Below are 115,343 nucleotides of genomic sequence, written 5' to 3' on the forward strand. Positions count from 1 at the left end.
GGCTGCAACTGGGGCCGCGGATCCTGCGCACGGAAACGGCCGGGCTGGCCGCGATCGCGGCGTTGCAGGCGCGGTTGGGCGATCTGGGGTAAGGCTTCGTGGTAGTGCCGGCCGCTGGCCGGCATCCACGGGATCATGGGGTTGCCGGCCAGCGGCCGGCACTACCAGCTACCCGACCGGCGGATTGCCGATCAGGCCGCCAGCGAATCCAGCGCCGCTTCCAGTGCATCCAGGTTCGGCAGCAGCGCGCTCTGCTCACCCAGCAGCACGCGCATGTGCACGATCTGCGGCAGGGTTTCTTCGGAGGCGTCGGCCAGCAGGCCGTCGCGCGGCACCGAGATCAGCTGCGGGAAGTTCTGCGTCAGCAGCGCGTAGTACGGGCGCTGCGCGTTGCCGCTGAGGGACTTCAGTACTACCACCTTGTTGTGGCCGGCCACCGTCTCTTCGCCCAGCCCGGAAAGGCGTGCGAACGACACCAGCGGCACCTGCCAGCCGTGCCAGCCGATCTCGCCAACCAGCCAGCGCGGCGCATCGGAGACCGGCTGCACCGGTACGCGCGACATCATTTCGGCCACGGTGGCATTGGGCAGCAGTACGCGCTCGTTGCCGGCCTGGATCAGGACGCCGCGGATTTCGTCGTTGCTGGCGTAGCTCATGGTGCCTCTCCGTTGTCGTCCTGCTCACCCCAGCGCGCGGCAATTGCCTGCGCCAGCTCCTGCGGTTCACCGGCCACCATGCCGGCAGCAACCACGGCGGTGGCCGCAGCCGGGTCGTAGCAGCCCTCGCCTACCTGCCCGGCCACCCAGGCACCGGCGGCCGCCAGGTCCAGCGCCGGGCCGACATGGGCCAGGTCGGCACCGCTGAGCAGCACCAGCGCAGTGTGTGCGGCCGGCAATGCAGCGAGCGAAATACCGGTGGCATCGCTCTGGAAATGCAGGCCATCGCTGGCCGCGCGCACGCCGATATCATCAGCCAGCACGTGGACCTCGCCCGGCGCGGCGCGCTGGCCGGCCTCGGCCAGCTGCACCGGCAACGGCGAAACACGCGACATCTGCTTGACCAGGTTGCCGTAGCGGCCACCGTCCAGGCGCATGTGCACCAGGACCGGCACGCTCAACGACGCGGGCAGTGCGCCGAGCAGGCGACGCAACGCATCCGGGCCACCGATGCCGGCCAGCACCAGCAGTGATGCGGCGCGCGCACCGGCCGGGGCGGCGGCATCCAGATCGACCAGGGTCAAATGATCGGTATCGAAGGAGGGCTGCGGCGCGGCGGCCGGCGCCGCCACTTCTGCCGGTGCCGGCGCTTCGATCGATTCCTCGACCAGCGACCAGGCGGTGTGATCGAAGGAGATCGGCGGTGCCGCAGGCGCCGCCGGTTCGGCCGGCGCTTGCGGCGGCGAAGGCGGATCCCGTGGTTCGGGCACGTCCGGCTGCAGTGCCGCCAGGGCCTGCTCCAGCGCGATCGGTTCGTGCAGGTGTGCCGGCGGCGAGTACAGACCGTCGGCCGGAACGTCATCGGCCCAGCTCAGCGCCTGCGCCAGATGCGGCTGCAGGGCTTCTTCCTGCGGCGCCGGCGCGGGCGCCGGATGGCCGGGCTCCAGCTGCAGGCTGGGCTCTTCCTCGGCACCCGGCGGCAACACCTGCTGGTGGCCGTGCAGCTTGGCGGCCAGATGGCGCCCCCAACGCTGCGCCTCCCAGCCGTCGCGGCGCGCGGCCAGCTCGGCCTCATCGAACACCAGGGTCAGCCCCGGTGCCGAGAGCACGGCGTCCAGCCGTTCCAGTGCGTCCTCGATGGCCGCTTCCAGCGCGATCACCACGAACTGCGGATCCGCAGCCTGCAGGACCTGTGGCTCCAGGCCGTTCGGGTCATCTTCCAGGACCAGCTGCACATCTGCATGCGACAGCGCCTCGCGCAGGCGTTCGCGCGCCGCACCGGGGCGGGCCAGCAGGGCGACGGCCGGGGCCGGATGGGTTTCACTCACGGACACGGGCGATCCCCAGCAGGTCGTACACGTTACGCATCAGGTCCAGTTCCTGGTACGGCTTGCCCAGATACCGCTGGACACCGATCTCGAAGGCGCGCTGGCGGTGCTTGTCGCCGCTGCGCGAGGTGATCATCACGATCGGCACATCCTTGTAGCGCGGGTCGGCGCGCATCGCCGTGGCCAGCTCGTAGCCGTCCATGCGCGGCATCTCGATATCCAGCAGCATCAGGTCCGGCACGCGCTCTTCCAGCCGCTCCAGTGCTTCCACGCCATCGCGGGCGACGCTGACTTCGAAGTTGTGCCGTTCGAGGATGCGTCCGGTCACTTTGCGCATGGTCAGCGAGTCATCGACCACCATCACCAACGGCACCTGGCGTTCGTCGCGCGGTGCATTGGCCAGCACCGGTGCGGTCGGATTGGCGAGGAAACGGCGCACCAGCGGCGCGACGTCCAGGATCACCACCACGCGGCCATCGCCGGTGATGGTGGCACCGTAGATGCCCGGCACCGAGGCGATCTGCAGGCCGACCGGCTTGACCACGATTTCGCGGTTGCCCAGCACCTGGTCGATCGCCACGGCAGCGCGCAGGTCACCGGCACGCACCAGCAGCAGCGGCACCTGGTCCTGGCCATCGGCGCGTGCCGGGGCCTGCCCGACCAGGCTGCCGAGGTCATACAGCGGATAGTCTTCGCCGCTGTAGCGGTAGCTGCTGTCGGCGGCCTCGAAGCGTTCGCGTGACAGGCGGCCGATACCACTGACCGAGGCCACCGGCACGGCGAAGGTGGTTTCACCGATCTGCACGAACACCGCCTGGGTGACGGCCAGCGTCTGCGGCAGGCGCAAGGTGAAGCGCACGCCCTGGCCACGCACCGACTGGATGTCGACCGAGCCGCCGAGCTGGCGCACTTCGTTGCGCACCACGTCCATGCCCACGCCACGACCCGCCAGCTGGCTGACCTGGTCGGCGGTGGAGAAACCGGAGGCGAAGATCAGGTTGTCCAGTTCCTGCTCGCTGGGCTGCGCGTCGGCGGCCAACAGGCCACGATCGATGGCGCGGCGTCGGATCGCTTCGCGGTCCAGGCCAGCACCGTCATCGGCCACTTCCAGCACGATTTCCGAGCCTTCACGGTGCAGGCGGATGGCGACTTCGCCCTCTTCCGGCTTGCCGGCGGCGCGACGCTGTTCCGGCGCTTCCAGGCCGTGGGCCACGGAGTTGCGCAGCATGTGTTCGAGCGGCGCGACCATGCGATCGAGGACATTGCGGTCCAGTTCGCCGTGGGTGCCCTCCAGGGTCAGGTGCACCTGCTTGCCGGTATCCATTCCGGACTGGCGGACCACGCGGCGCAGGCGCGGCACCAGGCCATCGAACGGCACCATGCGCGCGCGCATCAGGCCATCCTGCAGCTCGGAGCTGACGCGCGACTGCTGTTGCAGCAACGAATCGTACTGGCGTGACAGATCGTCGAGCACGCCCTGCAGGCCCCCGAGATCGGCCGCCGACTCGTTCAGTGCACGGCTGAGCTGCTGCAGCGTGGAGAAGCGGTCCAGTTCCAGCGGATCGAACTTCTGATCGGCCTGGTCCTGCTCACGCTGGTAGCGGGCGACGATCTGCGCCTCGGTTTCCAGGTCGAGTCGGCGCAGCTGGTCGCGCAGTCGCGCATTGGTGCGCTCCAGCTCGCCCATCGCGCCGCGGAAGGCACCAAGCTGCTGTTCCAGGCGCGAGCGGTAGATCGCCACTTCACCGGCATGGTTGACCAGGCGGTCGAGCAGATCCGCGCGCACGCGCACCTGTTCCTGCTGCGGGCGCGCCAGCGGATCTTCATCGATCACGCCTTCGGCCGGCAGCGGTGCCGACAACGGCGCATCGAGCAGTGCCGGCGCAGGGCCGGCGACCGCTGCCGACGCGGTTTCTGCAACGCTCGCCACGTCCGCTGCGCCTGCGGCAGCCGCTGCTGCTGCGGCAATATCGGTGGTGGTACGCACTTCGAACGCATCGACCAGATCCTGCGCCGGTTCCACCACGCGGTGGTTACCGGTGCGGGTCAGCAGCTGGTGCAGGCGATCGAATCCGCGCTCCAGCAACTGCACATCGCGGCGTTCGATCTCGGTGCGACCGGCGGCGACCGCCTCCAGCAACGATTCGATGCTGTGGCCGAGATCACCGATGGCGTTGATGGCGGCCATGCGTGCGCCACCCTTCAGGGTGTGCAGGTCACGCTGCAGGCCGGCCAGCACCTCGCGGTCCTGCGGTGCATCACGCAGCTCGCTGATCAGGCCATCGCAGTGGTCGAGCAGGTCCTTGCCTTCCTCGACGAAGATGTCGACCAGCTCGCGATCGTAGACGCTGAAGTCGAGCGTATCGGTGCTGTCTTCCGGCACCGGCATGGCAAGGATGTCAGGCGTCACGGTTTCAGGCACGTCGGCTTCGGACGCGCTGGCTGCCACGGCATCCGACACCGCAACCGCATCGACGCCGGCAGCTTCGGCGTGGACCTCCGCCTGGCCCGGCGCGTCTTCCAGTTCGAAGAAGCGTACCGGTTCGGCGGTGGCCTGCGCTGCGGCCTCCGCGATCTCCTCATTCACCGTCGCCGGGGACGGCTGATCGGCGCTCTCTCCTTCACCGATCGCCGCCTCCCCGCCGACGTCCGCATCCTCGGCAAAGGCTTCCGCCTCGCCCGGCGCGAGTTCGCTGGCCTGCAGGCCGAGCACGGGCCATTGCCCGTCGTCGGCCAGGGGCTGCTGTTCGTCGATCACGTGCAGGCCGGCCTCGAGCGCGGCTTCCAGCGAGACCGGTTCTGCAAACCCCGGCGCAGCCATTTCATCCTGCAGGCTCGACAGCTCGCTGTCGAGTGGCAGTGCAGCAGGCATTTCGAACGCCGTGGCATCAGCGACGTGCGCGCGATCGGCCGAGGGCGCATTCAGGTCAGATGCGACGGCTTCGACAGCGGCCGGAGTCTCTTCGGCGTCGCGGTCGTCAACCGGCAGCGCACTGGCATCCAGGTACGGCGACAGATCATCCACGACGGTCAAACCGGCATCGTCGGACAACCGCAGCACGCCTTCGGCCTCCGCCTCGACACCGGCTACGGCAACGGCTGGAACGTCGTCGGCCACCTGGATCGATTCGACCACCGGCAGCGACGCATCCTCCTCACCCGGTACGGACGGCCATCCGGCATCGAAGTAGCGCGAAAGATCATCGCTGGCCGTCAGCTCACCGACCTCCAGCCCGGCCTCGATCGCCACGTCGGCGACCGGGGCTTCGACAGGATCGGCACGTGCTTCCGCGTCCTGCTCCGGTGCGGCAAACGAATGCGACACCGCATCGGATTCAGGCGCGACGGCTGTCGATGCATCCGCGTCCAGTTCCACCGGCGGTTCGTCATCCAGCGCCAGATCGTCTTCTTCGTCTTCCAGGCCCACCATCGGCCAGCGCGCTTCCGGCAACGCGCCAGCCAGCGCCTGCAGGCGCTGCGCGAGTACCTGTTGCGGCGCGATGCGCGGCTGTTCGGCCTGCAACGCTTCCATGGTGGCGGTGATCGCCTGCGCAGTCGCATCCAGGGCGGCTACGCCTTCATCACCCGGGACCACCTCGGCGGCCAGTGCCCGCTTGATGTAGGACTCCGCGCCGCCGGTCACCGCCGTGATCTCGGGCACTTCGGTCATCGCGAAGGCGCCGTTCATGGTGTGCACCGCGCGCAGCAGTGCATCGCTGACCGGTTGCGGCGCCTGCTGCGCCGAACGCAGCCAGTCCTGCAGGGTGGCCTGGTGGACTTCCACCTCGGCCTCGAGAATCTCGCGCAGCACGCTGTCGATGTTGGCCGGTGTACCGGCCACTTCGGCCTCCACGTCGGTATCGGCCGGCGCCGAGGCGGCAGCCTCCACATCGAGAATGCGGCTGATCTCGTCTTCGCCGTCAGCTTCAGCAACCGGTACAACCGGCGCAGCCGCACCCGGCAGCGGTACGTAGTAGGTTTCCTCGCCTGCGCCGACACGATCGGCAATGGCCTGCATGGCCTGCAGGTCGACGCTGATGCGCTGGCCGTGGCGCAGCGCTGCGTTCAGCTGTGGCAGCGCCGCATGTGCGTTGTCGACCATCGCCAGCACCGCCGGCGAGGCGGCGCGGCTGCCATCCAGCACGCGGTTGAGCATGCCTTCGATCTTCCACGCGAACTCGCCCAGCGTACGTGCGCCAACCAGGCGGCCACTGCCCTTGAGGGTATGGAAGATGCGGCGGATCGGGCGCAGCCGGTCCATGTTGTCCGGCTGCATGCGCCACGCCGGCAGCAGCGTGCCCAGATTGGCGAGCTCGTCGTCGAACTCTTCCAGGAACACCTCGCGGATGTCCTCGTCGATGTTCTCGGCGTCGTCGTCGAAGCCGGCGTCAAAGCCCGTAGTCGCGTCGGCATTGGCGTCGGCGCCGGTCGCAACGACCGCCTCCGGTGCCGTCGCGGTGGGCATCGCCTGCGGATTGAAGCCGGCAGCGGCTGCACTCAGCTCGGCGAAGAACTGGGCATCGGCTTCGCTGAAATCGATCGGCGCGATGGTGTCGATATCGATCACCGACACGGCCGGCGCCGACGTTTCCGCTGCCGGGGCGGGCGCTTCGATCGACGGCGGCGTGATCGACGATGCCGGCAGGTCATCCGGAGCCTCGTCCACCCTGACCTCCGCCGCAGGCGATGCATCGGCCAGCGGCGGCGCCACGGCATCGACGATCTCCAGCGACGGATGCAACCCGGCGTCATCGTCCAGCGACAACGTTTCCATCGCGTGCAGCGACAGCACATCGTCAGCGTTGTCCAATGCATCGGCGTCGAAGCGGAACACCACGTCGTCGGCCTCGGCAACCGCGCCCCGTTCGGCCGCTACCGGATCGAACACCGGCGCAGCATCGAATCCGGTCACGGGCGAAACCACGCTGTCCGTCGTCTCGTCGATCGCAGGCGCTGCGCTTTCCTCGAGCACCTGCGGCGCCTCGGACAGCGACCACTGCGGTGCATCGGCGTGATCGCTGTCGGCCAGTTCGAAGCTGACGGGATCGAAACTGGCGAACGTCGGCGCGCGTTCGTCGCCGGCGGGCGCGGCCGCCTCGGCTTCGGGGTAGAACGGCGCCAGCTCCCACTGCGGGACATCAGGCGCAGGTGCGCTGGACGCGGCGAAGACCAGCGATGCCTCGGCATCATCCTGTGTTGGCAGCGGCGAGGCGCCAGCATCCAACGGGCTGGCGGCCACGACGCCCGCGGTGCCCAGCGCGCCGAACATCAGGCTGTTGTCGGGCACCCTCGGTGCCGGTGTGGCCGGCGGCGGATCGAAGGTGAAGTCCGGCAGCGATACCGGCACGTCGCCGGCCGCGGGCGCAGCAGGCTGCACCGGTACCTCGATGCGCTCGGGCTGCAGCGGCTCGACCTGCACCGGCAGCGGCTCACGTTCGATCGCAAGCGCTGCCGGCGCTTCCGGTGCGGCGGCGTTGCGTTCGGGCAGCGGCCAGTAGCGCAGTGCCTCGAGGCTGCTGCGGGTGATTTCGAGGATGTCTTCGCGGCCCGGGCGACGATCGCGCAGGGCTTCCAGGTAGTACTCCAGGCTGGCCATGGCATCGGCCAGGGTGTCCAGCTGGCGGCCGCTGGGCACGCGCTGGCGGCCGATCAGCTCGGCCTCGATGTACTGCTGCACGCCACGCAGGTAATCGGCGGCGGTACCCAGGTCGAGCATGCGCAGCGCGCCGGACACATCGCCCAGCAGGCGCGGTACATCCTGCAGCTCGGCATGGTTCCAGCTGGTTTCGATGAAGGCGACGAAATGCTCGCGGGCGGCAGCGAAGTTGGCGATGGCTTCATGGGCCAGCACTTCCACCGTGCGCCGGTTCTCCACCGCGCTCGGATCGTCCTCGCCACTGCCGCCGGCGCCCAGATGGGCAACCTGGTCGTCCAGCGAGGCATCGACGTACAGCAGCGCACCGGCGATATCCAGCAACAGGTTCTCGTCGATCTGCTGGCGCCCCTCGACCACGCTACGCAGCGCGTCGCGCTGCTGCACGACCACGCCGCGGGCCACGCCCAGGCCCATCATGCCCAGCGTGTCGGCCACGGCGCCCAGTTCGTTGGCCTGGGTCTGCAGCTGTTCCGGTGCACCGCCGGTGCGCAGGTGCAGGTCAAGCGCATCCTTGATGCGCAGCAGTTCTTCCTTCACTGCGCTGCCGACGGTATCGAGCAGCTCGCGGTTGCGCCCGCTCAGGCTGCCCCGGGCATGGTCCAGTTCGGCCTCGGTGGCGGTGATGCTGTCCGGCGCAAAGGCCAGCAGCACGCTGTCGTTGACGCCTTCTTCGCCACGCGACGCGCGGATCTCGTTGAGCAGCGGCATCAGCACGATCGGAATGTCGCGATGGCCGTTCTGCAGGCGCTCCAGATAGTCCGGCAGCAGCACGCTGCCACGCATCAGGGTCGCACAGGCTTCATCCCGGTCGGCCACCTGGCCGGCGCCGATGGCATTGGCCAGCTGCTCCAGCTCTTCGGCCACCATCGCCGGGGCATACAGTTCAACCATGCGCAGGGTGCCCTGCACCTGGTGCAGGTAGCCGGCGCAGATGCGCATGCGGCTGGCATCGCTCGGGTCTTCCGCGTAGTACTCGACCTCGTTGCGCACCTGGCGCAGGGTCTCGTCCAGCTCGGGCTTGACCCAGCCCAGCGCTGCGTGGCTCATCGCATCGCGCAGACTGCTCATGGACGCGCTCCGTTCGCCGCCGCGCGGTGGCCGCGCGGATTCTGGCGTGGGGAATGGAAATGCTTCATCGACTGGTTCCTTGCTCGCCGCCCTGCCCGCGTCACGCCGGCAGCTTGAAGTCGGCGACCGACCGGCGCAGGTCCGCCGCCAGCTGCGCGAGGTGGCCGATCGACTCTGCGGTCTGCCCGGCACCCTGCGAGGTCTGGCCGGTGATCTGCCGGATCACGCCCATGGTGCGGGTGATGTCCGAGGCCGCGGCCGACTGCTGCTGGGCGGCGATGGAGATGTTCTTGATGAGGGTATTGAGGGCGTTGGACACGCGCTCGATCTCGGTCAGCGCGGTACCGGCGTCCTCGGCCAGGCGCGCACCGGACACCACTTCGGCCGTGGTCTGCTCCATCGAGGTGACCGCTTCGTTGGTATCGGCCTGAATGGCCTGGACCAGGTTTTCGATGCGTCGGGTCGCACCCGAGGTACGTTCTGCCAGGCGCTGCACTTCGTCGGCCACGACCGCGAAACCGCGGCCCGCTTCACCCGCCGACGCCGCCTGCACCGCCGCGTTCAGCGCCAGGATGTTGGTCTGCTCGGAAATGTCATTGATCAGTTCCACGATCGAGCCGATTTCCTGCGACGACTCGCCCAGGCGCTTGATGCGCTTGGAGGTTTCCTGGATCTGGTCGCGGATCTGGTCCATGCCCTGGATGGTCTCGCGCACCACGCCGGCGCCTTCGGCGGCGATCACCACCGAGCGCTGTGCCACGTCGGCCGACTCGGCCGAGTTGCGCGACACCTGCTCGATGCTCGCTGCGATTTCACCGATGCGGTCCGAGGCGGAGGTGATCTGGTTGGCCTGGTGGCCCGCCGCCTCTGCCAGCTGCATCGCGGTGGCCTGGGTTTCCTGGGTGGACATCGCGACCTTGGCCGAGGTGTCGTTGATGGTGGTCACCAGGTGGCGCAGCTCGTCCACCGCATAGTTGATCGCGTCGGCGATCGCGCCGGTCATGTCCTCGGTCACCGAGGCCTTCACCGTCAGGTCACCCTCGCCGAGCGAGGAGATTTCGTCCAGCAGCCGCATGATCGCCTGCTGGTTGCGGCTGTTGAATTCCACCTGGGTCTGGTAACGCAGTTCCTGCTCGCGCGAGCGGCTGCGCACGTTGGTGGAGACGAAGCCGATGATCGCGATCAGCGACAGCGCGCCGGACACCACGCCGATCCAGAAGTTGGGGAACAGGCGGGTGTCGGACACCGAGCCGAACGAGGAGAACGCATCGAACAGCTTGCGGCTGTCGTCCAGCATGTGGGCCGAGCCCTGGCCCAGCGCGGTCGCCGCCGATTGCGCCGCGAACAGCTGGCGCGAGCTGGCCAGGATCGCATCGGCGTCCTGCTTCATCGCTTCCCACTTCTGCTGCGACTGCTCCAGTGCGGCCACGGCGGCAGCACCGCGCACGGCGGTGATGCCCAGTTCCTCGTTGCCGTTGCGCAGGCCGTCGAGCACCTGCGAGAACACGGTGATGTCACGCGCCAGCGCATCCCCGGAGGTCGCTGCGGCGCTGCCACCGGCACGCATTTCGGTCACCCGACGGGCCATCGAACCGGCCACCACGACCTGCTGCAGTGCGCTGTACACCTGCGACGAGGGGGCGCCGGAGGCGGACATCGCGCGCACCAGCTCGTTCAGCTGGGCCTGCAGGCCCGGTACCGCGCCGGTGAAGTTGTTGGCATTGCCGGCCAGCGCCAGCACCGCCGGCTCGCTGGCCACCAGCTGCCCGGCCTGCTTGCCCAGCGGCGCCCAGGTTTCGCCCAGGGTGGCGATGGCGCCGGACACGCCCGGCTCCTTGCCATAGCGGCCCTGCAGCGTCGACACGTTCTGTTCGATCGCGTTGCGGGTGGCCTTGAAGGCGGTGAAGGCCTGGGCGTTGCCGCCGACCGCGTCACGTCCCTGGTTGGCCAGCTGCTGCGACAGCACCTGCAGGTCGGCGGCCTTGGAGCCGGCGTCGGCAAGGCGGCTGCCCTGCCAGGTGGCGACGCCGGTGTTGACGCCGAACAGGATCATCGATGCCAGCAGCAGGAACAGCCAGAGGTTGCTGCCGCCCAGCCGCAGCTTGCCGGTCTTGGTGGCGTCCGAAGCAGTACTCATCGTTCAACCTCGATCTTCAATGCAGGGGGCGATGCCCGGCCTCAGGCCGCGGCTTGCCGGAATTCAGGGGTGCGCGACAGCAGCGAGAGCGAGAACACGCCCCAGTCATGGCCGTCGGCATGGAAGGCACGGTCAACGAAATGGCCGTAGCGGCCTTCGGCCAACGTGCCCGCGTCGATCTGCTGGTCCAGCTCGAAGCTGCGCTGGCCGAACAGTTCATCGATGGTCAGTGCGACGTCGCCGCCAGCCTGGCGCATGATCAGCACGCGCTGGCCTTCCTGCTGCACGGTGCGCGTGCCTTCCAGGAAGTACTTCAGGTCGACCACCGGAAACAGGTTGCCACGCAGGTTGCCCACGCCCAGCAGCCAGGGCTGCGCGCAGGGCACCGGGGTCACCGGCGGCATCGGCACGATTTCCACCACTTCGCGGAAATCGGACACCAGCCGGCGCTGGCCGACGCGGTAACCGACGCCACGCCACAGGTCCTGGGCGAACTGCCGCCCGGGCAGCTGCACTGCATGGGCCAGGCTGCGTCGTTCGTAGGCTTCAAGGATGTCGAAGGGCGAGCGCATCAGGCCACCAGTTCGTTGATCCGCGCGATCAGTTCATCCTCGCGCGGCGGCTTGACGATGTAATCGGCTGCGCCCTGGCGCAGGCCCCAGGCCTTGTCGGTTTCCATCGCCTTGGTGCTGACGATGATCACCGGGATGTGCTTGATCGCCGCATCGCGGGCCATCGCCCGGGTGGCCTGGAACCCGCTCATGCCGGGCAGGACCACGTCCATCAGCACCAGCTGCGGCACCTGGTCGCGGACCAGCTGAAGGCCATCCTCGGCGTTGTCCGCTTCCAGCACCTCGTGGCCGGCACGGCGCAGCCACTGGGTGAACACCGCGCGGTCGGTCGGTGAATCCTCGATCAGGACGATACGAGCCATTGTGCCTTTCCCCCCTGGTCAGGCGTTGACGTATGTGCGGATGGCACCCAGCAGTTCTTCGCGCGTGAAAGGCTTGGTCAGGTATTGCTCCGAGCCGACGATGCGCCCCCGCGCCTTGTCGAACAGACCATCCTTGGACGACAGCATGATCACCGGGGTCGCCTTGAACAGCTGGTTGCCCTTGATCAGCGCACAGGTCTGGTAGCCATCCAGGCGCGGCATCATGATGTCGACGAAGATGATCTGCGGCTGCTGGTCTGCGATCTTGGCAAGCGCTTCGAAGCCGTCGGTGGCGGTGACCACCTCGCAGCCTTCGCGCTTGAGCAGCGTTTCCGCAGTCCTGCGGATGGTCTTCGAATCATCGATGACCATCACCCGGAGTCCTGCGAGTTCCCCGCCCGCAGTCGTGTTTTCAGTCATTGCCTATCCCCAAGCGCACGGCCCAATCTCTGGCGGGAGCCGCTGCGAAAGCGTATCTATATCGCACTTCCCGCGCCCGCTTCAAGGCCGGCCTGCCGCGCAGGGGGTAGCACCGGGCTGAACGTGACCGGGTTCGCAATGACTGCGCTGCCGGCAGGCGGACGCTGCGTTGCACTACGGCGGGGAGGCACACGGCCGGCGTTGCCGCTACCATCAACGCCTTGCCTGACAGGTGCGCCCATGCCGTTGAACGTCATCGTGGTGATGGACCCCATCGCCCACATCAAGATCGCCAAGGACACCACCTTCGCCATGTTGCTGGAAGCCCAGCGCCGTGGCCATGCCCTGCACTACGTGCGGCCCGGCGGGCTGGCCCTGGAAGGTGGCGTGGCGGTGGCCCAGACCGCACCGCTGCAGGTGCGCGACGACCCGGCCGGCTGGTATGAGCTGGGCGCGTTCAGCCGTACCGAGTTCGGTCGCGGCCAGATCGTGCTGATGCGCAAGGACCCGCCCGTCGACGCCGAGTACATCTACGACACGCAGGTGCTGGACGTGGCTGCCGCTGCCGGCGCCTGCGTGGTCAACAACCCGCAGGGCCTGCGCGACTACAACGAGAAGCTGGCCGCCCTGCTGTTCCCGCAGTGCTGCCCGCCGACCCTGGTCAGCCGCGATGCCAAGGCATTGAAGGCCTTCGCGCTGGAGCACGGCCAGGCCGTGCTGAAGCCGCTGGATGGGATGGGCGGCCGCTCGATCTTCCGCAGCGGCCAGGGCGATCCGAACCTGAACGTGATCCTGGAAACCCTGACCGACGACGGCCGCAAGCTGGCGCTGGCCCAGAAGTTCATTCCCGACATCACGGCCGGCGACAAGCGCATCCTGCTGGTCGACGGCGAACCGGTCGACTACTGCCTGGCGCGCATTCCCCAGGGTGACGAGTTCCGCGGCAACCTGGCGGCTGGCGGCCGTGGCGAAGGGCGCCCGCTGAGCGAGCGTGACCGCTGGATCGCCGGCCAGGTTGGCCCGGAGATGAAGCGCCGTGGCATGCGCTTCGTCGGCCTGGACGTGATCGGCGATTACCTGACCGAGGTCAACGTGACCAGCCCGACCTGCGTGCGCGAGCTCGACGCGCAGTACGGCCTGAACATCGCCGGCACCCTGTTCGACGCGCTCGAGGCCGGCCTGCGCTGATGGCGGCCGCACCTGCCGTCCTGCCCCCGCCGGCGCGCGAAGCGCAACGGCTGGGCGCGACCATCGCGCTGTCGATCGTGGTCCACGCCCTGCTGATCCTGGGCGTGGGTTTTGCGGTGAAAGGCGACGCACCACTGGTGCCGACGCTGGAGGTGATCTTCAGCCAGACCCGCACCGCACTGACCCCGAAGCAGGCCGATTTCCTTGCCGCCGCCAGCCAGGAAGGTGGCGGCGAGCACGACCGTGCGCAGCGCCCGCGCGACAACCAGGCCGGCATCGTTCCGCAGGCCCAGGCGGGGCTGAGCCCGGTGCCGCAACAGCAGCAGTCAGCCGCGCCGGCGCCCCCGCCGCAGGCGCGGGTGGTCAGCAGCCGCAACGGCGAAGAGGCAGTGGCCCAGGCGCAGGCGCGCCCCACACCGGAGCAGCCGGAACCGGATGCACCGCTGACGGCACGCGAGCAGCGTGATGCCGAGATGGCGCGGCTGGCGGCCGAGGTGCATCTGCGCTCGGCGCAGTACGCCAAGCGCCCGAACCGCAAGTTCGTGTCGGCCAGCACGCGCGAATATGCCTACGCCAATTACCTGCGCGCCTGGGTCGACCGCGCCGAGCGCGTCGGCAACCTGAATTACCCGGACGAGGCCCGGCAGCGCCGGCTCGGCGGCCAGGTGGTGATCAGCGTGGGCGTGCGCCGCGATGGCAGCTTGGAAAGCAGCCGGATCCTGCGTTCAAGCGGGACGCCGTTGCTGGATGAGGCGGCGCTGCGGGTGGTGCAGCTTGCGCAGCCATTCCCGCCGCTGCCGAAGACCGAGGACGAGATCGACATCCTGCAGGTCACCCGCACCTGGGTGTTCCTGCCGGGTGGCACCCTGCACGACGACCGGTAGGGGTTTGTTGCCCGGGCCTGCGGCCCGGGACCCGCTGGAAGCAAAGTCAAAGTCAACATCAACAGCAGCGGTCGGGATATTGGGTTTGGCGGGGCGGTATGGGCTTGCAGGACACGCCGTAAACCCGTCCCTGGGGGCTCGATGGCGCCATCCATGGCGCCAACGGTCCTGCAAGCCCATACCGCCCCGCCTCTGACAGATCCCGACGCATCATTGCTGTTGGTAGGTGTCGACCTTGGTCGACACACATCCACGCTACGCGTGGATGCGAGAGAAGCGATCCGCTGTTGACTTTGATTTTCTTTTGATTTTCCGTGGCGGACGCACACGGAAACTGTCAGAGGCCGGGCGGGGTGGGTTCGCGGGGGTGTCCGCGGCATGGATGCCGCGGCCAAGCCCCCATGGGTGAGGGCGCTTTGCTTGCGAAGCACTGCTTCGCAAGCGCCCGAACGCACAGCCGCCAGCGGCTGGGCCGGACCGCGGAGCGGGGTTTACGGCGTCCCCCGCGAACCCACCCCGCCCGGCCAAGCGCGGCTTTGGGTTTATGCGATCAACCAACCCCGCCACGAGGGACTCAGCCGTTGGCCTTCGCCTTCGCCTCGCGCGCGGCCTGCTGCTCGACCAGGGTCAGTGCCACGTTGTCGCGCAGGTAGGCCGGCTCGACCTTCTCCGGTGCAATGGCTTCGCCGCGCGCGAACGCCGGCACCGCCAGTGCGAGCACGTCCGACGCACGCGGCAATGCCGTGGCGTCGAATCCGCGCAGGCCAGTACCGAGCTGCGCGACCAGCGCACCCTCGGCTGCGGCGAACCCGGTACCGACACCGTAGGCCGACAGCCCTTCCGGCAGCGCCACCGCTGCCGGCGCGCAGACGCGCTCGGCATCGCGCGCAACCGGCAGGCCGTCCACGCGCTCGAAGCGGGCGACGTAGAGTTCGCCCATCCGCGCATCGATCGCCGACAGGATCTGCGTTTCTTCCGCCGGTGCGCGCAGCGCCAACACCTGCAGCGTCGAGACCGGCAGCAGCGGGCGGTCCAGTGCCAGTGCGATGCCTTGGGCAATCGCAATCGCCAGGCGCACGCCCGTGAACGCACCCGGACCGCGACTGAGGGCGATGCCATCAAGCTGGCGACGGCTGATGCCGGCGTCGGCCAGCAGCGCCTCGGCCCACGGCAGGCTCAACTCGGCGTGCCGGCGCGGGGCGATCTCGAAGCGTTCCAGCACCTGCCCATCGACATGCAGGGCAACGGAACAGGCTTCGGTGGCGGTTTCAAAGGCGAGCAGTTTCATTGGATCAGGTCAGAACAAGGGGAACGTAGCACCGGGAGCAGGCTCCGGGCCCGCCGCAACGGCGGCCGGGGCACCCGCATCATCGGCCACGGGCAGCCATTGTGGCCTAAAGAAGGCCTGCACATCGGCCAGGCTGCGGGTGCGCCGGAACGGCGGCAGCGACTCAAGAAAGACCCGGCCATAGCCACGGTTGAGCAGGCGCGGATCGCACAGGACCAGCACGCCCCGGTCGCTTTCGCTGCGGATCAGGCGGCCAACGCCCTGCTTCAGGGCGATCACCGCCTGCGGCAGCTGCTCGTCGCGGAACGGGTTGCCCCCCTGGCTGCGGATCGCCTCCAGCCGCGCCTCGTATACCGGGTCATCCGGTGCCGCGAACGGCAGCTTGTCGATCATCACCACGCTCAGCGCTTCGCCGACCACGTCCACGCCCTCGCGGAAACTGGCCGAGCCCAGCAGCACGCCATTGCCCGATTCGCGGAAACGCTGCAGCAGCGCCGCGCGTGGCGCCTCGCCCTGCACGAACAACGGCCACGGCCCGTCACGCAGTGCCTCGGCGGCCTCGCGCAATGCACGGTGTGAGGCGAACAACAGGAACGCCCTGCCCTGCGAGGCCTGCAACACCGGCCGCAAGGTCTGGATCAGCGCGGTGCCAAACCCGCGCGCCGCCGGATCGGGCAGGCCTTCGGGCAGGTAGCACAACGCCTGCTCGGGCCAGTTGAACGGGCTCGGCTGGACCAGCGTGTGCGGATCGTCCAGGCCCAGGCGCGTGGCGATGTGGTCGAAGCCACCGCCCACGGTCAGCGTGGCCGAGGTGAAGATCCATGCCGCGCGGCTGCGCTCGCGATGCTCGCGCAGCGGGCCGGACACATCCATCGGCGTGCGCTGGCAGCGGAAACCACGCGGGGTGAGCTCATACCAGAGCACATCGGCGGCACGGGGGGTCTCCGCCGGATCGGTATCGAAATCGAGGGTGGGCTCATCATCGCCCAGCCAGCGCTGCAGCCGCGACACCGCCTCGCGTGCCCGCGCATGACAGGCATCCAGACCCGCCGCCGCCTCGCGCAGCGGTTGCAGTGCCTGCTCCAGCGTCACCAGGCCGGCCATCACCGTATCGAATCCATCGCGCACCTGTGGCATCGCCAGCGCACGCCACTGCGTACCCCGTGGCGGCAGCCCCTCCATCGCCGAGCGCAGCGCCAGCAACGCCTGCTGCAACTGGTCGACCGGTTCCTGCAGGGCCGACTGCGCGCCGCCTACGCCGCGCGCCTCGGCAAGGCAGTCGCGGCCGAGTTCCTGCCACGGGCGCATGCCGAAGCCTTCGCCGAAAAACTGCGCGGCCAACTCGGGCAGCTGATGCGCCTCGTCGATGACAAAGGCCTGCGCCCCCGGCAGCAACTCACCGAAGCCGTCCTGTTTCAGTGCCAGGTCGGCCAGCAGCAGGTGGTGGTTGACCACCACCACGTCGGCAGCCTGCGCACGTTGGCGCGCGCGCACCACGAAGCAGTCGTCCCAGAACGGGCAATCGGTACCCAGGCAGTTGTCGACCGTGGAAGTGACCATCGGCAGAAGCGGCGAGTCATCGGCCAGGCCTTCCAGTTCGGCGATGTCACCGAACTCCGAACGGCCGGACCAGGCCAGGATGCGCTGGAACTGCGCAGCCTGCTCCGGGCTGGAAAAACGCGGTTCGCCCCGCGCCTGCTGCAGGCGGTAGCGGCACAGGTAATTCGCGCGCCCCTTCAGCAGCGCGCTGCGCAGGCCAACGCCCAGTGCCTGGCGCACGCGCGGCAGATCGCGGTGGTAGAGCTGGTCCTGCAACGCGCGGGTACCGGTGGAGATGACGGTGCGCAGCCCGGACAGCAGCACCGGCACCAGATAGGCGAAGGTCTTGCCGGTGCCTGTACCGGCCTCGGCCAGCAGCAGGTCGCGCTGCTGCAGCGCTTCGGCGATGGCGTCGGTCAGGTGCAGCTGTGCCGGACGCGGGACAAAGGCATCCAGATGCGAGGCGAGCGCGCCGCCTTCGCTGAGGGCTTCGCGGCTGGCATGGACAAGGTCGGACATCAGAGGGAGAGGATACCCGGCCGGGCGCTGCCCGGCACCCGTTTCAAGCCAGGGCAACAGCAACAGCGGTGTCCATGGCTCTGGATTTTTACGTGCTGGGCAGGCCGGGAGGGGCAGGCAGGACACGCCGTAAACCCATCCATGGGGGCTCAATGGCGCCATCCATGGCGCCAACGGTCCTGCCTGCCCCTCCCGCCCCACCCTCGACAGTTTCCCAGTGACGGATGCACGCGCGGCGTCGCGTCGAGCTTGCTCGACTGCCCTTTCAGAAGCGGTGGGTGGAACGGAAACAAGAAGGGGTCGGATCCGTTTTCCTGCGGAAAACGGATACGACCCCACAACGAGTGCGCGCAGCGCGCGACCCGCTTTTGATTTTCTTTTTCTTTTCCGTGGCTGGACGCACACGGAAACTGTCAGAGGTTGGGCGGGGTGGGTTCGCGGGGGTGTCCGCGGCATGGATGCCGCGGCCAAGCCCCCAGGGACGGGTTCACGGCGTCCCCCGCGAACCCACCCCGCCCGGCCAAGCGCGGCTTTTGCTTCTGGCTTCAGCGACCAACCCACAGCCACGAGGGGCTGCGCCGTTGGCTGGAAATTCAGTACCGCTTGATCCCCGGCACCGTGCAGCCCTCAATCTGCGCATGCGCCGACACCGCATTCTCCTTCTCGCCCCGCGCCAGGCGCGACTGCTCGATCGTCGCCCAATGCCGGCGGCACAGCGGCCCGGTCTTCGAGCCCAGATCCACCGCCTTGCGCGCGAACGTCTCCGCCTGCGCCCACTGGCCCTGCAGCAGCGCCAGTTCGGCACGTTCCTGCAGCACTGCCGGGTCACCCGCCACGATCTCCAGCGCGTGGTCCAGGCTGCTGGCCGCGCCGGCCAGGTCGTTCGCCTGGCGTTGTGCCAGTGCAGTCACCCGCAGATCTTCCACCTGCGAATCACGCAGCGGCTGTACCGACAATTCCTTGTCGTCCGGACCCGCTGCAGCATCCACCGCAGCCAGGCGCTGCGCCGGCGTGGTGGTATCGACCGGCTTGACCACCGGTGGTGCGCTGCTCACGCAGGCGGCCAGGGCCAGGCTGAGGCCGGTCAGGGCCAGGGGCTGCAGCAGGGATCGCATGTTCATCGGCATCATCGGCTCGGGGGAGGAGTGGCGGCGGCAGGTGCCGCGGCAGGTTCGGCAGGCGCTTCCGGCTTGCGGTCCAGGCCGAACCAGCTGCGCCAGCCACCGCCCTCGCCGTCGGCCTCGCCCTGCCCCTCCGGCGACGCGGCCGGCGCGCACGGCGCATAGGCAGGCGCATAGCCCACCACGAACGGGAAACGACGCGCGCCGGGGCAGCCTTCATCGGTGCTGTTGAGGCCGGTGGGGGCCACCGACTGCCAGTCCAGGCCCTTGTTGCTGACCCGCAGCGGCGCGCTCGGCAGGCGCTGGAAGATGCCCGACCAGACCCGCATCGCGCCGGTGGCGCCATACAGGCCGGCCTGCGCGTTCTGGTCGTTGCCGATCCAGATCACTGCCAGGTGATCACCGGTGTAGCCGGCATACCAGCTGTCACGGCCATCGTTGGTGGTGCCGGTCTTGCCGGCGGGCTGCAGGCGGCCGAGGCCATCGGCATTGAGCCGCTGCGCGGTACCGCTGGCGACCACCTGCTGCAGGCCGACACTGATCAGGTTGGCGGCAATCGAGTCGCCTTCCTGCGCCGGTGCCGGGGTCTTGTCGTACCGCTTGAGCAGCTTGCCCTGCGGATCGAGCACGCCACGCACCGCGTGCAGCGGCTGGATCTCGCCGCCGGACGCCAGGAACTGGTATAGCTGCGCCATCGCGTACGGGCTCTGGTCGGTCGAGCCGAGGATCACCGCCGGGTTGGCGTCAGCCTTGATGCCGGCCAGGACATGGATCAGCTGGGTCACGCGCTCCGGGCCGACCTGCATGCCCACGCGCACCGTGGCCTGGTTGTAGGAATGCGCCAGTGCGTCGATCAGGCGCACCGTGCCGTGGCTGCGGTTGTCCGCGTTGCCGGGACTCCAGTTGCGGCCGCGGCCGAGCTGCACCGTCACCGGCGAATCATCCACCCAGCTGGCCAGCGAGTAACGGTCCGGCTGCGCCAGGGCCAGCAGGTAGACGAACGGCTTGAGCAGCGAACCGACCGGACGCTGCGCCTCGATCGCGCGGTTGAAGCCGACCTCGGACACCTCGCGGCTGCCGATCACCGCCAGCACGTCGCCGTTGTGCACGTCGGTCAGCACCATGCCGGCCTGCAGCTCGGGGCGGCGCTTGCTTTCCAGCGACTTGATGGTGCGGGTCACCGCGCCTTCGGCATAGGCCTGCGCGGACGGCGACATGCCGGTCATCACGCTCAGGCCCGCGCCCTGCAGCGCCGATTCCGGATAGTCATGGCCGAGCTGGCGGCGGACCAGGTCAACGTAGGCCGGGAAGCGGTTGGCTGCCACCAGGCCCGGCGTCTTGGGCACGCCCAGCGGTGCCTTCAGCGCGCGCTGGTACTCGGCATCGTCGATCAGCGTGGCCTCATGCAGCTTGCCCAGCACGAAGTTGCGGCGATCCAGCGCGCGCTCCGGGTTGCGCCGCGGGTCGTAGAAGGACGGCCCCTTGACCAGGCCGATCAGCAGTGCGATCTGCTCGGTCTCCAGCGACTGCAGGTCACGGCCGAACCAGAACTCGGCGCCGGAGGACATGCCATGGATCGCCTGGCTGCCGCGCTGGCCCAGGTACACCTGGTTGAGATAGGCCTCGAAGATGGTGCGCTTGTCATAACGCGCTTCCATGATCAGTGCGTACAGCACCTCATTGAACTTGCGGGTGACCGTCTGCTCCTTGCCGATGCCGAGCAGGCCGCTGCGGGCCAGCTGCTGGGTCAGCGTCGAAGCGCCCTGGCGGCTCTGGCCACCGGAACGGATCGTCACCCACACCGCGCGCGCGATGCCGGACAGGTCGATGCCGTGGTGGCGGTTGAAGTCCTTGTCCTCCACCGCCTGCAGGCCAGTCACCAGCAGGTCCGGCGCCTCGTCCATGCGGATCAGGCGGCGCTCTTCCTGCTTCTGGCCGTACAGGGTGGCGATGCGCGCCGGATCCAGCCGCGCGGCCTTCAGCGCCTTGCGGTTGTCGGCGTCGCGCAGCGAGGCCACGCCGCCATCGGCCAGCGACAGCTCCACCCGGCGCGGGGCCACCCGGCCGTCAACGTCGTTGAAGCCGCGGCTGGAGATGACGAAGCGCCCGCCGTTCACCGCATAGGTGGCCGGCTCCTTGCCCTGCCCGTCATCGCGGTAGGCAGAGGCGGCCAGCTCGGTCTTCAGCGTAGACGCATCCATCGCCTTGCCGGGGGTGAGCACCAGCGGGCGCGCGTACACGCGCGTCGGGATCTGCCAGCGCAGTTCACCGAAACGCTGGGTCACCTGTTGGTTCAGGTACAGCGTATAGGGAATGAGGAAACCCAATCCCAACGCGACCGCAGCCATGCTCCAGGTGATCAGCCGGCGCCGCCACAGCGGACCGTTGTCCTGCTGGTCGTCGTCGGAATCGTCGATGTCGTCGGAATCGTAGCGTCGGGGCACGGGAATGCGAGAATGTAGGGTCTGGCGAGTCTACCCCAGCCGCTGCGGCTGGCGAATTCTCCCGGGTTCCCCTGCTTAAGCTGGAGTTGCAACCGGATGGCGATGTCCCTGGCCGAGATCCGATACCTGATCAACCGCCTGTCGGGCCTGGCCCGCCGGAGCCTGGCAAGCCTGCGCACCCGTGGCTGGCGGGCCACCTGGCAACGCATCCGCGTGCATGCCCAGCGCGCCGTCCCCGCCCCGCGCACGCCACTGTTCCTGCCGCCAGCGCAGGATTTCGCCCCCTTCACGGTGCCGTTCAGCGAGTCGCCGGAGGTGAGCATCGTCATCCCGGTCTACAACCACGTCGCCCACACCGTGGCCTGCCTGCGCGCCCTGGCGGCGCACCCGCCGGCCGCCGCGTGCGAGATCCTGGTAGTGGATGACGGCAGCAGCGATGCCACCGTGCAGTGGATGCCGCAGGTGGCCGGGCTGCGCTATGAAGTGCGCGCGCACAACGGCGGCTTCATTGAAGCCTGTAATGACGGTGTATCGCGCGCACGCGGCCGCTACGTGGTACTGCTGAACAACGATACGGTGCCGCAGCCGGGCTGGCTCGACGCCCTGCTGGACACCTTCGGCAGCGTGCCCGACGCCGGCCTGGTCGGCAGCCAGCTGCTGTACCCGGATGGCCGCCTGCAGGAGTCGGGCGGGGTGATCTTCGCCGATGGCAGTGGCTGGAGCTACGGCCGCTTCGAGGCCGCCGATGATCCGCGCTTTGCCAGCCTGCGCGACGTCGACTACTGCTCGGGCGCGGCGCTGATGCTGCCACGCGCCCTCTGGCAGCAGCTGGACGGCTTCGACACCCGCTACAAGCCGGCCTACTACGAGGACACCGACCTGGCCTTCCGCGTGCGTGCACACGGCCTGCGCGTGCTGGTGCAGCCGGCCAGCCGGGTGGTCCACGACGAAGGCACCAGCAACGGTACCGACACCGGCAGCGGGGTGAAGGCCTACCAGGTACGCAACCAGGCCATCTTCGCCGCCCGCTGGGCCACCGAACTGGGCCGTCATCCGGCGGTCGGCGAAGTGCCGTCTCCGGCGCTGCTGCTGCGCGGCCGGCGCCAGGTGCTGATCCTGGACGAGGAAGTACCGCAACCGGATCGCGATTCCGGGTCACTGCGCCAGGTCAATCTGATCCGCCTGTTGCTGCAGGGCGGCGCCCACGTTGTGTTCGTACCGACCCGGCGCGAGCACGCCGGTGCGGCCACCGAAGCGCTGCAACGGATGGGCGTGGAAGTCTGGTACGCGCCCTTCCTGGACGGCGTAGCCGGCTGGCTGCGCAGCCACGGATCGCGTTTCGACGTGGCAATGCTGGTGCGTCACCACGTCGCCCACGAATGCCTGCCGCTGCTCAAGCGCTATGCACCGCAGGCACGGACCGTGTTCGACACCGTTGACCTGCACTACCTGCGCGAACGCCGCGGTGCCGAAGTGGCCGGCGACGCAACCCTGCTGCGTGCAGCGGAACGTACCCGCAGCAGCGAACTGGCCGTGATGGAGCAGTGCGACATCACCGTGCTGGTCAGTGCGGCCGAACGGGAGCAGCTGCAGTCCGATGCGCCGCAGGTGCGGGTGGAGCTGATCTCCAACCTGCATGAGGTCGCGGGTGCCGGCGCCGTATTCGAGCAGCGGCGCGACCTGGTGTTTGTCGGCGGCTTCCGTCATCCGCCGAACCTGGACGGCATGGAATGGTTCATCGGCGAGGTCTTTGCCCGCATCCGCGCCCGGTTGCCGGAAGTGCGCCTGCACTGCATCGGCGCCGCGGCGCCGGAGTCGCTGCTGGCACTGGCCGCACGCCAGCCCGGTGTGCAGATGCACGGGTTCGTCGAAGACATCACGCCCTACATGGACGGCGCGCGCATCGCCATTGCGCCGCTGCGGTTCGGCGCCGGCGTGAAGGGCAAGATCAACCTGAGCATGGCCCACGGCCAGCCGGTGGTCGGTACCACCTGCGCCGTGGAAGGCATGCACCTGCATCCCGGCCAGGACGTGCTGGTGGCCGATGACGCTGTCGGTTTCGCCGATGCGGTGATCCGCCTGTACCAGGATCCACAGCTGTGGCAGCAGTTGTCCGATGCCGGCCTGGCCAACGTCGCCCAGCATTTCTCACTTGATGCCGCCCGCGCGACCGTGCAGCGGGTGTTCTTCGCCTAGTCCGCCCGTCCACCGGCGCGACGCAGGCGGTCTTCGAACGCCGGCAGTTCGGCCAGGTCCGGTTGCAGCAACCGCGCCTGTTCGGCAGCGTGCGCGGCAAAGGCCAGGTCGCCATTGCCGAGCCGTTCGCTGCCGATCGCCAGCCAGCGCTGGGCCAACCGCAGCCGCGCCGAGGGCAGGCCCGCTGCGGTCGGTGACAGCGTCTGCCAGGCCTGCAGGCAGGCACCCGCCGCCTGTACCCGGTTCTGCCGCAGATTGTCGTCGAAGCAGCGGCGACTGGCGGGCAGCAGGCGTGCTGCGGCAGCCTTGACCCGCGTGTCGCGGGGGGCCAGTGACTGGGCTTCGCGCAGTGCGTCGAACGCGCTGTGCCCCGGTGGGCTGATCCACTGCCCTGCACGTTCGGCACGCTCGATCTTGCGCAGGTGGTCGCGCAGCTGGCGTTCGCGCTGCGCCGTACTGATCGCGGGCTGCTGCAGGGCCTGTTGCGCCTGGCGCGCACGCTGCAGGCGCTGTGCCAGTTGCTGCCGGATTGCCTGCGAAGCGCCCAGCTCCGCCGCCAGGGCTGCATCGCGTTGCGCCGCATCGAACTGGAAGTCGTCGGCGGATGTCTGGCTGCGCACGACCACCGCCTGCAGCGCCTGCTCACGCCCCCGCTGGGCATTGGGATCATCGGCCGCCACCGCAAGCACTGCCAGGAAACCCTGGGCCGCGGCGTCCAGCTGCTGTCGTTGCAGTGCCCGCTGCGCCTGCCGCAGGCGCTGGTCCACCGCGCGCGCCAGGGCTTCCTCGCTGGCCGGCAGATCGGCATGACCGGCATCGAACTGGCGGGCACGACGCAGGATCGCGGCCGCCTCGGCCAGCTCTCCGCGCCCTGCCAGCGTGCGCGCCTCCAGCAGCAGGTCGCTCAGCGCATCTTCGCGCCCTTCCAGCGCCGGCAGGTTGTCCGGCTGCAGGGCGAGGATGCGCTGGAACAAGGGCAGCGCACTGCTGTCGCCATCATCCAGGCGTCCGGCCGCGAACGCGTTGCGCGCCTGGGCCAACAACGCACCAATACCGGCTCCGGCACTGCGCCGCGCCTGCAGCTGGCGGGCGACCGCATCGGCTTCGCCCTGCGGCACCTGCAGCTCACGGGCCAGTGCCAGTGCCTGCGCGCTGCCGTCCAGGTCACCGGCGTGCAGGCGATCGCGCGCCTGTTGCAGCGCTGCCGCGCCGGTATTGGCCAGGCCCTGGCGCGCCTGCGGGCGATCACCGTCCAGCGCCAGCACCGCCTGGTAGCGCTCGCGCGCACCACTGCCATCGGCATCGCTCAAACGACCGGCGGCCAGCGCACGATCCCCCTCGGCCAGCAGCTGTTCGATCTGCGGCTCATCCCAGAACCAGTCGGCCAGCGGCTTGCGCAGCAGGACCAGCAGCACGAACACGGCCAGCGCCGCAAGCAGCGCCCAGCGCCAGACCCGGCGCGCATGGCGTGCCTGCAGCCACCACCAGCGACCCTCGCGACGGACGCGGTCCAGCGCAGGATGTTCAGCGCCATGCGGGCGATGCGGGGGCTCGCGTTCCATGCGTGCAGGGTAGCCGGGGCAGCGTGAAGCTCAGCCGAGGCGACGTGCCTCGCTCACGCCCGGCAGCGCATCAAGCTTGCCCAGCAGCGTCGACAACTGCCCGTAGTCGCTGACCTTCAGCCGCAGCCGCAGATGGGCACGGCCACTGTTGCGCACGTTGTCACTGTGGATGTCGAGCACGTAAGCGTCTTCCTGGGCGATCAGGTTGGTGATGTCCTTCAGCAGCCAGCGGCGGTCGACCGCGTCGACCACCACGTCCACTTCGTAGCCGCCACCGGCCTGGCCCCACTCCACCGGCAGGATGCGCTGCGGGCTGGCGGCGGCCAGCCGGGCCAGCGCGGCGCAGTCTGCACGATGCACAGTGACACCACGGCTACGGGTCAGGTAGCCGACGATCGGCTCGCCGGCCACCGGCTGGCAGCAGCGTGCCAGCTGCACCAGCAGGTTGCCCACGCCCTGCACGGTGAACTTGGACTTGCCCAGGTTCTCGCGGCGCGCGGTCGGCCGCGGCAGGGTCGGCGCGGGCGCGGGCTGGCTGGCGGCACGTTCCGCCTCCAGCAACGTCCGGCTGACCTGGTTCGGGCCGGTATCGCCCAGCGCCACCTGGATGTACAGGTCATCGACGCTGTCGGCATGGAACTTCTTGGCCGCGACGGCCAGGTCCGAGTGCTGCAGGCCCAGCCGCTTCAGCTCGCGCTCGAGCAGCTCGCGACCGGCCTGCACGTTGCGCGCGCGGTCCAGCTTGTGGAACCAGCTGCGCACCTTCTCGCGCGAGCGGTTGCTGGCCAGGAAGCCATTGGCCGGCATCAGCCAGTCGCGGCGCGGGTCGGCCTCCTTGCCGGTCAGGATCTCGACGCGGTCGCCACTGCGCAGGCGATAGGTCAGCGGCACGATACGGCCGTTGACCTTGGCGCCGCGGCAGCGGTGCCCGACCATGGTGTGCACCTGGTAGGCGAAATCGAGCGGCGTAGCGCCCTGCGGCAAGTCCAGCACCTCGTCCTTCGGGCTCAGCGCATAGACCCGGTCCTCGGTCAGCTCGGCATCGAGCGCCCCGGCCAGTTCATTGCCCTGCCCGTCCTGCGCCTGCTCCAGCAGCTGGCGCATCCAGGTGATCTTGCGATCGAAGGACTTCTCCGCGCCCTTGCCGCCTTCCTTGTACTTCCAGTGCGCGGCCACGCCCAGCTCGGCCTGCGAGTGCATTTCATGGGTACGGATCTGCACTTCGATGGTGCGACCTTCCGGGCCGACCACGGCGGTATGCAGCGAGCGATAGTCGTTGGCCTTCGGGCGTGCGATGTAATCATCGAACTCGCTTGGTACCGGCGCCCACAGCGCGTGCACCACGCCCAGCGCGGCGTAGCAGGCGGCGACGTCGTCGACCATAACGCGCACCGCACGGATGTCATACAGCTGGTCGAAGGCCAGCCGCTTCTTCTGCATCTTCCGCCAGATGCTGTAGATGTGCTTCGGGCGGCCGCTGACTTCGGCCTTGATGCCCTGGGCGACCAGCTCGCGCGACAGCACCTTCTTGACGTTCTCGACGTAACGCTCGCGGGCGATGCGGGTTTCGTCCACCTCGCGGGCGATGCGGCGGTAGGTTTCCGGTTCCAGGTGGCGGAACGCCAGGTCCTCCAGCTCCCACTTCAGCTGCCAGATGCCCAGGCGGTTGGCCAGGGGCGCGTGGATGTCGCGGGTCAGCTGGGCCAGCGCGCGGCGTTGCTCGTCGTCCAGCTTGTCGGCCGCGCGCATCCTCGCGAGCTGGCGCGCCAGCAGGATCGGCACCACGCGCAGGTCGCGGATGATCGCCAGCAGCAGCCGGCGCAGGCCCTCGCTGTTGCGTCCGGCCTCACGGCCGGCGTGCAGCGCCCACACCGGGTCGGCCGCATCCTGGCCATCGAGCAGGCCGATCACCGCCGCCTGGTGGCTGCCCAGCGGCAGCTGGTCCAGGCTGGCGCGCAGGCCCGGCAGGTCGAACAGCAATGCTGCCACCACCGCGCCTTCGTCGGCCGAGAGCATCGCCAGCGCATCAAGGGTATCGCCCAGCACCGACCAGGTGGCACGCATCTGGTGGTCGCAATCCGGCGCTTCCCAATGCTCGCGCAGGGCCTGGCGCAGCGGAGCAGGCAGCACCGCTGCCGAGGGACGGTTCAACAAGGCATCCAGGCCAGGGACGGAAGCGCGGTTCACAGCATCGAGCAGGCAAGACAGAGGCCCCTACACTAGCGCCGGCGCCGTTCAGGGACAATCACTGCGGCCACCATCACCTGGCATGAAGACATGCCGCTACACTCGCCAACACATCCAGGAGAGACCCGCCATGCCTTCGATTGCCCTGCGCGTCCGTCCACGGCTGCTGGCCTGTGCCGCCGTGTTGCTGTCCCTGTCCGCGCCTGCGCTGGCCCAGCGCGTGGTGGAGGGCGACCTGCAGCAGCAGATGTCGCCCACCGAGTTCAAGGCCGCCGGCCTGGACAAGCTCAGCGCCGCTGAACTGGCCACGCTCAACCGCTGGCTGCAGGGCAAGGTCGAGGCGGCCACCACCCAGGCCGTCGCCGCAGCGCGCGAAGAAGGCCGCCAGGAAGTGATCAAGAAGAACCGCGGCTTCCTGGACTTCGGCAGCAGCGAACCGATCGAAAGCACCCTGCAGGGCGAATTCCGTGGCTTCGGCCAGGGCCGCCGCTACGTGCTGCAGAACGGCCAGGAGTGGGAGCAGATAGACGCCACGCACTATTCCGGTGGCCGCAAGGAAGCGCCGAACGTCAGCATGCGCCCAGGCGTGATGGGCGCCTGGTACATGAAGGTGGACGGGGTGAACGTGCAACCGAAGGTTCGTCGCACCAAGTAACTCCCGGGCATTCCGGCCGTGCCGGATCCATGCCCGGCGGCCATGGTCGCCCGATGGGGCGACCATGGCGCGCGTTCACGCCTGGCGAAGTGCAGCCACCCGCTGCGCCAGCTTCTTCGCCGAAATGCCGGTGCGTGCCCCCAGCTCCTGCGCGAACAACGACACCCGCAGCTCTTCCAGATCCCAACGCAGCGCCTGCCATTGCGGGCGATCACGCAGGCCCTGCTGCTCGCCCGCTTCCAGCGCCTCCAGGAACGGGTGCAATTCCAGCATGCGCGCCTGGTCACGCGGCGGATCACGCTTGGCACGCTCGGTGCGCAGGATCATCGCCTTCAGGTAGCGCGGGTACTGCGCCAGCGCGTCGGCCGGCGTGTCGCGCAGGAAGCCGGGGTGGATCAGCCCGGCCAGCTGCGCTTCCATGTCGTCCAGGTTGCCACGCGCCCAGCCCATCAACGGCGCCTCCAGCAACGGCTTCAGTTCCGCCACCAGCGCCAGGATGGACTCGGCCAGTTTCAGCCGCGACATCGCCTCGCCGAACAGGGCCTTGGCCGCATGCTCGCGGCGTTGCTCGAAGGCTGCCGCATCGCGGATGTCTTCCAGGCCTTCGGCCAGCACCGCGTTCATCGCCGCATCCACCAGGTCTCCACGCAGGCGTTCCTGCGATTCGATCGCGGCATACAGCAGGCCGGTCTTGGCACCCACCGGCAGCTGCTTGCGCGCCTGCTTGACCTTCTCGGCCAGGGCAATCTCCAGCAGCCGGCGCACACCCAGCGGGTGGGCCTCCTGCGCCTGCTGGCGATCGGCGAAGATGCGCAGCGCCACGCTGTCGCCCTCGTCCAGCAGCGCCGGATAGGCCGGAACGCCGGCTTCACCGGGCACCTGCAGCGGAATCGGCGCGGCCGGGAACGTGCGCAGGCCATCGGCCGCCATCTCGCGCCCCGCCCGTGCAGCGAAGGCATCGCCGGCACGGCCGCCGAATTTCGCGCGCAACGCATCCAGATCCCGCGAGGTCGCCAGCACCTTGCCGTGCTCGTCGCGCAGGCGCAGGTTCATGTGCAGGTGCGGTTCGATCGAAGCGGGTTCGAAATCGAGCGCCGTCACCGTCGCGCCGGTGGCACGTGACAAAAAGCGCGCCAGTTCGCCAGTGATGGCATCGGCGCTGGGCTGCGGGAATGCCTCGAAGAACGCACGACCGAAGTCCGGCGCCGGCACGTAGTTGCGGCGCATCGCCTTGGGCAGGCTGCGGATGAGTGCCGAAGCCTTGTCGGCGACGAAGCCAGGCGCCAGCCAGCCCAGCTGCACCGGGTCCAGCGCGTTGAGCAGGTGCAGCGGCACGTCCAGGGTCACGCCGTCATCATCGGCACCCGGCTCGAAGCGGTAGTGCAGTGGCAGGCGCGCCTGGCCCAGTGGCAGGTACTTCGGGTAGCGCTCCTGTTCGCTGCCCTCACCCGGCAACAGGTCGACCAGTGACCAGTGCAGGGTCTTGCGCTGTTCCGGCGCCAGCCCCTTCCACCAGGTATCCAGCCCTGCGGCCGAATGGATCTGCGGCGGCACCCGGTCCAGGTACCAGCGCGCCTGCCAGTCCTCGTCGGCCACGATGCCGGCGCGGCGCAGCTTCGCTTCCTCCTCGCGGGCGACCTCCAGCACTTTCTGGTTGTCGGCCACGAAGCTGGCGCGGGTGTTGATCTCGCCGGTCACCAGCGCCTGGCGCACGAAGATGTCGTGCGCCTCGCCCGGTGCGATGCGGCCGTAGTGCACCGGCTTCTTCGGTGCCAGCACCAGGCCGAACAGGCTGATCTGCTCGGAGGCCAGCACCTGGCCCTGCGCGCGCGACCAGTGCGGGTCGAAGTGCTTGCGCAGCAGCAGGTGCGGCAGTTCGGCGATGACCCAGTCCGGCTCGATCGCGGCCAGGGTCATGCCCCAGACCTTCTGCGTGTCCAGCAGGTTGGCCACCAGCAACCACGGCGGCGGGCGCTTGGACAGCGCCGAACCGGGGAACGGCAGGAAACGGCGCTGGCGTGGCGCCTGGAAATCGCCCTTCTCGGTGCGGTGCCCGATCTGCGTCGGCAGGCCCGCCACCAACGCCCGGTGCAGGGTCTGGTAGGCAGCCGCGCGCACGCGTTCGCTGAAGCCGCCGCCCGCCGGTGCCTGCTCCTTCTGTGCACGTACGGCCACCGGCGTCGGCGCCGCTTCGGCCTTGCCTTCGCGGGCCAGGCGTGCAGCGCGGTGCAGCTGGCCACGGGTGGCCTTCACTGCGGCGGCATCATCACGCGCTGCCGCCGGCGCACTGCTGCCGGCCAGCAACGGCGCCATCGACGCCTCGCTGGCCTCTTCCTTCCAGCCCAGTTCCTCGCACAGCAGCCGCAGCTGGCGGTGCAGCTCGCGCCACTCGCGCATGCGCAGGAAGCCGAGGAAATGACGGCCGCACCAGTCGCGCAGCTTGGACTGGGTCAGGTCTTCATGGGCCTGCCGGTAGGCATCCCACAGGCGCAGCACGCCAACGAACTCGGAACGACCATCGGCGAACTGCGCATGCGCGCTGTCGGCGGCACCGCGTGCTTCGGGCGGACGTTCGCGCGGGTCCTGGATGCCCAGGAACGAGGCGATCACCAGCATCGGCCGCAGGCAGCCGGCGGCCTGCGCGGCGACCAGCATGCGCGCCAGCTTCACGTCCACCGGCAGGCGTGCCATCTGCTTGCCGATGGTGGTCATGCGCCGCTCGGCGTCGATCGCACCCAGTTCGGTCAGCTGCTGCCAGCCATCGGCCACCGCACGCTCGTCCGGCGCTTCCAGGAACGGAAACTCCTCGATGCGGCCCAGGCCCAGCTGCAGCATGCGCAGGATCACCCCGGCCAGGCTGGAGCGGCGGATTTCCGGATCGGTGAACTCCGGCCGCGCCTGGAAATCGGCTTCGGCGTACAGGCGGTAACAGATGCCCTCGGCGATACGGCCGCAGCGGCCCTTGCGCTGGTTGGCGCTGGCCTGCGAGATCGGCTCGATGTGCAGGCGGTCCAGCTTGTTGCGCGGACTGTAGCGCTTGACGCGGGCAAAGCCCGGATCGACCACGTAGCGGATGCGCGGCACCGTCAGCGAGGTCTCCGCGACGTTGGTGGCCAGCACGATGCGCCGGTTCGGCCCGGGATTGAACACCCGGTCCTGGTCCTGGTTGGACAGCCGCGCATAGAGCGGCAGCACCTCGGTGTTGCGGTACTTGCGGCGCTCCAGCGACTGGTGCGCATCGCGGATCTCGCGTTCGCCCGGCAGGAAGATCAGCACGTCGCCGCGCGCATCCAGGCGGGTGATCTCGTCGATGGCCGACACGATGGCGTCGTTGACGGTGCGTTCGCCCTGGTCTTCGCCCTCGCCTTCCAGCGCGCGATAGCGCACTTCCACCGGGTAGGTGCGGCCTTCGACGCTGATCACCGGCGCATTGTCGAAATGCTGGGCGAAGCGTTCGGTATCGATGGTGGCCGAGGTGACGATCAGTTTCAGGTCCGGGCGCTTGCGCAGCAGCTGCTTCAGGTAGCCCAGCAGGAAATCGATGTTGAGGCTGCGTTCGTGCGCCTCGTCGACGATGATCGTGTCGTAGTTCGACAACCAGCGGTCACTGGCGATCTCCGCCAGCAGGATGCCGTCGGTCATGAACTTGATGCGGCTGTCGTCGCTGACCTTGTCGTTGAAGCGCACCTGGTAGCCGACCAGCTGGCCCAGTTCGCTCTGCAGTTCCTGCGCCACGCGGCTTGCCACCGCACGTGCGGCAATCCGTCGCGGCTGGGTGCAACCGATCATGCCGGCCTGGCCACGGCCTGCGGCCAGGCACAGTTTCGGCAGCTGGGTGGTCTTGCCCGAGCCGGTTTCACCAGCGATCACCACCACCTGATGGTCGCGGATCAGCCCGATGATGGCGTCGGCTTCACGCGCAATCGGCAGCTGCGGGTCCAGAGTAATGGACGGCTGCTGCTGCGCCCGGACCTGCCGGCGCTGCACCGACGCCTGCAAGGCCTGCTCGAAGGTAGCGGCCAACGCCGCATCCTGTGGCTTGGCCTGGCAACGCGAGAGCATCCCCAGCAAACGGCCCCGGTCGCGGCTCATGGCGCCGTCGATGGCGGCGCGCTGTTGGCGCAGGCGGGACGATGGATTTTTATCGATAGAGTTCATCAATCGGTTCGTTCAAAACTTTGATAGCGACCAGTCATCACGACCGGTTTATTGTGAAGGCCAACGATTCCACAAGGAGGAACCCCATGGCGAAGACCAAGAGCACGACCAAGGCCAAGACCGGCAAGCAGAAGCTTGCAGCGGCGGCCCCGTCGGCGCCGAACATCGATATCGGGATCACCCAGGGCGACCGCAAGAAGATCGCCGACGGTCTGTCGCGCTTCCAGGCCGATGCGTTCACGCTCTACCTGAAGACGCACAACTTCCACTGGAACGTGACCGGGTCGATGTTCAACTCGCTGCACACCATGTTCGAGACGCAGTACACCGAGCAGTGGGCGGCACTGGACGACGTGGCCGAGCGCATCCGCGCGCTGGGCTTCAATGCCCCGGGCTCCTACCGGGAATTCGCTGCGCTGACCTCGATCGCCGAGGAACCGGGCCTGACCGACAGCGCGGACTGGCGTGAAATGGTACGCCAGTTGGTGGTCGCCAACGAAGCAGTCTGCCGTACGGCACGTGAAGTGCTGGAGGTGGCGGCCAAGGGAGACGACGCCCCGACCGAGGATCTGATGACCCAGCGGCTGCAGACCCACGAGAAGTACGCCTGGATGCTGCGCTCGCTGCTGCAGTAAGAGTTGGGGGGCCCGGCAGGGCTGCGCCCTGCACCCGCAGAGGCCTTAAAGCCAAGGCCAGAGCCAGAGCAAAAGCTGGCCTCCTGTGGGTAGGCGGGATGGGGCCAGTGGCAGGGGACGCCGTAAACCCGTCCTTGGGGGCTTGGCCGCGGCATCCATGCCGCGGACACCCCTGCCACCGGACCCACCCCGCCTTCGGCAGTTCTCCGCGATCTGCCGGCAAAACCATTGGGGTCAGATCCGTTTTCCGCAGGAAAACGGATCTGACCCCATTTTGTTTGTCGAGTTCTGACAGTTTTCATCCACGCATGGCGTGGATTGATCTGGCCCCCCGTCACCGGGAAACTGTCGGGGGTGGGGCGGTGTGGGCTTGCAGGACCGTTGGCGCCATGGATGGCGCCATCGAGCCCCCAAGGACGGGTTTACGGCGTGTCCTGCAAGCCCACACCGCCCCGCCCAATAAGCAGACAGCCCAGAGCCGGCTGTTGCCTTTGACGTTGCACTGGCTTGCAGCAGGTGCAGGGCGCAGCCCTGCCGAACCCCTACCCCTCCCTCCGGGGTAAACTAACCGGATGGCTTCCCGTCCCGCGCACGACCTGCTCCAACGCGTCTTTGGTTACGACGATTTCCGTGGTCCGCAGCAGGACATCGTGGAGCATGTGGCTGCCGGTCACGATGCCCTGGTGCTGATGCCCACCGGCGGCGGCAAATCGCTGTGCTACCAGGTCCCGGCCCTGCTGCGTGACGGTTGCGGCATCGTCATCTCGCCGCTGATCGCGCTGATGCAGGACCAGGTCGAAGCCCTGCGCCAGCTCGGCGTGCGCGCCGAGTACCTGAATTCCACCCTGGATGCCGAGACTGCCGGCCGCGTCGAGCGCGAACTGCTCGCCGGTGAGCTGGACATGCTCTATGTCGCTCCCGAGCGGCTGCTGACCGGTCGCTTCCTGTCGCTGCTGTCGCGCAGCCAGATCGCCCTGTTCGCCATCGACGAAGCACACTGCGTGTCGCAGTGGGGCCACGACTTCCGCCCGGAATACCGCCAGCTGACCGTGCTGCACGAGCGCTGGCCGCAGATCCCGAGGATCGCGCTGACCGCCACCGCCGATCCGCCAACCCAGCGCGAGATCGCCGAGCGCCTGGATCTGCAGGAAGCACGCCACTTCGTCAGCTCCTTCGACCGCCCCAACATCCGCTACACCGTGGTGCAGAAGGACAACGCCCGCAAGCAGCTGACCGACTTCCTGCGCAGCCACCGCGGCGAGGCCGGCATCGTCTACTGCATGTCGCGGCGCAAGGTCGAGGAGACCGCTGAATTCCTCTGCGGCCAGGGCTTCAACGCCCTGCCCTACCACGCCGGCCTGCCGCCGGACGTGCGCGCGAACAACCAGCGCCGCTTCCTGCGCGAGGACGGCATCGTGATGTGCGCCACCATCGCCTTCGGCATGGGCATCGACAAGCCGGACGTGCGCTTTGTCGCGCATACCGACCTGCCCAAGTCGATGGAAGGCTACTACCAGGAAACCGGCCGCGCCGGTCGCGATGGCGAGGCCGCCGAGGCCTGGCTGTGCTACGGCCTGGGCGACGTGGTGCTGCTCAAGCAGATGATCGAGCAGTCCGAGGCCGGCGAAGAGCGCAAGCAGCTGGAGCGGGCCAAGCTCGACCATCTGCTGGGCTACTGCGAATCCATGCAGTGCCGCCGCCAGGTGCTGCTGGCCGGTTTCGGCGAGACCTACCCCCAGCCCTGCGGCAACTGCGACAACTGCCTGACACCGCCGGCCTCGTGGGACGCGACCATTCCGGCACAGAAGGCGCTGAGCTGCGTCTACCGCAGCGGCCAGCGCTTCGGCGTCGGCCACCTGATCGACATCCTGCGTGGCAGCGAGAACGAGAAGGTGAAGCAGCAGGGCCACGACAAGCTCAGCACCTATGCGATCGGTCGCGATCTGGATGCGCGCACCTGGCGCAGCGTGTTCCGCCAACTGGTCGCCGCCAGCCTGCTGGAAGTGGACAGCGAGGGCCACGGCGGCCTGCGCCTGACCGACGCCAGCCGCGACGTACTGACCGGCCGCCGCCAGATCAGCATGCGCCGCGACCCGGCCAGCAGCACCAGCGGGCGCGAGCGCAGTGCGCAGCGTACCGGGCTGTCGGTACTGCCGCAGGATCTGGCGCTGTTCAACGCCCTGCGCGGCCTGCGTGCCGAACTGGCCCGCGAACAGAACGTGCCGGCGTTCGTGATCTTCCACGACAGCACCCTGCGCAACATCGCCGAACAGCGCCCGACCAGCCTGGATGCACTGGCACGGGTCGGCGGCATCGGCGGCACCAAGCTGAGCCGTTACGGCCCGCGCCTGGTCGAGATCGTGCGCGAAGAGGGCTGACGGTATCGCGTTGCCGCGCTGCGCGGCCGCCGGGCATGGTCCCAACGGCACGCGGGCGCCCCGGTAGAGCCGAGCCCACGCTCGGCTGCCCCTGCGCGAACAGCAGCCGAGCGCGGGCCCGGCTCCACCTTGGTGCAGCTCCAACCTTGAACCGGCCATTCAGCCGGAAGTGCATCCGCGCCCGCTTGCGGCTAGATTAGCGCCATGTCCCTGGCCTCGACCCTGCTTCGTGTCGTGCTCATGCTCAGCCTGTTGCTCAACGGGCTGAACGCGGCCATGGCCAGCGGTCATGAAGAAATGGGGCGGATGGCACACGCCGTCGCGGCCGCCGCAGCTGGCGGTGACGCCGACTGCCACCACCACGCCGGCATGCAGGCCGACCCGGCCCCGCAGGCCAAGGCCTCCGCCCACGACGCCCACTGCCAGATCAAGGACTGCGTGCGCAGCTGTGCCCAGCACCCGTTGCTGGTGGTGCAGCCGTTGCCGTTCATGGCCGGCCCGGCGTTGTCGCTGGCACCACAGCCGATGCCGGCCACCGGCCGTCCGGCGCCGCCGCTGCCGCCGATCTCACGCCCTCCCATCGGCTGATTCCACATGCACCGTGCGCCCTGCGCACCGTAGCCGGCCACCTGCCGGCGTCTTTACGTGTCTGGAGTCACCACCATGAATACCCGCATTCCCCCCGGTCCGGGCGCCGTGCCCATGCCGTCGCGCCGCCTGTTCGTGCAGGGCCTGGCCGCCGGCGGCGTGGTTGCCGGCATCGCCGCCGTCGGCGTACCACAGCGCGCGCTCGCCGCCGCCACGGCCACCCCGCGCCTGGCCGGCGCCCCAGCCGTGCTCAGCGACACCCGCATCGAACTGGCCATCGGCGAATCACTGGCCAACTTCACCGGCCGCACCCGCCCGGCGATCACCGTCAATGGATCGCTGCCGGCGCCGATCCTGCGCTGGCGCGAAGGCCAGACCGTGGACCTGTTCGTGCGCAACACGCTGGAACGCCACCCGACCTCGATCCACTGGCACGGCATCCTGCTGCCGGCCAACATGGACGGCGTGCCCGGCCTGAGCTTCAACGGCATCGGCCCCGGCGAGACCTACCACTACCACTTCCAGCTGAAGCAGTCGGGTACCTACTGGTACCACAGCCACTCGATGTTCCAGGAGCAGGCCGGCCTGTACGGCGCGCTGATCATCGATCCGGCCGAACCGGCGCCGTACAGGCACGACCGCGAGCACGTGATCATGCTGTCCGACTGGACCGACATGGATCCGGGTGCGCTGTTCCGGCGCATGAAGAAGCTCGCCGAGCATGACAACTACTACAAGCGCACCCTGCCTGACTTCCTGCGTGACGTGAAGCGCGGGGGCTGGTCAGCCGCGCTGTCCGACCGTGGCATGTGGGGGCGGATGCGGATGACGCCGACCGACATCTCCGACATCAACGCCCACACCTACACCTACCTGATGAACGGCACCGCCCCGGCCGGCAACTGGACAGGGCTGTTCCGCAGCGGCGAGAAGGTGCTGCTGCGTTTCATCAATGGCGCCTCGATGACCTACTTCGATGTGCGCATTCCCGGCCTGAAGATGACCGTGGTCGCCGCCGATGGCCAGTACATCCACCCGGTCAGCATCGATGAATTCCGCATCGCGCCGGCCGAGACCTACGATGTGCTGGTGGAACCGAGCGGCCAGGATGCCTACACGATCTTCTGCCAGGACATGGGCCGCACCGGCCACGCTGCCGGCACGCTGGCGGTGCGCCATGGCCTGCAGGCGCCGATTCCCGAGCGCGACCCGCGCCCGTTGCTGACGATGAGCGACATGGGCCACGACATGGGCAGTGGTGGCCACGGCGGCCACGACATGACCGCGATGAAGGGCATGGAAGGCGGCTGCGGCGCCAGCATGGGCCACGGTGCGCATGGCGGCGGTGATGCCGCCAGCAAGGCGCCAAAGCACCCGCCCAGCGAGCGCAACAACCCGCTGGTGGACATGCAGAGCTCGGCGACCGAACCGAAGCTGGACGACCCCGGCATCGGCCTGCGCGACAACGGCCGCCAGGTGCTGACCTATGGCGCGATGCGCAGCCTGTTCGAGGACCCCGATGGCCGCGAGCCCAGCCGTGAGATCGAACTGCACCTGACCGGGCACATGGAGAAATTCTCCTGGTCGTTCGATGGCATTCCGTTCGCCAGCGCCGAACCGCTGCGGCTGAACTACGGCGAGCGCATGCGCATCGTGCTGGTCAACGACACCATGATGCAGCACCCGATCCACCTGCATGGCGTGTGGAGCGATCTGGAGAACGCGCAGGAGGAATTCCAGGTGCGCAAGCACACCATCGACATGCCGCCCGGCACCCGCCGCAGCTACCGCGTGCGCGCCGATGCGCTCGGCCGCTGGGCCTACCACTGCCATCTGCTGTACCACATGGAAGCGGGCATGATGCGCGAAGTGAGGATCGAAGAATGAGCCGCTCACTGCTTTCCCCCAGCCTGCTGGCCCTGGGCCTGGCCGCCGCATTGCCGGTGTTCGCGCAGTCGCACGCCGGGCATGACATGGCCGCGATGGATCCGCCCGCAAAGACCGCCAACGCGCCGGTCGAACAGGCCGATCATTCGAAGATGGACCATTCGAAGATGGATTCGGGCGCCACAGATCATGCCGGCATGGATCACTCGAAGATGGACCATGGCGCGATGCAACCGGCGGCGATGGACCATTCGCAGATGGACCACGGGGCAATGGGCCATGCCACGCCCGCGCCCACCGAACCGCGCGCCCGCATCCCGGTGCCGACCGATGCCGACCGCGCTGCCGCATTCCCACCGATCGCGCACGGTGCGATGGAGCATGCGCCGGAGATCAACAGCCTGCTGCTGATCGACCGCCTCGAACATTGGGACGGCAAGAGCAGCAATGGCCAGGCCTGGGAGGCCACCGGCTGGATCGGTGGCAACATCAACCGCCTGTGGCTGCGCACCGATGGCGAACGCAGCCGCGGCCGCACCGAGTCATCGTCGCTGGAAGCACTGTATGGCCGCAGCGTGTCGCCGTGGTGGGACGTGCTGGTCGGCGTGCGCCAGGACTTCCGCCCGGCCGACTCGCGCACGTGGGCGGCCATCGGCATCCAGGGGCTGGCACCGTACAAGTTCGAGAGCTCGGCCACGCTGTATATGGGTTCCGGCGGCCAGGTGCTGGCCAAGGCCGAGGTCGAGTACGACGTGCTGCTGACCAACCGCCTGATCCTGCAGCCGCTGCTGGAAGCCACCGTCGCTGCCAGGGATGAACCGGAGTACGGCATTGGTCGCGGACTGAACAAGGTCGAAGCCGGGCTGCGCCTGCGCTATGAGTTCAGCCGCCGTTTTGCGCCATACATCGGCATCAGCCACGAGCGCACGTTTGGCGACACCGCCGACTACGCCGGTGACCACGCGCGCGACACACGCTGGGTGGCCGGCGTGCGCATGTGGTTCTGAGCAGCGGCTCGTGCGCAATGGCCAGCCCCGGCAGCCGCCGGGGCCGGCTACACTGCGCCACGTTCCAGTGCAGGCACCGCCATGTCGTTGCAGATCCGCCGCGCCACCCTTGCCGATGTCGATGCCCTGTCGGCGATCGCCATCACCACCTACACCGAAACCTGGGGCGACTCGTACCCCGCGCAGGAGCTGCATGATTTCCTGCAGGCGCACTACAGCAGCGAACCGCAGCGCACTGAACTGTCCGACCCACGCAGTGCCATCTGGCTGCTGATGGACGGCGACGCCGTGGTCGGCTACCTGGCCGCCGGTGCCAACACCCTGCCGCATGCCGATGCACGCGAGGGCGACATCGAACTGAAGCGGTTCTACATCCTGGCCGCACACCAGAACGGCGGCCATGGTGCACGCCTGATGGACGCGTTCATGGCCTGGCTGGACCAGCCGCGGCGCCGCACCCTGTGGGTGGGCGTATGGGAAGAAAACTTCGGCGCGCAGCGCTTCTACGCGCGCTATGGCTGCAGCAAGGTCGGCGAGTACGACTTCATCGTCGGTGATACCCACGACCGCGAGTTCATCCTGCGGCGGCCGTGATCATGCAGCCCATGTAGCGTCGAGCCATGCTTGGCCAGGGGCCGCAATATCCAGTCGAGCATGGCTCGACGCTACAAACTAGAAATCGAACAGTTCCGACAGGAAGCTGTCCTTCTTCTTTTTCTTGTAGCCCTGGCCCCGGTTGTCCTCGTAGCGCTGGCCGAGGTGGCGGGTATCACGGTGCATCACCGGTGGCGGCGACGCCGGCTGAGCCAGCACGGGCGCTGGCGGCGGTACGGCCGCACCGGCGCCTGCGCGCTCGATGATCTTGTCCAGCTCACCACGATCCAGCCACACGCCGCGGCAACTTGGGCAGTAATCGATCTCGATGCCGTGGCGTTCGGCCATCTGCAGCGTCTGGGTCTTGCACACGGGGCACAGCATCGGTATTGCTCCTGTCGGTCTGGTTTCGACTGTACCTGCACCGCGATGACTGTGCGGCAACGCGTGACCGATGGCACAGGGACTTCCGGCGCGTGCCCACACGCGTACCGCGCGGCACACTGCGCCCTTGTCCCGCAGGGAATGCGTACATGACCGTGTTGTCCCGCCTGCCCACCACCGCGCGCCTGTTGCTGGTGCTGCTGGGTGTCGGCCTTGGCCTGAACCTGCGGGATATCGCCGCGGCCATCGGCACACCGGTTCCCGCACTGCCCATCCCCTATGGCGGCAGCCTGTTGGACAACGCGCTGGCGGTACTGGTGGCACTGCTGCTGGCCGCGCTGCTGCGGCCCCGTGACATGGGCCTGATGGCCAGCTTGGGACTGCGCGGAAACGGCTGGGGCGGCCCGTTGTGGGTGCTGCTGGCCAGCCTGCCCTGCTGGCTGGGACTGGCGCTGCTCGGAACTCCGAACACGGCGCTGACTGCGCTGGATGCCACGATGCTGGCCGCGCTGTTCCCGCTGGCCGAGGAAGTGCTGTTCCGTGGCCTCGGCTTCGTGCTGCTGGTGAAGATCGTGCGCGGTCCGTGGCCGTTGCTCGCGCTGCCGCAGGCACTGCTGTTCGGCATGGTGCACTGGCTCGGCTTCGGCGGGTTCGACGGCGGCGGCATCGCACTGTTCATTGGCGCGGTGATCGCGCTGGGCGGCTTCATCTTCGCCTGGCTCGACCACCTCGACGGCGACACCCTGTGGTGCGGCCTGATCCTGCATGTTTCGATGAACCTGGCCTGGAATGTGTTCAGCCTCGATGACGCCATCGCATTGGGTTGGCAGGCCACCGGCCTGCGCATCGGCACCGCCCTGCTCGCAGTGGCGGTGCTGGCCTGGCACGTGCGGCTCAGGCGCCAGAGAGGCCTGTAACGCCCGCTTAGCTTGCCGTGCACGTCGGGATCACTACCGGCTTGCGCATACTTGCGCGCCTTTTCACCGTTGCTGTCCGGAGTTGTCGCGTCATGTTGCTGTCCAAGCGCCACGTTGAACCCCGCGTCCTGCTCATCGAGGACGCCGAGGAAACCCGCGAGCTGAGCCGACTGGCGCTGGAAAGCCAGGCCTGCCACGTAGTGGGCGTGAGCTCTGCCGAAGCGGCGCTGGGCCTGCTGGCGGCCGGTGAGCGTTTCGACCTGCTGTTCACCGACGTCAATCTGGGTGCGATCAGTGGCATTGAAGCCGCCAACCGGGTCCGCAGCCTGTATCCCCAGCTGCCGATCCTGGTGACGTCGGGCATGGACCAGCACCAGGTGCTGCCGCAGCTCCGCGACGGCATCCATTTCCTGCCCAAACCCTACAACATGAGCGAGCTGCTCGACGCGATCCGGCTGTGCTTCCGGCACGCCGATGTGGGCGTATTGACCGGGCCGGACGCACAGGCGGCCTGAGGCACTCATCAACCGCTGCTGTACGGCCCGGTACCCGGGAACACCTTCAGCAGCGCGCGGGTGATCATGTCCGGGTAGACGGTGAAATGGTCCTCGCCGTCGATCACCATGTTCTCCACCTTCAATGATCGCCCGCTGCTGCGCAGCTGCTCGGCGAACTCGGCGTTGTGGCGCAGCATGTCGTTGCGGGTGAAATAGCGCGGCTCCGGCTTGACCGTTTCGAAGCTGCCGATCGACAGCACCACCGTGGTCGGCTGCGCAGGCGCCTTGGCTTCGGCCAACATGCGCGGCACCCGATGGTTGTCGAACCACAGCGACGGGCTGGACAGGATGTAGCTGCGGAACATGTCCGGGCGCGTGGTCAGCACGTAGGCGCCGAACAGGCCGCCATAGGAATGACCGGCATAGGCTCGCCGCGCCGGATCGGTGCGGTAGCGCGCATCGATCAGCGGCAGTACGCGCTCGGCGAGGAAGTCGCGGTAATGCGCGGCGCCGCCGTAGCTGACGTCGTCGCTATAGTCACGCGGATCGGTGCGCGCCGGATCGCTCGGCGTGTAATCCCGCGAGCGGCTCTGCCTGGAGGTCAGGCCTTCCTGCGGCGGCAGCCCGACCAGGATGAAATCCTCGATGTTGACGCCCTTCTGCCCGACCAGGTTGCGCACGCTGCGCACCAGCGGGAAGCTGTACAGCGCATCGGTCACGTACAGCACCGGATAGTGCTTTTCCGGATGTGCGGCGTAGTCGGCCGGCAACGCCACCCAGATCGGGTAATCGCGTCCCACCGGGTCGTGCACGCGCAGCGCCTCGGTATCCGGCAGCACCACGCCCTGCGCGGCGGTGGCCGCGCTTTCCTTCGCTTCATCCAGAGTTGCCGGTGGCGCCACCGACATCGCACAGCCCCCCATGGCCAGGCAGGCCGCCACACTCCATCCACGCACACGCTGCATCCACACTCTCCCGTTGCGGGCGACGTACCCGGGTGGCGTCGCTACCGCATCCTCACACGTCGCGCGGCGCCGCGCCACGCGCGGTCAGGGCGAGGCCGGCGGCGGCGCCGGGAACAGTGTGCGCAGCGCCTGCAATGCGGCCGGGTGGTAGAAGGTCGCGTGGGTTTCCTCCGGCAGCGGCAGGTACTTCACTAGCGGCGACGGCGAGGCCTGCTGCAGCAGCGCGGCCAGTCGTGCCGCGGAGGCGGCCAGTTCCGGTTGCCCGCTGCTGGCCAGGAACACGTGCGGCTGTGCACGCGTCACCGCCGGCAGCTGCCGGGATGCTCCGGCCAGCATCGCACCACGGTTCCACCACAGGCTGGGGTCCAGCGCGATATAGCTGTTGAACAGCGTCGGCTCCTGCAGCAGCGTCTCGACCACGAACAGGCCAGCCAGCGACTCACCGATCAGCGCACGCTCGTCTGTGGTCGGGTAGCGCTGGCGTACCTGCGGCATCAGTTCATCGCGCAGGAAGCTGCGGTAGGCCGCCGAGCCACCGATGCGTGGCGCGATCTTCTGGTCCTGCGGGTCGCTGCTGGGGCCGGTCATGTCGCGGCGGCGCTCGGTATTCTCGATGCCGACCAGCAGGAACGGACGCATGCTGCCATTGCCGGTCAGCACCTGCACCAGCCCTGCCACATGCAGGAAATCCTCGCCGATGCCGCCATCGGCCATGTACAGCACCGGCAGCGGCGCCTTCGGATCCAGGCCCCAGGGCTGCGGACGATAGACATTGATGCGGCGGGTCTCGCCCAGTGCCTTCGACTGCACGGTGAAGGTCTCGCCGATCACCAGTGGTGCGGCCGCAGCGGTCAATGCCGGCGGTGCTGCCGGCACGGTAGGAACAGCTGCGAGGCCCGGCCCTGCGGCGGCCAGCAGGATCAGGGCGGAGAGAGCGACGACGCGCATGCGAACTTCCATTTTCGAGAGGACGGCCAGCATAACTGCGCCGGCGCCCTCAACGGCGATCCAGTTCGATCACGGCCTGGCAGGCACGGAGCTGGTCGTCGGCATCGCGTCCGATTCGAACAAGCGCTGCCGCAACCTCTGCTCGTAACTGGGCGCCCGCATCACGTTCGCCGGTGCGGGCGGCGGCTTCGGACAGACGGCCGGTATGGCACGCGGCGAGGTCGTCGCGCAGGCGGAGAGTGCCAGCGCGCAGGGCAGCCACCACATCGGCATCCACCTCGGCCGCGCGCTCACGATCCTGTTCATGTTGTTCCCCCAGTGAGGCCATCGCCTCGCTCCGTTCTTCCTGATCCCGGCGCAACCGCCGTTCGGACTGCACCGCGCCGGCCTGTTGCTCCGCATCGGCACGCGCCATCGCGAGGTCGCTGCGATCACCGCGCCAACGCCAGCCAGTCATGAACATCAGCAACGACCACAGCAGCAGCGACGCCATCACCACCAGCATGCGCGGCATGGGTCACTGCTCCGCCAGGCAACGCGCATGGCGCTGCTGCTGGCGCTCCCACACTCCCCAGCACACGGTGTTGGGGCGGCCGTCGATGCGGGTTGAACAGTCGTAGCCCCCTGCCCGCCTCCACAGCAGCAAGGCATCGCAGGCCTGGTGATACTCACCCTGCAGCAGATGCCGGCGCATCGACGACGCGCGCCAGTTGCCGATGCCGTACTGGTAGAGGAAATCGACATAGACGTCGTACTCGCCCTGGCTGAGCGCCACACCGGGCAGCGACGCGCGGAACTGCCCTTCCTCCCTTGCCAGATGAGCCTGCACGGCATGCAGCGCGCGTACCGGCGTGGTGCGGTCGCCCAGCCTCACCGGCGTGCCATCCTCGCGAACGGTCGAGCCGAAGCCATAGGTGGGTCGGTCATTGCGCGTTGGCACCACTGCGGCGTCGGTGTATCCCTCGCGGTCAACGATGGCGATCAGGCCCGCAGCACTCAGCGCAAGCGCGGCGACCAGGCTGCGTACCGGCAATGTACTGCCGGGCCGGCTCATTCGCGCTCCCTGCGGCGCCATTCGCGCAGCCAGCGCCAGCCCAGATAGGCAATCTGCGCCGCCAGGTAGATGATGGTGAGGACCACGACCAGGCGGTCCAGGGTGATGCCGGCTGCAAGCGCACCGGCGACGGTAACCGGCGGCGCCGACTTGATGGCCGCCGCGCCGGCCGTGCTGATGATTTCTTCTTTCATGATGGGTCCTGGAGGGAATGCAGGCCGCGTCGCATCGACGTGGCCCGAAGGGGTGCCCGCCCCGCTGCCGGCTCGGCACGAGGGTTGTTCCGGTCGGGAGGCGGGCGGAAGATCGGTTCCGCCGCTCATGCGGCCTGGGCGATGCCCTCCATCCAGCCACGTACGCGCTGGAAGCCAAGTTCGACCAGGTTGAGGTAATGCCGGTTGGATACCGGCCGCTGCCCGCTGTTGGCCAGCAGCAGATTCGCCGTTTCGAATCGTTCGACCTTGCGTCGGCCACGCCCGCAGTAGTAGCCGCGCAGCGCACAGGCCATCGCCACGTTGTCACGCGCGACCGCCGTGATGATGTCTTCGATCTGCTGCGCCAGCTGATCGGTTTCCAGAGGCTTGTAGCCCTGGGCCCGCCCCGGCATGTCACCACGATGCTCGATCAGCACCGCCAGCAGGTTGCGCGACTGGAAGCCGAGGTATTCGCAGTCGCGATGCAGCGCATATTCGCCGCCCCAGTGCTCCAGGCGGCTGCGGACATACTCACCGAACGTATCAAGCTGCATGGGTGGCTTCTCCTTTGACGGGCGACGGGGCCGGACCGAACACATCCGGGCGCAGGGATTCGCGGCGCACGGCGCCCGCAGTGGCCAGCTCGATGCGCCGGCACAGGCGCGCGCCGGGCAGCTTGTGGCCGCGGGCGATCATGTAGAGGGTCCGCAGCGCGCAACCGGTCTGGTGGGCCAGGCGGCGCATGACGGGACAGCTGGGGGTGCCGTAGCCCCCTTGGGAGATGGCGTAGTCGATGAGGTTCATGGGCCACACATTACTGCCACGGTAATGGATAGTCAATACCGTTTTGGTCATTTGCTGGATTGGTAATGCAGCGCACCATCTACAGATGGACGCCAGTACCGCTCGCACCCTCAACATGCGCCTCCGCGTGGCCGCCGCCGGCGGCCCGGCCGAGTGGGCCCGCCTGTACGGTGGCACCCGCTGGGCCCAGCCCCAGGTCAGCCAGTGGATTTCCGAGAGCAACCCGAAGAGCATCGGCCATCGGCTTGCGCGCGATCTTGAATCAGTGATGCAGCTTCCACATGGAACGCTGGATCGCGTCGATCAGGACGGAGACGTGTCGCTTCAGTCTCAATCTACGGGACTGGATTTCGAGAAAATGAGCGCTGCGGTCAAGGTGCTTTCGCACTACCTGGAGCTGGTCGGCGATCCACCGGAATGGATCTACGATCCCGTGCTGCTGGAGACCGCATTCATGGTCGTGGACGAGTTCGGTCAGCCCTCTGCACCGGACAATGTGCTCGACCTGACGAAGCTTCTGGCAAGACGGATCAGGGAGGCAAAGGATGACTCACACGCGACTCGAGGAGCTCGCACAGCGGTTGGCCGCTAGGACCCAGGAACTGCGCGGCGAGCGCACCCCGGCGCCGGCATTGCGGGTGGTGGCGGGAGACGCACATGTGGTCCGCGGGGAGAGGCGCATGGACGCGATCATGCGCGAGTGGCATTGCCGCATGATCCGCAACGTACGCCGACGCTGGGGCGAACCCATGCAGCATGTGATCGATCAGGCATGTTGCGGTGTGGTCAACATCGAGCAGCTCGCCGACGACGCACTGATCCAGTTGCACAAGGACATGGAGCGCGCGGAGGAGTGCATCCGCGAGGGCATTTCCTTCCACGATGCCGGGCTGTTGCGCGCGCATTACGGCTGACAGCGTCCCTGGCCGGCCGGAAACGGCCGGTTCTGATGAGATCAATTACCTGAAATTACCAATATTTTTACCTTAAAGGTAATTTTTTAAGGTGAGCGACGCGGGGGCAGCAGCGACGGAAGCGGGTGCGCGGAGCGCCGCTTCCCCGCACCCGCTGCCAGCGGGCGCCGGGGAGTCGATAGCACCTGCAACACCGCATCGTTGCAGCGGCGCTTCCCCCATTGCGGAAGTGCTTTGAAGGAAGCAACAAAAAAGGCGCCCCTTGGGCGCCTTGATCGTCAATGCAATGGTGGGCCGTGAAGGATTCGAACCTTCGACCAAAAGATTAAAAGTCTTCTGCTCTACCGACTGAGCTAACGGCCCGATGCATCGCCCGGCCTTTCGGCGGGGTCCGCATTCTACCCTACTTTGCCGGGTCGCGCGAAGTACAGGGGTGTTGCGTGTCCCGGTCAGCGGCCGGCACTACCCGGTCGGGTCAGCCCGCTTAAACCTTCCGGGCCTTCCACGCATCCCATCCATGTTCACCACCCGGAGCCACGGATGCGCCTCACCTGCTGTCTGATCGCCATCCTGCTGTTGCCCTGCACAGCAGTGGCCTCGCCGTCCCAGGTCGTCACTGACGACATCGCCCGCTTCTGGGCCACCTATGACGCGGTGCGCGCCGAACCTGATGCCGAACGCCGCGTGGTGCTGGTCCAGCAACGCTACATCGATCCCGGCAGCCCCGGACTGCATGCACTGATGCAGGTCCGCAACTACACGGCCCGCGAATACGCCGAGGCCATGCAGTCATGGCCACGCTTCTGGACTTCGGTACGGCCGTTGACTGCGAACGCGCAGCAGGCCAGCGCCACGCTGGACCGGGACCTGGACGCGTTCCGCGCGCTCTACCCTGCACTGCGTCCGGCCACCATCACCTACGCGATGGGCGTGCTGCGTACCGGCGGCACCACGTTGGGCGACAAGGTGTTGATCGGGGCGGAGATGGCGCTGGGCGATGAGCGCGTGGACGTAAGCGAGCTGCCCGAGCCGATGCGCGGCCGCCTGCGGATCTTCTACGACAGCCTCCCCGGTGCGAACAACGCGCAGAACAACCTGCACGAGTACGTGCATACCCAGCAGCGCGAGACCACTGGCAGCCTGGCCCAGTACGCAGTACGCGAAGGCGTGGCCGAATACGTGGCAGAGCGCATCAGCGGTCGCCGTCCGGCACTGCCGCTGTACGCCTATGGGCCCGCGCACGAGGCACAAATCCGCACGCGCTTCCTTGCCGAGATGCACGGTGACAGCCTGGACAACTGGCTGTACAACAGCGCGCGCAATCCGTTCGGGGTGAGTGATCTGGGCTACTACGCCGGATACCGCATCGCGCAGGAGTACATGCGCCAACAGACCGACGAGGGGGCCGCCATCGCGCGGATGATCGAACTGGACTACGCCGATCCGGACGCGGTGCGCGGCTTCATCGAGGCATCGGGATGGTTGCAGGCCCGGTAGGTCAAGGAGTGCGAACCAACGGTTCGCACCCACCGAGAGGGGGGCGGGCGCACCCACCGAGAGGGGGCGGCTTGCACCCACCAAGAAGGGGCGGTTCGCACCTGCAGTGAAGCCGGCCAGCGGCCGGCTCTACCAGACGCGGTCAGGCGTACAGCGTGGGGTCGGGCACGCCGGCCTCGGCAAAGCCCTGCGCGCGCAGGCGGCAGGCATCGCAATGACCGCAGGCGGCGCCGTGAGCGTCGGCGTTGTAGCAGGACACGGTCAGGCCGAAGTCCACGCCCAGGCGCACGCCTTCGCTGACGATCTGGCCCTTGCTGAGGAACTGCAGCGGTGCGTGCACCTTGATGCCCGCACCTTCCACGCCCGACTTGGTGGCCAGGTTGGCCAGCGCCTGGAACGCCGCCACGAACTCGGGGCGGCAGTCCGGGTAGCCGGAGTAATCCACGGCGTTGACGCCGCAGAAGATGTCGTTGGCGCCAAGCACTTCGGCCCAGCCCAGGGCCAGCGACAGCATGATGGTGTTGCGCGCCGGCACGTAGGTGACCGGAATGCCGGCACCGCCGGCCTCCGGCACGTCGATGTCGTCGGTCAGTGCCGAGCCGCCGATGCTGCGCAGGTCCACGTCCACGGTCTTGTGTGCGACCACGCCCTGGGCCTTGGCCACGCGGGCGGCAGCGTCCAGTTCGGAGGTATGGCGCTGGCCATAGCGCACGCTCAGGGCATGCACGGCGAAGCCCTGTTCCTGGGCCATGGCGATGACGGCGGCTGAATCCATGCCGCCGGAGAGAAGCACGACTGCCTTCTTCATGGGAAAAACATCCGGTTGGGAGGGGAAAGCCAGCACGCTGTCCCGCGCCGGAGTTACATCAGGGAACGCTGCGCCGGCTCATCGGCCCGGCTCGTCGTTCCACAGGATTTTATGCAACTGCATCTGGAAGCGCACCGGCAGCCGGTCTTCGACAATCCAGTCGGCCAGCTGCCGCGCGGTGATCTCGCCCTTGCTGGGCGAGAAGAACACGGTGCAGCGCTGCACCAGGCCGTGCTCGGCGACCATCGCCTTGGCCCAGTCGTAGTCCTCGCGGTTGCAGATGACGAACTTGATCTGGTCGCGGGCGGTCAGCAGCGGCAGGTTTTCCAGGCGGTTGCGGGCGGCTTCGGCCGAACCCGGCGTCTTGATGTCGACGACGCGCGACACCCGCGGGTCCACCGCGCTGACGTCCAGCGCACCGGAAGTTTCCAGCGAGACGTCCATGCCGGCATCGCACAGCTTTTCCAACAGCACCAGGCAGCGCTTCTGCGCCAACGGCTCGCCACCGGTCACGCAGACGTGGCGCACGCCCTGGGCCAGCACCTCGGCCACGATGTCGTCGATATCCCACCAGGTGCCGCCGTGGAAGGCATAGGCGGTGTCGCAGTACTGGCAACGCAGCGGGCAGCCGGTCAGGCGCACGAACACGGTTGGCCAGCCGGCGGTATCGGCTTCGCCCTGCAGCGAGGTGAAGATCTCGGTGATCTTCAGGCGTGGCAGGGGCGACTGCACGATCTCACTGGGCGTGGCGGCGGCGCTGGACGGAGTAACGGCGGTCATGGCGGGTACTTCTTGGTGGGACACGTGGCGGGTGGGCTACCGTGGCCGGTAACGAACGCAGCCGAGCATGGCTCGGCTCTACGAAAACAACCGGGCAGACAGGGCCCGGCGCTGCCGGATCCGGGCGGGGTTGCCGAACCGGAAACGAAAGCAGCCGAGCGTGGGCTCGGCTCTACAGGACACCTATTGTACGCCGGGTCAGCGGATCTGCTTGCCGAGGCGGATGGACTGCAGACGGTCCTGCGCGGTGCGCGCGGCGTCCGAGCCGGGGTACTGCGCCACGACGGCCTCCAGCGTCTGCTGGGCCTGGTCGACCTTGCCCTCGCCATACTGCGAGAGGCCGACCTTGAGCAGGCCGCCGGCGGCCTTGTCGTGGGTCGGATAGCGCGAGAGCAGTTCGCGGAACTGGGTCTCGGCCATCGGGAAGTTGCGGGTGGCGTAGTAGCTCTCGCCCAGCCAGTACAGCGCGTTCGGCGCATAGACGCCGTTCGGGTACAGCTGCAGGAAGCTCAGGAACAACTGCGCCGAATCATCGTACTTGCCGGCCTTCAGCGAATCGAAGGCGACGTTGTAGGAGGTGCGCTCGTCGCCGGTGGCGGCAAGACTGCCGGCATCACCGTGGACGGAAGGCGGCCGCTCGGAAGTGGCCGCCGCTGCGGGTTTTGCCGGGGCCGGTGCGGCCTTCGGCGCGCTCGCCGGAACGGGCGGCAGGGCCGGGGCGGCATTGCCCCCTTCCAACCGGTTCAGGCGGCTGTCCAGATCCAGGTACTGGTCCTGGGCGGACTGCTTGAGCTGGGCGTTGTCGTGCTGCAACTGCTCGATCGAGGCCTGCAGGCTGGTGACCTGCTGCCGCAGCTGATTGATCTGGTTCAACAGGTCCTGGTTGGCGCTGTTGTTGTACATCTGCTGCTCGAGCGCGCCGACACGGTCGGCCAGGCTCTGTCGCTGTGCATGCGCCGGTGCGGCAGCCACGAGGGCTGCCGCAACGACCAGCATCAGTTTGATGCCAATGCGCATGGATTACTGCGCGGTGTAGACGATTTCGACGCGACGGTTCTGCGACCAGCAGGACTCGTTCGACTCGGTGCAGACCGGACGCTCTTCACCGTAGGACACGACGGTCAGCTGCGAAGCCGAGCCACCGTTGGCCTGCAGGGCCGAGTTGACGCCGTTGCCACGACGCTCACCCAGGGCCTGGTTGTACGCGCGCGAACCGCGTTCGTCGGTGTGGCCCTGCAGGGTGATGCGCGAGGACGGACGGTCACGCAGGTACTTGGCGTGGCAAGCCATGATGGCCTGGAATTCCGGCTTCACGTCTTCCTTGTCCAGGTCGAAGTAGACAACGCGCTGGCGCAGGCAAGCGTCGGTGTCCAGGTCGCCCGGGCCGTACAGGCCGGAGGTCGACGGACCGGTCGGGGTGGTGGTGGAGGTGCCGGTGTCGACCGGGGTTGCCGGCTCTTCCTTCACCTTCTTCGAGCAACCGGCCAGGACGGCCACAGACAGCAGGGAAACAAGCAGAACGCGGGTGGACTTGTTCATGGCGATACCTTTGTGGCTCCTAGGCCGATGAGGGGTTCAAGACAGCGAAAATATTAACACTCTTTTAGCGCTGGGTACGGTATGGGGACCATGCCGGTTCGCGCACATCTCCGTCAGCCAGAACCAACCGCTGGCGCACGCGCGCATCGGCGGAAACGGCGTACAGCACACCACGGCCACCCTCGCGGGCGGCGTACAACACCATGCTTGCGTTGGGCGCAAAGCTCGGAGATTCATCCAGCGAACCCGGGGACAGCGTGCTCCAGCGGGGCGAACCCAGCGAGCTGTCCATCATCGCGATCTTGTAGCTGTTGCCCGAGCCCTGCGCAACGGCGATCTTCTTGCCGTCGTAGGACACCGAGGGCTTGGCATTGTAGTTGCCCTGGAAGGTCACGCGCTCGGCACTGCCGCCACCGGCGCCGACCTTGTAGACCTGCGGGCGGCCGCCGCGGTCGGAGGTGAAGTACACCGCGCTGCCATCCGGCGCCCAGGTCGGCTCGGTGTCGATGGCGAAGTGGTTGGTCAGCTGGGTCAGCTGCTTGCTGCCCAGGTCCATCACGTAGATTTCCGGGTTGCCCGAACGCGACAGGGTCAGGGCCAGCTTGCGGCCATCGGGTGAGAACGCCGGGGCGCTGTTGATGCCGCGGAAGCTGGTGACCAGTTCGCGCGCACCGGTGCCGATGTTCTGGATGTAGATCGCCGAATTGCCACGCTCGAAGCTGACGTAGGCCAGCTTGCTGCCATCCGGGCTCCACGACGGCGACAGCAGCGGCTCGGCCGAACGCACGATGGTCTGCGGGTTGTAGCCGTCGGAGTCGGCCACCATCAGCGCATAGCGCATGGCATCGCCCTTGCCGCTGGCGGTCACGTAGGCGATGCGGGTCCAGAAGGCGCCGCGCACGCCGGTGATCTTCTCGTAGATGGCGTCGGCCATCTGGTGGGCGACGTCGCGCATGGCGTTGCCACGGGCGGTCATCGCCAGGCCCAGCAGGCGCTCGCCCTTGGGCACGTCGAACAGTTCGTACTCGACGCGGTAGGCACCGGCACCGGCATCGAGCACGCGGCCGACCACGATGTAGTTCTGCTTCAGCGCGCGCCAGGTGGCGAACTGGATGTCACCGCCACGCACGGGCTTCTCGACGATCTGCGCTTCCGGCAGCGTGCGGAACTGGCCCGAACGCTCCAGGTCGGCGCGGACCACGCCGGCGACGTCGGTCTGCGGAGCGGCCGACGAACCCTGGTAGGGCATCGGCACGATGGTGATCGGCAGGGCGGAGGCATTGCCGCCGATGATGTCGATATCCAGCCCCTTCTGCTGCGCGACGGCAGCAAAGGGCAGCAACAGGGCCGCAAACACGGCAAGCCAGCGAGGCATCTTTTTCATGGAGCGCTCAATAGGGGGAAACCGGAACGAGGGATAACAAAGCGGGAGTGAACCGCTTCGCAATCATGAACCAAGGGTACGTGAATTCCGGGTCAGTTCCAGCCCGTCCTCTCACGCACCGTTAACGTCGTGGCTAACATCGCACCTGCCTGCCCCGGTCACGCCGCCCCTCGGGGCGGTGTTCGACAGCAGCCTGCAGCCTGCCCGGCCGAAACCGAGCACGCCAGAGGCAAGCGCGACATCCGTGGGCAGGAGTGGCCCGAGGCCACCCCTGCCCTGCCCGCCTCAGCGATCCTGGGCGGTAAAGGTGAAGTTGAGCGTACGCGCGAACACCGACTCGAAGCCGCGGTACGGCAGTGGCTGCGCATTGAGCACCGCGGCCTCGATCGAACGCTTGCCGGCCTCGTCATAGGGGCAGTTCGGGCTGACCTTGGCCTGCATCACCGTGCCGCCCGGAATCTGGGTGATGGTGATCTGGCAACGCTGGCCCAGCGGCACCGTATCCGGGCGCACCCACTGCGACAGCACCTTGGCCTGGATCGCTGCGGCGTACTTGGCTGAAAGATCGTCGCTGTTGCCACCACCACCGGCCGCCGGCTGGGAAGCGCCGCTGGAGCCGGCAGCGGCACTGCCTGCGGCATTGCGCGCGGCGGCGACCTCGCGCAGCTTCCGCTCGGCCAGCTTGGCTTCCTTCTCGGCCTGCTCGCGGCGGGCACGGATCTCGGCGATCTTCTTCTGCTTCTCGGCCTCGGCCTTGTCAGCCGCGACGCGCTCCTGCTCGGCCTGCTTCTTCTTCTCGTCCGCTTCCTGCTGCTTGGCCAGGCGCAGCTTCTGCTCCGCTTCTTCCTGGCGCTTGCGTTCGGTCAGGTCGATCTGCTCCTGGCGGCGCTTGGCTTCCTGTTCCTGCTTGGCCTTCTCCTGCGAGATGGCCAGTGCGCTCACCGCTTCCTGGTCCTTGGTGTCCGGCTGCGCAACACGCTCCTGCGCCTGTTGCTGCTGGGGCGTGGGCGCGTCCTGCGGGCGCGGCTCGGGAATCGGCTGCGGCGGCGGAATGGTGTCTTCCGGCACCGGGATCGGCTCGGCGACCGGCGGCGGCAGGTCCTCCAGCTTCTCCGACTGGCGCAGCGCCTGGCGTGCGGCGGACGCCTCGGAGGCGGACAGCGCCAGGCTGGCCTCGACCGAGGGGTCGCCAGCGGCGGCATCGGTGTTGCGCTGGGGCGACCACAGCCAGGCCACGATGAAGACCAGCGCGACCAGCAGGTGCACCAGCAAAGCCAGCGCCAGGGGCAGACCCCAGCCGGGTTCGCGCTGATGCGGGGGTGGCAGGGCGTCAGCGTGCATCGGTGGCCAGGCCTACCTTGTCTACCTTGGCGCGCTTGATCACGTCCATCGCGGCAATGACCTTCTCATAGGCCACGGCGCGGTCGGCGGCGACGATCACGCGCACGCCCTTGTCCTGGGCGGCGATGCCGGCCAGGCGGCCTTCCAGTTCCTCGGCCGACACGGCGGCCGGCTCCTTGGCGTCGGGCAGCTTCAGGCTGAGCTGGCCGTCCTGGCGCACCGAGACGATCACCGGGTCCTGCTTGCTCTCCAGCGCCTTGGCGTTGGACTGCGGCAGGTCGACGTCGAAGCTCAGGGTGAGCAGCGGTGCGGTGACCATGAAGATGATCAGCAGCACCAGCATGACGTCGATGTAGGGAACGACGTTGATTTCCGATTTCAGCTTGCGGCGCTTGCGGCGACCGATGGCAGCGGACATGGCTTGGACTCCCGGGTCAGGCGCTTACTCGTCGCCAGCGCTCTGGCGCTGCAGGATGGAGCTGAACTCTTCGGCGAAGGTCTCGAACCGCACCGACATGCGCTCCACGCGGGTGGTGAAGCGGTTGTAGGCCCACACCGCCGGGATCGCCACGAACAGGCCGATGGCGGTGGCGAACAGTGCCTCGGAGATGCCCGGCGCGACGGCGGCGATACCGGCCTGGGCACCGCTGCTGATCATGTCGTGCATGGTCACCATGATGCCGAACACGGTACCGACCAGGCCCACGTACGGGGCAGTCGAGCCGATGTTGGCCAGCAGCTCCAGGTTGCGCTCGAGCTGGTCCACTTCGCGGGTATAGGTGGTGCGCATCGCGCGCTGCGCGCCTTCAAGCTGCGCACGGCCATCCAGCCGGCGCTTGTCGCGCAGGCGGGTGTACTCGCGGAAACCGGCTTCGAAGATGGCTTCCAGGCCGGTCACGCTGCGGCTGCGGTCGGTGGCTGCGCTGTACAGCTTGCCCAGGTCGGCGCCGGACCAGAAACGGTTCTCGAACTCGTCGGCTTCGCGGGTGGCCTGCTTGAACACGCGGGCCTTGCGGAAAATGATCACCCAGCTGACGAACGAGCCGACCAGCAGCAGCAGCACGATGATCTTCACCGGCAGGCTGGCCTTGGCCATCAGTTCGAGGTAGTTGATGCCGCCGCCGGTGGTGGCCTGGGCAAGGGTCTGTGTCGCGGCGTTGCTGACGTCGGCCGGCAGTGCCTCGGTGACCGTGGCCTGCAGGGCCAGGAGCGTTGCGATCATCCGTTGTTCCTCAATGTTCGGATTCGGGGTGGAGGTGGGGTTGCAGCACGGCAAGGACGGCATCGTCCATGCCACGAGGGCGGAAACTGGCCGCTTCCAGTGCGGCGATGCGGACCTGCGCGGACAGCAGCAGCTCGCCGTCGCGCAGGATCTGCTGGTCGAAGACCATGCTGGCCTTCTTCAGCTGGACCAGGCGGGCAGTCACCTGCAGGGTGTCATCCAGCCGTGCCGGCCTGATGAAATCCATCTGCATCGAGCGCACCGCGAAGACCATCCCGTGCTCGGCGCGCATGCGCTCCTGGCCGTAGCCGAGCGCACGCATCCATTCGGTCCGGGCCCGTTCCATGAAGGCCACGTAGCGGGCGTGGTAGACCACGCCACCTGCGTCGGTATCTTCCCAGTAAATGCGTGTCGGCCAACTGAATCGGGGCTCAACCGACATCGGGAACCTCCGCGAACAGGTCCTGCGGCGGGTTCTTCGGCTTCAGGCCCATGTGCCGGTAAGCCTTGTGGGTGGCCATGCGGCCGCGCGCGGTACGCACCAGGAAGCCCTGCTGGATCAGGTACGGCTCGACCACGTCTTCCAGCGTGCCACGCTCTTCGGACAGCGCCGCGGCCAGCGATTCGATGCCGACCGGGCCGCCGTCGAAGTAGTCGACCAGGGTCTTGAGCAGGCGCCGGTCGAGCTCGTCGAAGCCCTCCGGATCGACCTTGAGCATCTTCATCGCGGCCTGTGCCACGGCCTCGTCGATGTGGCCGCCGGCCTTCACCTGCGCGTAGTCGCGCACGCGGCGCAGCAGCCGGTTGGCGATGCGCGGGGTGCCACGCGCGCGGCGCGCGATCTCGCCGGCGCCATCGGCGGTGCAGTCGATGCCGAGGATGGTGGCCGAACGGCGCACGATCCGGGTCAGCTCTTCGACGCTGTAGAACTCCAGGCGCTGGACGATGCCGAAACGGTCGCGCAGCGGCGCGGTCAGCAGGCCCGCGCGGGTGGTGGCGCCGATCAGGGTGAACGGCGGCAGGTCGATCTTGATCGAACGGGCGGCGGGGCCCTCGCCGATCATGATGTCGATCTGGAAGTCCTCCATCGCCGGGTACAGCACTTCCTCGACCACCGGCGACAGGCGGTGGATCTCGTCCACGAACAGCACGTCGTGCGGCTGCAGGTTGGTCAGCAGTGCAGCGAGGTCGCCGGCCTTCTCGATCACCGGGCCGGAGGTCACCCGCAGGGCCACGCCCAGCTCGTTGGCGATGACGTGGCTGAGCGTGGTCTTGCCCAGGCCGGGCGGCCCGAAGATCAGCACATGGTCGAGCGCGTCGCCACGGGCCTTGGCCGCTTCGATGTAGATCTCCAGCTGCTCGCGCACCGGGGCCTGGCCGAGGTAGTCGGCCAAGCGCCTGGGGCGGATGCTGGCGTCGGCGGCGTCATCCTCGCGGGTGGCGCCGGCGCCGATGATGCGGTCGTCGGTCATGTGCTGATTATGCGGCAAAAGCGTATGGGGTCGGATCCGTTTTCCAGAGGAAAACGGCTCTGACCCCGGACCGGAACACCGGGAACATGGGGTCAGAGCCCTTTTCCTGCGGAAAAGGGATCCGACCCCGCGCGCGTCAGATCTCGACCTGGGCCCCGAGTTCGACCAGGCGGTTGCCCGGAATCCGGAAGAAGCCGGTGGCCGGGGCGGCGTTGCGATGCATCAGCGCGAACAGCTTGTCACGCCAGATCGGCATGCCGCGGTTGGCGGTGGCGACGATGGTCTCGCGGCTGGCGAAGAAGGTAGTGTCCATCGGATCAAAATAGATGCCACCGTGATCGCACGAGCGCATCAGCGCCAGCGGCACGTCCGGGGTCTCCATGAAGCCGAAGCGCACGTAGACGCGGTAGAACTCGTCACCCACCGATTCGATCTTCAGCCGCTGCCCTTCCATCGCATACGGGATCGGCAGGGTTTCCACGTGCAGGAACACGTTGCGCTCGTGCAGCACCTTGTTGTGCTTGAGGTTGTGCATCAGCGCATGCGGCGCCACGGTCGGGTCGGCGGTGAGGAACACCGCGGTGCCCGGCACGCGCACCGGCGGGGCCAGCATCAGGCCCGGCAGGAAGGTATCCAGGCGGATGCCGTCCTTGCGGATCTCGTCGCGCAGCAGCTCGCGGCCACGGCGCCAGGTGCGCATCATGGTGAACAGGAAGATGCCCAGCACCACCGGGAACCAGGCGCCCTGCAGCAGCTTGGCGCCGTTGGCGATGACGAAGCCGAGGTCGATGATGAAGAACACCACGCACAGCGGCAGCAGCCAGCCACGCGACCTCGGCCACAACGTCCGCGCCACCACGGCCAGCAGCAGGGTGTCGATCAGCATCGTGGCCGACACCGAAATGCCGTACGCCACGGCCAGGTTGGACGAACTGCGGAACGCCAGCACCAGCCCGAACACCATCACCGCAATGCCCCAGTTGATGCCCGGGATGTAGATCTGGCCGATGGTGTCGTGCGAGGTGTGCTTGATGCGCATGCGCGGGATGTAGCCCAGCTGCATGGCCTGGCGCGAGACCGAGAATGCGCCGGTGATGACCGACTGCGAGGCGATCACCGCCGCCATGGTGGCCAGGATGATCATCGGGTACAGCGCCCACGACGGCACTGCCTCGAAGAACGGGTTCTTCAGGGCCTCGGGGTGGTTGAGCACCAGTGCGCCCTGCCCCAGGTAGTTCAGCACCAGGCACGGCAGCACGAAGAAGTACCAGGCGTGGCGGATCGGGCGCAGCCCGAAGTGGCCCATGTCCGCATACAGCGCTTCGCCGCCGGTCACCGCCAGCACCACTGCACCGAGAATGAAGATGCCGTGCCAGCCGTGCTCCATGAAGAAGCGGATGCCCCACCAGGGGTTGAAGGCCTTCAGCACCTCGGGCGCATCGACGATGTTGTAGATGCCGATTGCCGCCAGCGACACGAACCAGATTGCCATGATCGGGCCGAACGCCTTGCCGATCTTCTCGGTACCGAAGCGTTGCGCGGCGAACACCGCCAGCAGCACCACCAGGGTGACCGGCACGATGAAGACATGAAGTCCGGGCGCGGCCACCTCCAGGCCTTCGACCGCACTGAGCACGGACATGGCCGGGGTGATCACGCCGTCGCCGAAGAACAGCGAGGCGCCGAAGATGCCGAGGATGCCCACCACATAAGCCGAGCGCGAGCCGTTGCGCAGCGTGCGTTGGGTCAGCGCCATCAGCGCCATGATGCCGCCTTCGCCATCGTTGTCGGCGCGCATGATGATGGTGACGTACTTCAGGGTCACCACCAGGTTCAGCGCCCAGAACGCCAGCGACAGCACGCCCAGCACGGTGTCGTGGTCGCTGTTGAGCCCGTAGTGTGGCGAGAACGCCTCCTTCAGGGTGTACAGGGGGCTGGTACCGATATCGCCGAACACCACGCCGATCGCACCGATGACCAGCGCCAGTCCTCCAGTGGAGGGGGCGTGGCCATGGCCGCCGGGGGCGGCTGCGTGCGGGGTTTGACTGCTGGACATGGGACTCCTGGCGAAGCTCAGGCGGTAGGTTGGGGGAAAGGGACGCGGTTCAGCGCAGCGCGGACTGCAGCGCCTTGCGGATCACGGTGGCCACTTCGTCGCCTTCATTGAAGGCATCGCGGGCCATGCGGGCCGCTTCGGCCGGCTTGTAGCCCAGCTGCTGCAGGGCCACGGTGGCATCGGACAGCGGATCGGCCGGGGCCGGACCACTGCCGGTGGGCAGCGCGCCGCCGGCACCGAACTGGGCCGCGCGGTCACGCAGTTCCAGCACCATGCGTTCGGCGGTCTTCTTGCCGATACCCGGGATGCGGGTCAGCGCGGTGATGTCGCCGGCCTGGACCATGCGCGCGAATTCTTCGACGCTGACACCGGACAGCACGGCCAGCGCGATCTTCGCGCCGATGCCGCTGACCTTCTGCACGTCGCGGAACAGGCGCCGCTCGCCCTCTCGCAGGAAGCCGTACAGCGAGACGCTGTCTTCCTTCTGCGAGTAATGGGTGTACAGGGTGACCTCGCGGCCGAGCTCGGGCAGGTCGTAGAAGGTGCTCATCGGCGCCTCCAGTTCGTAGCCCACTCCGTTCACGTCCACCACCAGCCACGGCGGCGCCTTGTAGGCGACGATGCCGCGCAGTCGACCGATCATTGCGTGCAGCTCCTCATTTGCGGCCCCACGCCTGGCGGGCACTGAGCCCCAGGCGGTTGGCCGTCGCCCTTACGTGGGCATGGGTGATCGCCACCGCCAACGCGTCGGCCGCGTCGGCCTGCAGCTTGGTTTTCAGGTTGAGCATGAGCCCGACCATGTGTTGAACCTGTTGCTTTTCGGCACCACCGCGCCCGACCACCGCGAGCTTGATCTCGCTGGCGGCGTATTCGTGCACCGGCAGGTCGCGCAGCACCACGGCCGAGATCGCCGCGCCGCGGGCCTGGCCCAGCTTCAGCGCCGAATCGGGATTGCGCGCCATGAACACCTTTTCGATGGCCACTTCATTGGGCTGGTACTCGCGGCACAGATCGGCCAGGCCCAGCACCAGCAGTTTCATGCGCTGCGGGAAGTCGTCGGCGCCCAGCAGCACCAGCGGCTGGTGGTGCACGTAACTGACGCGGCCGGCGGCGTCGACATCGATGATGCCGACCCCGGTCCGCTGCGAACCGGGGTCGATGCCGAGGATGCGGGTCATGCCGCGCTCCTGGCGGGGCGGAACGGGGGGCGCTGGCAGGCGTATGGGCTCATGACTGTCCGCGGTGACCGTTCAACGGCCCGCGCCCAGGCCGTCGAGGACGGCTCAGGCGTAGGCGTCGGCGCCGAGTTCGGCGTTGGAATACACGTCCTGCACGTCGTCCAGGTCTTCGAGCATGTCCAGCAGCTTCTTGACCTGCAGGGCGACCTCGCCTTCGACCTTGATGTCGTTGTCGGCGCGGAAGGTGATCTCGGCGTGGTCGGCGACATGCCCGGCGGCGACCATTGCGTCCTTGACTGCGTTGAACGCGTCAGGGCTGGTGACCACGTCGATCGAGCCGTCATCGGGGTAGACCACGATGTCGTCGGCGCCGGCCTCGATGGCTGCTTCGGTGATGGCTTCCTCGTCGGCACCCGGGGCAAAGCTGAGCACGCCCAGGCGCTTGAACATGAAGGCCACCGAGCCTTCGGTACCCATGTTGCCGCCGCACTTGCTGAACGCATGGCGGACGTCGGCCACGGTGCGCACGCGGTTGTCGGTCAGGCAGTCGACGATCACGGCCACGCCACCCGGGGCATAGCCCTCGTAGCGGATTTCCTCGTAGTCGACGCCTTCCAGTTCACCGGTGGCCTTCTTGATGGCGCGCTCGATCACGTCCTTGGACATGTTCACGGCCAGGCCCTTGTCCACCGCCACGCGCAGGCGCGGGTTGTTGTTGGGGTCGCCTCCACCGCCGCGCGCGGCAACGCCGATCTCGCGGATGATCTTGGTGAAAATCTTGCCGCGCTTCGCGTCGGACGCGTTCTTGCGGGCTTCGATGGAGGGGCCTCTACCCATGGGTGCTACCGTCTGGCTGCTTCAGGATCAAGGCGCGGATTCTACCTGATCGGGCGCTGCAACCGTGTCTAGGCCCGTATTGTTGTAGCGCCGGGCCAATGCTCGGCTCAATGGGCCCGACGGAATGCAGCCGAGCATGGGCTCGGCGCTACAAGGCGGCCCCGCCTCCCCTGCCCCTATGCCGCCGCCGCGTCGCGGCTGTGGTCGAAGTGGCCGTGGCGCAGGAAATGCGCGGTCTGCCGCGCGGCGTCGGGCGACACCACCAGGCCGCTGTGGCTGGTACGCACCACGCAATGGTCGGCCAGGCCCGGCAGGCGGGTCTCGGCCAGTGCCACGGTGCCGTCGGACGCATCGTCGATCGCGCCCAGCAGGCTGCCCAGCCCGTGCGGTACCGAACCGGCGATCAGGCCAACCTCGGCCTTGCCCTGCCAGTCCGGCAGGCCGTCCAGCAGCAGCTCGCTGCTGCGCCCCAGCGCCAGGCCCCAGCCATGATCGGACAATGAGCGCGCGGTACCACTGCCGCGCAGCGGCGAGCCCAGGCAGACCACGCGCTGCACTGGCAGCTGCGGATCGCGGCGCAGCGCCTCCAGTGCCAGCAGTCCGCCCAGGCTGTGACCGACCAGCGACAACGGCCCGGCGTCGGCCAGACGTTCCAGCAACTGCGGCACTGCCACATCGGGGCCACCGAACACCGAGGGATAGCCGAACGCGTGTACCTGGAAACCACGCGCGCGCAGGCGCCAGGCCAGTGGCCCGACCCAGGCACGGGCATTCCAGATGCCATGCAGCAGCAATACGGGGGGAGTCATGCAAACAGCCTGGCGGTCAGCGGGGCAGGAACGTGAGGTGATTGAACACGCGCGCGCGGCAAGCGGCGGTGAACGTCAGGCCGCGCGCGGCGCGCGGCGCAGGATGAATTCGAGGTCCTGGGTGTCGCCGACAGGGAACAGGTACTCGCCGGCCTTCTCGAAGCCGTAGCGGGCGTAGAAGCGCTGCGCGCCGAAGTTCTCCGACCACACGCCCAGCCACAACGTGCGCGGGCCTTCGTGTTCCAGCCAGGCCAGCGCGGTTTCCAGCAGGCGGCTGCCCCAGCCGCAGCTCTGCTGCGTCTTGACCAGGTACAGGCGCTTGAGTTCGCCGTCACCAGGTTTCACATCCGGATGCGGCAGGCCACAGGGGCCGGCGGCGGCATGGCCGACCGCCTCCCCATCCAGTTCCAGCAGCCACACCGCGTAATCGGGGTGGGACAGGATCACGCGCTGGCGCTCGACCGTGTAGGCCTCCTCGAGGAAGGCCTGCAGGTCCTGCGGCGGGTACAGATGGCCGAAGGTTTCAGTGAACGTGCGTGCGGCCAGCGCCGACAGGGTCGGCGCGTCGTCCACAGTGGCGCGGCGGATCGAATACATGCAGGAAGTTGACGTCAGGGCGAAGCGCGGGTCAAGCCTTTCCAGGCGATTCCGCTTCTCCTTCCTCGTCCTCTTCCTCGTATTCCTCTTCGTCCTCGTCCTCTTCTTCCTCGCCTTCCTCGTCCTCGTCGTACTCTTCTTCCTCTTCGTCGTCCTCGTAGTCCTCGACGCCGAAGTCTTCACCGTCCCAACGGCCTTCGCCGTCGGCGACGAAGGTCAGGGCCATCGCGGCCGGATTGGTGCCGACGCGGACCAGCCACCCCCCGAACACGCGTGCACGCTCGGTGACCAGGGTGGCCTCGGAGCCTTCATTGCCCAGCTTTTCCCACTCCAGCGAAAACGCAAACTCGGTCATTGCCTGGATCTCCTGATCAGTTGGTCTTGGGGCGAACCTGGATGTGCACTTCGGCCAGCTGCGCGTCGACGATCGGCGACGGCGCGTCGGTCATCAGATCCTGTGCACCGGTGGTCTTCGGGAACGGGATGACGTCGCGGATCGACTCGGTTCCGGCCATCAGCGCGGCGATGCGGTCGATGCCGAAGGCGATTCCACCGTGCGGCGGCGCGCCGTAGTTCAGCGCGTCGAGCAGGAAGCCGAACTTGGCGCGGGCCTCTTCGGCGCCGATGCCCAGCAGCTCGAACACCGCGCTCTGCATGTCCGGACGGTGGATACGGATCGAACCGCCGCCGATTTCATTGCCGTTGAGCACCATGTCGTAACCGCGCGAGACGGCGGTACGGGCATTGGCGCGCAGGTCGGCGATGTCGTCCACGGCCGGTGCGGTGAAGGGGTGATGCAGGGCGACGTAGCGCTGTTCTTCCTCGTCCCACTCGAACATCGGGAAGTCGGTGACCCACAGCGGTGCCCAGCCGTCGGCGACCAGGCCAAAGTCCTTGCCGGCCTTCAGGCGCAGCGCGCCCATGAAGTCGGAGACCTTGTTGTAGCCACCGGCACCGAAGAACACGATATCGCCGTTGCCGGCACCGACATGGGCCACCAGCGCCGCGAAGCGCTCTTCGCTGAAGAACTTCTGGATCGGCGAGCTGACTTCGCCGTTGTCGGCGATCTTGATGTAGGCCAGGCCCTTGGCGCCGTACTTGGCGGCATGCGCGGCGTACTCGTCGATCTGCTTGCGGCTCAGCGACGCGCCGCCCGGGATGCGCAGCGCGGCGACGCGGCCTTCGGCATCGTTGGCCGGGCCGGTGAACACGGGGAACTCGCTGTCCCTGACCAGTTCAGCCACGTCGACCAGTTCCAGCGCGATGCGCAGATCCGGCTTGTCCGAACCATAGCGACGCATCGCCTCGGCCCAGGTCATGCGCGGGAAGCTGGCATCCAGCTCGACATCGACCACTTCCTTGAAGATGGCGCGGATCATGTCCTCGACGAAGTCCTGCACATCGCGTTCGCGGACGAAGGCGAACTCCATGTCCAGCTGGGTGAATTCCAGCTGGCGGTCGGCACGCAGGGCCTCGTCGCGGAAGCAGCGCGCGATCTGGTAGTAGCGGTCGAACCCGGCCACCATCAGGATCTGCTTGAACAGCTGCGGGCTCTGCGGCAGGGCGTAGAACTCGCCCGGATGCATGCGCGCCGGCACCAGGAAGTCGCGCGCGCCTTCCGGAGTGGCCTTGGTCAGGATCGGGGTCTCGATGTCCTGGAAGCCCTTTTCGTCCAGGTGGCGGCGCAGCGCCTGCACCAGCTTGATGCGGGTGCGCTGCATGCGCTGCATTTCGGGGCGGCGCAGGTCCAGGTAGCGGTACTTCAGGCGGGTTTCCTCGCCCGGGTTCTCGTGGGCGTGGAACGGCAGCGGGGCGGCCTTGTTCAGCACGGTGATGGCGGTGGCGATCACTTCCACCTTGCCGGTGCGCATCTTGTCGTTCACCGCGTGGCGGGCGCGCACGACGCCCTCCACCTGCAGCACGTCCTCATAGCCCAGCGACGCGGCCACGGCGAACACGTCGGCGTTGTCGACCTCCACGGTCACCTGCACGATGCCTTCATGATCGCGGAGATCGATGAAGCAGACGCCGCCCTGGTTACGGGCCACGTCGGTCCAGCCGGCGAGGGTGACAGTCTGGCCAATCAGGGTCTCGTCGACCAGGCCGCAGAAGTGGGTACGCATGGGGGAAGCTCCGCTGGAGAACGCCGGCACCGGATGGGGGCCGGAAAGCCTCGTATTCTGCGGCCGAGGCCCCGGCCGGGGCAAATCCGGGCAGTCACGCCGACTTGATCGCCCCGGTCCCTATAGTCGGGCACCTGCCACCGTATGGGATGCCGCCATGAAATCGTTGTCCCTGGCCAGCCTGGCCGTGACCCTGAGCACTCTGGCCGTGCTCGCCCTGCCCTCTGCTCCGGCCGCTGCGCAGGACGGGGTGATCCGCTGCGAAAGCCAGAACAACCGTGAACGTGTCTGCAGCACCGGCTGGCGCAATGCGCAGCTGGTCCGCCAGCTGTCCGGCAGCGCCTGCGACGAGGGCCGCACCTGGGGCAGCCGCAATGGCAGCATCTGGGTCAGCAATGGCTGCCGCGCCGAGTTCGTTGAAGCCCGCGGCGGCTGGGGCGGTGGCAATGGCGGTGGCTGGGGCGGCAACAACGGCCGTCCCGGCGAAACCATCCGCTGCGAGAGCCAGAGCAACCGTGAGCGCAGCTGCCCGGTCGGCTGGCGCAACGCCCGCCTGGTCCGCCAGCTGTCCGGCAGCCCCTGCGACGAAGGACGCACCTGGGGCGTGCGCAACGGCGCGGTCTGGGTCAGCAACGGCTGCCGCGCCGAGTTCGCCGAGGCCCGCGGCTGGGGCGGCGGCGGTGGCTGGGGCGGCGGCAACAGCAATTATTCGATCACCTGCAGCAGCAACAACAACCGCACGCAGAACTGCGACTGGGATGAGCGCCAGGGCCGGCCGGTGCTGCAGCAGCAGCTGTCCGGCAGTGCCTGCCAGGAAGGCCGCAGCTGGGGCTATGCACGCGGCCAGGTGTGGGTGAGCGACGGCTGCCGCGCACGCTTCAGCGCGCGCTGAGCCCCGGGGTCGGATCCCTGGCCGACGGCCAGGGCTCTGACCCGTGGGTTCATGCAGTGACCGGGTCGGACCCTCCGCAGGAGGGATCCGACCGAAGATCAGGGTGCCGGCGCCTTCTCGTCGCCCCACGGTGCGGGCGGCAGCTCGACCGGCTTGCTCAGGTCGAACTTCACGCGGAAACGGCGGCCTTCCGGGCGCGTCAGTTCGTAGACGAAAGTCTGGTCGGGGTCGATCTCCATCGCCCAGGTGTTGTGCGTGGAGGCCAGCATGTCGGCACGACGGAACATCGCCACCGAATCGGAGTCGGCTGGGAACCGCTGGCGCTCGGCGGTGCCCGGTGGCGTGCTGTCGCCGCCATAGAGGGTGATCGCGTCGGGGCTACCGTCTTCGTGGCGATGATCGTGTTTCAGGCGCAGGCCGTTTCCGGTGCGGGTCAGCACCCAGGTGCGCGAATGGTCATCCCCCACATGGAAGGGAATCCGAAGTTCATGGGCGGGGTCGGCACAGCCGCGCACATGCATGACCAGGCGCTGGCCGGCGAACGGGTCCTTGCCGGTCGGTGCCGGCGTGTCCTCCACCACCCGGCCCTCATAGGCCTGGCCGCAATGCGCGGCGATGGCAGCCATGAAGGCATCGGCCGGTGCGGTCGCCAGATCATGCGCGACCGTATCGGAACGCTGCGAGCAGGCAGCGAGGCTGAGCAGGAGGGCGGAAGCGGTGACAACGGCAGGCAGTTTCATGCCCCAACCCTAACGGCCATGGCCGACGGGCGCAAACCGCGCGCGGCAACCGGTCAGCGTTCGGCGATGTGAGGTTCCGGCCGCGTCTCGGTGGCCGCTACCGGCGCGGACTCGCCCTCGCCCGCCGGCTCCTGCTCCACCGGATCGACGTCGAAGGGTGTGCGGAACACCAGCGACGGCAACAGTGTGGTCAGTGCGGCGTACAGCAGCAGCGCGCCGAACAGCACCGCCGGAATCTGGAAACGCTCGCGCATGATCGCCGCCAGCACCAGGGTGAAGATCAGGGTCGGGGCCAGCGCCAGCGAGACGCGCAGGCTGCTGCGGAAGCTCTCGCCGAACATCACCCGGCGCTGCAGCCAGACCACGCCGATGCGCAGCGGCAGCACCACCAGGGTGATCACGATGCCCAGCCCCAGCGCCTCGAAACTGAGGGCTTCGCTGGGCACCTTGGTGCCGGCATTGAAGAAATAGAATGGCACGAAGAACGAGGCGAACAGGCGCAGCGCGTGCAGGTTCTCGTGCGAGGCCAGCAGCGGCATGCGCTGGTGCAGCAGGCGCGCGACCAGGCCGGCGATGAACGCGCCCACAAGGTAATACACGCCCAGCAGATAGGTGATGTACGCCGCCACCATGCCGACCATCACCAGCAGCGAGAACTCCGAGCCCGGCGCGTGCGGCGCCACCCAGCGGCCCAGCGCGATGAACAGCAGCGGCAGGCCGATCATCATCGCCAGCAGGGCCAGGCTGGACAGCGCCATGTGGCCCGGGTCGCCGGCCTGCAGCACGATGAACAACGCCGCCAGCGCCAGCAGTTCGCCGGCGATGGCCTTGCTGGTGACCCAGAACCGCTCGTCCTCGCTCAGGCCCAGCCGCGACAGCGAATCCATGATGAAGCCGGTGGAGGGCGTCAGCAGCGCCAGCGCCAGCAGCCCAGCGGCCTGCCATGGCAGCCCCGCATAGCGCCAGGCCAGCCAGCCCACGCCGAACAGCGTGCCGGTACGGATCACCAAGTGCGCCAGCAGCGGCCACATGCCACGCCGCAGCGCCTGCAGATCCACTTCCAGGCCCGCGAACAGGAACAGCGAGGAAATGCCCAGCGTGGCCAGCAGGCCGATCACCGCGTCGTGTGCCTGGTCGCCCAGCCAGAGCATGCCGATGATGCCGAACAGCAGGCAGGTCAACGGCGCCGGCAGGCTGAATCGCTGCAGTGCGCGCGGGATCACCAGCAGCGCGAAGATCAGCAGCAGGTAGATCAACTCATGGCTCATCGGGGTCTTCCGTGGGGTTCGAACGCGCGCAGGATGCGCGTGCCCGACCGATCCGGCAAGCCATTTCCCAATGACCCCGGTTACCTCATCCGATCATCGCATCGGCCAGCGCCCCCACCCGTGCAAGCACTGCTGCGCGCTGGTCGTCATCGACCGATGCGCCCTGCAGATAGGCGGTGAGCACCCACGCGGTGCCGCCCGCATGCGGCCACAGCACGGCGATGTCGTTGCGCGTGTCATCACCGTTGCTGCCGGTCTTGTCCCCCACCCGCCAGCGCTTGCCCAGCCCGGCGCGCAGGCAGGCATCGCCGGTCTGGTTGTCGATGAGCCAATCGGCGAACTGCCGGCGCGATGCAGGCTGCAGGCCATTGCCCACCGCGAAGCGGGCCAGGCTGGTGGCCATCGCGGCCGGGCTGGTGGTATCGCGCGGGTCTCCCTTCGCGAACAGATTCACGTCCGGCTCGTTGCGGTCATTGCGGGTAATGCTGTCGCCCTTCCCGCGCAGGAATGCCGTCAGCGCCGACGGCCCGCCCACCACCTCCAGCAGCAGGTTGGCCGCGGTGTTGTCGCTGGTGGTCAGCGTGCCCCGGCACAGGTCGCGCACGGTCAGATCCTTGCCCACGTGGCGGCGCGCCACCGGAGCGTAGGACAGCAGATCCTTCCCGGCGATGGGCACACGGGTGTCGAGCGAAACGCGGCCTGCATCGGCAAGGCTCAGCACATGGGCGACCAGCATCGACTTGAACGTGCTGCACATCGGGAAGCGCTCATCCTGCCGATGCCCGCCGATGCCACGGCCGTTGCCGGTGTTCAGCACGGTGACACCCAGGCGGCCACCGCTGGCTTTCTCCAGCGCGGCGAAATCGGCGGCGCCGGCAATGGCGGCGTTCGCGGCGGGTATGCCAGACGAGGCGGAAACCGGTTGCGCCAGCGCCGGGGCAAGCAGCGAGGACGCAACGGCAGCACCACTGAACTGCAGGAATCGGCGACGGGCGAGCATAGGGGTTCTCCTGGTGACCGCTCGATTATTGGCGCCTCCCCTGCAGCCGACCAGCGCGAAAAATCAAGGCAAGCCATAAGTGGAATTCATGCCTGTCGCGATCAACTCATTGAGATTTACGAAATTCCTCATTGAACGAGTACGATCAGCCATCATCCTGGCTCACGGCTTTTCGATGTTGCACCCTACCCTGCCGCTGAACGCGCTGCGCGCTTTTGAAGCCGCCGCCCGCCACCAGAACTTCACCCGTGCCGCGCTCGAGCTGTGTGTCAGCCAGGCCGCGCTGAGCCATCAGATCCGTGGGCTGGAGGACCGGCTTGGCATCCGCCTGTTCCATCGCCTGCCACGCGGCGTGGCGCTCACCGATGAAGGGGCAGCGCTGTACCCGGTGCTCAACGAAGCGTTCGAGCGCATTTCCGCCAGCATCGCGCGCTATACCGGTGGCCCGGCACGCGAGGTGCTGACGCTGGGCGTGGTCGGTACCTTCGCCACCGGCTGGCTGCTGCCACGGCTGGCGGCGTTCGAAGCCGCGCACCCGGACATCGAGCTGCGCCTGCAGACCCACAACAACCGTATCGACCTGGCCGGCGAAGGGCTGGACCTGGCGATCCGCTTCGGCGATGGCGACTGGCAGGGCCAGGCCTGCACGGCAATCCTCGATGCGCCCTTCGCACCGCTGTGCGCCCCCGCATTGGCGCGGCGGCTGAAGCAACCGCGCGACCTCGCCACACTGCCGTTGTTGCGTTCCTACCGCAGCGACGAATGGCCGCGCTGGTTGCAGGCGGCCGGGGTGAGCGGCGTGGAAGCCCGCGGGCCGGTGTTCGATTCCTCACTGACGGTGGCGATGGCCGCCGCCGGGGGCGCCGGCGTGGCCTTGCTGCCCTTGTGCATGTTCGAGCAGGAACTGGCCGAAGGCCGCCTGCTGCAGCCCTTCGGCACCACCTTGGAGCTGGGCCGCTACTGGCTGACGCGGCTGCGCTCGCGCGCCGAGCGCGAACCAGCCAAGCGCTTCCGCGAATGGCTGCAGGCGCAGGGCACGTAACAAAAAAGGGGACGGAGGGGATTAAGTCGTTTGTGGCACAAACGACTTAATCCCCTCCGTCCCCTTTTTTTTTTGCGTGATCAGGACTCCAGCAGCTCCATCCACGCCGCTTCGGCCTTCTCCAGCTGCGCGGCGGTGGTTTCGCGGTCACGTCCGATCACCGCCATGCGGGTCGCATCGGCGTAGTTGGCCGGATCGGCCAGCTGGCGGTCGAGCTCGGCCAGCGCGCTCTCCAGTTCGGCCACCTTGGCCTCGGCAGCCGCCAGCTTGTGTGGGTTCACCGGCTTCTTCTGCACCACCTGCGCCACCGGTGCGGTCTTGACCACCACCGGCTCTTCCACCTGCTCCATGCGCGCCTTGGTGCCCTGCGCCTGCGGGCGGGTGCGCAGCCACGCGGCGTACGCGTCCAGGTCGCCATCGAACGGTTCGACCACACCATCGGCCACGCGCCAATAGGTATCGCAGACCAGGCCGATGAGGTGGCGGTCATGCGAGACCACCACGATCGCGCCTTCGAAGGTGGCCAGCGCTTCGGCCAGTGCTTCGCGCATTTCCAGGTCAAGGTGGTTGGTCGGTTCGTCCAGCAGCAGCACGTTCGGCTGCTGCCAGGCGATCAGCGCCAGCGCCAGGCGCGCGCGCTCGCCACCGGAGAAGCCATCAACCGGCTCGAATGCACGATCGCCCGGGAAGTTCCACTTGCCGAGAAAATCGCGGAAGGACTGGTTCGGTGCGTCCGGGGCGATCTCGCGGAAGTGCTCCATCGGCGATTGGCCTTCGTGCAGCGATTCCACGGTGTGCTGGGCGAAGTAGCCGATCTTCAGGTCCGGGTGCGCCATGCGCTCGCCGACGATCGGTGCAAGTTCGCCCACCAGGGTCTTCACCAGGGTGGTCTTGCCCGCACCGTTCGGGCCGAGCAGGCCGATGCGCTGTCCCGCTTCCAGGCCGAAGCCGACGTTGTGCAGGATCACCGCGTCCTTGCCGTAACCGGCCTCGACGTGGTTCAGGCGGATCAGCGAGAACGGCAGCTTAGCCGGCGGCGCGAACTCGATGCGGAACTCGCGCTCGGCGCGCACCGCTTCGGTGCCGGCCAGCTTGGCCAGGCGCTTCATGCGGCTCTGCGCCTGCGCAGCCTTGCTGGCCTGCGCCTTGAAGCGGTCGATGAAGCTCTGCAGGTGGGCGCGCTCGGCCTGTTCCTTCTCGTGCGCGATCTGCTGCTGGCGCAGCTGTTCGGCGCGCTGGCGCTCGAAATCGGTGTAGCCGCCCGGGTAGAGCTTGGCGCCGCCGCCATGCAGGTGCAGGGTGTGGGTGGCCACGTTGTCGAGGAACTCGCGGTCATGCGAGATCAGCAGCAGGGTGCCGGGGTACTTCAGCAGCCACTGTTCCAGCCAGTACACCGCGTCCAGATCCAGGTGGTTGGTCGGTTCGTCGAGCAGCAGCAGGTCGCTGGGCATCATCAGCGCGCGGGCCAGATTCAGGCGCACGCGCCAGCCGCCGGAGAACGAGGACACCGCACGGTGGTGCGTCTCGGCAGGGAAGCCGAGGCCGTGCAGCAGCTTGCCGGCACGCGCTTCGGCGTCGTAGGCCCCCATCTCGGCCATCTTGGTGTGCGCGTTGGCCACCGCCTCCCAGTCTTCGCGCGCGGTCGCCTCGGCCTCTTCGGCCAGCACCGCGGCCACCTCGGTATCGCCGCCCAGCACGAAGCTCAGCGCCGGATCCGGCAGCGACGGGGTTTCCTGGGCCACGCTGGCGATGCGCACCTTGCCGGGCAGGTCGACGTCACCCTTGTCGGCCTCCAGCTCGCCCTTCACCGCCGCGAACAGGCTGGACTTGCCAGCACCGTTGCGGCCGACCACACCTACCCGGTAACCGGCGTGCAGGGTCAGGTCGACATTGGACAACAGCAGCCGCTCGCCGCGGCGCAAGGCGAAATTACGAAGGGAGATCATCGGGGGAGGGGTCCATATAACCGGATGGAATGTGCTGGTGAGCACTGTTCCTGCGACGCAATTCTAGCGTTAACGAATACTTGACGCGTCCCGGGATGCGCAGTGGCCGACGTTCCTCTCTCCCACGTCCCCGCCGCGCGCGTCCCGAGGTCCCTTCCTGCCAGCGCTGATCCGGGCTAAATGGTTGCTGCTGCAACGTTTTTTCTGACGCCTGGCATTTGACAGGCACTGAATATCCCGTTAATTGCTGTATTGCGCACCGCAACAACCGCCGTCCGCCTCACGCTCGTGATGTCGATTCCGGTGCCGCCCCCGCCAACCGGAGCCCATCCCGATGACCCGCAAGACCCGCCTGATCGCCGCCGCCGTCGCTGTCGCACTCGGTGGCTCTCCGTTCGTCGCCGCTGCACAGCAGGCCGGCACCGCCCCCAACACCCTGGACACGGTGATCGTCACCGGCACCCGCGTGGCCGACCGCACGGTCGCCGAATCGCAGTCGCCGATCGACATCATCACCCCCGAAGTGCTGCAGTCCACCGGTACCAGTGAACTGGCCACCGCACTGTCGCGCGCCCTGCCCTCGCTGAACTTCCCGCGCCCGGCGCTGACCGACGGCACCAGCGGCGTGCGCCCGGCGCAGCTGCGCGGCCTGTCGCCGGACCAGGTGCTGGTGCTGGTCAACGGCAAGCGCCGCCACACCTCGGCGCTGATCAACGTCAACGGCAGCATCGGCCGTGGCTCGTCGGCGGTGGACATCAACGCGATCCCGATCGCCGCGATCGAGCGCGTGGAAGTGCTGCGCGACGGTGCCTCGGCGCAGTACGGCTCGGACGCCATCGCCGGCGTCATCAACATCGTGCTCAAGGGCAGCGGCCGTGGCGGCAGCCTGGCAGTGGACTACGGCCAGTACTCGGCCGGCGACGGCAACAAGTACCAGCTGTCCGGCGACACCGGCGTCGAGTTCGACAACGGCCGTGGCCGCGTGCATGTGGCCGGCCAGATCAGCCAGCAGGACGAGAGCAACCGCGCCGGCCCGTACCGCGGCACCACGCCGAACACCGGCAACTTCCCCAGCATCGGCCAGAAGACCTTCATCGTCGGCGACCCGCGCGTGGATGCCACCGCGGCCTCGGCCAACGCCAGCTTCGACTTCAGCGACCACGTGACCGGCTACGCCAGCGCGCTGCTCAGCAACCGCGACATCACTTCGTTCGCGTTCTACCGTTCGCGCAACCACAGCGGGCAGAGCGCGCTGCTGGCGCAGACCTACCCGGACGGCTACGTGCCGGAGATCAACCAGTATTCCAAGGACCGCTCGCTGGTGGCCGGGGTCAAGGGCAACACCGACAACGGCTGGACCTGGGACCTGAGCCTGAACCACGGCGAGAACACCCTGGACTTCCACACCCGCAACAGCATCAACTACAGCCTCGGTGCGACCAGCCCGCGCTCGTTCTACGACGGCACGCTGAAGTACCAGCAGGACATCTTCAATGCCGATCTGACCAAGTCGCTGGACTGGGGCCTGGCCTACCCGGTCACGCTGTCCTTCGGCGGTGAGTACCGCAAGGAGAAGTGGGACCAGAACCCGGGCGAACTGAACTCGTACACGGGCAGTGGCGCGCAGGGCTTCGGCGGCTTCACCCCGACCAATGAAGTGCATGCCGACCGCCACAACTACGCGGTCTACGCCGGCCTGGAAGCGGACCTGACCGACAAGTTCTCGGCCGGCATCACCGGCCGCTACGAGGACTACTCGGACTTCGGCGACCGCTTCTCGGGCAAGCTGTCGGCGCGCTACGCGTTCACCGACAAGGTGGCGCTGCGGGCCACCGCCTCCAGTGGTTTCCGCGCGCCCTCGCTGGCGCAGCAGGGCTACCAGGCGGTGACCAGCCAGTTCCTCAATGGCGTATTCGTCGAGCGCGGCACCTTCCCGACCACCAGCCAGGCCGCGCAGGCGCTGGGCGCCTCGCCGCTGAAGGCCGAGACCTCCACCTCCTACAGCCTGGGCCTGGTGCTGCAGCCGGTCGACCGCCTGTACATCACCGTCGATGCCTACCAGATCGACATCGATGACCGCATCGCGCTGTCGTCGAGCATCACCACCAATGCCGCGACCAGCGCGCTGCTGGGCACCCTGGGCCTGCCGCAGGTGACCGCGTTCTCCTACTTCACCAACGGCCTGGATACGCGCACCCGCGGTGTCGACTTCGTCTCCAGCTACACGGTACCGTTCAGCGCCAGCAGCCTGGAGCTGACCGCGGCATACAGCTACAACGACACCGAAGTGCGCCGCGTTGGCGGCACCCCGCCGGTGTTCGGCACGCTGGGCCTGACCCAGTCGCTGATCGGCCGTGATGAGATCGGTCGCATCGAGGACAGCTACCCGCGCGACAAGGCGATCCTGAGCGGCACCTGGCGTTCGGACCACTGGGAGCTGGGCCTGGCCGCCACCCGCTACGGCAAATTCACCGTGCGCAACTCGGCCACCGCGCTGCGTGACCAGACCTACGGCGACGCCTGGGTGGTGGATGCCTCGGCCAGCTACAAGCCCAGCAGCAACTGGACCCTGACCGTGGGTGCCGACAACCTGCTGGACAAGTACCCGGACCGCACCGAAGACCTGCAGAACTCCACCTTCGGCATGCTGCCGTACAGCAACTACTCGCCGTTCGGCTTCAACGGCGCGTATGTGTACGGGCGGATCAAGTACACCTGGTAAGGGGTAATGGGTGCGCCGGGCCCTGCCCGGCGCTGCTCCACACACCCGCCCGCGGCCTCGGGGCAGGTGCGGCCCTGACCGTATACCGTTGCCAGCTCCTGCACCCGGTTTCCAGGCTGTGCTCTGTTGCACGCGCCTCATAGGTCGTCCCGTGCATAATCAGCGGACCAACGAAGGAGCCGCTCCGTGACGAGAGCCTGCATCACTCGCCGCCATGTGTACGCTGCGCTCGCGTGGGTTGCGCTGGCGGCCCCCCTGTCAGGGTGTTCAGGAGATCACGTGAAACCCAGCTATTCCAAATCGAGCCTTGAGCCGGTCGTCGTCACCCAGCTCTCCGCGTCGAAGCTCCAGGTCCAGTTCAATGAACCGATGGAAAGCATGTATTACGCGGCAGGGATGAGCTATGTCGTGGAAGGGGACACCATGAAAGTCGTTGTTGATCGCTGCCCCATATCCGGCCAATGCACAACCATGCTGCGGCGCGACGTGAAGCCCGGACCTGCTGGCCCGGCCCGTCAGGAAATTCCCTTGATGGCGCCGCGCGTGGTGATGCTGTACGCCGATGGCGAAACACAGATTTTTCCGTAAGGGCATCCCATGAGCGACAAGGTCGTCCTCGGCATCCATAGTCACGTAGACCCCAATACACAGGGGTCGTTCAATCAGTTCGTGGACGGCCACGCCTGGATCTCGGTGACGCGAAACGGCCATACGACGTTCCATGGCCTGTGGCCAGACAACCATCCACTCGTTGAGGACAATGGCCCAGGTTCGGACATCCGCGAAGGCATGGAAGCCCGGGCCACACCTTCGGCCTCACGCTATTACGAATTGACTCCCGAGCAGATCAAGCGACTTGACCAGGCCTTGGGCGAAAATGTCACCTGGTCATATGGCAATACCTGCGCATCGTGGGCGACCAGTACCGTGAACAAGGTTACCGGGCAGTCCCTGGATGCAGGCGAACTGCTGTTCACCGATACACCGCGGGAGCTGATCGAGTCCATTCGCAAGGCAGAGCGCGTGCGGCCCACCAGTCCTTCGCAGCCGCAACCGGCAGCCGAACGGCCGGAAACCAGCATCCCATCGCTGAGCGATGCCTCGGCATCGCTTCACCAGCAGGCCTTCGCCGGCGTCCACGCGCTGGACGCATCGTTGGGTCGCGCATCTGATGAAGCCAGCCAACGCATGGCGGCCAGCCTCACCCAACTTGCCCGGGCACAAGGTCTGGAACGGATCGACCATGTGGTATTGGGCTTGCCGGCTGGTCAGCCCCCAAGGCCGGAGAACATCTTCGTCATTCAAGGAGCCTTGGATGACCCGGGCCATCTGCGTGCCCACATCAACATTGAAACGGCCCTTCAGCCACCCGTTGCGGAGTCGCTGCGGCAGATTCATCAGTTGGACAAGCAGCTGGCCGCCTCGCCGCAGCAGGCCGAGCCTGCCCTGGAAGAGACCCAGCGCCGGCAGATGGTGTGATCATCGACGGCTACGCCTGGAGCCCCCCATAGGTAGGCACCATTCGGCCCGTCAGGGCCTGCCATCTCTCAACAAGGCTTGATATCTGGCCCGTACAAGCCGCCCACGCAACGATCCGATACGCTGGCCAGGTTTGCCGTATGTGACCGCATCGGTGAAAATCGGGGCATCCCCCGATTGCCTGCGAGTGCCGATGCACCATGACACCGACCTGATCAACATCGTTGCCGTTGGCCTGGGGCTCGCCTTCATCTTCGGCGCGCTGGCCAACAAGCTCCGCTTGTCTCCCCTGGTCGGTTACCTGGTTGCTGGCATCTGCGTAGGCCCGTTCACTCCCGGCTTCGTCGCCGACCAGGCGCTGGCCAACCAGCTGGCCGAACTGGGCGTGATGCTGCTGATGTTCGGCGTCGGCCTGCACTTCTCGCTGAAGGACCTGATGGCGGTCAAGGCGATCGCCATCCCCGGCGCCATCGGCCAGATCGCGGTGGCCACCCTGCTCGGCTGGGGCGTGGCCTCGCTGATGGGCTGGCCGGCCATCCATGGCGTCATCTTCGGTTTCTCGCTGGCCACCGCCAGTACCGTGGTGCTGCTGCGGGCGATGGAGGAACGCCGCCTGCTGGAAACGATGCGTGGCAAGATCGCGGTCGGCTGGCTGATCGTGGAAGACCTGGCCTGTGTGCTGGCGCTGGTGATGATGCCGGTGATGGCCGGTGTGTTCGGTCCTGACGCGGCCAAGGAATCGCACTCGCTCGGCAGCGTGCTGGCCGACATCGGCTGGACCTTCGTGCAGCTGGGCCTGTTCGTGGCGGTGATGCTGGTGGTCGGTCGGCGGGTCATCCCGTGGATCCTCGAGCGCATCGCCGGTACCGGTTCGCGTGAGCTGTTCACCCTGTCGGTGCTGGCGATCGCGCTGGGCGTGGCGTTCGGCTCGGCGATGCTGTTCGGCGTCTCGTTCGCGCTGGGCGCGTTCTTCGCCGGCATGCTGCTCAACGAATCGGAGCTGAGCCACAAGGCCGCGCATGATTCGTTGCCGCTGCGCGATGCGTTCGCGGTGCTGTTCTTTGTGTCGGTCGGCATGCTGTTCGACCCCAACATCCTCGTCCAGCATCCGTGGCAGGTGCTGGCCACCGTCGCCATCATCATGTTCGGCAAGTCGGCGGCGGCGTTCTTCATCGTGCGTGCGTTCGGCCACCCGACCAGCACCGCGCTGACCATCTCGGCCAGCCTGGCGCAGATCGGCGAGTTCGCCTTCATCATCGCCGGCCTCGGCGTGGCGCTGCAGATCCTGCCGAAGGAAGGCCAGTCGCTGGTGCTGGCCGGCGCGCTGGTGTCGATCATGCTCAACCCGCTGGTGTTCGGCCTGCTGGACCGTTGGCAGGCCAAGCAGGAGCAGTCTCCGCAGGTACCCGAGCCGCCCGAAGCGATCGGCCCGTCGCGCGACCTGCATGACCACGCCATCGTGATCGGTTACGGCCGCGTCGGCAGCGAACTGGCGCAGGTGCTGCGCGACCGTGGCGTGCCGGTGCTGGTGATCGATGACAACAAGGAACACGTCGAGCAGGCACATGCCAAGGGCCTGGCGGCGATCCGCGGCAGTGCCGCCGCCGACCGGGTGCTGGCCGAGGCCCATCCGGAGCGCGCCAAGATCGCGGTGCTGGCGATTCCGCAGCCGCTGGAAGCCGGTGAGGCGCTGGCCAAGCTGCGGGCGATCAATCCGGACCTGACCCTGCTGGCGCGCGCGCACAGCGATGCCGAGGTGAAGCATCTGCTGGAGCACGGCGCCGATGGCACGGTGATGGCCGAGCGCGAGCTGGCGTATTCGCTGGCGGAGATGATCATGTCCACGCCGCCGTACCGGAATCTGGGGCAGCACAGCATTCCGGTGGTGTGAGGGGTGTGCGTGCGGCAGGGCTTGCAGCCCTGCACCTGCCGAAACAACGGCAACGGCAAAAGCGGGCATAGCGTGGGATGGCGGGGTGGGTCCGATTGCGGGAGACGCCGTAAACCCTTCCATGGGGGCTTGGCCGCGGCATCCATGCCGCGGACACTCCCGCAACCGGACCCACCCCGCCTTCGACAGTTCCCTGCTGCTGTTGGTGGATGTCGACCTTGGTCGACACGGCGGCGCGCGGGGTCAGATCCGTTTTCCACAGGAAAACGGATCTGACCCCGGAAACAAAAAATCCCCGGTCGACCCGCATCGACCGGGGATCTGGATCGCCACGTTGCCATGCCTTGGAGAGGCAGTTCCACCGTAACCCATCGCGGTGCCGGCGGTGATCGCCTGTGGCGATGACGACCAAGCGCGCAGCTATCAGGCGCCGGCCAGGGCCTGTTCCAGGTCCGCGCGCAGGTCGCCGATGTGCTCGATGCCGATCGACAGCCGCACGGTGTCCTCGCTGACACCGGCCTTGGCCAGCTCCGCTGCATCCAGCTGGCGATGCGTGGTCGAAGCCGGATGGGTGGCCAGTGACTTCGCATCCCCCAGGTTGACCAGGCGGGTGAACAGCTTCAGCGCATCGAGGAAGCGGGCGCCGGCCTCGCGCCCACCGGGCAGACCGAAGGTCAGTACGCCCGAGCCGTGTCCACCCAGATAGCGCTGCGCGGCGGCATGCTCGGGGTCGTCGGCCAGTCCGGCGTAGCGCACCCAGGCGACCCTGGCATGCGCCTTCAGGAACTGCGCAACGGCCAGCGCATTGGCATTGATGCGTTCCATGCGCAGGGCCAGGGTCTCGATGCCCTGCAGGATCAGGAACGCGTTGAACGGCGACAACGCAGCGCCCGTATTGCGCAGCGGCACCACCCGCGCGCGGCCGATGTAGGCCGCTGGCCCCAGGGCTTCGGTATAGACCACGCCGTGGTAACTGGGGTCGGGCTGGTTGAGCCGCGCGAAGCGTTGGGGCTGTGCGGTCCAGTCGAAGCGGCCGGAATCGATGATCGCGCCGCCCAGGCTGTTGCCGTGTCCCCCGAGGTATTTGGTCAGCGAATGCACCACGATGTCGGCGCCGTGCTCGAACGGGCGCAGCAGGAACGGCGTGGCCACGGTGTTGTCGACGATCAGCGGCACCCCGGCGGCATGCGCGACCTCGGCGATCGCAGCGATGTCGGTGACATTGCCGCGCGGGTTGCCGATCGATTCGACGAACACCGCCTTGGTGCGGTCGTCGATCAGCGCGGCGAACGCGGCCGGGTCGGCCGGATCGGCAAAGCGCGCCTGGATGCCGTACTGCGGCAGCGTGTGCGCCAGCAGGTTGAGGCTGCCACCGTAGAGCGCACTGGAGGCGACGATGTTGTCGCCGGCCTCGGCGATGGTCTGGATGGCATAGGTGATCGCGGCCTGCCCCGAGGCCAGCGCCAGCGCGCCGATGCCGCCTTCCAGCGCGGCCAGGCGCTGCTCCAGCACGTCGGTGGTGGGGTTCATGATGCGCGTGTAGATGTTGCCCGGAACCTTCAGGTCGAACAGGTCGGCGCCGTGCTGGGTGTCATCGAAGGCATACGCCACGGTCTGGTAGATCGGCACCGCCACCGCGCGGGTGGTCGGGTCGGGACGGTAACCGCCGTGCACGGCCAGGGTTTCCAGTTGCCACTGCGGGTCGCTCATTGCACCAGGCTCCATCCGGGAAACCGCCACCATAGGCCAGCCGGGGCCGCCCGCTGAAAGCCGCTGGCGATGACGTCCGTACCCGCGGTTATCAGGTTGGCCGCGATTCAGGCAGTCGTCATGGGGCGTTGCTAGGCTGCGCCGCCGGGCGCTCCTGCCTGGGAACGGAGGCCCCACGCATGCAGCCATCCCCCTGGACTCCCCCTGCCAGCAGTTCGCCCACGTCGGTCCTGCTGGTGGAGGACGACCGTCGCCTGGCCGAACTGGTCAGCGACTATCTCCACGAACATGGCTTCGCCGTGCAGCACGTGGCACGCGGCGACCTCGCCAGCGCCGCCTGCCGCCAGCATGCACCGGAACTGGTGGTGCTGGACCTGATGCTGCCCGGCCTGGGGGGCATCGATGTGTGCCGGCAGATCCGCAGCTTCTCCGATGTGCCGATCCTGATGTTGACCGCCTGTGAGGACGACATCGAGCAGGTGCTGGGCCTGGAATCGGGTGCCGATGACTATGTGCACAAGCCGATCGAGCCACGCCTGCTGCTGGCCCGCCTGCGCGCCCTGCTGCGCCGCCGCCACGGCAGCAGCAACACCGGCACGCCCAGCCGGCTGATGCATGGTGAGCTGCTGATCGATCGCATGCAGCGCGAGGTGCACCTGCACGGCCAGCCGGTCGAGCTGGGCACCACGGAATTCGAGATCCTGTGGCTGCTGGCCAGCCAGCCGGGGCAGATCCTGTCGCGCGACCAGATCCTGCAGGCGGTGCGCGGCATCGGCTTCGACGGTCTGGACCGCAGCGTCGACGTCTGCATCGGCAAGCTGCGCCGCAAGCTCGGCGACGATGCGCGCGAACCGCGGCGGATCAAGACCGTGTGGGGGCGCGGCTACCAGTTCAATCCTGCGGCCTGGTCGGAATGAAGCGGCTGTTCCTGTGGCTGTGGTTCATCACCGGCGCCTGCTTCCTGGTGTCGGTGTTCTTTCTCAACCACATCCTGGATGGCATCTACACGCCCGTGCAGGATCGCGTGTTCGTGCAGCAGGTGCGCGGGCAGGTGTACGCCCTGCGCAGTGGCCTGGCCGGCCTGGACGCCGTCCAGCAGCGTGAGCGCCTGCAACAGTGGCAGCCACACTACGGCATCGCCCTGACCCTGCTCGACAAACCTCCCACGCTCGACGCGCAGGAACAGGCGGCCGTGAAGGCCGATGGCTTCATCGTGCGCGATCAGTACCAGCAGGTGCTGCTGCCCATCGACGGCATCGGCGGCCGCTGGCTGCACCTGCGCCTGCCCGGCGCGGTGCAGATGACGACGTACATGACCATCGCCGCCTACCTCAGCATCCTGCTGCTGGTGGGCGCCAGCCTGTATGCCTGGGTGCGCCTGCTCTGGCGCGACCTGGAAGCACTGCGCCGGCACGCCGACCGCATCGGTTCCGGCGACCTGCAGGCACGTGCGCAGGTTTCGCCCCGCTCGCAGATCCGGGTCATCGTCGAACACTCCAACCGCATGGCGGCACGCGTTGCCGAACTGGTGCAGCGCCAGCGCGACCTGACCCATGCCATTTCGCACGAACTGCGCACGCCCATCGCGCGGGTGGCCTTCGGCCTGGACCTGATGCAGGACAGCGATGACCGCGAACGCCGCGAACGGCTGGCGCAGGGCCTGCACGGCGACCTGGCCGAGCTCAACCGGCTGGTCAGCGAACTGCTGGCCTACGAACGGCTGGAGCATCCCAGCGAGGGCGAACCGATGCAGCGCATCGAAGCCAACGACTGGCTGCAGGCCTGCCTGGCCGATGCCCGCCGCGATGCCGAACGTGCCGGCATTGTCCTGCGCGTGCAGCCCAGCGCGTTGCCGCGAGTGGATGCCGAGCCACGCCTGTTGCAGCTGGCGCTGAGCAACCTGGTCGGCAATGCGCTGCGCCACGCGCGTTCGCAGGTGGAGGTCTCGCTGGTCGGTATCAGCGGCCGCGCCTGCCTGCGCGTGGACGATGACGGCCCGGGCATCGCCGAAGCCGATCGGGAGAAGGTGATGCGCCCGTTCACCCGCCTGGACGACAGCCGCAGCCGCGATACCGGCGGCTTCGGCCTGGGCCTGGCCATTGTCGGCCGCATTGCAGCCCGCCACGGCGGCGAGCTGCGCATCGGTCGCGCCACGCTGGGCGGCGCGCGCCTGGAAATGCACTGGCCGCTGGCTGCCAGCTGAACGCCCAAGGGCGCGATTACAGTTGATTACAACTCCCGCACAACTGCGGACGGATCGGTCGCCGGCATATCGCCACGCTGGCAACCCTGCAGCACTCGCCGGATGCGCGCGCTGCTTTCCTCCCATTGCCGAGAGTTTCCATGTCCCAGCTTCGCCGTTCCCCCGCCCTGCTCTGCCTGGCCGTGTTGCCGCTGTTCGCCGCCCCGATCGCCCACGCCAAGGATGACCACTGGACCTTCGAGCTCGCCGCCGGTGGCGGCGTGGCACCGCGTTACAGCGGCAGCGAGGAGTATCGTGCGACGCCGTCGCTGTCCTTTGATGTCACCTCGCCGGGGGGATGGTTTCTGGGCACCAGTGGCATCGGCTGGGGCACCTCCCTCGGCGAGCACACGCGCGTGCGTGCCTATGTCGGCGCCAGCGGCATCCGCAAGGACAAGGACTCGCTGCTGGGCGGTTCGGACTTCCTGCGCGGCATGGGTGATATCGATACCCGTCCCCTGGTCGGCGTCTCGGCTGGTTATACGCTGGGCGAAGCCGTGCTGAGCGGCTCCTGGCAGTTCACCCGCAAGGACGAGGACAAGGCCGAGAACGGCCTGGCCACCCAGCAGATCCATCTGAACCTGAGCATGCCGCTGTTCGACCTGGCCGGTGGCGTGGTCAGCGGCAGTGTTTCCACCGACTACGGCAACCGCGGCTACATGCAGACCTGGTACGGCGTCAGCCCGGAACAGGCCAAACGCACGGGCTTCGCCGAGCACAGGCCTAAGGCCGGCCTGGTCAGTGCCGGTGTCGGCCTGAAGTGGAGCCACCGCGTGGGCCGCAACGGCAACTGGTACATCTCGGCCGAAGGCACGCGCCTGCTCGGCGATGCGGCCAACAGCCCGATCGTGCAGAAGGCAAACCAGTTCGGGCTGATGAGCGGTTACACCCACCGCTTCTGATGCATGAAGGGCGCCGCTGGGCGCCCTTTCCCTCTGCGGTCAGCGGCAGGCCGGTGCGTCGCCGTTGCCGCACAACCCGACCTCGCGCAGCCAGCCGATCCACTGCACGACGTCCTCCTTCTCCGGCTCGGAGCGGAACGACTTCTGCACGGTGTGGAAGCCCTGCCTGCCCTGCACGCCCTTGATCCAGGTGAACTCCGGCTTGCCTGTCCCCGGATTCCGCGGGCAGCTGAGCATCAGCAGCGCGAAGGGCCGTCCCCCTTCTTCACCTTCGCGGATCCAGTGGCTCTGCGCCGCCGGACAGGCGATGCGCCACCCCGCCTCGATGATGCCGAGGAACTCACGCGGACTCACATGGCCACTGTTCGGCGCATCGTTGACGGTGACCATGTCGGTCCAGTCGTGCACGGTCTGGCCCTGTGGCACGTACTCGGTGATGCGGTTGCCTTGCGCGTCGGTGCTCTGGTGGGCCTGCTGGTAGCCCTTCATCGGCGGCAGCTGGACCTGTTCGGCGGCCGCGGCGTGTCCACAAACAGCAGCCAACGCCAGCGTCATGCAGAGTGAAGCCCTGCGGGCAACGTCCATGCGGTTCTCCTCATCCTTGCGAAAGTGAAACAGGACCATCGTGCGCTGCCAAGGCTCGGATGGCGCCCCAGCCATGGCCGGGGCGCCACCGGTTCAAGCCTTGGCGAACACCAGGCGACCACCGTCGTTGCCGACTTCGATGGTATCGCCGTTGACGAAGGCGCCGGACAGGATCTGCTGCGCCAGCGGGTTTTCCAGCTGCGACTGGATCGCACGCTTCAACGGGCGCGCGCCGTACACCGGATCGAAGCCGACGTTGCCGAGCAGGTCGAACGCCGCATCGGAGACCGCCAGCTTCAACCCGCGCTCGGCCAGCCGCTTCTCAAGCCCGCGCATCTGGATGCGCGCGATCTGCTTGATCTGCTGCTTGTCCAGCGGGTGGAACACCACGATGTCGTCCAGGCGGTTGATGAACTCCGGACGGAAGTGTGCCTGCACCACGCCCATCACCGCTGCCTTCATCTGCGTGTAGGCCTCCGGGCTGTCGTCGGCGCTCATGTCCTGGATCTGGTGCGAGCCCAGGTTCGAGGTCATCACGATGACGGTATTTCGGAAGTCCACGGTGCGGCCCTGGCCATCGGTCAGGCGGCCATCGTCCAGCACCTGCAGCAGGATGTTGAACACATCCGGATGCGCCTTCTCCACTTCGTCCAGCAGGATCAGCGAATACGGGCGACGGCGCACCGCCTCGGTCAGGTAGCCGCCTTCCTCGTAGCCCACGTAACCCGGGGGGGCGCCGATCAGGCGGGCGACGCTGTGCTTCTCCATGAATTCGCTCATGTCGATGCGGATCATCGCGTCGGCGCTGTCGAACAGGAATTCGGCCAGCGACTTGCACAGCTCGGTCTTGCCGACGCCGGTCGGGCCTAGGAACAGGAACGAGCCGGCCGGACGGTTCGGATCGGACAGACCTGCACGCGAACGGCGCACGGCATCGGAGACGACCTTGATCGCTTCCTCCTGGCCGACCACACGGTTGTGCAGCACTTCTTCCATGCGCAGCAGCTTGTCGCGCTCGCCTTCGAGCATCTTGTTGACCGGAATGCCGGTCCAGCGCGACACGACCTCGGCGATCTCCTCGTCGGTGACCCGGTCCTGCACCAGCTTGAAGTCCTTGTGCTCGGCTTCCTGGGCCGCGGCCAGCTGCTTTTCCAGCTGCGGCAACAGGCCGTACTGGATCTCGCTCATCTTGGCGAAATCCTGGCGGCGCTGCGCGGCTTCCAGTTCCAGCTTGGCCTGCTCGACCTGCTCCTTGATCTTGGTGGCGCCCTGCAGCGCAGCCTTCTCCGACTTCCAGATTTCATTGAGGTCGGAGAACTCGCGCTCCAGCCCGTCGATGTCGTTCTCCAGGTCGGCCATGCGCTGCCGCGAGGCTTCGTCCTTTTCCTTCTTCAGCATCTCGCGCTGGATCTTCAGCTGGATCACCCGGCGTTCCAGGCGATCCAGCTCCTCCGGCTTGGAGTCGATCTCCATGCGCAGGCGCGAGGCCGCCTCGTCCATCAGGTCGATGGCCTTGTCCGGCAGCTGGCGATCGGTGATGTAGCGGTTGGACAGCGTGGCGGCGGCCACGATGGCCGGGTCGGTGATCTCCACCCCGTGGTGCACGGCGTACTTTTCCTTCAGCCCGCGCAGGATCGCGATGGTGTCCTCCACCGACGGCTCACCGACGAACACTTTCTGGAAGCGGCGCTCCAGCGCAGCGTCCTTCTCGATGTACTTGCGGTATTCGTCCAGCGTGGTCGCACCGATGCAGTGCAGCTCGCCGCGCGCCAGCGCCGGCTTCAGCATGTTGCCGGCATCCATCGCGCCGTCGGCCTTGCCCGCGCCGACCATGGTGTGCAGTTCATCGATGAACAGGATGATCTGGCCTTCGTTCTTGGCCAGGTCGTTGAGTACACCCTTCAGGCGCTCCTCGAATTCGCCGCGGAACTTGGCCCCGGCGATCAGCGCGCCCATGTCCAGCGACAGCACGCGCTTGCCGCGCAGGCCCTCGGGTACTTCGTCGTTGATGATGCGCTGGGCCAGCCCTTCCACGATCGCGGTCTTGCCCACGCCGGGTTCGCCGATCAGCACCGGGTTGTTCTTGGTCCGGCGCTGCAGCACCTGGATGGTGCGGCGGATTTCCTCGTCACGGCCGATCACCGGGTCGAGCTTGCCGCTCTCGGCCCGCGCGGTCAGGTCGATGGTGTACTTCTCCAGCGCCTGCCGCTGCTCCTCGGCATTCTCCGACTGCACGTTCTCGCCGCCACGCAGCTTGTCGATCGCCGCCTGCAGGCGCGTCTTGTCGGCACCAGCGGCGCGCAGCGCCATGCCCAGCGTGCCGCCATCGTCCAGCGCCGCCAGCACGAACCACTCGCTGGCAATGAAGGCGTCCCCGTGCTGCTGCGCCAGCTTGTCGGTCTGGTTCAGCAGGCGCCCCAGATCGTTGCCCATCGAGACGTTGCCGGCCTGGCCGGATACCTTGGGCAGTGCGTCCAGCGCCTCGGTCAGGCGCTCGCGCAGCACCGGCACGTTCACCCCGGCCTGGGCCAGCAGCGGGCGCGTGCTGCCACCCTGCTGGTCCAGCAGCGCGCTGAACAGGTGAACCGGTTCGATGATGCTGTTGTCGCGGCCCACGGCCAACGACTGTGCGTCTGCCAGCGCCTGCTGGAAACGCGAGGTGAGCTTGTCCATCCGCATTGCGAATCCTCATCGGTCTTCAGGGCCGGCCTGGGCCGGCAATGCTGGAAAGATGCGGTTGCCCCACCCGGTTTCAAGGGTGGCTGCGACTGCACCCCGGGGCCAGTCAGCCTGCGGCCAGCATGCCGGAGCGCGTGTGGTCGGCGCGTTGATCCCGATCAGTTCCGCACGGTGGACGGGCTCAGCGGGTGATCGCGCTGCGGATCGCCCGCAGCTGCTGCTTGATCGCCCGCGCCTGTGCAGGATCCATGCGTAGCAGGGCCTTCTGCCCGATCGAGCGTGACTGCAGGGTGGGATCGACGAAGCGATAGCGGCCGCGCTCATCGCGCTGCACCAGCGGCGACTGGGCCAGTTCCGGGGTGTCCAGCAGGTGGTCGATCACCATGACCAGGCGGTCGTTGAAATAGCCCTCGGGCCGGCCAAGGTCGGCATAGGCCTGCTGGATCAGCGGATAGAAGCGCTTGTAAGCGGTAGCCGTTGCCGCCGGGTCCAGCGCAGTGAACGCCTGTACGTAAGGCGCATAGCGTGCCGCATTGCTGGCGGCGATGCGTTCGCCGCCTTCGCCCGTATCGACCTGCAGGTTGCCCGGCAGCGGCCGCGCGGCCAGCGCGGTCGGCGGCACGCTGGGCTTGTCCAGGTTGTCGACCTGGGTGACCAGGCGCTGGATCAGGTGATCACGCAGCAGCAGGGTCAGCGGCCCCTCGCCCTGGAACAGCTGGCTCAGTGCGCCCCAGGCCGCGGCGTCGCTGTCAGCCAGTTTCGGCAGCGCCGGGTCGGCGGCGGCCTCGGTATCCAGCGGATGCCTGATCGATGGTGGTGCTGGCGCGGGCTCTGCGGCCGCCTGCGGTTGTGCACTGGTACTGGCAGGGGTTGATTGCACCGGCACCGGGACACCGTCGGCCAGGCTCTTCAGCTGATCGCGGAACAACCAGCCGCCCGCGCCACCGATCACCACCACACCCAACACCCAGGGCCAGACCGCCTTTCCACTCTGCATGATGCAGCACCTCGTTTCACACGCATGGAGAAGGTGTGACCCCATCGAGTGCAGCCGGTTCCCCGCCTGTTCCGCTGCCGTTCGGGTTGAGACCTGCAGCAAGGCCGCGCTCACGTCTGCTTTGCGCCATCCGCGCGAGGCTAGGAGTCCTGTCCCGTGGAGACTCTGCCATGCAGTACGCGCTGTACTACTGGACCGGCATCCAGGGCCGTGGCGAGTTCGTGCGCCTGGCGCTGGAAGATGCCGGCGCCGACTACATCGACATGGCGCGGGTGCACGGCGATGCGGTGATGCAGCCGTTTCTGGAGGGTCGCAACGAAGGGGCACAGCCCTTTGCGCCGCCGTTCCTGAAGGCCGGCCGCCAGGTCATCGCGCAGGTCGCGGCGATCCTGGATTTCCTCGGCCCGACGCTGGACCTGGTGCCGCAGGCCGCATCGCGGCGGATGCAGGCGCTGCAACTGCAGTTGACCATCGCCGACCTGGTAGCCGAGGTGCACGACACCCACCATCCGATCGCCGCATCGAAGTACTACGAACTGCAGAAGACCGAGGCCAGGGCACGAGCCGCGTCACTGCGCAGCGAGCGCCTGCCCAAGTTCCTCGGCTATTTCGAGCAGGTGATGGCCGCCAACGGTGGCCGCCATGCACTGCGCGAGCACTCCTATGTGGATCTGTCACTGTTCCAGCTGCTGAGCGGGCTGGACTACATGTTTCCGCGCCGCATGCAGGCGCTCGGCCCCACCCTGCCCCGGCTGCGCGCGCTGCAGGAACGAGTGGCGAAACGACCCAACATCGCCGCCTATCTGGCGTCTGAGCGGCGGTTGCCGTTCAACACCAACGGCATCTTCCGCCATTACCCGGAACTGGACGCCGAACGGTAGTGCCGGCCGCTGGCCGGCAGAGCGCGCTGTGATCATTCGCCGCCTGCAACACGCCCCTGTAGAGCCGAGCCATGCTCGGCTCAGAGCAGCCGAGCGCAGGCTCGGCTCTACAAAGCACCAGAAGTGGAAGGAGCGGTAACGCCGGGCCATGCCCGGCGTCACCAGTCAATGGTCGGTGCGATCGTCCAGCGGTTTCACCGGCTGCTTCTGCAGCGACAGCAGGCCCAGCAGCAGCGCCAATGCCACGTAGGCGCCGGCGAACTGCAAGCTGATGATGCGTGCCAGCCCGTCCAGATCCCACGGCAGGTAGATGCCGCCACGCGGGTCCACCGAATGGATCAGGCCGAACAGGGTCAGCACCGCCGCCACCAGCAGGAAGCCGCAGGCACGGCGCAGGCGGCCATCGACCATCGCCGCCACCGCCGAAATCCACAGCATCGAGGTGATGATGAAGCCGTTGCCGAGGGTGAAAATCACCGCCAGCTCGGGCAGGCCATGGCCGTCGAGCTTGGTCAGCAGCTGCGGCAGCTGGTCCGGTGCGATCCAGCCGGGCGCCTTGATCGCCAGCAGGTAGGCCACCGACGGCAGGAAACCGAACACCATCGCGCCGGTATGGTGGCGCGGCGTGGCCTGGAAGGCCTGGGTGGTGATGTCGATGGCCACGTACACGATGATCGGTGCCAGCACCGCCAGCGGCAGCCATTGCACCAACCCGGAGATGATGCCGAGCATGCCGCCAATGCCGACGAACAGGCCGGTCAGCAGCGTGTAGCCGCTGCGCGCGCCCATGTGCTTGTAGGCCGGCTGGCCGATGTACGGCGTGGTCTGCGCGACGCCGCCACAGACGCCTGCCACCAGCGTAGCCACCGCCTCCACCAGCAGGATGTCGCGGGTGCGGTAGTCATCGCCAGCCGCGCGTGCGCTCTCAGACACATTGATGCCGCCCACCACCATCAGCAGGCCGAACGGCAGCAGCAGCGGCAGGTAGGTCATCGCGGTGGGCAGGCCATCGAGGAAGCCCAGCGTCGGCAGCGGCAGCACCACCTGCGGCGGCACCCATTCCGGCACATGGAAGCCGGGCGCGCCCAGCCCGGCCAGGCCAAGTCCGTAATACAGCACGGTGCCGAACACGAAGGCCAGCAGCACGCCCGGGCCACGCACCGGCAGCTTGCCCTTGGCGATCAGCACATACAGCAGCAGGCCCAGCGTGGTGAAGCCGACCAGCGGCGAGCGCAGCGTTTCCAGTAGCGGCAGCAGGCCCATCAGCACCAGCGCGATGCCGGCGATGGAACCCAGCAGCGCAGCTCGCGGCAGCGCGCGGGTGACCGCTTCACCGAAGAACGACAGCACGAACTTGAGCACGCCCATGATGACCAGCGCGGCCATGCCCAGCTGCCAGGTGGCGATGCCCGCAGCATGCGGATCCATGCCCTGCTGCTTGAAGGCGAGGAAGGCCGGGCCGAGCACCAGCAGGGCCATGCCGATGCTGGTGGGGGCATCCAGGCCGAGCGGCATGGCGGTGACATCGTCGCGGCCGGTACGTGCCGCCAGCCGGCGCGCCATCAGGGTGTACAGCAGGTTGCCGACCAGCACGCCAAAGGCGGTGCCGGGGAACATGCGGCCGAACACCACGTCGGCGGGGAACTGGAAGATCCCGACCAGGGCCATGGCGATGAAGCCGAGGATGGAGAGGTTGTCGACGACCAGGCCGAAGAAGCCGTTGAAGTCGCCGGCGACGAACCAGCGACGCGGTACGGCGGAAGCGGGAGCGGACATGGAAGGGGCGGTGGGGGTGGGGAGCGCCGATGGTAGGCCCAGCGGGGCCGGCGCGCCAATTCCGTCGTGGAATGATGGGTTCCAGCCAACGGCGGGGCCCCTCGTGGCTGGTCGCGGGTAGAGTCGACTGTTAGTCGACCGGCATTGCGAGTTCGGCCGGTCGGGGGGGCTGCGCAGGACACGCCGTAAATCCCCAGACCGGCCCAGCCGCTGGCGGCTGTGCGTTCGGGCCTTGCGAAGCAGTGCTTCGCAAGCAAAGCGCCCTCACCCATGGGGGCTCGATGGCGCCATCCATGGCGCCAACGGTCCTGCGCAGCCCACCCGACCGACCCCTGACAGTTTCCTGCGCGCGGCAGCCACGGAAGAAGATCGAAAGATCCAAAGCCAAGGCAGGCTCTCGCTGCAGTGCCGAGCCCATGCTCGCCCGCTGTACGCGAAGGCTCTGAGCCGAGCATGGCTCGGCTCTACAGAAGATTATTTCGATCATTCGTTCGTTCATCCACGCATGGCGTGGATCTACCGTGTCGACCAAGGTCGACACCTACCACACGGATGGCCGCCGTTGCTTCTGAGCGGCCGGCACTACCGCGGGTGCAGGGCGCAGCCCTGCATCGACCAACCCTCTACTTCTTCAGGAAGTTGTCCACCAGCAGATGCTTCACGTCGTCGAAGCGGCCGTTCAACACTGCCTTGGCCGCGTACAACGCCGTACCGGCCACCTGCTTGGCCTCGATCTGCGGCGGCATCACCAGCTCCGCGCGGCTGGTATGCACGTCCAGCAGCGCCGGGCCGCGCTGGGACAGCAAATCCAGCACCGCCTCTTCCAGATCCTCGCTGCGGGTCACCGTGCGGCCGTGGAAGCCGATGACCTCGGCCAGGCGGCCGAAGTCCGGGTTCTTCAGGTCGGTGTAGTTGTCCAGCAGGCCCTCCACCTTCTGCTCCAGCTCGACGAAGTTCAGCGAACCATTGTTGAACACCACCACCTTGATCGGCAGGTTCTCCTGCACTGCCGTGAGCAGGTCACCCAGCAGCATCGCCAGGCCACCATCACCGGACAGCGAGATCACCTGCCGGCCGGGGAAGGCCTTCTGCAGGCCCAGCGCCTGCGGCATCGCGTTGGCCATCGTGCCGTGCAGCAGGCTGGTCAGCGTGCGGCGGCGGCCGTTGACGCGGATATGGCGCAGCACCCACACCATCGGCGAACCGCCGTCGGCGGTGAACAGCGCATCGTCGCTGGCATGCCTCGACAGCAATGCCGTCAGGTGCTGCGGATGGATCAGTTCACCCTCGCCCGGTTGTTCTTCCTGTTCGCGCTTCTTCAGCGCCTTGTCGCGATGCCCGATGCACTCGTCCAGGAAACTGCTGTCCTCGCGCGGCGGCAGCATCGGCAGCAGCGCGTCCAGCGTCGGTGCGATGTCACCGACCACGCCGAGGTTCACCGGGTGGCGGCGGCCGAGGTGGCTGCCATCGCGGTCGACCTGGATGATCGTGGCCTTGTCCGGGTAGAACTGGCCCCAGGCGAAATCGGCGCCGAGCAGCAGCAGCGTGTCGCACTCCATCAGCGTGTGGAAGCCGGATTCGATGCCGAAGATGCCGGTCATGCCCATGTTGTACGGGTTGTCCGGCTCGACGAAATCCTTGGCGCGCGAGGTATGCGCGATGGGCGCCTGCAGGCGCCGGGCCAGCTCCAGCAGCTGCGCGTGTGCGCCCTGGCAACCGGCACCGGCATAGATGCCGATGCGCTTGCCCTGCCCCAGCAGTTCGGTGATGCGCTGCAGCTCGGCATCGGACGGGCGCAGCACCGGCTGGGTGTAGTGCACCGAGAACGGCACATCGTGCTTCACCTCGGCCTGGCTGATGTCGGCCGGCAGGATCACCACCGCCACGCCACGGCGGCTGATCGCGGCCTGGCAGGCCAGGGCCACGACGCGCCGCGCCTGCTCCGGGCTGTGCACCTGCTCGCAGAACACCGAACAACTGGCATACACCGCCTTGAAGTCCACTTCCTGCGGAAATTCCATGCCCAGCTCACTGGTCACCACCTGGCTGGCGATCAGTACCATCGGTGCACGGTTGCGATTGCTCTCGAAGACGCCGTTGATGAAGTGCAGGCCACCGGGACCACAAGAACCCGCACAGGCGGTCAACTCGCCGCTCACCAGCGAATCGGCGCCGGCAGCGAAGGCGGCCACTTCTTCGTGGCGTACATGTACCCAGTCGATTTCACTGCTGTGCAGGGCATCGGTGACGTGATTCAAGGTATCGCCAACGATGCCGTAACAGCGGCGGACGCCCGCCTGCTGCAGGGTATCGACAACGATCTCGGCAACGCGCTTGCTCATCGGATACATCCTCGAGGGGAGAGCATCCGAGGCTAGACCCGAAGAAGTGATGCCTCCGTGGGCAAGGCGCACATCACCTCGATAGGCAAACTACCGGCGGAGATCGAGTCAATCGTTGACGTTGATCCAGCCCTCCACCGCGCCCTCCTTCGGGTTGCGGTAGCGCAGCTTCACCCAGCCATCCTGTTCATCCAGCATCTCCACGCGGTCTCCCTGCACCAGGTAACGCCTGGTGCTGGATGCGCCGGGTCGATCGAACAGGAACAGCCGCGCGGGTACCACGGTGGCCTGCTGGCCACGCAACGGTCCATCCGGCGGTGCACCCAGGCCATCGGCGATGGCACTTTCCAGCACCCGGCCGGCGGCATCATAGGTGCGCCAGACGGCAAGCGGGCCCTGCTCGCCGGTCTGTTCCCACTGCAGCGCGGCGTTCAACGTATCGCCCAGCATCAGCACGCTCTCGGCGCGGTACAGATAGAGCTTCGCGCCTGCAAACCGGTACTGGTCGGTGTACCACATCGGGCCGCTGCGGCAGCTGCTGGTCAGCGTGCGGCTCGGACGGTCGACCGTCAGCCCCATCAGGTCACCGCAACTGTCCTTGCCGTGGGTGTCGGCCTGCAGCGCGCGGAACCCGGCACTGGCCGGATCGAAGCGGTACACCGTCACCGCTTCGTTGACCATGCCCACCGAGGCGCGCGCGACCAGTTCCGGGTAGCCATCGAAATCGACATCTTCGAGCGACCATCGCGAATTGCCGTCGGCATCGGCCGCGCCCTCAAGCGTCTGGCGCTTGCCTGACGGTAACAGCTGCACCGCGATGCTGCCGTCCTGCTGGGGATCGGCGTGCGCCTGCACGTGCGCGGCCACTTGGAAGCGCAGCGTTTCGCCGTCGTCCCCACCCGCCTGCGCCGTCGGTGCCAGTACGCCTGCCAATGCCAGGCCCAGCAGGCATTCCCTGTAGTTCATCATTGCTCCCTGCAGCACCGCGGCGGCACCTTCAACTCAGAACGATACCTCGACCGGCTGCCGCGACCACAGCACCGATTGATGTTTGGTCTGCTGCTTCCACGCCAGGCGGATGGCTTCGATATCGGCACGGCGCTGCGGGGTGTCTTCGTGCAGCACCACCAGCACCTTGGTGCGCAGACGGTTGGGCGAGGCATCACCGCGGAACAGCCACTGGCCGTAGGCATCGAACACGGTCAGGCCATCCGGAAAGCGCGGGGTCACTTCCTTGTCCAGGAAGGTGCGCCACTGCGCCTCGCTGATGGTGTCGGCCTGCGGGCGGTTGCCGGCGCCCTGCTCTTCGCCTACGCCGAAGTACAGCTCGCTGCGCACCCAGCCGTGGCCGGCGGAAGGGCGGGCGGCATCGCCCTTCAGTTCGGCGGTGGTGGCCGTGGCATAGGCGCTGGGCGCCTGCGAAGAGAGGCTGGCGCAGCCACTGGTGGCCAGCAGCACGGCGAAGACGAGGCCAAGGTGTTTCATCGGTACAGCTCCGGGGAAGGGGAACAGGGCGAGCCGGCAGCGTACAGCGCCACTGGCCCGGCGTGCTGATGCCAACCGGGCATCAGCTCATGCCGGACCGGCAGGGACTTGCATCGGCACCGGCCATCACGCGAAGATAATATATCGCTTCATCCGGATGGATGTAAGTGAAACTATCTCCCCCTTCTCCGTCGTCGTTGTTGCTGGAGCCCCCATGTCCGCCCGCCTGCCCGCGTCGCCGCTCGGCCTCGCCATCGCCCTCGTGCTTTCCTCCGCTGCCGTCCCGGTCCTGGCCCAGGACGCCACCAACCTGGACACCGTGATCGTCACCGGCACCCGCGCCGCCGATCGCACCGTGCTCGAATCCACCTCGCCGGTGGATGTGCTCACCGCCGAGGACATCCGCAAGGCCGGCGTGGTCAACGGTGAACTGGGCAGCGCGCTGCAGGCGCTGCTGCCGTCGTTCAACTTCCCGCGCCAATCCAACTCCGGTGGCGCCGACCACGTGCGCGCCGCACAGTTGCGTGGCCTGTCCCCCGACCAGGTGCTGGTGCTGGTCAACGGCAAGCGCCGCCACCACACCGCGCTGGTCAACACCGACAGCAAGATCGGCAAGGGCACCACCCCGGTCGATTTCAATGCGATCCCGGTCAGCGCGATCAAGCGCATTGAAGTGCTGCGCGACGGTGCCGGTGCGCTTTACGGCTCGGACGCCGTGGCCGGCGTGATCAACGTGATCCTCGACAACGGCGGCGACGGCGGCGAGATCGAGGCCAGCTACGGTGCCAACCACACCGACCTCAAGCCGATCGGCCGCACCCTCACCGATGGCCAGACCGGCAACGTCAGCGCCAAGGTCGGTACTTCGCTGGGCGAGGACGGCGGCTTCCTGCGCGTCGGCCTGGAATACAAGCACCGCAACGGCACCAACCGCGCCGGCTTCGACCAGATTCCGCCATGGGACCAGACGCCGGACAACCTGGCGCTGCAGGGCAAGCGCAACTACGTGCTGGGCGATGGCAAGAGCAAGGACATCAACCTGTGGCTGAACACCGAGATCCCGGTGGGACAGACCTCGACGTTCTACGCGTTCGGTACCTTCAACCAGCGTGACACCGAAGGCGCCAACTACTTCCGCTATCCCGATGGCGATGCCAACTGGAAGCAGGTCTATCCGAACGGCTACCGACCGATCTCCGAAGGCGAGAACCGCGACGTACAGGCCGTGGCCGGCGTGCGCGGCCAGTGGGGCGAGTGGAGCTACGACAGCAGCCTGGATTACGGCCAGAACGACTTCACCTACCGCCTGCGTGATTCGCTCAACGCATCGCTGGGCCCGACCAGCCCGACCCGCTTCAAGACCGCCGACTACGAGTACGCGCAGACCGTGGGCAACCTCGATCTGAGCCGCGTGTTCACCCAGAGCGACAGCATCAGCCACACGCTGGGCCTGGGCGTGGAAGCGCGCCATGAGCGCTACCAGACCCGCCCCGGCGACCCGGCCAGCTATGCGGCGGGCCCGTACACCGACCGCCCGACCGGCTCGCAGGCCGGTGGCGGCCTGACCCCACAGGACGCCGCCACCCTGTCGCGCGACGTGGCCAGCGCCTATGCCAGCCTGTCCAGCCAGTTCGGCGAGAAGTTCTCCACCGACCTGGCCGCGCGCTACGAGCACAACGACGACTTTGGCGGCGAACTGACCGGCAAGCTCGGCCTGCGCTACGAATTCACCCCGCCGTTCGCACTGCGCGGTGCCATCTCCAACAATTTCCGCGCTCCGTCGCTGGCGCAGATCGGCTACGAATCCACCTCCACCGGCTACAACGCCGGCGGCCAGCTGGTGCAGGGCCGGCTGCTGTCGGTCAACAATCCGATCGCGCGTGGCCTGGGTGCGCAGAACCTGAAGCCGGAGAAGTCGATCAACACCTCGCTGGGCTTCACCAGCCGCATCGGCGAGCATTTCGACCTGTCGCTGGACTTCTTCCAGATCGATATCGACGACCGCATCGCGCTGTCGGAGAGCATCACCGGCGATGCACTGACCGATTACGTGGCCGCCAGCTACGGCGTCAGTGGCCTGCAGAGCGCCAGCTTCTTCGTCAATGCCGCCGACACCCGCACCCGTGGCGCCGAGCTGGTAAGCAACTGGCGGCAGTCGCTGGGCGATGGCCAGCTGCTGCTGACCGGCACCTACGCCTACACCAAGACCACGCTGAAGAATGTGCTGGCCACGCCGGCGCAGCTGCGCGCGCTGAACCCGGACTACGTACTGTTCGGCATCGAGGAGACCAACACCCTGACCGATGCCACCCCGCGCACGCGTGGCAGCTTCTCGGCCGCCTGGAGCAACGACCATTGGTCGCTGAGCACCCGCGTGAACCGTTACGGCAGCGCCACCCGGGTGTTCAACTTCGGTGATGGCTACATCCCGCGCCAGACCTACCAGGCCGAATGGCAGCTGGATGCCGAAGTCGAGTACCGCATTACCCCGCAATGGAGCGTGGCCATCGGCGGCCAGAACCTGACCGACAACTACCCGGATCGATCCAACAGCGATATCCACTACTTCGGCAACCTGCCGTACGACGTGCTGTCGCCGATCGGCAGCAACGGCGCGTACTACTACGGCCGCGTCCACTATACGTTCTGATCGCATTGGGTGGGTGCGGACCGTTGGTCCGCGCTGTTTGGGCTGGATGCAGGCTGACCTGCGGTGCCGACCAACGGTCGGCACCCACCGAAGCTGATCCGCAGCCTGCCCTCGACCCCACGTACACGCCCAGGCTGGCAGGCTGGTCGTCATGGCTGAACCGCTCCCCCTGCGTCCGCCACCGCCATTGCTGGACGACGCCTGTGCGTTGTTCCTCGATGTCGATGGCACCCTCATCGAATTCGCTGCACGACCGGATGCCGTGCAGCTCCTGCCGGATGTGCGCGAAGCCATCGGCCGCATCAGTGACCGCCTGGAAGGCGCCGTGGCACTGGTCAGTGGCCGACCGCTTGAACAGCTGGACCAGCTGTTCGCTCCCCTCCAGCTGCCTGCCGCCGGCCTGCATGGGCACGAACTGCGCGGCGAGGATGGTCGTGTGCTGCGCGACGAACACGACGACGACACCGCCGAGTGGCTGCACGCGCTGCACCAGCAGGCGATGCGCTTTGCCCACGGCCATCCCGGCGTGCTGGTGGAAGACAAGGGCGTCGGCCTGGCCCTGCATTGGCGCGGTGCGCCGCACGCGGCAAGTGATGTGCGCGCCTTCGCCGATCGCCACGTGCGGGGCCGCGCCAGCTACCGCCTGCAACCCGGCGACCATGTGGTCGAGTTCGTGCCCGTCGGCACCGACAAGGGCCGTGCCGTGCGCCGGATGATGCAGTACCTGCCCTTCCGCGGCCGCCTGCCGGTGTTTCTCGGTGACGACCTCACCGATGAATTCGGCTTCGATGCCGCCAACAGCCAGCATGGCTGGAGCGTGCTGGTGGGTGAACGTGAACCCAGCGCGGCGGTGTTCGCGCTGCCCGACATACGCAGCGTGCACGCCTGGCTGCGTGAGAATGCCTATTGACCCGGCCAACCCCCACGGCCGCAACCGAGATGTACCGCGTGATGACCCAACCCGATCTTGATCTGGGCGTGGTCGGCAACGGCAGCTTCGGCGCCCTGGTCGACAAACGTGCCCGCGTTGTCTGGAGCTGCCTGCCCACCTTCGACGGCGACCCTACCTTCTGTGCGCTGCTCGGCCCCAACCAGCAGACCGGTGGCGACTTCGCCATCGAGCTGGAAGACTTCGCCAGCAGCGAGCAGGAATACCTGACCAACACGGCGATCCTGCGCACGGTGCTCCGCGACGCGCACGGCGGCGAACTGGAAATCCTGGATTTCGCCCCCCGCTGGCGGCAGAACGACCGCTTCTACCGGCCGGTCAGCCTGATCCGCCAGGTGCGTCCGCTGGCTGGCAGCCCGCGCATCACCGTGCGTGCGCGCCCGCTGGCCGACTGGGGCGCACGCGTGCCAGAGTCGACCTGGGGCAGCAACCATGTGCGCTGGATCCTGCCGGAGCACGTGCTGCGGCTGACCACCGATGTGCCGGTGCGCTTCGTGCGCGACGGCCTGCCGTTCGTGCTCAACCATCCCATCCACCTGATCCTGGGCGTGGATGAGTCACTCAACCGGTCGATCAGCGGCTACGTGCAGGAAGCCTTCCAGCGCACCCGCGACTACTGGCGCGAATGGGTGCGCTACCTGTCCATTCCACTGGAGTGGCAGGACGCGGTCATCCGCAGTGCGATCACGTTGAAGCTGTGCCAGTACGAGGACAGCGGCGCGATCATCGCGGCGATGACCACTTCCATTCCAGAAGCACCCGGCAGCGTGCGCAACTGGGACTACCGCTACTGCTGGCTGCGTGACGCAGCTTTCGTGGTGCGGGCGCTGAACCGTCTCGGCGCAACGCGCACGATGGAACAGTTCCTCGGCTACATCTTCAACCTGGCCACCACTGACGGCACGCTGCAGCCGCTGTATGGCATCGGCTTTGAAGCCAAGCTGGACGAAGACGAAGTGCCCAGCCTGTCCGGTTATCGCGGCATGGGCCCGGTACGCCGCGGCAACCTGGCCTGGGTGCAGCGCCAGCACGATGTCTACGGCAGCGTGGTGCTGGCCTCCACGCAGCTGTTCTTCGACCGCCGCCTGCAGGATCCCGGCGACGCGCACACATTCGCCCGCCTCGAACCGCTGGGCGAACAGGCCTTCGCCCTGCATGACGTGCCCGATGCGGGCCTGTGGGAGTTCCGTGGCCGCACCGAGGTACACACCTACACCAGCGCGATGTGCTGGGCCGCCTGCGACCGCCTGTGCAAGATCGCCGTGCGCCTGAAGCGCGATGACCGTGCACACTACTGGCGCGAGCGCGCCGACACCATCCATGCGCGCATCATGGCCGAGTCCTGGAATGAGGAACTGGGCCACTTCACCGATACCTTCGGCGGCCATCGCCTGGACGCCTCGCTCCTGCTGCTGGCCGACATCGGCTTCATCGATGCGATGGACGCCCGCTTCATCGCCACCGTCGATGCGATCGGCCGCGACCTCAAGCATGGCAATTCGCTGTACCGCTATGTCGCGCCGGATGACTTCGGCGAGCCGGAGACCAGCTTCACCATCTGCACGTTCTGGTACATCGATGCGCTGGCGGCGATCGGGCGCATGGACGAGGCGCGCGAGATGTTCGAGCTGCTGCTGAAGCAGCGCAACCACCTGGGCCTGCTGTCGGAGGATCTGGCCTTCGACAGCGGCGAGGCCTGGGGCAATTTCCCGCAGACCTATTCGCACGTCGGCCTGATCACCGCCGCGATGCGCCTGTCGCGGTCCTGGCAGGAGGCATCGTGAGTCGTCTGGTCGTGGTTTCAAATCGTGTGGCCGTACCCGGCGAGAACCGCGCCGGCGGCCTGGCTGTCGGCCTGCTGGCCGCCCTGAAGGAACGCGGCGGCCTGTGGTTCGGCTGGAGCGGCAAGACGGTAAAGGACGGCAGCGGCACGCTGCACCGGCAGAAAGACGGTGACATCGACTACGTCACCATGGACCTGAGCAAGCGCGAGGTGGACGGCTACTACAACGGCTTTGCCAACCGCACGCTGTGGCCGCTGCTGCACTTCCGCCTGGATCTGGTCGACTACGACCGTGCCACCCGCGAGACCTACCACAAGGTCAACGCACTGTTCGCCGACAAGCTCGCGCCCTTGCTGCGCGAGGATGACATCGTCTGGATCCACGACTATCACCTGATCCCGCTTGGCGCACTGCTGCGCGAGCGTGGCATCGGCTGCCGCATCGGCTTCTTCCTGCACATCCCGATGCCCTCGGCCGACCTGCTGCAGGCGATGCCCGACCACCTGCGGCTGTTCTCCGCGCTCTACGCGTATGACCTGGTGGGCTTCCAGACCCAGCGCGATGCCGATCGCTTCCAGACCTACCTGCGCCTGTTCGGCGGCGGTCGGGTACTCGCCAACGGCGAGCTGGAAGCACCCGGGGGGCGTCGTTTCCGCGCGGCGGCGTTCCCGATCGGCATCGACACCGAGCTGATCGCGCGCCAGGCCGGTACCGCCGCCACCAAGGCCGCCGTAAAGAACCTGCGCGCGAGCCTGCGTGATCGCCAACTGGCGATCGGCGTTGATCGCCTGGATTATTCCAAGGGCCTGCCCGAGCGCTTCCTCGGCTTTGAACGGTATCTTGAGCGCCATCCCGACCAGCGCGGGTCGCTGACCTACCTGCAGATCGCCCCCGTCTCGCGCGGTGATGTCACCGAGTACCGGCAGCTGCGCAGCCAGCTGGAGCAGATCGCCGGCCACATCAACGGCGGCCACGCCGAGCCGGACTGGACACCGCTGCGCTACGTCAACCAGAACTTCACCCATGCCACCCTCACCGGTTTCTACCGTGCAGCGGCGGTGGGGCTGGTCACGCCGCTGCGTGATGGCATGAACCTGGTGGCCAAGGAATACGTGGCCTCGCAGGACCCGGAGGACCCGGGCGTGCTGGTGCTGTCGCTGCTGGCCGGCGCCGCCGACGAACTCAAGCAGGCACTGCTGGTGAACCCGCACGACCTGGATGGCGTTGCCGACGCCATCGCCACCGCGGCGACGATGTCGCTGCGCAAGCGCAAGGAGCGCTGGCACGCCATGATGGAGCACCTGCGCACCTACGACATCAACCACTGGCGGCGCAGCTACCTGGACGCACTGGAAGGCTGAGAAAAAAGGGGACGGAGGGGATTAAGTCGTTTGTGCACAAACGACTTAATCCCCTCCGTCCCCTTTTTCTTCAATCCAGGAATCGCGCTGCCTGCTCCGGTGCGGGCAGATGACAGGCATCATGCCGCCCGAACCAGCGGTAGCGGTTGCGGGCCAGCGCGCGGTACGCCGCGTCGCGCAGTCCGCGCGGCAGCACCTTCAGTACGCCGCTCAGGCGCCATCCACCGCCCAGCCCGGCCAGTACACGCAGGATGGCATCGGTATCGGTCCAGGTGCCCTGCGCGTCCAGCAGCAGGAACGACATCGGGTCCTGCGGGTCCAGCCCGTGCGCGCGCAACATCGCGCTGCCCTGCTGCCCCTGCATCGCCGCAAAACGGTAGCGCCCCTTGCGGTCGAAACGCAGCAGGAAGCGCACCCAGCGGTTGCACAGGGCGCACACGCCGTCGAACACGATCACCGCGCTGCCAGTCCCGGCGGCGCCGTCACTGTGGTTCGAGCCAGCCTTCATAGCGGATCAGGGCTCCGGCCCAGGGCAGCGTCACATCGACTAGGAAAGTGTAACGCTCGCCGCGCCAGGCTTCACGGCAGCGCACACCGCCGAACCAACGCGTCGGCAGCGGCAGCAGCCCGAACGCCCAGACCCGCCGCACCGACCAGTCGATACCACCCTCGCGGGCCTGCAACGCGAACTCCAAGCGCACCGCGCCCAGCTGCTCGCGCAGAATCCCTTCGTGCGCCCACAGCCGCGACACCATCGGCCAGCGGCCGAACCGTCGCGCCCACTGCTCACCCTGCCCGCGTGCACTGAACGCCACTTCGGTGGGCAGCGCGTCGCCGTCCTTCGGCAGCCGCGCCAACGCGGCCAACAGCGGCACCAGCCAGTGCCGCCCTCGCACGATGCGCGCCTGCCCCACGTAGCGGCAGGGCAACGGCGCGGCATGCAGCGCCTGCACCGGCGCTGCCAGGGTGGCGAAGGCCGGCCCCAGCACGCGCGCGAACAGCGGCGTGGTCAGGGCGCGATCCAGGCCAGGGTCGCCATGCGCCCGGTACGACGGTCGCGCCGGTGCGAATACAGGTCAGGATCGGCCATGGTCGACACCGTGCCGCCATACACCTGCGCCGGGTCCATCCCCGCCGCCTGCAACCGCTGCCGCGCCAGCGCGAACAGGTCCACTTTCCAGTGGCCTGCGCGGGTGGCCACGAACGCCGCCCCGGCGGCCGGATCATGGCCGACGAAGGCGTGGTAGACCTCTTCGCCGATCTCGTAGTCGACCGGCCCGGCAGCCGGGCCCAGCCAAGCCCGCAGCTGCGCCGGCGGCGTCTGCAGGGCGGCCACCGTGGCCTCCAGCATGCCGTCAGCCAGCCCACGCCAGCCGGCATGGGCCGCACCCACCTCGCTGCCATCGGCCGCGGCAAACACCACCGGCAGGCAGTCGGCGGTCAGGATCGCCAGCACCACGCCCGGCACCGAAGTCACCGCGGCGTCGGCCACCGGTTCGCTGGCGCCAGCCACCGGTGGCGCGGTGAAGCGCAGCACGGTGCTGCTGTGCACCTGGCGCAGCCAGTGCGGTGCCGAGGGCAGTGCCAGCCCCTCCTGCAGCAGCTTGCGGTTGTGCTCCACGTTGGCCGGGGTATCACCATCGGCCGCGTGCCGGTTGCCGAGGTTGAACTGCGCGAACGGCGCCGGCGAAATGCCCGCGCCATGCCGACGCGTGGTCAGCGCATGGACGCCTGCCGGCGCCGGCCAGTCCGCCTGCAGCAACGGCAGCGCGGCGGCCATCACCAGCGATCCCGCTCGCGGGCGGCGAAGGCTTCGCTGTCTTCGCGCAGCACCTTCATCAGGTGCAGCATGTCCTCCGGCACCGGCGCGGTATTGCGCACCGGCTCACCAGTGATCGGATGCATGAACTCCAGGGTCTCGGCGTGCAAGGCCTGGCGCTTGAAGCCGCGCAGCGCGGCCACCAGCTCGTCGCTGGCACCCTTGGGCAGCTTCAGCGCACCGCCGTACAGCGGGTCGCCGATGATCGGATGGCGCACGTGTGCCATGTGCACGCGGATCTGGTGGGTACGGCCGGTTTCCAGGCGGCACTCCAGCGCGGTGTGCGCACGGAAGCGCTCGCGCAGGCGGTAGTGGGTCACCGCTTCCTTGCCGTCTTCGCGCACCGCCATCTTCAGCCGGTCGCGCGGGTGGCGGTCGATCGGGGCATCGGCGGTACCGCCTGCCACCAGCGCGCCCATCACGATGGCCAGGTACTGGCGGTGCACGTCACGGGCCGCCAGTTGCTCGACCAATGCAGTCTGCGCTTCCAGGGTCTTGGCCACCACCATCACGCCGCTGGTGTCCTTGTCCAGGCGGTGCACGATGCCCGCGCGCGGCAGCACCGCCACCGAGGGGTCGCGGAACAGCAGCGCGTTGACCAGGGTGCCGCTGTGGTTGCCGGCACCGGGGTGGACCACCAGGCCGACCGGCTTGTTGATCACCAGCACATGCTCGTCCTCGAACAGCACGTCCAGCGGGATGTCCTCCGGCTGGGCGTCGGTCTGGGTTTCCAGCACCACATGGAGGGTCACCACCTCGCCGCCGCGCAGCGGATCGCGCGGGCGCACCTGGGCGCCGTCCAGCAGGACGTCACCGGACTTGATCCACTCGGTCAGGCGCGAACGCGAATATTCGGGGAACAGTTCGGCCACGACGGCATCGAAACGACGGCCGGCAGCGGTGTCGGGGACGATGGCCTGGCGGGCCGATTCAGAGGGTTGTTCAGACATGGCAGGGGGCATTCTTTGAAATTTTGGGGTCCCGGCGGCCGGTTTCAGTCGCTGGACAGGACACTAGGCTATCATCGACCCTTCGTATTCCAGCCGCGTCCCGCCTCGACCCCATGATCCGACGCTCCGCCATGCTCTCCGCGCCCGTCCGCCTCACCGCCCTGCTGCTGGTGCTGGTCATCGCCGCAACCGGCTGCCACCGCGGCGCCAAGAAGGGTGATCGCCCCGACGAAGGCGTGCCGGTCGAACAGCTGTACGAGAAAAGCCACAAGCTGATGCAGGGCGGCAACTGGAGCGGCGCCGAAGCCAGCTTCCGCCGCCTGGTGGCCCAGTATCCGTACGGCCCGTACACCGAGCAGGCGATGATCGAAACCGCCTACGCCCAGTACAAGGCCGGCAAGCACGATGACGCGGTGTCCAGCATCGACCGCTTCATCCGCACCTACCCGACCCACCGCAACATTGCGTACCTGTACTACCTGCGTGGCCTGGCCAACTCCAACCGCAGTACGGTTTTCCTGCGCCGCGTATGGTCGCTGGATGCCAGCCGCCGCGACCTGTCCACGCCGCACCAGGCGTACTCGGACTTCAACATCGTGGTTGATCGTTACCCGAACAGCCGCTACGCCGCCGATGCGCGCCAGCGCATGCTGGAGCTGCGTGACGTGTTCGCCCAGCACGAGCTGGACAACGCCCTGTACTACATGCGCCGCGGCGCCTGGGTCTCGGCCGTGGGCCGCGCCAACTACCTGCTGGAAACCTACCCGCAGAGCGCCTTCCAGTACGACGCCGTGGCCGTGCTGGCCGATTCCTACACCCACCTGGGCAACAAGACCCTGGCCGACGACGCCCGTCGCGTCCTGCAGCTGAACCAGCCGGATCACCCGTGGCTGGAAGGCAAGTGGCCGAAGTACCCGTGGATGATCCGCAAGCTGAACCCGTTCGCCGGCGAGAAGTCCGCCAGCACCGGCCAGCGCAACGCGCGACTGGAAAAGAAATAAGAGAGGGCCCCGAAAGGGGCCCTTCTTCTTTGTGGAGTCGAGCCACGCTCGACTGCTTTCCTCATCCGCCTCCCCGCGCCGGGGCCGCCACCTAGGCCCGAACCTAGGAATGCTACGAATCCAGCGCGGATGCGACGCCGGTCGCAGCCCGCCTGGGTGAGGCGCTCCACACTGCGGCGCAACGGCCACACCGGCCATCACGGAGCGTCCCATGGCCCCACTGCGCTGCAGTTTCCGTCCCCTGTCCTGCCTCATCGCCACCGCCCTGCTGGCGCTATCCCCGCGCCCCCTGGCCGCTGCACCGGCCGCGCCGGGCGATCTGCTGTCTGCTGCCCCCTATCGCGCGTGATGGGTGCCGTCCAGGGCCGCGCAGGCCTACAAGCTGCACTACCGCACCCCGGACCACCGCGGCCAGCTGGCCGAAGGCACCGGCCTGCTGTACCTGCCCGCCGGCGCGGCGCCTGCGGGCGGGTGGCCGGTGGTGTCCTGGGCACATGGCACTCAGGGCATTGCGGATCGCTGTGCGCCCTCGGTCTCCGGCCCCACCCATGCCGAACGCGACGGACGCTTCCTGGACGTGTTCCTGGCCCAGGGCTATGCCGTCGCCGCCGCCGACTACCAGGGCCTGGGCAGCCCAGGCAATCATGCCTACCTGCACGTGCGTACCGCGGCGCGCAACGCCATCGACATGGTCAAGGCCAGCCGCCAGTACCTGGGGACGGCAACATTGTCGCCGCGCTGGGTCTCGGTCGGATATTCGCAGGGGGGCGCGGCCGCATTGACAGCAGGCCATCTGGCCGCCTCCCATGGCGGCCCATCCCTGCAGTACCGCGGCAGTTTCACCGCCGGAACGCCCACCGCAGTCGAACTGACCGCGCTGGTGATGAATCCCGGCAACCGCACCGCCAATCCTGGCGCACCCAACGCATATCACGCGTATCTGCTCGACGGCCTGCTGCAGGCCGCGCCTCAGATCGACCGCGTCCTCAGCGACGCAGGCCGTGCCCGTGTGGCAGTGGCCCGCGAGCAGTGCCTGAGCGAACTGACCGCCACGCTGGACGGCGCCGATACCGGCAGCATGTTTACTGCACCACTGACCAGCGTGCCGGGCATCTGGGCGGTGCTGTACGACTATCTGGGTGTACCGCGCCGCGGCTTCAGCCAGCCGCTGATGCTGGCCCATGGCAGCGAGGACCGCGACGTGCCCTATCTGACCACCCTGCTGTACGCCGCAAGCCTGGCCTTGCGAGGTGAGCCGGTCGCGTTCCGGCGCTACCCGGTCGATCATCGCGGCACGCTGGATGCGGCGGCGGCGGATGCCCTGGCGTTCGTGCGTGCACGACTGGAGGGCGACCACTTCAACGACGCTGCGGAGATCGCAGGCCTCGAACAACGGCTCGACGAAGCCCGGTAGATCCACGCCATGCCGGATACGCGATCCAGGAAGTTGCCGGCCAGCGGCCGGCACTACCGAATGCAGTAGATCCACGCCATGCGTGGATACGCGCTATAGGGCGTTGCCGGCCAGCGGCCGGCACTACCTGCCAACCGCTGCCTCAGCCCTTGTAGCCGTTGCTGATCGGGTAACGACGCTCGCGGCCAAAGGCGCGGCGCGAGACCTTCGGCCCCGGCGCGGCCTGGTGCCGCTTCCACTCGCTGATGCGCACCAGCCGCAGCACGCGGTCGACCACGGCCGCGTCATAGCCGGCCGCCACGATCTCCGTGCGCGACTGCTCCTGGTCGATGTAGCGGTACAGGATGCCGTCCAGCACGTCATAGGCCGGCAACGAATCCTGGTCCAGCTGGTTCTCGCGCAGCTCGGCCGACGGCGGGCGGCTGATCACCGCCGGCGGGATCACCGGTGCGCCGCCCACGGTATTGCGCCACTTGGACAGGCCGAACACTTCGGTCTTGTACAGGTCCTTCAGCGGCGCATAGCCACCGCACATGTCGCCGTAGATGGTGGCGTAGCCGACCGCGTACTCGCTCTTGTTGCCGGTGGTCAGCAGCAAGCCGCCGAACTTGTTGGCCAGCGCCATCAGGATCACCCCGCGGCTGCGCGACTGCAGGTTCTCTTCGGTCACGTCCGGCGCGGTGCCCTCGAACATCGGCGCCAACGCTTCCATCAGGCCCTTGAACGCCGGCTCGATCGACACCGTCTCCAGCTTCACGCCCAGCGCCTGGCACTGCTCGGCCGCCAGGTCGTTGGACAGGCCCGCGGTGTAGCGCGACGGCAGGCGCACGGCGGTTACGTTCTCCGCGCCCATCGCGTCGACCGCCATGGCCAGCACGATCGCCGAGTCGATGCCGCCGGACAGGCCCAGCCACACTTTCTTGAAGCCGTTCTTGCGGCAGTAGTCCTGGATGCCACGGGTCACCGCGCGCCAGGCCAGCGCGTCCATGCTCTCGTCGCCGTCGTCCATCCACACGTGCGGCATGAAGCGGCGGCTGGCGCCGTCGTACTCCACCACCAGCCACTGGTCGACGAAGGCAGCAGCGGCCGGGTGCACCGTGCCATCACCGTCGGCCACCACCGAGGCGCCATCGAACACCAGCGCGTCCTGGCCGCCAACCACGTTGAGATAGGCGATCGCCGCCCCGCTCTCGCGGGTACGTGCAGCCAGCACGGCGTCGCGCTGGGCATGCTTGCCACGCTCGTACGGCGAAGCATTCGGCACCACCACCAGCTGCGCACCGGCGCGCATGGTGTCGGCCAGCGGCTCGGCAAACCACAGGTCCTCGCAGATCAGCAGGCCAACCGGAATACCGTTGACCTCGAACACGCAGCTGCCGCCATCCGGATCGACATCGAAGTAGCGGCGCTCGTCGAACACGGCGTAGTTGGGCAGCTCACGCTTGCGGTAGGTCTGCTCGACCAGGCCGTCACGCAGCACGCTGGCGGCGTTGTAGACCACCGCGCCAGCCGCCTGCGGCCAGCCGACCACGGCGGTGATGCCGCGGCAGGCGGCAGCGATGCGGGCCATCGCCTGCTCGCACTCGTACAGGAAGCCCGGGCGCAGCAGCAGGTCTTCCGGCGGGTAGCCGCTCACCGCCAGCTCGGGGAACATCACCAGCTCGGCGCCGTACTCGTCGCGCGCCTGGCCGATCATCTCGATGATGCGCTCGGTGTTGCCGGCGACATCGCCGACCGGGAAGTCGAACTGCGCCATCGCGATGCGGATCGAAGCCATGGGATTCCAGCCTGTGGTTGCAATGCCGCCATTGTAACGCCGGGGTCAGATCCGTTTTGCGCAGCAAAAGGGATCTGGCCCCACACCAGACGCAGAAAGGCCGCCCGGAGGCGGCCTTTCTGTGTTCAAGCAGCCGGCCAGCGGCCGGCTCTACAGCATCGTCTGCCGGAGGCAGTCGATCTTATTTCACCAGCTTGGCGATGGCAGCGCCCAGATCGCCCGGCGAGCGGACGGTGACAACACCGGCAGCTTCCATGGCGGCGAACTTGCCTTCGGCAGTGCCCTTGCCGCCCGAGGCGATCGCGCCCGCGTGGCCCATGCGCTTGCCGGCCGGAGCCGACGCACCGGCGATGAAACCGACGACCGGCTTCTTCACGTGGTTCTTGATGTACTCGGCGCCGGCTTCTTCAGCGTCACCGCCGATCTCGCCAACCATGATGATGCCTTCGGTCTGCGGGTCTTCGTTGAACAGCTTCAGGCAGTCGACGAAGTTCAGGCCGTTGATCGGGTCACCACCGATGCCGATGCAGGTGGACTGGCCCAGGCCGACTTCGGTGGTCTGCTTGACCGCTTCATAGGTCAGGGTGCCCGAACGCGACACGATACCGATCTTGCCCGGCTGGTGGATGTGGCCCGGCATGATGCCGATCTTGCACTCACCCGGGGTGATGACGCCCGGGCAGTTCGGCCCGATCAGCACGGTGTCCGGATGCGAACGGGTCAGCACGTTCTTGACGCGCAGCATGTCCAGCACCGGGATGCCTTCGGTGATGCAGACGATGACCTTGATGCCGGCAGCAGCGGCTTCCAGGATCGCGTCGGCCGCGTACGGCGGCGGCACGTAGATGACCGAAGCGTTGGCGCCGGTGCTCTGCACGGCGTCGGCAACGGTGTTGAAGACCGGCAGGTCGATGTGGGTGGTGCCACCCTTGCCCGGGGTCACGCCGCCAACAACCTGGGTGCCGTACTCGATCATCTGAGTGGCGTGGAAGGTGCCCTGCTGGCCGGTGAAGCCCTGCACGATCACCTTGGTGTTCTTGTTAATCAAAACAGACATGGGAATTCCTTGGTGTCGAATCAGGCAGCGTTCTTGACAGCTTCAACGATCTTCTTGGCGCCATCGTTGATGTTGTCAGCCGGGATGATGGCCATGCCGCTGTCGCGCAGCAGCTGCTTGCCTTCTTCCACGTTGGTGCCTTCCAGGCGCACCACGACCGGAACCTTGACGCCCACTTCCTTCACGGCGGCGATGATGCCTTCGGCAATCATGTCGCAGCGGACGATGCCGCCGAAGATGTTGACGAAGATGCCTTCAACCTTGTCCGAGGACAGGATCAGCTTGAACGCCTCGATGACGCGCTGCTTGTTGGCACCGCCGCCCACGTCCAGGAAGTTCGCCGGCTCGCCGCCGTTGAGCTTGATGACGTCCATGGTGGCCATGGCCAGGCCGGCGCCGTTCACCATGCAGCCGATGTTGCCGTCCATGGTGACGTAGTTGATGTCCAGCTCCGAAGCGATCACTTCGGTCGGATCTTCCTGAGTCTTGTCGCGCATGGCGACCAGGGCCTTCTGGCGGAACGCGGCGTTGTCGTCGCTGTCGAACTTGCCGTCCAGCGCGTACAGGTTGCCGTCGTCCAGGATGGCCAGCGGGTTGATTTCAACCAGGGCCAGGTCCTTTTCGTTGAACAGGCGGTACAGGTTCACCATGATGCTGGCGAACTGGCCGGCCTGCTTGGCGGTCAGGCCCAGCTTGAAGCCGAAATCACGGCCGTGGTAACCCTGCACGCCTTCGACGAAGTCGACGTTCAGCGAGTGGATCAGCTCCGGGGTTTCAGCAGCGACCTGCTCGATTTCCACGCCGCCTTCCGAAGAGGCGATGTAGGTGATGGTCTTGGTGCCACGGTCGACCAGCACCGACAGGTACAGTTCCTTGACGATCTCGCCGGCGGTGGTCACCAGCACCAGGTTGACCGGCAGTTCAACGCCTGCGGTCTGGTAGGTGGCCATCTTGGTGCCGAGCATCTTGGCCGCAGCGGCCTTCACGTCGTCGGTGGTCTTGCAGAACTTGACGCCGCCAGCCTTGCCGCGGCCGCCAGCGTGGATCTGCGCCTTGACCATCCAGGGGCCCTGGCCCAGGGAGTTGGCAGCGGCAACCGCTTCGTCCGGGGTCGCAGCGACCTTGCCGGCCGGGACCGGGATGCCGTACTCGGCAAGCAGTTGTTTTGACTGGTATTCGTGGAAATTCATGCGTCACCGTGGGAATAGGAACGACCGCACGCAATTCCTCAGGGCCCCGGCGGGGCGCCGGCATGGACCGCGGCGGGCCCACTATTGTGGCCGAGCCGGCGCCGGGGCGCAAAGAAGTCTGTACAAAACGCCAGACCCGGCCAGATTTCCGCGGTCATTCAGGCAGTTGCGCCCGGCGGCCCACTGGCCACCGGTATCCATCCCGGGCCAAATGCGCGATCCGGGCGGCTCCGGCGGCGCCCTGCCTGGGGCCCTATACTGGCCGACCAAGGTGTGTAGAGTCGGGCTTGCCCTGCTGCTTCCACCGCAGGCCACATCGAAGCGACGTGCCCGCCCGGCCTCAGGGGAAGCCGGGCAGGCCTGCCGCAGATTCCAGACCCAGGCAGCCAGAAGGGGAGTTCCGGCGTGTCACCCAGTGCTTCATTGATCGACCGCATCGAATCGATTCCGCGGCGTGAGCTGTATTTCTTCGCGCTGTACCGGGTGCTGATCGCCTCGGTCATCGCCGCCCTGCTCTACAGCCCGCTGTCGGCCATGGTCGGCGAAGCCCACCACCCGCGGCTGGCCGACACCGTCGCCGCCATCTACCTGGTGCTGTCCCTGCTGGCCCTGGTGATCGGCCGCAACGAACGCTGGCTGCGCCCGATCGTGGTCAGCGGCGTGCTGGTGGATATCGTCGCCGCCACCCTGTTGTCGCATGCCCTGCCCGGTGCCAGCGCCGGCATCTCGATGTCGCTGCTGTTCAACATCGCCGCCGCCGCCACCCTGCTGCCGCTCAGCCTGGGGCTGGGCCTGGCCCTGGCCGCCAGCCTCGCCACCGGCGTGGAGTACACCTGGAAGCTGCTGGAAGGCGGCGACCCCACCCGTACCCTGGCCGAACTGGCCATGTTCGCCACCAGCTACCTGGCACTGGCCTTCATCAGTTACCAGGTCGGCAGCCGCGCGCGCCGCAACCAGCAGCTGGCCAACCAGCGCGGCGATGAAGTGGCCAACCTGTTCCAGATCAACGAGCTGATCATCCGCCGCATGCGTACCGGCGTGCTGGTGGTCGACGCCGACAACCGCGTCACCCTGGCCAACGAGGCCGCCTCGATGCTGCTCGGTGACAGTGATGGCAGCGGCGAAAGCGGCCGCCTGGACCTGGCCAGCGCCGCCCCGGAACTCGCCCGTCGCCTGCAGCGCTGGCGCAATGGCTGGGCGCAGGACGAACTACCGCTGCAGCTCAACCCCGACCAGCCCGAAGTGCAGCCGCGCTTTGCCCGCCTGCTGGCCGGCAGCGACCTGGCCCTGGTGTTCCTGGACGACTCCAGCGTGGTCTCGCGCCGCGCCGAATCGCTCACCCTGTCGGCGATGGGCCGCTTCTCGGCCAGCCTCGCCCACGAGATCCGCAACCCACTGGCCGCGATCAACTACGCGGTGCAGCTGCTGGAAGAAGGCACCGGCTTCAACGAAAGCGACCGCCGCCTGCTGCAGATCATCCGCCAGCAGTGCCAGCGCACCAACGGCATCGTCGAAAGCGTGCTGGGCCTGGCCCGGCGCGAGCGCGCCACGCCGGAGAACGTCGACCTGGCCGCCTTCGTGCGCCGCTTCGTGCTGGAGTACAAGCAGGGCCAGACGCTGGAGACCGACAGCATCGAGCCGATCATCAACGACACCTCGGTGCTGGCCCAGGTCGACACCAAGCACCTCTACCAGGTGCTGACCGTACTGGTGCACAACGCGCTCAAATATGGCCGCATCGGCCAGCAGCCGGCGCGGGTGCGCCTGCGCGTGGCGCAGCACGAGCGCAGTGCGGTCATCGACGTGATGGACCGTGGCCCCGGTATTCCCGAGAGTGTGGCCGCACAGTTGTTCCGGCCGTTCTTCACCACGTCCGAGCATGGCACCGGGCTGGGCCTGTATATCGCCCGCGAGCTGTGCCGGGCCAACCAGGCGCGGCTGGACTACATCCCGGTTCCCGCTGGAGGCTCCTGCTTCCGCCTGGTGCTGCCCGGCCCGCATACGCTGTTACCCACCTGATCTCGATTCTGTGCGTCAAACATTTGTCGCTTCCAGCCCCCTCGTTTATCTTTCACGCCCATGAACGAAACCCGCAGCGCCCTCGTCGTCGACGACGAACGCGACATCCGCGAACTGCTGGTACTGACGCTCGGCCGCATGGGGCTGCGCATCAGTACGGCAGCCAACCTTGCAGAAGCGCGCGAACTGCTGGCCAGCAATCCGTACGACCTGTGCATCACCGACATGCGCCTGCCGGACGGCAATGGCATCGAGCTGGTCAGCGAGATCGCGCAGCACTACCCGCGCACGCCAGTGGCGATGATCACCGCCTTCGGCAGCATGGACCTGGCCGTGGAAGCGCTGAAGGCCGGCGCCTTCGACTTCGTCAGCAAGCCGGTGGATATCGCCGTGCTGCGCGGCCTGGTCAAGCACGCGCTGGAACTGAACAACACTGAGCGCCCTGCACCCGGCCCCGCCGCCGAACAGGGCGCACGCCTGCTGGGCGATTCGCCGGCCATGGACGTGCTGCGCACCACCATCGGCAAGGTCGCGCGCAGCCAGGCGCCGGTCTACATCCTCGGCGAATCCGGCGTGGGCAAGGAGCTGGTCGCACGCACCATCCATGCCCAGGGCGCCCGCGCGGCCGGCCCGTTCGTGCCGGTCAACTGCGGCGCCATTCCCGGCGAGCTGATGGAAAGCGAATTCTTCGGCCACCGCAAGGGCAGCTTCAGCGGCGCCCACGCCGACAAGCCCGGGCTGTTCCAGGCCGCGCATGGCGGCACCCTGTTCCTCGACGAAGTGGCCGAGCTGCCGCTGCAGATGCAGGTGAAGCTGCTGCGCGCGATCCAGGAAAAATCAGTGCGCGCGGTGGGCGCGGCTACCGAGGAGCCGGTGGACGTGCGCATCCTCTCGGCCACCCACAAGGACCTGGCCGAGCTGGTCGAGGACGGGCGCTTCCGCCACGACCTCTACTACCGCATCAACGTGATCGAACTGAGGGTGCCGCCGCTGCGCGAGCGCCGCCAGGACCTGCCGGAACTGGCCGCATCGGTACTGGCACGGCTGGCCCGCAGCCATGGCCGCCCGACGCCGTTGCTGGCGCCGTCGGCGCTGGACGCACTGGCCCAGTACGCCTTCCCTGGCAACGTGCGCGAATTGGAGAACATCCTGGAACGCGCGCTGGCCCTGGCCGAAGAAGACCGCATCGGCGCCGACGACCTGCGCCTGCCGCAGCATGCCCCGCGCACGTCCGGCAGCGCAGCACACGCCGAGGCCGTGGTGGACCTGCAGCCCGGCAGCGCCGCCCTGCCCTCGTACATCGAACAGCTCGAGCGCAGCGCCATCCAGCGCGCGCTGGAAGAGAACCGCTGGAACAAGACCCGCACCGCCGCGCAGCTGGGCATCACCTTCCGCGCGCTGCGCTACAAGCTGAAGAAGCTGGGGATGGAGTAAGGACAGGGCCCGACGCGGGCCACCCCATCCACGCACGACGCAGATCTACTGTAGAGCCGAGCCCACGCTCGGCTGCTCTTCGAACCATCAGCCGAGCATAGGCTCGGCTCTACCTCAATCCTTGGTAACGCGGTTGATCTCGGCCAGGCTGGTGACGCCCGCAGCCGCCTTCTTCAACGCCGACTGGCGCAGATCGTTCACCCCGATCTGCTGCGCGGCCTCGGCAATCTGCAACGCATTGCCACCGGCCAGCACGATCGTGGCGATCTCGTCGGTCATCGGCATCACCTGGTAGATACCGGTACGGCCCTTGTATCCCTCGGTGCACTCGTCGCAGCCGACCGCCTCGTACAGCTCGATGCCCGCGTCCAGCTGTGCCTGGGTGAAGCCTTCGGCCAGCAGCGCGTGCTCTGGCAGGTTGGCCGGGCGCTTGCAGTTGTTGCACAACCGGCGCGCCAGGCGCTGGGCGATCACCAGCGTCACCGAGCTGGTGATGTTGTACGGCGCGATGCCCATGTTCATCAGGCGCGCGATGGTCTGCGGTGCATCGTTGGTGTGCAGCGTGGACAGCACCATGTGGCCGGTCTGCGCCGCCTTGATCGCGATCTCGGCCGTCTCCAGGTCGCGGATTTCGCCGACCATGATGATGTCCGGATCCTGTCGCAGGAACGAGCGCAGTGCCGCGGCGAAGGTCATGCCGCGCTTGTTGTTCTGCTGCACCTGGTTGACGCCGGGCAGACGGATTTCCACCGGGTCTTCGGCGGTGGAGATGTTGCGCGTCTCGTCGTTGAGGATGCCCAGCGCGGTATACAGCGACACCGTCTTGCCCGAACCGGTCGGGCCGGTCACCAGCACCATGCCGTACGGCTTGTGGATGGCGTCCAGGAACAGCTTCTGCTGGTCCGGCTCGTAACCCAGCTTGTCGATGCCCAGCTTGGCCGCGCTGCCGTCCAGGATACGCAGCACCACCTTCTCGCCGAACAGGGTCGGCAGCGTGCTCACGCGGAAGTCGATCTGCTTGGTCTTGGACAGGTTGAGCTTGATGCGTCCGTCCTGCGGCACGCGCTTCTCAGCGATGTCCAGCTGCGCCATCACCTTCAGGCGTGCGGCGATGCGCTGGTTCAGCTTCACCGGCGCGCGCGCGACCATCTTCAGCAGGCCATCGATGCGCAGGCGCACGCGGTAGTCATCTTCATAGGGCTCGAAGTGGATGTCCGAGGCGCCCTTGCGGATCGCGTCCACCAGCACCTTGTTGACGAACTTCACCACCGGGGTGTCGTCGCCCTTGGCATCGATGCCGGAGTCGCCGCCCCCGGAAATGTCCTCGTCACCGCCGGACACATCCAGGTTGCCAATGCCATCGTCGTCACCGCCCAGCGCGTCGCCCAGCGTGTCATGGCTGGCATGCCACTGCTCAAGCGTGCGGCGGATCTGGTCTTCATCCACCAGGATCGGCTCCACCACCAGGTTGGTGTGGAACTTGATCTCGTCCAGCGAATGGGTCGGGTTGCTGGTGCCCACGAACAGCTTGCCGCCGCGTTTGAACAGCGGCAGCACGTTGTGCTTGCGCAGCAGTTCCTCGCTGACCAGGCTCATCGCGTTCTGGCTGGCGTCGAACGTGGACACGTCGAACAGCGGCATGCCGAACTCGACCGCGTTGGCAGCCGCCAACTGGGCCGCCCCGACCACCTTGTTCTGCGCGAACCAGGTCGGCAGCGGCTGCCGAGCGGCGGCAGCCTTGGCCATGGCATCGCGGGCGGAAGCCTCGTCCAGCGCACCATCCTGGACCAGGCGACGGGCCAGGCCGGTGATGCCGACGAGATTGGCGGTGATACTTGCGTTCATGAAATACTCCTACTCCCGCAGGAAGCGTACCCCACCGCCGCTTCGACAGGAACCTCAGCAACACTTACTTGTGAGGGCAACCCTTGGGTGCAACTTCGGCAGGCGCACTGGTGGTGCAGTCCCATACACCGGTTGCAGGTGCATAGGTGATGACAACCGAGGCCGACGCAACCTTGCCGTTTACACCAGTCGCCTTCATCTGAGCAGTGATGACACAAGGAGTGGCAGCCGTGGCTGAAATGCTAGCCACGTACTTCCCCTGCGTAATGGCGGTATTGGGCAACGCGCACGAGCTGGCATCATTCGCGTTGGCGAATTGCTCCCCCACTGGAATCTTCAGCCCACCCATCAATACGACAGCCTCAGACAGTTGAGTCCGTGCCGTGTAATCGTTGTATTGAGGTATTGCGATCGCTGCAAGAATTGCGATGATCGCCACGACGATCATCAACTCGATCAAGGTAAAACCGGCTTCATTCTTCATAAATGCGCTCCCCAATGCGCAGTGTCAACGATGTTCGACGAGACTTACCTTTCATCGAGAACACATCTGGCTCCGTAAAAAAAAGCCCCGGCTGAGCCGGGGCCTTTCTGTACAGCGAAGCTGGTCGATTAGACGCAGGCCTTCGGCTTGACGGACGCGTCGACGTCGGTCGAGCAGGTCCACGCACCAGTCGCCGGGGTAAAAGTGAGTTCAACCTTCTTACCCGAAGCCTTGGCGTTCACGCCGGTGGTACCCATGGTGGCAGTGATAACGCAGGGCGACGCACCGTTGGCAACGACCGTGGCGACGTACTTGCCCTTCTGCACGGAGCTGGCCGGAACGACGCACGACTTGGCGGCGTCATCGTCCTGTGCAAAAGCTTCAACAACCGGAGTCTTCAGACCACTGGCCAGCGTGTAAGCCTCAGACATCTGGGCGCGGGCGGTGTAGTCGTTGTACTGCGGGATCGCAATGGCGGCCAGGATGGCGATGATCGCAACGACGATCATCAGTTCGATAAGGGTGAAGCCCTTCTGGTTGTTCATTTGGTACATCCCCAAGATAGTGGTGGTTGATTTCAGAGCACAGGATCGGTCTGGCCAGCGGCCAGCTGAGCGGGTCCTGCCCCCTGCGGGTGGATCAACGCAGGTTGCGTGCCAACCCCGGCACGCCTCCCCCTGGATTTCCCCGCGCCCATGATGGCAGCTATTTCACGGATGGGAACCCCCCGGATGCGAATCTGCGATGGACGCGGCAATGTGACGCAGTGCGTCACCTTTGGTCGGCACCCGGCACGAATTCGCATCATGGGCCCCATGGCAACTGCCCAGACGGGCATGAACCCGCTACCATCGACGGCTAGACGCCCGCCTGGGGATGGCGGGTCTTGGGGAGCCGATATGTCTGTCAGTCGCAGTGCGATCAAGAAAGAACCCGTGGCGCGCAGTACCACGGACCTGCAGCCGTTTGTCTGGGAGGGGACCGACAAGCGGGGCGTAAAGATGAAGGGAGAGCAGTTGGCAAAGAACGCCAACCTCCTTCGTGCTGAGCTCCGCCGTCAGGGCATCAGCCCAGGCCAGGTAAAGCCAAAGCCGAAGCCGCTGTTTGGGGCTGCCGGCAGTCGAATTACACCCAAAGATATCGCGTTCTTCAGTCGCCAGATGGCGACGATGATGAAATCTGGCGTACCGATCGTTTCGGCACTGGACATCATCAGCAGCGGACACAAAAACCCGCGCATGAAGAAGATGGTCGACGGGATCCGTACCGACATCGAAGGTGGCTCGTCGCTGTACGAGTCTGTCAGTAGGCATCCAGTCCAGTTTGACGAACTCTATCGGAATCTGGTTCGGGCAGGCGAAGGCGCCGGCGTGCTGGAGACTGTGCTGGACACAGTAGCGACATACAAAGAGAACATCGAAGGGCTAAAGGGAAAAATCAAGAAGGCCTTGTTCTACCCCGCCATGGTGGTCGTTGTCGCGCTACTGGTCAGTGCGATCATGTTGATTTTCGTGGTGCCGCAGTTTGAGGAAGTCTTCAAGAGCTTTGGCGCGGACTTGCCTGCCTTCACCCAGCTGATCGTAGACCTCTCAAGATTCATGGTTTCATGGTGGTGGCTGATGGCTATCGTCTTGGTGAGCGCAGTCGCCGGCTTTGTCATGAGCTACAAACGCTCCCTAAA

Annotated in this window: 96 protein-coding genes, 1 tRNA gene and 1 pseudogene (1 of these 98 running past the window's edge); 35 read left to right on the forward strand and 63 right to left on the reverse strand. The window is 67.5% G+C overall.

Features of this window, described 5'->3' with window-relative positions; all coding sequences use genetic code 11:
- Positions 1–92: 16S rRNA (uracil(1498)-N(3))-methyltransferase (locus tag AC5P6H_RS00005; RefSeq protein ID WP_495202346.1), on the forward strand; the 92-nt coding region annotated here is incomplete at its 5' end.
- 99 nt (positions 93–191) lie between these two features.
- On the opposite strand, the gene AC5P6H_RS00010 is transcribed toward AC5P6H_RS00005, so the two are convergent.
- The 7 genes from AC5P6H_RS00010 to pilG form a co-directional block, all read right to left on the reverse strand.
- Positions 192–656 carry a chemotaxis protein CheW gene (locus AC5P6H_RS00010; protein ID WP_014648089.1) on the reverse strand — a complete coding sequence of 155 codons (465 nt, stop codon included), beginning with the start codon at positions 654–656 and terminating at the stop codon, positions 192–194.
- Entirely contained in the window at positions 653–1,990 is a 1,338-nt protein-coding gene (locus AC5P6H_RS00015; protein ID WP_075077245.1) for a chemotaxis protein CheB, read from the reverse strand. The genes AC5P6H_RS00010 and AC5P6H_RS00015 overlap by 4 nt, the downstream gene beginning before the upstream one ends.
- Entirely contained in the window at positions 1,977–8,708 is a 6,732-nt protein-coding gene (locus AC5P6H_RS00020) for an Hpt domain-containing protein (RefSeq protein WP_495202199.1), read from the reverse strand. The genes AC5P6H_RS00015 and AC5P6H_RS00020 overlap by 14 nt, the downstream gene beginning before the upstream one ends.
- Positions 8,709–8,808: 100 nt before the next feature.
- Positions 8,809–10,845, reverse strand: a complete 2,037-nt coding sequence (locus tag AC5P6H_RS00025) for a methyl-accepting chemotaxis protein (protein ID WP_014038185.1) — start codon at positions 10,843–10,845, stop codon at positions 8,809–8,811.
- Between the two features lie 41 nt (positions 10,846–10,886).
- Entirely contained in the window at positions 10,887–11,417 is a 531-nt protein-coding gene (locus tag AC5P6H_RS00030) for a chemotaxis protein CheW (protein ID WP_014648092.1), read from the reverse strand.
- Positions 11,417–11,779, reverse strand: coding sequence for a response regulator (locus tag AC5P6H_RS00035; protein WP_005410717.1), 363 nt, complete (start codon positions 11,777–11,779; stop codon positions 11,417–11,419). The genes AC5P6H_RS00030 and AC5P6H_RS00035 overlap by 1 nt, the downstream gene beginning before the upstream one ends.
- 18 nt (positions 11,780–11,797) lie before the next feature.
- Complete coding sequence (gene pilG / locus AC5P6H_RS00040) at positions 11,798–12,199, reverse strand: twitching motility response regulator PilG (protein ID WP_005418455.1); 402 nt, start codon at positions 12,197–12,199, stop codon at positions 11,798–11,800.
- Between the two features lie 240 nt (positions 12,200–12,439).
- On the opposite strand from pilG, the gene gshB reads away from it, so the two are divergent.
- Positions 12,440–13,387 (forward strand): glutathione synthase, encoded by a 948-nt coding sequence (gshB, locus tag AC5P6H_RS00045; RefSeq protein ID WP_495202200.1) that lies wholly within the window; start codon positions 12,440–12,442, stop codon positions 13,385–13,387.
- Positions 13,387–14,271, forward strand: coding sequence for an energy transducer TonB family protein (locus tag AC5P6H_RS00050; protein ID WP_495202201.1), 885 nt, complete (start codon positions 13,387–13,389; stop codon positions 14,269–14,271). Before gshB ends, AC5P6H_RS00050 begins: the two co-directional genes overlap by 1 nt.
- A gap of 574 nt (positions 14,272–14,845) precedes the next feature.
- On the opposite strand, the gene tsaB is transcribed toward AC5P6H_RS00050, so the two are convergent.
- The 4 genes from tsaB to mrcB form a co-directional block, all read right to left on the reverse strand.
- The gene (gene tsaB / locus AC5P6H_RS00055; protein ID WP_049440310.1) at positions 14,846–15,559 is read right to left on the reverse strand and encodes a tRNA (adenosine(37)-N6)-threonylcarbamoyltransferase complex dimerization subunit type 1 TsaB; all 714 of its coding nucleotides are present in this window, start codon (positions 15,557–15,559) and stop codon (positions 14,846–14,848) included.
- A gap of 9 nt (positions 15,560–15,568) precedes the next feature.
- A complete protein-coding gene (yoaA, locus tag AC5P6H_RS00060; protein WP_495202202.1) occupies positions 15,569–17,617 on the reverse strand; it encodes a DNA repair helicase YoaA in 2,049 nt (682 codons plus the stop codon).
- A 593-nt stretch (positions 17,618–18,210) separates the two neighbouring features.
- Positions 18,211–18,747, reverse strand: coding sequence for a hypothetical protein (locus AC5P6H_RS00065; RefSeq protein ID WP_014648099.1), 537 nt, complete (start codon positions 18,745–18,747; stop codon positions 18,211–18,213).
- Positions 18,744–21,182 carry a penicillin-binding protein 1B gene (mrcB, locus tag AC5P6H_RS00070; protein ID WP_032958979.1) on the reverse strand — a complete coding sequence of 813 codons (2,439 nt, stop codon included), beginning with the start codon at positions 21,180–21,182 and terminating at the stop codon, positions 18,744–18,746. The genes AC5P6H_RS00065 and mrcB overlap by 4 nt, the downstream gene beginning before the upstream one ends.
- A gap of 96 nt (positions 21,183–21,278) precedes the next feature.
- On the opposite strand from mrcB, the gene AC5P6H_RS00075 reads away from it, so the two are divergent.
- Positions 21,279–23,378, forward strand: a complete 2,100-nt coding sequence (locus tag AC5P6H_RS00075) for a glycosyltransferase (RefSeq protein WP_495202203.1) — start codon at positions 21,279–21,281, stop codon at positions 23,376–23,378.
- Here AC5P6H_RS00075 and AC5P6H_RS00080 read toward each other — a convergent pair.
- The gene (locus AC5P6H_RS00080; protein ID WP_495202204.1) at positions 23,375–24,940 is read right to left on the reverse strand and encodes a hypothetical protein; all 1,566 of its coding nucleotides are present in this window, start codon (positions 24,938–24,940) and stop codon (positions 23,375–23,377) included. The two genes, AC5P6H_RS00075 and AC5P6H_RS00080, sit on opposite strands and share 4 nt — an antisense overlap.
- Before the next feature lie 30 nt (positions 24,941–24,970).
- Entirely contained in the window at positions 24,971–27,127 is a 2,157-nt protein-coding gene (locus AC5P6H_RS00085) for a RelA/SpoT family protein (protein ID WP_032958977.1), read from the reverse strand.
- A 130-nt stretch (positions 27,128–27,257) separates the two neighbouring features.
- Here AC5P6H_RS00085 and AC5P6H_RS00090 point away from each other — a divergent pair, with 130 nt between their 5' ends.
- A complete protein-coding gene (locus AC5P6H_RS00090; RefSeq protein ID WP_014648104.1) occupies positions 27,258–27,782 on the forward strand; it encodes a hypothetical protein in 525 nt (174 codons plus the stop codon).
- 75 nt (positions 27,783–27,857) lie between these two features.
- Here AC5P6H_RS00090 and hrpA read toward each other — a convergent pair whose 3' ends face one another.
- Positions 27,858–31,940: an ATP-dependent RNA helicase HrpA gene (gene hrpA / locus AC5P6H_RS00095; RefSeq protein WP_049440316.1), complete on the reverse strand. Its 4,083-nt coding sequence runs from the start codon at positions 31,938–31,940 to the stop codon at positions 27,858–27,860.
- Positions 31,941–32,026: 86 nt separating this feature from the next.
- Here hrpA and AC5P6H_RS00100 point away from each other — a divergent pair, with 86 nt between their 5' ends.
- From AC5P6H_RS00100 to AC5P6H_RS00125, 6 genes are all read left to right on the forward strand, one after another.
- Complete coding sequence (locus AC5P6H_RS00100; RefSeq protein ID WP_005410730.1) at positions 32,027–32,575, forward strand: Dps family protein; 549 nt, start codon at positions 32,027–32,029, stop codon at positions 32,573–32,575.
- Between the two features lie 572 nt (positions 32,576–33,147).
- Positions 33,148–34,953, forward strand: coding sequence for a DNA helicase RecQ (gene recQ, locus AC5P6H_RS00105; RefSeq protein WP_032958973.1), 1,806 nt, complete (start codon positions 33,148–33,150; stop codon positions 34,951–34,953).
- Between the two features lie 204 nt (positions 34,954–35,157).
- Entirely contained in the window at positions 35,158–35,541 is a 384-nt protein-coding gene (locus AC5P6H_RS00110) for a CopL family metal-binding regulatory protein (RefSeq protein WP_049406146.1), read from the forward strand.
- Between the two features lie 75 nt (positions 35,542–35,616).
- Entirely contained in the window at positions 35,617–37,428 is a 1,812-nt protein-coding gene (locus tag AC5P6H_RS00115) for a copper resistance system multicopper oxidase (protein WP_227864318.1), read from the forward strand.
- The gene (locus AC5P6H_RS00120; RefSeq protein WP_126411280.1) at positions 37,425–38,435 is read left to right on the forward strand and encodes a copper resistance protein B; all 1,011 of its coding nucleotides are present in this window, start codon (positions 37,425–37,427) and stop codon (positions 38,433–38,435) included. Before AC5P6H_RS00115 ends, AC5P6H_RS00120 begins: the two co-directional genes overlap by 4 nt.
- Positions 38,436–38,516: 81 nt before the next feature.
- Complete coding sequence (locus AC5P6H_RS00125) at positions 38,517–39,029, forward strand: GNAT family N-acetyltransferase (RefSeq protein ID WP_111206107.1); 513 nt, start codon at positions 38,517–38,519, stop codon at positions 39,027–39,029.
- Positions 39,030–39,107: 78 nt separating this feature from the next.
- Here the strand turns inward: AC5P6H_RS00125 and AC5P6H_RS00130 are convergent, their stop codons facing one another.
- Positions 39,108–39,413, reverse strand: a complete 306-nt coding sequence (locus tag AC5P6H_RS00130) for a TFIIB-type zinc ribbon-containing protein (protein ID WP_046432080.1) — start codon at positions 39,411–39,413, stop codon at positions 39,108–39,110.
- A gap of 149 nt (positions 39,414–39,562) precedes the next feature.
- Between AC5P6H_RS00130 and AC5P6H_RS00135 the strand changes: the two genes are divergently transcribed.
- Positions 39,563–40,330, forward strand: a complete 768-nt coding sequence (locus AC5P6H_RS00135) for a CPBP family glutamic-type intramembrane protease (protein WP_053496107.1) — start codon at positions 39,563–39,565, stop codon at positions 40,328–40,330.
- A gap of 92 nt (positions 40,331–40,422) precedes the next feature.
- Entirely contained in the window at positions 40,423–40,845 is a 423-nt protein-coding gene (locus AC5P6H_RS00140) for a response regulator (RefSeq protein ID WP_014648113.1), read from the forward strand.
- An 8-nt stretch (positions 40,846–40,853) separates the two neighbouring features.
- Here the strand turns inward: AC5P6H_RS00140 and AC5P6H_RS00145 are convergent, their stop codons facing one another.
- From AC5P6H_RS00145 to AC5P6H_RS00175, 7 genes are all read right to left on the reverse strand, one after another.
- A complete protein-coding gene (locus AC5P6H_RS00145) occupies positions 40,854–41,792 on the reverse strand; it encodes an alpha/beta hydrolase (protein WP_049440328.1) in 939 nt (312 codons plus the stop codon).
- Positions 41,793–41,876: 84 nt separating this feature from the next.
- Positions 41,877–42,740, reverse strand: a complete 864-nt coding sequence (locus tag AC5P6H_RS00150; protein ID WP_495202205.1) for an alpha/beta hydrolase — start codon at positions 42,738–42,740, stop codon at positions 41,877–41,879.
- 49 nt (positions 42,741–42,789) lie between these two features.
- The gene (locus AC5P6H_RS00155) at positions 42,790–43,254 is read right to left on the reverse strand and encodes a lysis system spanin subunit (protein WP_134809199.1); all 465 of its coding nucleotides are present in this window, start codon (positions 43,252–43,254) and stop codon (positions 42,790–42,792) included.
- A 3-nt stretch (positions 43,255–43,257) separates the two neighbouring features.
- Positions 43,258–43,794, reverse strand: a complete 537-nt coding sequence (locus AC5P6H_RS00160; protein WP_014648117.1) for a glycoside hydrolase family protein — start codon at positions 43,792–43,794, stop codon at positions 43,258–43,260.
- Positions 43,791–43,988: a hypothetical protein gene (locus AC5P6H_RS00165; protein ID WP_014038210.1), complete on the reverse strand. Its 198-nt coding sequence runs from the start codon at positions 43,986–43,988 to the stop codon at positions 43,791–43,793. Before AC5P6H_RS00165 ends, AC5P6H_RS00160 begins: the two co-directional genes overlap by 4 nt.
- 125 nt (positions 43,989–44,113) lie before the next feature.
- Positions 44,114–44,542 (reverse strand): hypothetical protein, encoded by a 429-nt coding sequence (locus AC5P6H_RS00170; protein ID WP_014038211.1) that lies wholly within the window; start codon positions 44,540–44,542, stop codon positions 44,114–44,116.
- Entirely contained in the window at positions 44,532–44,792 is a 261-nt protein-coding gene (locus AC5P6H_RS00175; RefSeq protein ID WP_032958958.1) for a helix-turn-helix domain-containing protein, read from the reverse strand. The genes AC5P6H_RS00170 and AC5P6H_RS00175 overlap by 11 nt, the downstream gene beginning before the upstream one ends.
- 85 nt (positions 44,793–44,877) lie before the next feature.
- Between AC5P6H_RS00175 and AC5P6H_RS00180 the strand changes: the two genes are divergently transcribed.
- Complete coding sequence (locus tag AC5P6H_RS00180) at positions 44,878–45,384, forward strand: hypothetical protein (protein ID WP_041863715.1); 507 nt, start codon at positions 44,878–44,880, stop codon at positions 45,382–45,384.
- An 88-nt stretch (positions 45,385–45,472) separates the two neighbouring features.
- Positions 45,473–45,706, forward strand: a complete 234-nt coding sequence (locus tag AC5P6H_RS00185) for a hypothetical protein (protein WP_032958956.1) — start codon at positions 45,473–45,475, stop codon at positions 45,704–45,706.
- Positions 45,707–45,993: 287 nt separating this feature from the next.
- Here the strand turns inward: AC5P6H_RS00185 and AC5P6H_RS00190 are convergent.
- Positions 45,994–46,069: transfer RNA gene (locus tag AC5P6H_RS00190), tRNA-Lys, on the reverse strand.
- 177 nt (positions 46,070–46,246) lie between these two features.
- Between AC5P6H_RS00190 and AC5P6H_RS00195 the strand changes: the two genes are divergently transcribed.
- Complete coding sequence (locus AC5P6H_RS00195; RefSeq protein WP_495202206.1) at positions 46,247–47,203, forward strand: DUF2268 domain-containing putative Zn-dependent protease; 957 nt, start codon at positions 46,247–46,249, stop codon at positions 47,201–47,203.
- Between the two features lie 142 nt (positions 47,204–47,345).
- Here AC5P6H_RS00195 and queC read toward each other — a convergent pair whose 3' ends face one another.
- The 18 genes from queC to aspS form a co-directional block, all read right to left on the reverse strand.
- Positions 47,346–48,011, reverse strand: a complete 666-nt coding sequence (gene queC / locus AC5P6H_RS00200; protein WP_032958954.1) for a 7-cyano-7-deazaguanine synthase QueC — start codon at positions 48,009–48,011, stop codon at positions 47,346–47,348.
- 78 nt (positions 48,012–48,089) lie between these two features.
- Positions 48,090–48,791 (reverse strand): 7-carboxy-7-deazaguanine synthase QueE, encoded by a 702-nt coding sequence (gene queE, locus AC5P6H_RS00205; protein WP_046432157.1) that lies wholly within the window; start codon positions 48,789–48,791, stop codon positions 48,090–48,092.
- A gap of 198 nt (positions 48,792–48,989) precedes the next feature.
- Positions 48,990–49,808 carry a tol-pal system protein YbgF gene (gene ybgF / locus AC5P6H_RS00210; protein WP_049406165.1) on the reverse strand — a complete coding sequence of 273 codons (819 nt, stop codon included), beginning with the start codon at positions 49,806–49,808 and terminating at the stop codon, positions 48,990–48,992.
- 3 nt (positions 49,809–49,811) lie between these two features.
- Positions 49,812–50,330, reverse strand: a complete 519-nt coding sequence (gene pal / locus AC5P6H_RS00215) for a peptidoglycan-associated lipoprotein Pal (RefSeq protein WP_014648158.1) — start codon at positions 50,328–50,330, stop codon at positions 49,812–49,814.
- 64 nt (positions 50,331–50,394) lie between these two features.
- Entirely contained in the window at positions 50,395–51,714 is a 1,320-nt protein-coding gene (gene tolB / locus AC5P6H_RS00220; protein ID WP_014038220.1) for a Tol-Pal system beta propeller repeat protein TolB, read from the reverse strand.
- A 285-nt stretch (positions 51,715–51,999) separates the two neighbouring features.
- Entirely contained in the window at positions 52,000–53,055 is a 1,056-nt protein-coding gene (tolA, locus tag AC5P6H_RS00225) for a cell envelope integrity protein TolA (RefSeq protein WP_014648159.1), read from the reverse strand.
- The gene (tolR, locus tag AC5P6H_RS00230; RefSeq protein ID WP_006438804.1) at positions 53,045–53,473 is read right to left on the reverse strand and encodes a protein TolR; all 429 of its coding nucleotides are present in this window, start codon (positions 53,471–53,473) and stop codon (positions 53,045–53,047) included. Before tolR ends, tolA begins: the two co-directional genes overlap by 11 nt.
- 24 nt (positions 53,474–53,497) lie before the next feature.
- On the reverse strand, positions 53,498–54,277 hold the full coding sequence (gene tolQ / locus AC5P6H_RS00235; protein ID WP_005410752.1) for a protein TolQ: 780 nt from the start codon (positions 54,275–54,277) through the stop codon (positions 53,498–53,500).
- Between the two features lie 10 nt (positions 54,278–54,287).
- Positions 54,288–54,719, reverse strand: a complete 432-nt coding sequence (gene ybgC, locus AC5P6H_RS00240; RefSeq protein WP_014648160.1) for a tol-pal system-associated acyl-CoA thioesterase — start codon at positions 54,717–54,719, stop codon at positions 54,288–54,290.
- The gene (gene ruvB, locus AC5P6H_RS00245; RefSeq protein ID WP_014648161.1) at positions 54,709–55,749 is read right to left on the reverse strand and encodes a Holliday junction branch migration DNA helicase RuvB; all 1,041 of its coding nucleotides are present in this window, start codon (positions 55,747–55,749) and stop codon (positions 54,709–54,711) included. Before ruvB ends, ybgC begins: the two co-directional genes overlap by 11 nt.
- Positions 55,750–55,885: 136 nt before the next feature.
- Complete coding sequence (locus AC5P6H_RS00250) at positions 55,886–57,805, reverse strand: potassium transporter Kup (RefSeq protein ID WP_049440338.1); 1,920 nt, start codon at positions 57,803–57,805, stop codon at positions 55,886–55,888.
- Positions 57,806–57,854: 49 nt separating this feature from the next.
- Complete coding sequence (gene ruvA / locus AC5P6H_RS00255; RefSeq protein WP_014648163.1) at positions 57,855–58,448, reverse strand: Holliday junction branch migration protein RuvA; 594 nt, start codon at positions 58,446–58,448, stop codon at positions 57,855–57,857.
- A gap of 13 nt (positions 58,449–58,461) precedes the next feature.
- Complete coding sequence (ruvC, locus tag AC5P6H_RS00260) at positions 58,462–58,983, reverse strand: crossover junction endodeoxyribonuclease RuvC (RefSeq protein WP_014648164.1); 522 nt, start codon at positions 58,981–58,983, stop codon at positions 58,462–58,464.
- 105 nt (positions 58,984–59,088) lie between these two features.
- Complete coding sequence (locus tag AC5P6H_RS00265) at positions 59,089–59,820, reverse strand: YebC/PmpR family DNA-binding transcriptional regulator (protein ID WP_014648165.1); 732 nt, start codon at positions 59,818–59,820, stop codon at positions 59,089–59,091.
- Positions 59,821–59,996: 176 nt separating this feature from the next.
- Complete coding sequence (locus tag AC5P6H_RS00270; RefSeq protein ID WP_032958946.1) at positions 59,997–60,629, reverse strand: esterase/lipase family protein; 633 nt, start codon at positions 60,627–60,629, stop codon at positions 59,997–59,999.
- Between the two features lie 75 nt (positions 60,630–60,704).
- A complete protein-coding gene (locus tag AC5P6H_RS00275) occupies positions 60,705–61,226 on the reverse strand; it encodes a GNAT family N-acetyltransferase (RefSeq protein WP_014648167.1) in 522 nt (173 codons plus the stop codon).
- Positions 61,227–61,257: 31 nt separating this feature from the next.
- Positions 61,258–61,581, reverse strand: coding sequence for a DNA primase (locus AC5P6H_RS00280; RefSeq protein WP_495202207.1), 324 nt, complete (start codon positions 61,579–61,581; stop codon positions 61,258–61,260).
- 16 nt (positions 61,582–61,597) lie between these two features.
- Positions 61,598–63,349 carry an aspartate--tRNA ligase gene (aspS, locus tag AC5P6H_RS00285; RefSeq protein WP_495202208.1) on the reverse strand — a complete coding sequence of 584 codons (1,752 nt, stop codon included), beginning with the start codon at positions 63,347–63,349 and terminating at the stop codon, positions 61,598–61,600.
- Positions 63,350–63,506: 157 nt separating this feature from the next.
- Between aspS and AC5P6H_RS00290 the strand changes: the two genes are divergently transcribed.
- Positions 63,507–64,241, forward strand: coding sequence for a DUF3011 domain-containing protein (locus tag AC5P6H_RS00290; protein WP_495202209.1), 735 nt, complete (start codon positions 63,507–63,509; stop codon positions 64,239–64,241).
- Positions 64,242–64,339: 98 nt separating this feature from the next.
- Here AC5P6H_RS00290 and AC5P6H_RS00295 read toward each other — a convergent pair whose 3' ends face one another.
- From AC5P6H_RS00295 to blaL2, 3 genes are all read right to left on the reverse strand, one after another.
- The gene (locus tag AC5P6H_RS00295; protein WP_049406173.1) at positions 64,340–64,981 is read right to left on the reverse strand and encodes a hypothetical protein; all 642 of its coding nucleotides are present in this window, start codon (positions 64,979–64,981) and stop codon (positions 64,340–64,342) included.
- Positions 64,982–65,034: 53 nt separating this feature from the next.
- Positions 65,035–66,249 (reverse strand): cation:proton antiporter, encoded by a 1,215-nt coding sequence (locus AC5P6H_RS00300; protein ID WP_032958940.1) that lies wholly within the window; start codon positions 66,247–66,249, stop codon positions 65,035–65,037.
- A gap of 85 nt (positions 66,250–66,334) precedes the next feature.
- Entirely contained in the window at positions 66,335–67,249 is a 915-nt protein-coding gene (blaL2, locus tag AC5P6H_RS00305) for a L2 family extended-spectrum class A beta-lactamase (protein ID WP_495202210.1), read from the reverse strand.
- A gap of 175 nt (positions 67,250–67,424) precedes the next feature.
- Between blaL2 and ampR the strand changes: the two genes are divergently transcribed.
- Positions 67,425–68,291 (forward strand): LysR family transcriptional regulator AmpR, encoded by an 867-nt coding sequence (gene ampR, locus AC5P6H_RS00310; protein WP_049440344.1) that lies wholly within the window; start codon positions 67,425–67,427, stop codon positions 68,289–68,291.
- A gap of 80 nt (positions 68,292–68,371) precedes the next feature.
- Here ampR and AC5P6H_RS00315 read toward each other — a convergent pair whose 3' ends face one another.
- On the reverse strand, positions 68,372–70,237 hold the full coding sequence (locus AC5P6H_RS00315; RefSeq protein WP_495202211.1) for an ABC-F family ATP-binding cassette domain-containing protein: 1,866 nt from the start codon (positions 70,235–70,237) through the stop codon (positions 68,372–68,374).
- A 334-nt stretch (positions 70,238–70,571) separates the two neighbouring features.
- On the opposite strand from AC5P6H_RS00315, the gene AC5P6H_RS00320 reads away from it, so the two are divergent.
- The 4 genes from AC5P6H_RS00320 to ybaL all read left to right on the forward strand — a co-directional run bounded on the left by AC5P6H_RS00320 (position 70,572) and on the right by ybaL (position 76,329).
- Positions 70,572–72,959, forward strand: coding sequence for a TonB-dependent receptor plug domain-containing protein (locus AC5P6H_RS00320; RefSeq protein ID WP_495202212.1), 2,388 nt, complete (start codon positions 70,572–70,574; stop codon positions 72,957–72,959).
- 279 nt (positions 72,960–73,238) lie between these two features.
- Entirely contained in the window at positions 73,239–73,547 is a 309-nt protein-coding gene (locus tag AC5P6H_RS00325; protein ID WP_005418535.1) for a hypothetical protein, read from the forward strand.
- A gap of 9 nt (positions 73,548–73,556) precedes the next feature.
- Positions 73,557–74,438: an XVIPCD domain-containing protein gene (locus AC5P6H_RS00330; protein ID WP_134809207.1), complete on the forward strand. Its 882-nt coding sequence runs from the start codon at positions 73,557–73,559 to the stop codon at positions 74,436–74,438.
- 193 nt (positions 74,439–74,631) lie between these two features.
- Positions 74,632–76,329 (forward strand): YbaL family putative K(+) efflux transporter, encoded by a 1,698-nt coding sequence (gene ybaL / locus AC5P6H_RS00335; RefSeq protein WP_041863753.1) that lies wholly within the window; start codon positions 74,632–74,634, stop codon positions 76,327–76,329.
- Positions 76,330–76,752: 423 nt separating this feature from the next.
- On the opposite strand, the gene AC5P6H_RS00340 is transcribed toward ybaL, so the two are convergent.
- On the reverse strand, positions 76,753–78,039 hold the full coding sequence (locus AC5P6H_RS00340) for an O-acetylhomoserine aminocarboxypropyltransferase/cysteine synthase family protein (RefSeq protein WP_046432171.1): 1,287 nt from the start codon (positions 78,037–78,039) through the stop codon (positions 76,753–76,755).
- Positions 78,040–78,218: 179 nt separating this feature from the next.
- Between AC5P6H_RS00340 and AC5P6H_RS00345 the strand changes: the two genes are divergently transcribed.
- The 3 genes from AC5P6H_RS00345 (at position 78,219) to AC5P6H_RS00355 (ending at position 81,183) form a co-directional block, all read left to right on the forward strand.
- Positions 78,219–78,956 carry a winged helix-turn-helix domain-containing protein gene (locus AC5P6H_RS00345; RefSeq protein WP_014648178.1) on the forward strand — a complete coding sequence of 246 codons (738 nt, stop codon included), beginning with the start codon at positions 78,219–78,221 and terminating at the stop codon, positions 78,954–78,956.
- Positions 78,953–80,242, forward strand: a complete 1,290-nt coding sequence (locus AC5P6H_RS00350; RefSeq protein WP_495202213.1) for an ATP-binding protein — start codon at positions 78,953–78,955, stop codon at positions 80,240–80,242. Before AC5P6H_RS00345 ends, AC5P6H_RS00350 begins: the two co-directional genes overlap by 4 nt.
- Before the next feature lie 140 nt (positions 80,243–80,382).
- Positions 80,383–81,183, forward strand: coding sequence for a MipA/OmpV family protein (locus tag AC5P6H_RS00355; protein WP_046432175.1), 801 nt, complete (start codon positions 80,383–80,385; stop codon positions 81,181–81,183).
- A gap of 39 nt (positions 81,184–81,222) precedes the next feature.
- Here AC5P6H_RS00355 and AC5P6H_RS00360 read toward each other — a convergent pair whose 3' ends face one another.
- The 3 genes from AC5P6H_RS00360 to AC5P6H_RS00370 all read right to left on the reverse strand — a co-directional run bounded on the left by AC5P6H_RS00360 (position 81,223) and on the right by AC5P6H_RS00370 (position 85,444).
- Positions 81,223–81,768: a hypothetical protein gene (locus AC5P6H_RS00360; RefSeq protein WP_227864321.1), complete on the reverse strand. Its 546-nt coding sequence runs from the start codon at positions 81,766–81,768 to the stop codon at positions 81,223–81,225.
- A 93-nt stretch (positions 81,769–81,861) separates the two neighbouring features.
- The gene (clpB, locus tag AC5P6H_RS00365) at positions 81,862–84,447 is read right to left on the reverse strand and encodes an ATP-dependent chaperone ClpB (protein WP_495202214.1); all 2,586 of its coding nucleotides are present in this window, start codon (positions 84,445–84,447) and stop codon (positions 81,862–81,864) included.
- A 181-nt stretch (positions 84,448–84,628) separates the two neighbouring features.
- Positions 84,629–85,444 carry a DUF3014 domain-containing protein gene (locus AC5P6H_RS00370; RefSeq protein ID WP_049440351.1) on the reverse strand — a complete coding sequence of 272 codons (816 nt, stop codon included), beginning with the start codon at positions 85,442–85,444 and terminating at the stop codon, positions 84,629–84,631.
- A 170-nt stretch (positions 85,445–85,614) separates the two neighbouring features.
- Here AC5P6H_RS00370 and AC5P6H_RS00375 point away from each other — a divergent pair, with 170 nt between their 5' ends.
- Positions 85,615–86,325: a glutathione S-transferase family protein gene (locus AC5P6H_RS00375; protein WP_049440352.1), complete on the forward strand. Its 711-nt coding sequence runs from the start codon at positions 85,615–85,617 to the stop codon at positions 86,323–86,325.
- A 165-nt stretch (positions 86,326–86,490) separates the two neighbouring features.
- On the opposite strand, the gene AC5P6H_RS00380 is transcribed toward AC5P6H_RS00375, so the two are convergent.
- The 4 genes from AC5P6H_RS00380 to AC5P6H_RS00395 form a co-directional block, all read right to left on the reverse strand.
- Complete coding sequence (locus tag AC5P6H_RS00380; protein ID WP_049440354.1) at positions 86,491–88,101, reverse strand: SulP family inorganic anion transporter; 1,611 nt, start codon at positions 88,099–88,101, stop codon at positions 86,491–86,493.
- 623 nt (positions 88,102–88,724) lie between these two features.
- Positions 88,725–90,443 (reverse strand): thiamine pyrophosphate-dependent enzyme, encoded by a 1,719-nt coding sequence (locus AC5P6H_RS00385; RefSeq protein WP_180835133.1) that lies wholly within the window; start codon positions 90,441–90,443, stop codon positions 88,725–88,727.
- A 108-nt stretch (positions 90,444–90,551) separates the two neighbouring features.
- The gene (locus AC5P6H_RS00390; RefSeq protein WP_180835132.1) at positions 90,552–91,409 is read right to left on the reverse strand and encodes an XAC2610-related protein; all 858 of its coding nucleotides are present in this window, start codon (positions 91,407–91,409) and stop codon (positions 90,552–90,554) included.
- 36 nt (positions 91,410–91,445) lie between these two features.
- Positions 91,446–91,928: a DUF3574 domain-containing protein gene (locus AC5P6H_RS00395; protein WP_005410781.1), complete on the reverse strand. Its 483-nt coding sequence runs from the start codon at positions 91,926–91,928 to the stop codon at positions 91,446–91,448.
- 214 nt (positions 91,929–92,142) lie between these two features.
- On the opposite strand from AC5P6H_RS00395, the gene AC5P6H_RS00400 reads away from it, so the two are divergent.
- The 4 genes from AC5P6H_RS00400 (at position 92,143) to otsA (ending at position 98,672) form a co-directional block, all read left to right on the forward strand.
- Complete coding sequence (locus AC5P6H_RS00400; protein WP_495202215.1) at positions 92,143–94,578, forward strand: TonB-dependent receptor plug domain-containing protein; 2,436 nt, start codon at positions 92,143–92,145, stop codon at positions 94,576–94,578.
- 151 nt (positions 94,579–94,729) lie between these two features.
- A complete protein-coding gene (otsB, locus tag AC5P6H_RS00405; protein ID WP_014648189.1) occupies positions 94,730–95,488 on the forward strand; it encodes a trehalose-phosphatase in 759 nt (252 codons plus the stop codon).
- A 41-nt stretch (positions 95,489–95,529) separates the two neighbouring features.
- Complete coding sequence (locus AC5P6H_RS00410) at positions 95,530–97,311, forward strand: glycoside hydrolase family 15 protein (RefSeq protein WP_032960733.1); 1,782 nt, start codon at positions 95,530–95,532, stop codon at positions 97,309–97,311.
- Positions 97,308–98,672 (forward strand): alpha,alpha-trehalose-phosphate synthase (UDP-forming), encoded by a 1,365-nt coding sequence (otsA, locus tag AC5P6H_RS00415; RefSeq protein ID WP_014648191.1) that lies wholly within the window; start codon positions 97,308–97,310, stop codon positions 98,670–98,672. The genes AC5P6H_RS00410 and otsA overlap by 4 nt, the downstream gene beginning before the upstream one ends.
- 70 nt (positions 98,673–98,742) lie before the next feature.
- On the opposite strand, the gene AC5P6H_RS00420 is transcribed toward otsA, so the two are convergent.
- Genes AC5P6H_RS00420 through rluD form a run of 4 tightly spaced genes read right to left on the reverse strand, consistent with a single transcriptional unit; the run spans position 98,743 to position 101,441 of the window.
- The gene (locus AC5P6H_RS00420) at positions 98,743–99,180 is read right to left on the reverse strand and encodes a thiol-disulfide oxidoreductase DCC family protein (RefSeq protein WP_111206591.1); all 438 of its coding nucleotides are present in this window, start codon (positions 99,178–99,180) and stop codon (positions 98,743–98,745) included.
- Positions 99,155–99,661, reverse strand: a complete 507-nt coding sequence (locus AC5P6H_RS00425; protein ID WP_241887055.1) for a DUF4166 domain-containing protein — start codon at positions 99,659–99,661, stop codon at positions 99,155–99,157. Before AC5P6H_RS00425 ends, AC5P6H_RS00420 begins: the two co-directional genes overlap by 26 nt.
- Before the next feature lie 20 nt (positions 99,662–99,681).
- Positions 99,682–100,452: a peptidoglycan editing factor PgeF gene (pgeF, locus tag AC5P6H_RS00430; RefSeq protein ID WP_495202216.1), complete on the reverse strand. Its 771-nt coding sequence runs from the start codon at positions 100,450–100,452 to the stop codon at positions 99,682–99,684.
- On the reverse strand, positions 100,452–101,441 hold the full coding sequence (rluD, locus tag AC5P6H_RS00435; protein ID WP_014038257.1) for a 23S rRNA pseudouridine(1911/1915/1917) synthase RluD: 990 nt from the start codon (positions 101,439–101,441) through the stop codon (positions 100,452–100,454). Before rluD ends, pgeF begins: the two co-directional genes overlap by 1 nt.
- Positions 101,442–101,554: 113 nt before the next feature.
- On the opposite strand from rluD, the gene AC5P6H_RS00440 reads away from it, so the two are divergent.
- Complete coding sequence (locus AC5P6H_RS00440) at positions 101,555–102,442, forward strand: outer membrane protein assembly factor BamD (protein WP_032960726.1); 888 nt, start codon at positions 101,555–101,557, stop codon at positions 102,440–102,442.
- Positions 102,443–102,653: 211 nt separating this feature from the next.
- Positions 102,654–103,856, forward strand: a pseudogene (locus AC5P6H_RS00445) (lipase family protein).
- Positions 103,857–103,998: 142 nt separating this feature from the next.
- Here the strand turns inward: AC5P6H_RS00445 and AC5P6H_RS00450 are convergent.
- From AC5P6H_RS00450 to sucC, 3 genes are all read right to left on the reverse strand, one after another.
- Positions 103,999–105,633 carry an NAD+ synthase gene (locus AC5P6H_RS00450; protein WP_111206597.1) on the reverse strand — a complete coding sequence of 545 codons (1,635 nt, stop codon included), beginning with the start codon at positions 105,631–105,633 and terminating at the stop codon, positions 103,999–104,001.
- Between the two features lie 181 nt (positions 105,634–105,814).
- Entirely contained in the window at positions 105,815–106,690 is an 876-nt protein-coding gene (gene sucD, locus AC5P6H_RS00455) for a succinate--CoA ligase subunit alpha (protein WP_005410793.1), read from the reverse strand.
- Positions 106,691–106,710: 20 nt separating this feature from the next.
- Complete coding sequence (gene sucC / locus AC5P6H_RS00460) at positions 106,711–107,880, reverse strand: ADP-forming succinate--CoA ligase subunit beta (protein WP_004154430.1); 1,170 nt, start codon at positions 107,878–107,880, stop codon at positions 106,711–106,713.
- A 405-nt stretch (positions 107,881–108,285) separates the two neighbouring features.
- On the opposite strand from sucC, the gene AC5P6H_RS00465 reads away from it, so the two are divergent.
- Together AC5P6H_RS00465 and AC5P6H_RS00470 are read left to right on the forward strand one after the other, a co-directional pair.
- Positions 108,286–109,899 carry a sensor histidine kinase gene (locus AC5P6H_RS00465; protein ID WP_014648198.1) on the forward strand — a complete coding sequence of 538 codons (1,614 nt, stop codon included), beginning with the start codon at positions 108,286–108,288 and terminating at the stop codon, positions 109,897–109,899.
- A 60-nt stretch (positions 109,900–109,959) separates the two neighbouring features.
- Entirely contained in the window at positions 109,960–111,333 is a 1,374-nt protein-coding gene (locus tag AC5P6H_RS00470) for a sigma-54-dependent transcriptional regulator (protein WP_495202217.1), read from the forward strand.
- 114 nt (positions 111,334–111,447) lie between these two features.
- On the opposite strand, the gene pilB is transcribed toward AC5P6H_RS00470, so the two are convergent.
- The 3 genes from pilB to AC5P6H_RS00485 form a co-directional block, all read right to left on the reverse strand.
- A complete protein-coding gene (gene pilB / locus AC5P6H_RS00475) occupies positions 111,448–113,178 on the reverse strand; it encodes a type IV-A pilus assembly ATPase PilB (RefSeq protein ID WP_495202218.1) in 1,731 nt (576 codons plus the stop codon).
- A 64-nt stretch (positions 113,179–113,242) separates the two neighbouring features.
- A complete protein-coding gene (locus tag AC5P6H_RS00480) occupies positions 113,243–113,662 on the reverse strand; it encodes a pilin (protein WP_495202219.1) in 420 nt (139 codons plus the stop codon).
- Between the two features lie 128 nt (positions 113,663–113,790).
- Entirely contained in the window at positions 113,791–114,207 is a 417-nt protein-coding gene (locus AC5P6H_RS00485; protein WP_075676417.1) for a pilin, read from the reverse strand.
- Positions 114,208–114,561: 354 nt separating this feature from the next.
- Here AC5P6H_RS00485 and AC5P6H_RS00490 point away from each other — a divergent pair, with 354 nt between their 5' ends.
- On the forward strand, positions 114,562–115,343 hold the 5' portion of the coding sequence (locus tag AC5P6H_RS00490; protein WP_495202220.1) for a type II secretion system F family protein. 478 nt of this gene lie beyond the right edge of the window; only the first 782 of its 1,260 coding nucleotides appear in the window; its start codon is at positions 114,562–114,564; the stop codon falls past the right edge of the window.

Source organism: Stenotrophomonas sp. YJH_SMC_110 (genome assembly GCF_059369255.1).

Bases quoted from the DNA above. Each gene is read 5' to 3' on its own strand.
- AC5P6H_RS00010 (WP_014648089.1), bottom strand. From the start codon at position 656: ATGAGCTACGCCAGCAACGACGAAATCCGCGGCGTCCTGATCCAGGCC.
- AC5P6H_RS00020 (WP_495202199.1), bottom strand. From the start codon at position 8,708: ATGAGCAGTCTGCGCGATGCGATGAGCCACGCAGCGCTGGGCTGGGTC.
- AC5P6H_RS00025 (WP_014038185.1), bottom strand. From the start codon at position 10,845: ATGAGTACTGCTTCGGACGCCACCAAGACCGGCAAGCTGCGGCTGGGC.
- AC5P6H_RS00030 (WP_014648092.1), bottom strand. From the start codon at position 11,417: ATGCGCTCGCCCTTCGACATCCTTGAAGCCTACGAACGACGCAGCCTG.
- AC5P6H_RS00035 (WP_005410717.1), bottom strand. From the start codon at position 11,779: ATGGCTCGTATCGTCCTGATCGAGGATTCACCGACCGACCGCGCGGTG.
- pilG (WP_005418455.1), bottom strand. From the start codon at position 12,199: ATGACTGAAAACACGACTGCGGGCGGGGAACTCGCAGGACTCCGGGTG.
- gshB (WP_495202200.1), top strand. From the start codon at position 12,440: ATGCCGTTGAACGTCATCGTGGTGATGGACCCCATCGCCCACATCAAG.
- AC5P6H_RS00050 (WP_495202201.1), top strand. From the start codon at position 13,387: ATGGCGGCCGCACCTGCCGTCCTGCCCCCGCCGGCGCGCGAAGCGCAA.
- tsaB (WP_049440310.1), bottom strand. From the start codon at position 15,559: ATGAAACTGCTCGCCTTTGAAACCGCCACCGAAGCCTGTTCCGTTGCC.
- yoaA (WP_495202202.1), bottom strand. From the start codon at position 17,617: ATGTCCGACCTTGTCCATGCCAGCCGCGAAGCCCTCAGCGAAGGCGGC.
- AC5P6H_RS00065 (WP_014648099.1), bottom strand. From the start codon at position 18,747: ATGATGCCGATGAACATGCGATCCCTGCTGCAGCCCCTGGCCCTGACC.
- AC5P6H_RS00075 (WP_495202203.1), top strand. From the start codon at position 21,279: ATGGCGATGTCCCTGGCCGAGATCCGATACCTGATCAACCGCCTGTCG.
- AC5P6H_RS00080 (WP_495202204.1), bottom strand. From the start codon at position 24,940: ATGGAACGCGAGCCCCCGCATCGCCCGCATGGCGCTGAACATCCTGCG.
- AC5P6H_RS00090 (WP_014648104.1), top strand. From the start codon at position 27,258: ATGCCTTCGATTGCCCTGCGCGTCCGTCCACGGCTGCTGGCCTGTGCC.
- hrpA (WP_049440316.1), bottom strand. From the start codon at position 31,940: ATGAACTCTATCGATAAAAATCCATCGTCCCGCCTGCGCCAACAGCGC.
- AC5P6H_RS00100 (WP_005410730.1), top strand. From the start codon at position 32,027: ATGGCGAAGACCAAGAGCACGACCAAGGCCAAGACCGGCAAGCAGAAG.
- recQ (WP_032958973.1), top strand. From the start codon at position 33,148: ATGGCTTCCCGTCCCGCGCACGACCTGCTCCAACGCGTCTTTGGTTAC.
- AC5P6H_RS00110 (WP_049406146.1), top strand. From the start codon at position 35,158: ATGTCCCTGGCCTCGACCCTGCTTCGTGTCGTGCTCATGCTCAGCCTG.
- AC5P6H_RS00115 (WP_227864318.1), top strand. From the start codon at position 35,617: ATGAATACCCGCATTCCCCCCGGTCCGGGCGCCGTGCCCATGCCGTCG.
- AC5P6H_RS00120 (WP_126411280.1), top strand. From the start codon at position 37,425: ATGAGCCGCTCACTGCTTTCCCCCAGCCTGCTGGCCCTGGGCCTGGCC.
- AC5P6H_RS00125 (WP_111206107.1), top strand. From the start codon at position 38,517: ATGTCGTTGCAGATCCGCCGCGCCACCCTTGCCGATGTCGATGCCCTG.
- AC5P6H_RS00130 (WP_046432080.1), bottom strand. From the start codon at position 39,413: ATGCTGTGCCCCGTGTGCAAGACCCAGACGCTGCAGATGGCCGAACGC.
- AC5P6H_RS00135 (WP_053496107.1), top strand. From the start codon at position 39,563: ATGACCGTGTTGTCCCGCCTGCCCACCACCGCGCGCCTGTTGCTGGTG.
- AC5P6H_RS00140 (WP_014648113.1), top strand. From the start codon at position 40,423: ATGTTGCTGTCCAAGCGCCACGTTGAACCCCGCGTCCTGCTCATCGAG.
- AC5P6H_RS00145 (WP_049440328.1), bottom strand. From the start codon at position 41,792: ATGCAGCGTGTGCGTGGATGGAGTGTGGCGGCCTGCCTGGCCATGGGG.
- AC5P6H_RS00150 (WP_495202205.1), bottom strand. From the start codon at position 42,740: ATGCGCGTCGTCGCTCTCTCCGCCCTGATCCTGCTGGCCGCCGCAGGG.
- AC5P6H_RS00155 (WP_134809199.1), bottom strand. From the start codon at position 43,254: ATGCCGCGCATGCTGGTGGTGATGGCGTCGCTGCTGCTGTGGTCGTTG.
- AC5P6H_RS00160 (WP_014648117.1), bottom strand. From the start codon at position 43,794: ATGAGCCGGCCCGGCAGTACATTGCCGGTACGCAGCCTGGTCGCCGCG.
- AC5P6H_RS00165 (WP_014038210.1), bottom strand. From the start codon at position 43,988: ATGAAAGAAGAAATCATCAGCACGGCCGGCGCGGCGGCCATCAAGTCG.
- AC5P6H_RS00170 (WP_014038211.1), bottom strand. From the start codon at position 44,542: ATGCAGCTTGATACGTTCGGTGAGTATGTCCGCAGCCGCCTGGAGCAC.
- AC5P6H_RS00175 (WP_032958958.1), bottom strand. From the start codon at position 44,792: ATGAACCTCATCGACTACGCCATCTCCCAAGGGGGCTACGGCACCCCC.
- AC5P6H_RS00180 (WP_041863715.1), top strand. From the start codon at position 44,878: ATGGACGCCAGTACCGCTCGCACCCTCAACATGCGCCTCCGCGTGGCC.
- AC5P6H_RS00185 (WP_032958956.1), top strand. From the start codon at position 45,473: ATGGACGCGATCATGCGCGAGTGGCATTGCCGCATGATCCGCAACGTA.
- AC5P6H_RS00195 (WP_495202206.1), top strand. From the start codon at position 46,247: ATGCGCCTCACCTGCTGTCTGATCGCCATCCTGCTGTTGCCCTGCACA.
- queC (WP_032958954.1), bottom strand. From the start codon at position 48,011: ATGAAGAAGGCAGTCGTGCTTCTCTCCGGCGGCATGGATTCAGCCGCC.
- queE (WP_046432157.1), bottom strand. From the start codon at position 48,791: ATGACCGCCGTTACTCCGTCCAGCGCCGCCGCCACGCCCAGTGAGATC.
- ybgF (WP_049406165.1), bottom strand. From the start codon at position 49,808: ATGCGCATTGGCATCAAACTGATGCTGGTCGTTGCGGCAGCCCTCGTG.
- pal (WP_014648158.1), bottom strand. From the start codon at position 50,330: ATGAACAAGTCCACCCGCGTTCTGCTTGTTTCCCTGCTGTCTGTGGCC.
- tolB (WP_014038220.1), bottom strand. From the start codon at position 51,714: ATGAAAAAGATGCCTCGCTGGCTTGCCGTGTTTGCGGCCCTGTTGCTG.
- tolA (WP_014648159.1), bottom strand. From the start codon at position 53,055: ATGCACGCTGACGCCCTGCCACCCCCGCATCAGCGCGAACCCGGCTGG.
- tolR (WP_006438804.1), bottom strand. From the start codon at position 53,473: ATGTCCGCTGCCATCGGTCGCCGCAAGCGCCGCAAGCTGAAATCGGAA.
- tolQ (WP_005410752.1), bottom strand. From the start codon at position 54,277: ATGATCGCAACGCTCCTGGCCCTGCAGGCCACGGTCACCGAGGCACTG.
- ybgC (WP_014648160.1), bottom strand. From the start codon at position 54,719: ATGTCGGTTGAGCCCCGATTCAGTTGGCCGACACGCATTTACTGGGAA.
- ruvB (WP_014648161.1), bottom strand. From the start codon at position 55,749: ATGACCGACGACCGCATCATCGGCGCCGGCGCCACCCGCGAGGATGAC.
- AC5P6H_RS00250 (WP_049440338.1), bottom strand. From the start codon at position 57,805: ATGTCCAGCAGTCAAACCCCGCACGCAGCCGCCCCCGGCGGCCATGGC.
- ruvA (WP_014648163.1), bottom strand. From the start codon at position 58,448: ATGATCGGTCGACTGCGCGGCATCGTCGCCTACAAGGCGCCGCCGTGG.
- ruvC (WP_014648164.1), bottom strand. From the start codon at position 58,983: ATGACCCGCATCCTCGGCATCGACCCCGGTTCGCAGCGGACCGGGGTC.
- AC5P6H_RS00265 (WP_014648165.1), bottom strand. From the start codon at position 59,820: ATGGGTAGAGGCCCCTCCATCGAAGCCCGCAAGAACGCGTCCGACGCG.
- AC5P6H_RS00270 (WP_032958946.1), bottom strand. From the start codon at position 60,629: ATGACTCCCCCCGTATTGCTGCTGCATGGCATCTGGAATGCCCGTGCC.
- AC5P6H_RS00275 (WP_014648167.1), bottom strand. From the start codon at position 61,226: ATGTATTCGATCCGCCGCGCCACTGTGGACGACGCGCCGACCCTGTCG.
- AC5P6H_RS00280 (WP_495202207.1), bottom strand. From the start codon at position 61,581: ATGACCGAGTTTGCGTTTTCGCTGGAGTGGGAAAAGCTGGGCAATGAA.
- aspS (WP_495202208.1), bottom strand. From the start codon at position 63,349: ATGCGTACCCACTTCTGCGGCCTGGTCGACGAGACCCTGATTGGCCAG.
- AC5P6H_RS00290 (WP_495202209.1), top strand. From the start codon at position 63,507: ATGAAATCGTTGTCCCTGGCCAGCCTGGCCGTGACCCTGAGCACTCTG.
- AC5P6H_RS00295 (WP_049406173.1), bottom strand. From the start codon at position 64,981: ATGAAACTGCCTGCCGTTGTCACCGCTTCCGCCCTCCTGCTCAGCCTC.
- AC5P6H_RS00300 (WP_032958940.1), bottom strand. From the start codon at position 66,249: ATGAGCCATGAGTTGATCTACCTGCTGCTGATCTTCGCGCTGCTGGTG.
- blaL2 (WP_495202210.1), bottom strand. From the start codon at position 67,249: ATGCTCGCCCGTCGCCGATTCCTGCAGTTCAGTGGTGCTGCCGTTGCG.
- ampR (WP_049440344.1), top strand. From the start codon at position 67,425: ATGTTGCACCCTACCCTGCCGCTGAACGCGCTGCGCGCTTTTGAAGCC.
- AC5P6H_RS00315 (WP_495202211.1), bottom strand. From the start codon at position 70,237: ATGATCTCCCTTCGTAATTTCGCCTTGCGCCGCGGCGAGCGGCTGCTG.
- AC5P6H_RS00320 (WP_495202212.1), top strand. From the start codon at position 70,572: ATGACCCGCAAGACCCGCCTGATCGCCGCCGCCGTCGCTGTCGCACTC.
- AC5P6H_RS00330 (WP_134809207.1), top strand. From the start codon at position 73,557: ATGAGCGACAAGGTCGTCCTCGGCATCCATAGTCACGTAGACCCCAAT.
- ybaL (WP_041863753.1), top strand. From the start codon at position 74,632: ATGCACCATGACACCGACCTGATCAACATCGTTGCCGTTGGCCTGGGG.
- AC5P6H_RS00340 (WP_046432171.1), bottom strand. From the start codon at position 78,039: ATGAGCGACCCGCAGTGGCAACTGGAAACCCTGGCCGTGCACGGCGGT.
- AC5P6H_RS00345 (WP_014648178.1), top strand. From the start codon at position 78,219: ATGCAGCCATCCCCCTGGACTCCCCCTGCCAGCAGTTCGCCCACGTCG.
- AC5P6H_RS00350 (WP_495202213.1), top strand. From the start codon at position 78,953: ATGAAGCGGCTGTTCCTGTGGCTGTGGTTCATCACCGGCGCCTGCTTC.
- AC5P6H_RS00355 (WP_046432175.1), top strand. From the start codon at position 80,383: ATGTCCCAGCTTCGCCGTTCCCCCGCCCTGCTCTGCCTGGCCGTGTTG.
- AC5P6H_RS00360 (WP_227864321.1), bottom strand. From the start codon at position 81,768: ATGGACGTTGCCCGCAGGGCTTCACTCTGCATGACGCTGGCGTTGGCT.
- clpB (WP_495202214.1), bottom strand. From the start codon at position 84,447: ATGCGGATGGACAAGCTCACCTCGCGTTTCCAGCAGGCGCTGGCAGAC.
- AC5P6H_RS00370 (WP_049440351.1), bottom strand. From the start codon at position 85,444: ATGCAGAGTGGAAAGGCGGTCTGGCCCTGGGTGTTGGGTGTGGTGGTG.
- AC5P6H_RS00375 (WP_049440352.1), top strand. From the start codon at position 85,615: ATGCAGTACGCGCTGTACTACTGGACCGGCATCCAGGGCCGTGGCGAG.
- AC5P6H_RS00380 (WP_049440354.1), bottom strand. From the start codon at position 88,101: ATGTCCGCTCCCGCTTCCGCCGTACCGCGTCGCTGGTTCGTCGCCGGC.
- AC5P6H_RS00385 (WP_180835133.1), bottom strand. From the start codon at position 90,443: ATGAGCAAGCGCGTTGCCGAGATCGTTGTCGATACCCTGCAGCAGGCG.
- AC5P6H_RS00390 (WP_180835132.1), bottom strand. From the start codon at position 91,409: ATGAACTACAGGGAATGCCTGCTGGGCCTGGCATTGGCAGGCGTACTG.
- AC5P6H_RS00395 (WP_005410781.1), bottom strand. From the start codon at position 91,928: ATGAAACACCTTGGCCTCGTCTTCGCCGTGCTGCTGGCCACCAGTGGC.
- AC5P6H_RS00400 (WP_495202215.1), top strand. From the start codon at position 92,143: ATGTCCGCCCGCCTGCCCGCGTCGCCGCTCGGCCTCGCCATCGCCCTC.
- otsB (WP_014648189.1), top strand. From the start codon at position 94,730: ATGGCTGAACCGCTCCCCCTGCGTCCGCCACCGCCATTGCTGGACGAC.
- AC5P6H_RS00410 (WP_032960733.1), top strand. From the start codon at position 95,530: ATGACCCAACCCGATCTTGATCTGGGCGTGGTCGGCAACGGCAGCTTC.
- AC5P6H_RS00420 (WP_111206591.1), bottom strand. From the start codon at position 99,180: ATGAAGGCTGGCTCGAACCACAGTGACGGCGCCGCCGGGACTGGCAGC.
- pgeF (WP_495202216.1), bottom strand. From the start codon at position 100,452: ATGGCCGCCGCGCTGCCGTTGCTGCAGGCGGACTGGCCGGCGCCGGCA.
- rluD (WP_014038257.1), bottom strand. From the start codon at position 101,441: ATGTCTGAACAACCCTCTGAATCGGCCCGCCAGGCCATCGTCCCCGAC.
- AC5P6H_RS00440 (WP_032960726.1), top strand. From the start codon at position 101,555: ATGATCCGACGCTCCGCCATGCTCTCCGCGCCCGTCCGCCTCACCGCC.
- AC5P6H_RS00450 (WP_111206597.1), bottom strand. From the start codon at position 105,633: ATGGCTTCGATCCGCATCGCGATGGCGCAGTTCGACTTCCCGGTCGGC.
- sucD (WP_005410793.1), bottom strand. From the start codon at position 106,690: ATGTCTGTTTTGATTAACAAGAACACCAAGGTGATCGTGCAGGGCTTC.
- sucC (WP_004154430.1), bottom strand. From the start codon at position 107,880: ATGAATTTCCACGAATACCAGTCAAAACAACTGCTTGCCGAGTACGGC.
- AC5P6H_RS00470 (WP_495202217.1), top strand. From the start codon at position 109,960: ATGAACGAAACCCGCAGCGCCCTCGTCGTCGACGACGAACGCGACATC.
- pilB (WP_495202218.1), bottom strand. From the start codon at position 113,178: ATGAACGCAAGTATCACCGCCAATCTCGTCGGCATCACCGGCCTGGCC.
- AC5P6H_RS00480 (WP_495202219.1), bottom strand. From the start codon at position 113,662: ATGAAGAATGAAGCCGGTTTTACCTTGATCGAGTTGATGATCGTCGTG.
- AC5P6H_RS00485 (WP_075676417.1), bottom strand. From the start codon at position 114,207: ATGAACAACCAGAAGGGCTTCACCCTTATCGAACTGATGATCGTCGTT.